The sequence below is a fragment of the Streptomyces sp. NPDC104367 genome, from assembly GCF_055583825.1.
The window spans coordinates 114,482-202,608 of the sequence record NZ_JBVJND010000018.1 but is presented as its reverse complement, the minus strand read 5'-3'; the positions used below and the strand labels follow the sequence as shown (position 1 = coordinate 202,608).

Genomic DNA, 88,127 nt, shown 5'->3' with positions numbered 1-88,127 from the left:
CCTGACGCGGGACAGTCGTCGTGCCCCCAACACGCGTGTCTGCATGGGGAGTAGTGTACATACGCAGGTTCCCCGTGTACGGGTTGTCGTACTGGATCCATTCCTTCCCGCGCAGCGCGTGGCCGACGGGGGACTTGATCTTCTGCGCGAGTTCCATGACCTCGGCGTGGGCGCCGGCCGTGCCGCTGCCGCAGAACAGGGTCACCTTGTCCGCCGCGTCGATCATCGCGACGAGCCGGTCGAGTTCGTCGTCGCCGGGGCGGACGGTCGGCCGCGAGGTGACGATGGCGGCCGAGGCGCTCTGCTCCGGGGCCGGCTGGTCGGCGATGTCACCCGGCAGGGAGACCACGCTCACCCCGCTGCGGCCGACCGCGTGCTGGATCGCGGTCTGGAGGAGGCGGGGCATCTGCTTCGGGCTGGAGATCAGCTCGCTGTAGTGGCTGCACTCCTGGAAGAGGCGGTCCGGGTGCGTCTCCTGGAAGTAGCCGAGGCCGATCTCGCTGGACGGGATGTGGGAGGCGAGGGCGAGGACGGGGGCCATCGAGCGGTGGGCGTCGTACAGGCCGTTGACGAGATGGAGGTTGCCCGGGCCGCAGGAGCCGGCGCAGGCCGCCAGCTTCCCGGTGATCTGCGCCTCGGCGCCGGCCGCGAAGGCGGCGGTCTCCTCGTGACGGACGTGGATCCAGTCGATGGCGGAGTTGCGGCGGACGGCGTCGACGACCGGGTTGAGGCTGTCGCCGACGACTCCGTAGAGCCGGCGCACGCCGGCGCGGACGAGGATGTCGACGAACTGCTCGGCGACGTTCTGCTTGGCCATGGCGGACGGGTGCCCCTTCCCTCTGGTCGGACACCTCCCATCCACGCACAGGGGCGGCCCTCACGCCTCCCAGACGGCGGCCGCCGTACGGTCGTCCGCGTAGCCCTTGACCCGCACCTGGGTGTCCGCGAGGAACGCGGCGAGGCCGGGCGGGGTGCGGTCGGACCAGCGCCGGGCCAGGTAGGCGCAGAGGGCGGGCTCGCCGCGCAGCGGGTCGGCGAGGCCGCCGGTGCACATCACCAGGGCGTCACCCGGGCGGGCTACCGAGGCCCGGAAGAGGAACGGCTCGCGGGGCGGCTCGGGGGCGGGTTCGTAAGGGCTCGGCGGGGTCGGGATGCCGAGGTCCATGGTGAGCCGGTCGCCCTCCGGGGTCTCGGAGGGCAGCGAGCCGAAGCCGAGCACGGCCTCGCCGACGGTGTCGGGGCCGGTCCGCGGTTCGATGTCCTGCCACTCGCCGTCCCGGAGCCGGAACAGACCGCCGGGGCCGACACCGAAGAAGACCCGGGTACGGCACTGGGGGTCGGCCGGGACGAGCAGGCAGCGCAGGCTGGCCGCGTACTCGTCGGAGGGGACGCCCCGTTCGGCGGCGGCGGCGCGGAGCCTGCCGAGGCTGCGGTCGGTGAGCCGGTGCAGCCCGGACTTGAGGTCGCCGCGCCGGGCGGCCCGGATGTCCTCGGCGAGCCGCTGGTGGCTGCGGCCGACGGCTCGGGCGATCCACTCGCAGATCTCGGCGGCGGCCCGGTGGGCGCCGGGGGTGGCCCGGGCGCCGGTGGCCATCGCGACGAGGACGAGGGCCTGGTCGCCGTTCCCGAACCGGGCGGTGAGCAGCGCGTCGCGGCGCGGTTCGCCCCGGAACCGGGCGGAGTCGCCGCGCTGGGAGACGGCCCGCAGTGTGCGGGTGCCGTACTGGGCGCCGTCCAGCACGGTGTCCGGGACCAGGTCGCCGAGCGCGTCCGGGTCGGCGGCGGGCAGCGCGGTGGGCTCGGCCTCGTAGGTGGGCGGACCGGAGCCCACGTACTCGACCGAGGAGGCGGGCGGCGGGTAGACCGCGAGGTCGGCCCTGGTGACCGCACGGGGCACCGGGCCCGGGGCGGGAGCCGGGGGCGGGGTCGGGGACGGGGACGGGGTCGGGGACGGGGACGGGGACGGGGGCGGGGACGGCACCGGGGCCGGGTACAGGTCCGGAGCCGGATCCGCATACACGTCAGGACCCGGAGCCGCGTACACGTCTGGGTCCGGGGCCGCGTACGGGTCCGGCCCCGGAGCCGCGTACGCGCCTGGGTCCGGGGCCGCGTACAGGTCCAACCCCGGGGCCGGGTAGACGTCCGGGGTCGGATCCGCGTACACATCCGGACCCGGGGCTGCGTAGACGTCCGGACCCGGGGCCGGGTACGCGTCCGGGGCCGTCAGGACGTCGTCGGGCTCCAGCAGTCGTCGGTCGTCCTCGTCCCAGGGCCAGGACTTCGGGTCGGCCGTGCGGTCGTCGCCGGGTTCCCCGGCGGCCGCGGGGGCGCGCTGCGACGGCACGGTCGGCGGTCCCTGCCGTCCCCCGACCGTGTTCTTCGCCGAGGCGAAGCGGTCGTCCAGGGAGTCGGGGGCGGCCGTGGGCCCCGTGTCCTCGGTGGAGTCGTCGTACAACTGCCCCCACCAGTCGTCGTCGTGACGGGCGGGCCTACCCCCAGGCTGGCTCATGCCCCTAATTGTCCACCGCCGGGGCCGGATGAAAACGGGGCATCCGGAAAATCCCGCACCCGATCCGGTGTCGAACGGCGTGGCGAGGGATGTTCTGAACACCCGTACGAGGGCGGGAAGTCGGCGGCGAGCGGCTCCCGGAGGGCGCGAATGACACGTGTGAGTCGCCGGGTGGTCCCACCCCCCACGGGAGAACCACCCGGCGACACCCGGAGTGCCCCGGTCCCGGACCCCCTGCGCGTAAGCGCGTCCGGGACCGGGGTCACCGCTCGCACGGCCGGACGTGACGGCACCGGCCGGAAGCCGGATTGTGACGGCCGTTCCTTGCGAACAGCTGTGAACCGCATGGTCCGTGCCGCACCGGTCCGGTTCCGAGGCTTCACGGATCCGGAGCCCGTGTGGAGGTGCTGCGGTGAAGTGATCTTGGCAGAGTGACCGGCCGTCGGGCGATGATGGGTCCTGGCGGGTTTGCGCCGTGGCCGGTTCCCGCCACGGCGCCGGGCTTCGAGGGAGGAACGCGGGTCGATGCTGGCAGCGCTCGGTCTGGACGAACGCGACGAGTCGGCCTACCGGACCCTGGTGTCCGTGGGCGCCGCCGACGTGCCCGAGCTGGCACGGCGGCTGACGCTGGCCGAGCAGGAGACCGAGCGCGCGCTGCGCCGGCTGGAGGGGCACGGGCTCGCGGCCCAGTCCTCGGGCCGGCCGGGCCGCTGGGTGGCGGCGCCGCCGGGGGTCGCGCTGGGCGCGCTGCTCGCCCGGCAGCGGCACGAGCTGGAGAAGGCGGAGCTGGCGACGGCGCTGCTGGCCGAGGAGTACCGGGCGTCGGCCGCCGAGCCGGCGGTGCACGACCTGGTGGAGGTGGTGACCGGCGCGTCGGCCGTGGCCCAGCGGTTCCTCCAGCTCCAGCTGGGCGCGACCGACGAGGTGTGCGCGCTGGTCACCGGCCGGCCGGCGGTCGTCTCCGGGATGGCGAACGACGCGGAGGAGCAGGCCGCGGACCGGGGTGTGCGCTACCGGGTGGTGGTGGAGCGGTCGGTGTTCGATCTGCCGCACGGCATGACGGAGTTGACGGCGGCGCTGGCCCGGGACGAGCAGGTGCGGGTGGTGGACGAGGTGCCGACCAAGCTGGTCGTCGTCGACCGTGCCCTCGCGCTGGTCCCGCTCACCTCGCGCAGTTCGGAACCGGCCGCCCTGGTGGTGCACGCGAGCGGCCTGCTGGAACTTTTGTGCGGGTTGTTCGAGTCGGTGTGGCGTCAGGCGCTCCCGCTCCGCCTGGGCGCCCGTGGCCTGCCCGAGGAGGGGCCGGAGGGCCCGGACGCCACCGATCTGGAGGTGCTGTCCCTGCTGCTGGCCGGGCTGACCGACGCGCGCGTGGCCAGACTGCTCGACCTGGGACTGCGGACCGTGCAGCGCCGGGTGCGGCGGCTGATGGAGCTGGCCGGGGTGACGACCCGGTTGCAGCTGGGCTGGTACGCCCGCGAACGGGGCTGGGTGGCCCGGGACTGACCCGCACGGCACCCTGGGCAGATGGGAGCAGGGGAACTCCTGCTGGTCGGCCTCGTGATGGTGCTCGGCCTGTGCGGAGTGCTGGTGCCCGGGGTGCCGGGCTCGTGGCTGGTGTGGGCCGCCGTGCTGTGGTGGGCGCTGTACGACCCGCGCCCGCTGTCCTGGGCGGTGCTGGTCGGGGCCACGGCGGTGCTGCTGGTGTCGCTGGTGGTGCGCTGGGCGCTGCCGCCCCGGCGGCTGCGGGCGAGCGGCGCCACGCCCCGCGTGGCCGGGTACGCCGGGGCCGGCGCGTTCCTCGGCTTCGTGGTGCTCCCGGTGCTCGGCGCGATCCCCGGTTTCATGGCCGGGATCTACCTGTACGAACGCCTGCGCCTGGGCCGGCCCGCCGAGGCGCGGGCCGCGCTGCGCACGACGATGGACGCGGGCGGCTCCAGCGTGCTGGCCGAGCTGTTCGCCTGCCTGCTGATCGCGGCGGGCTGGCTGGCCGCGGTGGTCTGGGGCGGCTGACCGGTCAGCGGGCGGCCGTCGCGCGCGGGCCCGTCGCGCGGAGGGTCCTGATGTCGACGGCGGCGGCCAGGGCCCGCATCCCGGCGTCGTTGAAGTGCAGGTGGTCGCCGGGGTCGTAGGCGGACCGGATCCGCTCGGGCCGCCGGGGGTCGCGGACCACGGCGTCGAAGTCGACGACCGCGTCGAAGACGTGCCCGGTCCGGATGAGCGCGTTGACCTTCTGCCGGACGGCCTCCCGGGCGGCGGTGTAGCCGCTGAACCCGGCGTACGGCGTGAGCGTCGCGCCGATCACCCGGATGCCCCGCTTGTGGGCGCGGGCCACGATCGTCCGGTAGGCCCGCGCGAAGTCCGCCGGGTCCTTCGCCTCCGGGGTGCCCTTGATGTCGTTGATGCCCTCCAGTACGACCATGGCGCGCACCCCGGCCCGGGTGAGGGCGTCGGCGTCCAGCCGGGCCAGGGCGCCGGGGCCGCCGGTGCTGTCGAGCAGCAGCCGGTTGCCGGAGATCCCGGCGTTGAGGACGCCGAGCCGGTGGGGGCGCAGGCGTTCGGCGAGCCGGTCGGGCCAGCGGTGGTTGCCGTCGAAGCTGGAGCCGTTGCCGTCGGTCAGCGAGTCCCCGAAGGCGACCACGCTGCCGGCGGCCTCGCCGAGGACGTCGACGCCGGTGACGTAGTACCAGTTGCCGACGGTCCTGGTGTACGCGCCGCCGCTCTCGTCGGCCGCGTGTCCGGCGCCGTCGTCGGCCCGGTAGCTGGTCTGGAGGGCGACGCGGTGGTAGGTGGCCGGTCCGGGGCGGCCGGGGGTCTGCACGGTGACCAGCAGGTCGGCGGCGGCCGGTACGGCGAGCCGTACGGGGTCGCTGACCAGGTCCTGTCCGGCGGGTACGACGACGGTGCGGGCGCCCGCGAAGGTGGCGGCGCGCATCGACCCCGGCACGGCGGACGCCCGGGTGCCGTGCAGGGCGACGGTGACCGCGCCGAGCACGAGGGGCACACGGCCGAGCCGGTTGCTGATCCGGACCCGCACGGCGGCGCCCCCGGAGCTGAGCCGGACGACGTTGCGGAAGGCCGCGCCGGGCACGGCCGGGACGGTGCCGGAGGGCGCGGCCTCCCAGCTCCCGGTCCAGAGCGGACGCGTGGACTCGGCACCGGCCCGCGCCGCCGTACCCACCAGCACCAGCAACGTCACCGCGAGGACACGTCCGACCCTGCCCATCCGCACCCGCCCTTCCGAAGGCCCACTGGTGGGGAAGGTGACACACGCGGGGCGGCAGGCCGGGCAACGCGACCGGACGCAGCACTCTGCCGGCCCAACGCGAGGCGGGTGCCCGGGAACCGAGCAGGCACGAACGGCTCCCGCCGGATGCCGGAAACCGGGTGCCGGTGCCGGGTGCCCGGTGCCGGGTGCCGGGTGCCGGGTGCCCGGTGCCGGGTGCCGGGTGCCGGGTGCCCGGTGCCGGCGCGGCGGGCGGCGGGCGGCGGTGGGGCAGGCACCCGGCCCCTCGCGCCGCGCGTCGCGAAACCGCGCCGAGCCATCGCGAAACCGCGCCGAGCCGTCACGACGCCACGGCGAACCGTCACGACGCCACGGCTAGCCGTCAGAACACCGCGGCGACCGGCCGGACGCGGGCTGGCCCACGGCCGCCGCGCCCTCCAGGCCCAGCAGCCACACCTTGCGTTCGAGTCCGCCCGCGTAGCCGGTCATCGACCCGTCCGCCCCGATGACGCGGTGGCAGGGCCGCACGATGAGCAGGGGGTTGGCGCCGATGGCGCCGCCCACCGCGCGGACGGCCGTCCGGGACGCGCCGATCCGTGCGGCGATCTCCCCGTAGGTCGTGGTCGCGCCGTACGGAACGCCGTCGAGGGCCTGCCACACCCGCTCCCGGAACTCCGTGCCGTGTGCGCTCAACTCCAGCCGGAACTCCTTGAGTTCACCGGCGAAGTAGGCGGCCAGCTGTTCCTCGGCGGTCCGGAAGGGGCCCGCGTCGGCGTGCCATCCCGCCGCCACGCTCCGGCCGCCCTTCTGCCCCGGGACGGAGAGGGACGTCAGCGTCCCGTCGTCGTCGGCGGTCAGCAGCAGCTCCCCGACCGGGGACGCGATCCGCGTCCAGTACGTGGCACCCATCAGTTCCTCGACTCCCTTTCCACAAGCAGGTGTTGGACGGCGTACGACCGCCAGGGCCGCCACTCGTCGGGTACGTCCAGCCCCGGCGGGGCGACGTCGGGGTCGCCGAGGGCGCGGACCCGGACGGCGGCGAGGACCTCCGGCCCCACCCCCGGCAGGGCCCGCAGTGCGGCCTCCGCGGCGTCCCGGTCGGCCCCCGGGTCCAGCCGTACGGTGCCGTCCGCGAGGGCGGCGGCGAGCGCGCCGACGCTGCCCCCGGCGGCGGCGAGCACCGCGGGTTCGGGGAAGAGGTGGGTGAGGCCGCCGGACGGAGCCTCCATGGTCCCGCCGTACCGCAGGACCAGCCGCTCGACGTCGACGTCGGCGCCGGCGAGGGCCCGGACGGCGGCCTCGGCCGGATCGGCGGCGCCCGGTGAGCGCAGCCCGGGCCGGGCGGCGACCAACGGGGCGAGCCGGGGGTCCCCGGCGAGGCGTTCGTCGACGGCGTACGGGTCGGCGTCGAGGTCGAAGAGCCGGCGCAGCCGCTGGACGGCGGTGGTCAGGTCGCGAGGGTCGGTGAGGCGCAGCCGGACGTCGAGCCAGCCGCCGGGGTGGGCGCCGTCCGCCGTGCCGGACCTGGGGCCGGGGGTGCCGGTGCGCTCGTCGACGGCGACGACCGCGTGGCCGTGGGGCAGGCGGAGGGTGCGGCGGTAGGTGCGGGCGCCGGGTGTGCCGGTGATCTCCTCGATGCCGGGCACGGCCTCGCGCCGGAGCAGGTCGAAGACGGGGCCTGCCTGGTAGGGGCCGCGGTGGGCGAGCCGCAGCGGGATCCCGGTGGCCGGGGAGCCGCGCCGCGCGCCCCGGCCGCCGGGGGCCGCCGCGCGCAGCTCGCTCGGGGTCGTGGCGTAGACGGTGCGGACCGTGTCGTTGAACTGCCGGACGCTGGCGAACCCGCTCGCGAACGCGACCTCCGTGACGGGCAGTTCGGTGGTCTGGAGCAGCACGCGGGCGGTGTGGGCGCGCTGGGCCCGGGCGAGGGCGACCGGGCCGGCGCCCAGTTCGGCGGTGAGCTGGCGCTGGACCTGGCGGGCGCTGTAGCCGAGCCGGTCGGCGAGACCGCCGACGCCCTCCCGGTCCACGACGCCGTCGCCGATCATCCGGACCGCCCGGCCGACGACGTCGGCGCGGACGTTCCACTCGGCGGACCCGGGCACGGCGTCCGGCCGGCAGCGCCGGCAGGCCCGGAAACCCGAGCCCTGCGCCGCCGCGGCGGTCGGGAAGAAGCGCACGTTGCGCCGCTTCGGGGTGACCGCCGGGCAGCTGGGGCGGCAGTAGATCCCGGTGGTGCGGACCGCGAAGAAGAACGCCCCGTCGAAGCGGGCGTCCCGGCTGCGGACCGCCTCGTACCTGGTGTCCTCGTCCATCACACCTTCAAGTGTGGGTGATGGAGGAGAGTGCACGCTGGCGGAAATCGGACACGGCACCCGCAGGGCCGGCCCCGGGTCAGACACCCGCGGGGCCCAGGTCAGGGGCCGGCGGGACCGGACCCGGGCCAGGCACCCGCAGGGCCCAGGTCAGGCACCCGCGGGGCCCGGCCGGGTCAGACACCCGCAGGACCGGCCCCAGGTCAGGCGCCTGCGGGGCCCGGCCCGGGGCAGGGGCCGGACCGGGACCGGGGCCGGTCCGGGCCGGACCGGGACCGGGGCAGAGGCCGAGCCGGACCGGGGCCGGGGCAGGGGCGGGGGCGGGGGCGGGGCAGGAGCAGGCGCCTACCGCCACTGTCCCCGCTTGGCCTCCATCGCCGCCCTCCCCTCCGCGCCCTTGCGCTTCCAGTCCTTCCGAAGCTCGGACCGGAGCCGCGCGTCGGTCTTCGCGACGATCCACTGGTTCTCCCGCATCAGCTTGCGGTAGCTCTCCAGCCGGCGCACGGGCAGTTCCCCGCTCTCCACCGCGAGGCGGACCGCGCAGCCGGGCTCGCTCTCGTGGCGGCAGTCGGCGAACCGGCAGTCCTGGGCCAGTTCCTCGATCTCGGAGAACACCTGTCCGACCCCGGACTCGGCGTCGAAGAGGCCGACGCCGCGCAGTCCGGGGGTGTCGATCAGCACTCCCCCGCCGGGCAGCGCGAGGAGGTTGCGGGTGGTCGTGGTGTGCCGGCCCTTGCCGTCCACGTCCCGTGCCGCCTTGACGTCCATCACCTCATCGCCGAGGAGCGCGTTGGCGAGCGTGGACTTGCCGGCGCCGGACTGGCCGAGCAGGACCGACGTACCGGAGCCGACCAGGGCGGCCAGCGCGTCCAGCCCGTCGCCGTGGTGGGCGCTGACCGTCAGGACGGGCACGCCGGGCGCCGTCGTCTCCACGTCCTCGACGAGGTGCGCGAGCGTCACCGCGTCGGGGACGAGGTCGGCCTTGGTGAGGACCACGACCGGCTGCGCCCCGGACTCCCAGGCCAGCGCCAGGAACCGTTCGACACGGCCCAGGTCGAGTTCGACGGCGAGGGACACCGCGACGACCGCGTGGTCGACGTTGGCCGCGAGGATCTGCCCCTCGGACCGCTTGGAGGAGGTGGAGCGGACGAACGCGGTACGGCGGGGCAGATACGCGCGTACGTAACGGGGGTTGCCGCCGGGTTCGACGGCGACCCAGTCGCCGGTGCACACGACGCGCAGCGGATCGTGCGGGGTGACGAACGCGGTGTCGGCGCGCAGCGTGCCGCCGGCCGTGACCACGTCGCACTGGCCGCGGTCGACCCGCAGGACACGCCCGGCCAGCAGGCCTTCGGTGTCGTAGGGGGCGAACTCCTTCGCCCATGCCTCGTCCCAGCCGTAGGGAGCGAGAGCGGAGAAAACAGCGGAGCTGGAAGTCAAGGGTGACCCTTCGAAGGGCGGCCCCGGGAAGGAAGGTGGTCAGCCGGTGGCCGCGGAGGTGGAGTGGATGAACTTCTGGTCGCGGGCAGCGCCCTTCGCAACGACAGCCATCGGTCACACCTCCTGTTTTCTCGCTCGGCGGGCAGTGGGCTCACCGTACGCGGTACGTCCGCTCGCCACCACCGCTTTTTCCTGCGCCCCCACTCCGCCCTCTCCGCCCTCTCCGCCCTCTCCGCCCTCTCCGCCCTCTCCGCTACGCGGCGAACGGCCCCGGTATCTCCCCCGATCCCCGCCGGACCAGCCGGGTCGGCATGACCACCGTGCGGGAGGGCGAGACGTCGCCGTGGATGCGGGCGAACAGCAGGTGGGCGGCGCTGGTGGCGAGGGCCACCGGGTCCTGGGCGATGACGGTGACCGGCGGGTTCAGCCTGGCGGCCAGCGCGAAGTCGTCGAAGCCGACGAAGGCGAGGCCGGCGGGGAGCACGCCCAGGGCGCCGAAGGCGAGGAGTTCGTTGCCGGCCAGCAGGGCCGTCGGGGGGTCGGGCAGGCCCAGCATCGCGGTGACGGCCCGGGCTGCGTCGGGGCCCGAGCGCAGGTGGTCCCGGACGAGGGCCGGGTCCGGTGTGATCCCGGCCGCCGCCAGCGCCGCCAGATGACCGCGCCGCCGCTCGGCGAAGGTCCGGATCTCCGGTGTGTCGCCGAGGTAGCCGATCCTGCGGTGGCCGTGCGCCACCAGTTCGCCCACGGCCTCCCGCACCGCCCCGAAGTTGTCCACCACCACGGCGTCCACGTCCAGGCCGGGTGCCGCCCGGTCCACGCACACGATCTTGGTGCCCCGGACCTGGGCGGGGCGCAGGAAGCGGTGGCTGCCGGCGGCCGGGGTGAGGATCAGGCCGTCGACGCGGCGGGCGGTGAACGCGGCGATCACCTCGCGTTCGCGGCGCGGGTCGGCGCGGCTGGAGCCGATGAGCATGACGCTGCCGCGCTGGCGGGCCACGTCCTCGGCGGCGGAGGCGACCGCGGCCATGAACGGGTCGGCGACGTCGTCGACCAACAGCCCGATGGTCTGGCTCAGTTGATGGGTACGGCGCAACTGGCGTGCCACGTCGTCGCGTTGGTAACCGAGTTTGCGGACCGCGGCCTCCACCCGCGCGGCGGTCCCCGGGGCGACGGCCGCGTCGCCGTTGACGACCCGGGACACCGTCATCGCGCTGACGCCCGCTTCCGCGGCAACGTCCTTCATGGTCGGCCGGGTGGCTGCCACGCCACGTCCTCCACCTGCGTCACGGTTGAGCGTCGACCCGTTAACGCTACCAACTCGACGGAGTGTCAACTCCCTTGTGAACAGGGATAGATGAGGGCCGCGAAGAGGCCGCCGACCGCCGTCTGCACCACCCTTGACACCCCGCTGTGAGCGCCCCAAGAATCAGCCAAGCTGTTAACGATACCAACCAGAAGGCACAACATGGCCTCTGCAAGGGAACCACTGCTCACAGCACAGGGAGTGGTCAAACGTTTCGGCCACGTCCAGGCGCTCCAGGGCGCCGATTTCACGGCACACCCCGGCGAGGTCGTCGCCCTCATCGGTGACAACGGCGCCGGCAAGTCCACTCTGGTGAACGTCCTTTCGGGCGTGCTCGCCCCCGACGCCGGCGAGGTCCGGCTGGACGGTGTGCCGGTGCGGTTCTCCGGGCCGATGGACGCGCAGCGGCACGGCGTGGAGACCGTCTACCAGGATCTGTCGCTCGCACCCGACCTCGACGCGGCGGCCAACCTCCATCTCGGCCGGGAGATCGTGCGCTCAGGGCTGCTCGGCCGCCTCGGTGTGCTCGACCGGCCCGCGATGCGCCGGGAGGCGGAACGGGCCTTCGCCGCACTGGGCGTGCGGCTGAAGGATGTGACAGCCCCTGTGACAACGTTGTCCGGCGGGCAGCGGCAGTCCGTCGCGGTGGCCCGTGCGGTCGCCTTCGCCCACAAGGTCATCTTCATGGACGAGCCGACCGCCGCCCTGGGCGTGGTTCAGCGCGCCCGGGTCCTGGAGACCGTCCGCAGGGTCGCCGACCAGGGCATCTGTGTCGTGCTGATCAGTCACAACATGCCCGAGGTGCTGTCGGTCGCGGACCGGGTGGAGGTGCTGCGGCTGGGCCGGCGGGTGGCGTCGTACACCGCCGCCGACACCACGATCGAGGAGCTCGTCGGGGCGATGACCGGCTCGCTGGACGAGCCGAACGGCGGCGGGCGCGAGAGCGCGGAGGGCGGACGATGACGGCCGAGAGCGAGCGGGCCCCGGCGGCCGCGGAGGGCCGGACCGGCGTACCGGACCGGCTGCGGCGCCTGGCGGCCCTCAACGAGCTGTGGACCTTCGTGATCCTGGTGGCGCTGGTCGCGTTCTTCACGATCGCCGCGCCGGGCAAGTTCTTCACCACGTACGACATCACCCAGATCGCCGTGAACGCGGCCATCTACCTGGTGCTCGGCGTCGGCATGACGTTCGTGATCATCACCGCGGGCATCGACCTGTCGATCGGGTCGGTGCTGGTGCTGGCCGCGGTGGCGGCGGGCGAGTACAACATCCATCACGGCGGGCCCGGTTCGGGCTGGGGCACGGTCGCGGTCTGCGTCGTCATCGCGCTGGCCGTGGGCACGGCGTGGGGCGCGCTGCAGGGGGCGGTGGTGGCGACCGGCAAGGTGCCGCCGCTGATCGTGACGCTCGGCGGGCTCGGCGCGGCGCTGGGGATCGCCGAACTCGCCACCGGCGGCCAGGACCCGGCCGGTGCGGCCTCCGCCCACCTCCAGAACAGCCTCGGCTTCGGCAAGCTGCTCGGCATCCCCTGGATGGTGGTCCTGGCGGCCGTGGTCACCGCGGTCTTCGGCGCGGTGCTGGGCGCCACCCGGTTCGGGGAGCACACGCTCGCCATCGGCTCGAACCCGACGGCGGTACGGCGGGCGGGCATTCCGGTGGGCCGCCATCTGGTCAAGGTGTACGGGCTGATGGGGCTGCTGGCCGGGCTGGGCGCGGTGATGTGGCTGGCCTCGTACGGCACCACGTCGATCGCCGGGCACTCCACCGACAACCTCAAGGTGATCACCGCGGTGGTCCTGGGCGGCACGAGCCTGTTCGGCGGGCGCGGTTCGGTGCTGGGCACGGTGATCGGTGTCTTCATCCCGGCGGTGCTGACGACCGGGCTGATCGTGATCGGCGTCCAGCAGTACTGGCAGGACGTGGCGGTGGGCGTGGTGCTGGTGGTGGCCGTCTACATCGACCAGCTGCGCCGCACGACCCGGGAACGCGCATGACGGAGACACGCAGGACGGGAACGCGCAGGACAGGAACGCGCAGGACGGGCACGCGCAGGACAGGAACGCGCAGGACGGGCACGCGCGGGACGGAATCGCACACGACGGGAACGCACCTGACGGATCCGCGCACGACCAGGCACGACTGAATCGCTCGTGACGAAGGAGAACTCTGTGATGGTGAGCATTCGCAGCAGGCGCCGGCTGCTGGTCGCGGTGGGCGCGGTCCTGGCCCTGGGCGCGGCCTCGGCGTGCGGTTCGTCCGACGACTCCGGCGGCTCGGGGGGCTCGGGCGGCGCCGCGGGCAAGAAGGTCCGGCTGATCACGGGGGTGAAGAGCGACCCCTTCTACATCACCATGACCTGTGCGGCGCAGCGCGAGGCCAAGGCCAAGGGGATGGACTTCACGGCCGACGGTTCCGCGCAGTGGGACGTGTCGGTGCAGCGGCCGCTGCTCGACTCGGTGGCGGCGGCCCGCCCGGACGGGCTGCTGATCTCGCCGGTCGACACCGGCGCGCTGACGCCGTCGCTGAAGCAGATCCAGTCGGCGGGCACCAAGGTGGCCCTGGTGGACACGACGGTGACCGACACGTCGGTGGGCATCACCCGGATCTCCTCCGACAACGAGAAGGGCGGCCGGGTGGCGGCCGACGCGCTGGCGAAGCTGATGGACGAGAAGGGCTCGGTCGTCGTCATCAGCGTCAAGCCCGGCGTGTCGACGACCGACGCCCGGATCAAGGGCTTCACCGAGGAGATGGCCAAGTACCCGGACATCAAGGTGCTGCCCACGCTCTACGACAACGACCTGCCGGCCACCGCCGCCTCCCAGATCCAGTCCACGCTCGCCGCCCACCCGGACCTCGGCGGGGCGTTCGCGGGCAACACCAACACCGGTACGGGCATCGCCACCGGGCTGAAGCAGGCCGGCAAGCAGGGCACGGTGAAGGTGGCCGCGTTCGACGCCGAGCCCGACGAGGTGGCCGCGCTCAAGGCGGGCACCCTCCAGGTGCTGGTGGCCCAGGACCCGGCGGCGATCGGCCGGCAGGCGGTGGACCAGCTCGCCGCGGCCTTCGAGGGCAAGCCGGTGAGCAAGTCGATCGGCACGGACATGGTGGCGATCACGAAGGACAACATGAACGACCCGTCGGTCAGCAAGTACTTCTACAAGTCGCAGTGCTGAGCGGACCCCGAGATCGCTGACGGAGCGTCAACGGCCGGGTGGACCCACCCTCTTGGGTCCACCCGGCCGCCGGTCTCGCGAGACGCTCAGCTCGTCGTGCAGGATTCGCCGTTCAGGGTGAAGCCGTACGGCTCCGAGTTCTTGCCGCTCCAGGTGCCCAGGAAGCCGAAGGAGAGGCTGCCGTCGGCGGAGACCGACTGGTTGTAGGCGGCGGCGTTGGCGGTGACCCGGGAGCCGCTCTGACTGACGGTGGCGTCCCACATCTGGGTGACCTCCTGGCCGTCCCGGAAGGACCACTGGACGCGCCAGCCCGCCAGTGCCTGGGTGGTGGTGACGGTGACGGTGGACTGGAAGCCGTCGTTCCACTGGTTGACCAGGTCGTAGGTGACCCGGCAGGCCGCCGTCGACGTGGCCGGGTCGGTCGCCTGGTGGCCGCCGCTCGCCGTGGACGTGGAGGTGCCCTGCGGCTCCGGGTCCGGGTTCTTGTGGCCGGGCTTGCCCTCGGTGGCCGAGGAGGAGGGCTCGGCGGAGGCCGAGGGGCTGGGGGTCGGATCGGCCGACGGGACCACGACGGTGGGGTCGGCGACCGGCTGGCGGTCCTCCTGGGAGGCGGCGGCCGTGTCGTCGCCGGAGCCGCCGTCCATCGGCATCATCGACACGCCGAGCGCCACCAGCGAGATCAGCACCGCCGCGCCCAACAGGCCGTGGCGCAGCACCTTGCTGCGGCCCGCGCCCTCCTTGGGGTCGCCGCCGTCGCTCTCCGGGCCGCCCGGGCGGCCCGCGCCGAGGCGTACCTCGGCGGCCCGCCGACGGCGCTCCAGGTAGGCGAGGCCGCCCCAGCCGATGACCCCGCCGGCGAGCGCCGCGGGCAGTCCGCCGCCGTGCAGCCGCAGACAGGCGGCGGCCTCGGCGCACTGCACACAGGTGGCGAGGTGCCGGGAGAGGTCGTCGGGCGTGTCGGCCGCGGCGGAGCGGGTGACCGCGTCCAGCAGCCGGGCGTAGCTGCGGCACTCCGCGTCCATCGGCGTGTCGAGGTGGGCGCGGTGGCAGCGGTCCCGGAAGAGACCGCGCACCTGCTCCAGTTCCTCGCCCGCGACGGCCGGATCGAGGCCGAGCCGGCGCGCCACGGAGGACAGCGGCAGCGCCTCGACCTCGGCCAGCCACAGCAGCGAGGCGTCCGCCTCCTGCATGTCGCGCAGGCCGCGCAGCGCGACGGGCCGGGCCAGCGGCATGCCCGTATAGCGCGCGGCCTTCTCGGAGTTGAGCCACAGCCTGAGGTCCGGGTCGAGCTTGTGGCCCAGCCCGTCGGCCTCCCAGCTCGCGGCCGTGTTGCGTACGGCGGTGAGCAGCAGCGGGATCATGGGCAGCCGGGCGGCGCGCCGTCCGGTGCTGCGGAGCGGTGTGAAGTCCGCGTCACGGGCCTCGCGCATACCGAGCGCGAAGGCCTCGGTGGCCAGTTGATTGGCCGTCAGAGAGCCGGACGTGCACAGGTCGGCGTAGGAGAGCACCGCGTCCCAGCATTCGGAGAACAGCGCTGCCTCGGCGGCGTCCTGAGGGGTCGGCAGGTCGGGCATGGGTCTCCTGCATCGAAAGCGAGGTCAACTCACCATATCGGCAATGGAGTTGGGGGGAACCTCGCGGCAGGGCCCGAGCTTTTCACGTCTCCTGCACAACTGACAAGCGGCATATTCAAAACCGGTTACCGGCGGTCGTGCGACGGACTCCGCCCGTCACCTCATATCACCGGTTACCGGCGTCGCGTCAACCCGCCGTACTCAGCCGTCCGTCCGTTCGGAGAACGCGTTCGTGCCCGCCGTGGCCCACGACTCCGCCCTCTTGTACGGACGGCGACCATCATTCGACTCACCGTTCCCGTCGGTCTCTTGTGTCTCCCGTGCGCCGGCCCGCCGGGCGGGGCCGGTTCAGGGCTGTGCCGGGGCCTGCGCGGGCGCCTCCGCCTGCGCGGGCAGGCTGTCCATGAAGGAGCTGACGGAGAAGACGGCGCGGCCGGGGCCGGGCGGGCCGTAGCCGGGCGGGGAGGAGAGGCCGAAGTCCTCCATCGTCTGCCGGTACGCCTGGAGCAGCCGGATGTGGTACTCCAGCGGGGCGCCCGCCGGGTTGGCCTTGCCGAGCGGGGTGGTGGGCTCCGGGCACCAGGTGGTGAACCGGGGGGTGATGCCGTGCGACATGAAGAAGCGCAGGCCCTCGGTGGTGGAGGCGATGGCCTCGTCGACCGTCTTGAAGCCGAACGGCTCGGCCATCTCCACGCCCGCGACGAAGTTGGGGATCACGTTGCGCGCGCCGAAGATCTCCGCCGAGTCCAGGATCCGCCGGTGCCACTCGTCGCGGCCGACGTACCGCTCCTTGCCGGGGCAGTACATCTTGAAGAGGTACTCGTCCCACACCTCGTAGTTGGGGTGGTAGATCTGCACGCCGTAGTCCTTGAACCGCTGGACGTCGTCCTTCGGCAGCGCCTGGGCGACGACCTTGCCGATCCAGCGGCCGGGGAAGCGCTCCTCGATGGCCTTGGCGTAGTGGCCGTAGAAGTCGGCCTCGTCGCGTCCGGAGACGGTCTTGGTGATCGCGCCGCCGGTCAGCGTGTAGGCGGTGGAGGCCTTGGCGGTGTCGTAGCGGTCGATGATCTCCAGCGCCTCCAGCACCTCCTCCACGTCCTTGACGCCGGTGTAGGGCCGCCCGGCCGCCTTGTGCTGGCGCCAGTTGTGGTTGATGTCGCAGTACTGGCACTCCTCCTTGGCGCCGAAGTACTGGCAGACCCGGAAGACGGTGAGGTAGATCAGATAACCCCACTGGATGGTCGGGGCGACCTCCATCACGGACTTCCCGTTGGCGAGCTTGTGCCGGTAGTACTCCGGCATCGGGGGCACACCGACGTCGGCGATCCGCGCGCCGTCGAGGTAGAGCCCGAGCACGCCCTCCTCATCGGCGGCCACGCGGTAGGGCGAGGCGGGGTTCACCCGCACCGACACCACGGTGCGGCGCAGGTCGTACGGGCCGCCGGTGAGGATGATCTCCTCCGGCGGCCGGCGCAGCGCGGCCTCGCCCAGCTCGGGCAGGGTGCCGTGGTCGAAGGAGAAGATGAAGTAGGACTTCGGCTTGACCTCGCCCCCCTCGTTGTCGCTCAGCGCGGACGGGTCGAAGGCGACACCGCCCCGGAGCAGGTCCTCCTTGAAGACGGCTTCCCGTGGTACGTACGGGAACCTCTCCATCAGATCCTCGACCAGCGCGGTGCGGCTGCCCATCCCGTGTCTCCTCCCGGCTCAGGCGTTCGACTCCTCACGGTATGCCCCCGCTCCGCCGTCAGCCGTGCCGGGTCCCCTCACGGCGTGCGATGTGTCCCGGTACGGGGGTGTCCGCGGGCAGTGCCGGGTCCGCGACCGGCGCGCCCCAGGTGCTGGCCAGGGGCAGGGTCCCGGCCCACAGCCCCCGTTCCGCGTCCGGTCCGGCGCCGTCCTCCGGGGCACCGGTACGGATCTTGACGGAGGCCTCCGCCAGGGAGAGGGCGAGGAGGGTGGTGGCGGCCAGCTCCCTGCGGCTGGGGCCGCGGGCGTACGACCACTGGCCGGGCGCCGAGTGCTCGGTGAGCAGGCGCAGGCCCGTCAGCTTCTCCTCCGGGTCGGTCACCTTGCGGACGGTGCCGTGGATCACCGCGCTGCGGTAGTTGACGCCGTGCTCGAAGACCGACCGCGCCAGCACCAGCCCGTCGACGTGGGTCACGGTGACGCAGACCGGGGTACCGCCCGCGAGGCTGCGGCTGGCGACCGAGCCGTGCAGGTACAGCTGCCGCTCGTCGCGCCCGTATACCGTCGGCACGACCAGCGGACGGCCGTCCGTCACCACCCCGAGGTGGCAGACGAACCCGGCGTCCAGGATCGCCTCCAGATCGGCCCGCTCGACACTGCCCTGCTCGCGCAGCCGGCGGTGCCGGGTGAGGTCGGTGACGGGGAGGTGCGGGGACAGCGCATCGGGAGCCATGACGGCACGCTACCGATATCGCGGCCATATAGCCATAGGATCGACCATTACGACAACGATGCACCCACTCGGCAACGAAATCCGCAGAACGCCTGTCCCGCTCAGCCGCCTCCGGCCTGTCGCGTCGACTCCCGGAGCACGACATGCGTCCCGAGCACCAGGTGCTGTCCGTCGGGCAGCTCGTCGCGGTGCAGCGAGAGGCGGACGGCGGCGCGGCCCAGTTCCTCCTGGGGGACGTGGACGGTGGTGAGCGCCGGGTGGACGTCCCGGGCGACCGGGATGTCGTCGTACCCGGCCACCGCCACGTCGTCGGGGATCCGGCGGCCGGCCTCCCGCAGTGCCTGGACCACCCCCGCGGCGATCATGTCGGTGGCCGCGAAGACCGCCGTGAACTCCCTTCCGGAGGCCATGAGTTCACGGGCCGCCCGGTAGCCGTACGAGCGGGAGAAGACACCGTCGACGACGAGTTCGGGGTCGGGTGCGAGGCCGAGGAGTGCATGGGCGCGGGTGAAGCCGGCGAGGCGCTGGACGCTCGTGGACAGGCCGGGGACGCGGCCCAGGTAGGCGATGCGCCGGTGGCCGCCGGAGAGCAGATGCGCGGTGAGGGCGAAGGCGCCGCCCTCGTTGTCGTAGTCGACGACCGTGGCCGGGACGCCCGGACCGAGCGGCGGCCTGCCGACGAGCACCAGCCGGGACCCGGCGCGGTCCAGGGCGTGCGCGAAGTGGATCATGCGGTCGCGGTAGGCCGGGTCCTCCGGGGCGCCGCCCACCACGATCACCGCGTCGGCCCGCTGCTCCCGCATGGTCTCCACGACGGCGAGGATGCGCCCGGGGTCGCCGTGCGTGGTGCAGAGCATGCACAGCCGCCCCTCCGCCGAGGCCTGCTCCTCGACCCCGCGGGCGATGTGCGCGTAGAACGGGCCGGTGACGTCGTCGACGACGACGGCGACCGTGTTGTTGGTGGCCCCGCCCAGCGCGCGGGCGTGCGCGTTGACCACGTAGTCCAGCTCGCGCATCGCCTTGACCACCCTGGCGCGGGTGGCGGCGGCCACCGGGTAGGTGCCGCCCAGCACCCGGGAGACGGTCGAGGCGGAGACCCCGGCCCGCGCGGCCACGTCCCGCACCGTCGAGGCGTCCCCGTTCGACGCCGGGTGCGTCCGCTTCGCCACCGCTCGGCCCCCTTCGTCATGCGTGCCGGAATGCGTACCGGAATGCGTACCGGACCGGGTACCGGAATGCGTACCGGACCGCGTGTCGGACCGTATGCCGGACCGTGTGTCGGGTCACCCTACGAGACGGTCCTCACGCGGCCCGGTCCAGCGCCGAGTGGTCGACCGCGTGCAGCAGCTCCTCGCCCGCCCGCAGGCGCCCCGCCTCCGTGACGACGGTGAGCCCGAGCCGCGCCAGTTCGTTGCCCTGGGAGCCCGCGAGGTGCGGGGTGAGGAAGGCGTTCGGGAGGTCGAAGAGCGGGGAGCCGGCGGGCAGCGGCTCGGGGTCGGTCACGTCGAGGATCGCGGCGAGCCGCCCGGCGCGCAGCTCCCCGACGAGGGCGTCGTGGTCGACGAGGGAGCCGCGCGCGGTGTTGATCAGCACCGATCCGTCCGGCATCAGGGCGAGTTCGCGGGCGCCGACGAGGTGCCGGGTCTCGGGGGTCTCGGGGGCGTGCACGGTGACGACGTCCGAGGTGCGCAGCAGTTCGTCGAGCGGCAGCAGCGGTACGCCGAGCCGGGCGGCCTCCGCCCCGTCGACGTACGGGTCGGCGAGGGTCACCGACAGGTCGTACGGGCGCAGGAGTTCGATGAGGCGGCGGCCGATGCGGGAGGCTCCGACGATGCCGACGCGGCGGTGGAAGTTGCCGATGCCGGGGACGATCTCGCCGTACGGGAAGGACCGCTGCCCGCGCAGCCGGTCGCGGAGGGCGAAGACGTCCTTTCCGGCGAGCAGGATCATCGCGAGGGTGTACTCGGCGACCGGCAGCGCGTTGGCGGCGGCGGCCGAGGAGACCGCGATGCCGCGCCGCCAGACCTCGGGCGTGGTGAAGCCCTTGACCGAGCCGGCGGCGTGCAGCACCGCGCGCAGCCGGGGCGCGGTGTCCAGGGCCGCCGCGTCGAGCACCGGGCAGCCCCAGCCGGTGACGAGGACCTCGGCGCGGGCGAGCGCCTCCCGCGCCCGGGGGTCGGTGACGTCGCGCACCACCACGGTGGTATCGATTTCTACGTGCTCGCGCAGCCGAGCGAGCACCTCGGGCGGGAAGACGTGCGGAACGTTCTCGGCTGTCATGGCGAACACTGCCTGGAGACGCTCGGGCAAGGAAGTGACCTTCCGGCTCGGTGACGCGCGGATAGCAACCGGTCTCTACCGTAGGTCCCGGCGAATGAGAGGGTCAACGCACAGGGGCTCCCCGGAGCACGACAGGGATGGGACGACACAGATGACGGATTCGGCGCAGACGGTCACCAACTGGGCGCGCAACATCACGTACACGGCGAAGGAGTTCCACCGGCCGCAGACGCCCGCCGCGCTGCGGGCCCTGGTGGCCGGGAGCCCGCGGGTACGGGTGCTGGGCAGCGGCCACTCCTTCAACCGCGTGGCCGACCCGGGCCCGGAGGGCGTGCTGGTCTCGATCGCCGGACTGCCTCCGGCGATCGAGGTGGACACGGCGGCCCGCACGGTCCGCGTCGCGGGCGGGGTGCGCTACGCCGAACTGGCCCGCACGGTGCACGAGCACGGCCTCGCGCTGCCCAACATGGCCTCGCTGCCGCACATCTCGGTGGCCGGCTCGGTCGCCACCGGCACCCACGGCTCGGGCGTGGCCAACGGGCCGCTCGCGGCGCCCGTCCGGGAGGTGGAGCTGCTCCTCGCCGACGGCTCGACGGAGGTCGTCGCGCGCGGGGACGCGCGTTTCGACGGCGCCGTGACCTCGCTGGGCGCGCTCGGCGTCGTCACCGCGCTCACCCTCGACCTGGAGCCGGCCTACGCGGTCGAGCAGACGGTGTACGTCGAACTCCCCTTGGACGGGCTGGACTTCGAGACGGTGGCCGGGGCGGCGTACAGCGTGAGCCTGTTCACCGACTGGCGGGAGCCGGGCTTCAGGCAGGTGTGGGTGAAGCGGCGCACCGACCGGCCGGCCGCGGAGTTCGGGTGGGCCCGGCCCGCGACGGAGGCGATGCACCCGGTGCCGGGCATGCCGGGCACCAACTGCACACAGCAGTTCGGGGTGGCGGGGCCCTGGTACGAGCGGCTCCCGCACTTCCGGGCTCAGTTCACGCCCAGCAGCGGGGACGAGCTCCAGTCGGAGTACCTGCTGCCGAGGGCGGCGGCGCTCGACGCGCTGCACGCGGTCGACGCGATCCGGCGCACGGTCGCGCCCGTGCTCCGGACCTGCGAGGTGCGCACCGTCGCCGCCGACCCGCAGTGGCTCAGCCCCGCCCACGGCCGGGACTCGGTCGCCCTGCACTTCACCTGGGTCGACGACACGGCGGCCGTGCTGCCGGTGGTGCGGCGGCTGGAGGAGGCGCTGGAGCCGTTCGACCCGCGCCCGCACTGGGGCAAGGTGTACACCGCGTCCGGCACGGCGCTGCGCGGCCGCTACCCGAGGCTGGACGACTTCCGCGCGCTGGCCCGGAGCCTGGACCCCGGTGGGAAGTTCACGAACCCCTTCGTACAGGATGTACTGGACGGGTGAGGCGCCGGGCGTACCGGGCGGGTGGCCTGGCGGCCGGCCCGGTGAGCCCGGGGGCTGACGCGAGGGCGACTTAATAAAGCCCTTTTTTCAATACCTTGTCGAAAGTCCCCGCAGCCCATAGCCTTGCACCGCGTGAAGCACACATCACGGGACATCCGCACCGCGAACCGCTACGAGGTGCTGCGGCACATCATCGCCGAGTCGCCCACCTCCCGGCAGGAGCTGGCGGCCGCCACCGGACTGAGCCTGGCCACGGTCGCCACCCTGGTCGGCGAGCTGCTGGACCTGCGGATGATCACCGAGGTCGGCTTCGAGGACTCCGCGGGCGGCCGGCCCCGGGGGCTGGTGGCGGTCAACGCGTCGGGCGGCGCCCTGATCGGCGTCGACATCGCGGAGACGTACGTCCATGTCGAGCTGTTCGACCTCGCGCTGAACGTGCTGGCCCGCGCCGAGGAGGACATGCGCCCCGGCGAGAACCGCCCCGGGCAGGTGGTGGGCCATGTGGCCGCCGCCGTCGGCTCGGTGGTCGCCCAGGCCGGTGTCGAGGGCGCCCGGGTGCTGGGCGTCGGGGTGAGCGTGCCCGGGCAGGTCGACCGGCACACGGGCGTCGCCGAGTACGCGCCCAACTGGGACTGGCACGACGTGCCGTTGCTCGACCTGCTCGCCGACCACATCGCCTACCCCCTCCACCTGGACAACCCGCTGCGCGCCTGCGCGGTGGCCGAGCAGTGGTTCGGGGCGGCGCGCGGGCGCGGGGACACCGTGGTGGTGAACCTGGGCACCGGGGTCGGGGCCGGGCTCGCGCTCGGCGGCGGGCTGCACCGCGGGGTGAGCAACAGCGCCGGCGAGTGGGGCCACACCACGCTGGTGCTGGACGGGCGGCTGTGCCACTGCGGCAACCACGGCTGCGTGGAGACCTATGTCGGCGCCCCCGGCATCATGCTCAACCTGCGCGAACTGAGCCCGGACAGCCCGCTGCTGCACCCCGAGGACCAGACGGCCACCATCGACGCGCTGGCCCGGGGCGTGGCGGACGGCGACCCGGCCGCCCTGGAGGTCGTCAAGGACACCGCCCGCTACATCGGCGCCGGCATCGCCAACCTGGTCAACCTGCTCAACCCCGAACTCGTCGTGCTCAGCAGCTGGGTGGCCCGCCGGCTCGGCGAACCGCTGCTGGCAGAAGTGCGCGAGGCGGTCCGACGGCACGCGCTCGGGCGGCCGTTCGCCGCCACCGAGATCGTCCTCTCGCCCATCCCCACCGACCCGGTCAGCCTGGGCGCGGCCACCTTCGCGCTGGAGGGCGCGCTGCGGTCCGTCGGGCAGCGCAACCCGGCACGCGCCGGCCGTGCCGGGTCCGCCGCCCGGTGATCGAATAGTCCAAACCGCGGGTCCATAAATCCATTGCCGGGCTCCTCGGCGCTCTGCGACCGTCGAGACGTATCCGCGGCCGGTCGGCCTCCCAAGCCGGCCGGCCGTACGTCGTGCACGGAACGAGGGAGTCCTCCAGCGTGGCCGGAAGCATCGAGGTCCGCGGCCTGTCCCGCACCTTCCACACCACCGTCCGGCGCCCGGGTCTCGCGGGCGCCCTGCGGTCCCTGGTCAACCCGGAGCGCGTCGAGAAGCACGCGGTCTGCGACATCACCTTCGACGTCGCCCCGGGCGAACTCCTCGCCCTGCTCGGCCCGAACGGCGCGGGCAAGTCGACCACCATCAAGATGCTCACCGGCATCCTCACCCCGACCTCCGGCGAGGCCCGGGTCGCGGGCGTGGTCCCCTACCGGGAGCGCGAGCGCAACGCCCGCAACATCGGGGCGGTGTTCGGGCAGCGCACCCAGCTGTGGTGGGACCTGCCGGTGCGCGAGTCGTTCTCCATCCTGCGGGACATCTACGAGGTGCCCAGGGCCGAACACGCGGCCCGGCTCGCGGAATTCGACGACCTGCTCGAACTCTCCGCGTTCTGGGACACCCGGGTGCGGCACCTCTCGCTCGGCCAGCGGGTCCGCTGCGACCTCGCCGCCGCGCTGCTGCACGACCCGCCGGTCGTCTTCCTCGACGAACCGACCATCGGCATGGACGTGGTGGTGAAGGAGCAGGTCCGCGAGTTCCTCCGGCACCAGGTCTCCGAGCGCGGCCGCACCGTGCTGCTGACCACGCACGACATGACCGAGGTGGAGCGGCTGGCCGAGCGGGTGGTGCTGGTCAACCACGGGCGGCTGGTGCTGGACGGCACCCTGGACGAGATCCGCCGCGGCTTCGGCTCGACCTGGCAGGTGCGGGCCACGCTCGCCGACCCGCACACCCCGGTCGGCCCGCTGCCGGGCATCACGCTGGTGCGGCGGGACGGCCCGCAGGTGGTCTTCGGCCCGGACGGCGCGGCCGCGCCCACCGTCCACCAGGCGCTGAAACTGGTCATCCAGCGGTACGAGGTGACCGGCGTCGCGGTCGACGAGGCCGACCTGGAGGACGTCATGCGGGCGGCCTACGCCGAGGCCCGCGCCGAGGCCGAGGCGGTGTGACGATGTCCCTCACCTACGCCTGGCGGGCCGGCCGGGTCACCCCCCTCGGCGAGCTGTACACCCCGCCCCGCATCACCGCGGCCCTGCTGCGGCTGACCGTGCAGGTGGTGCTGGTCGCGTCCCTGTGGCACGGCCTGTACGCCCGGACCGGCCCGACGGCCGGACTCTCCCGCGACCAGGCGGTCACCTTCGCCGTCCTGGCCGTGCTCGCCTCCCGGCTGCGGGAGCTGGACCAGTACGCGGCCCGGGACACGGTCGTGCAGCACATGTACTACGGCACGATCGTCTACTGGTACCTGCGCCCGCTCTCCCCGCAGCGCTACTACGCCCTGCGCGCGCTGGGCGAGCAGTTGTACGGGTTCGTGTGGGCGGCGGCCGGGTTCGCGGTCTGCCTGGCGGCGGGCGTGGTCCGGCCGCCCGGATCGGCCGCGGTGGCCGGGGTGTTCGCGGTGAGCCTCGTGCTCGGCCAGTGGGTCCTGCACTACGTCATGCTGCTCATCAACCAGTTGTGCTTCTGGACGCTGCGCAACACGGCGGCCCTGCTGATCCTGATCTTCGCGCAGAACCTGATGTCCGGGGTGTACGCGCCGCTGTGGTTCTTCCCGCACTGGTTCCGCACGCTCAGCTCCCTGCTGCCGTTCCAGGCCTCGCTGAACGTGCCGCTGTCGCTGTACGTCGGCCGTATCCCGTTGTCCGAGGCGGGCTTCCAGCTCGGCGTCCAGGCGGCCTGGGTGGCGGCGCTCTGCCTCCTCACCCGGTTCCTGTGGCGGCGGGCCGCCCTTCGAGTCGTGTCCCAGGGAGGCTGACGTCCATGAACGCCGTACGGATCATGTGGCGGATCACCCGGCTCAACTTCCGTGCCCAGCTGGAGTACCGCGCCGAGTTCCTGATGATGATCGCGATCGGCGCGGTCTGGCAGGTGTCGGTGATCGTGTTCGCCACCGTGCTGCTGACCCGGTTCAGCGGGATGGGCGGCTGGGACAGCTCGGACGTGCTGCTCATCCCGGCGACCCGGATGCTGGCGCACGGCCTGTTCGTGCTCTTCCTCGGCCGGGTGCACGGCCTGGGCCAGCACATCCAGGAGGGCAAGATCGACGCGTACCTGCTCCGCCCGATGCCGGTCTACCGCCAGGTGCAGCTCCAGTACTTCCCGACCAACGCGATCGGCGACCTCACGGTGGCGGTGGGCCTGATGGCGGGCGCGCTCGGCCGCAGCCACCTGGACTGGACGCCGGGCCGGATCTCGTACCTGGTCGCCGCGGTCCTCGGCGGGATGCTCCTGGAGGCGGCCCTGTTCACGGTGGTCGCCTCGGCCTCCCTGCGGTTCCCGGCCGCCGACTACTGGGGCCGCTGGCTGGAGGACCTGCTCGGCACCTTCGGCAGCTACCCGCTCAACGTCCTGCCCAGGGCGGTCGGCGGCTTCCTGACCTACGGCCTTCCGCTCGCCTTCGTCGCCTACTTCCCGGCGGCCGTCCTCACCGGGCACGGCCACGACACCGGCGCCCCCTACTGGCTGGCCGCCGCCTCCCCCCTCCTCGGCCTCCTCGCCTACCTGGCCGCCCGCCGCCTCTGGCGCTGGGCCCTGAACCACTACACGGGGGTGAACGGCTGACGCCCCGGCCCCAGGCCGCCCCACGCGCCCCCTCCGCCTTCCCCCTCTCCCCTCCGCCCTCGTCGACACCCGCCCCGTGAGGAGCACGGCCCCCATGTCCGACCTGTACTACGACGTCACCGGTGGCGGACCCGTCCTGCTGGTCCTGCCGGGCGGCGCCGGCCACCCGATGGGCCTGGGCCCGCTCACGGAGCGCCTCGCCGCGGACTTCACCGTGGTGACGTACGACCCGCTGGGCCTGGCCCACGGCCGGCTGGGCGAGCCCGTCGCCGACCAGCGGGTGCCGGACTGGAGCGAGGGCGCCCACCGGGTCCTCACGGAGGTGCTGGCGGAGGGCGAGACGGCGTACGTCCTCGGACTCAGTTCCGGCGCCGTCGCCGCGCTGGACCTGCTGGCCCGCCACCCCGGCCGGCTGCGGCACGTCATCGCCCACGAGCCGCCGTGCGTCACCCTGCTGCCGGACGGGGAACGGCAGCGGGCCGAGCTGATCGGCCAACTCGCCGCCGGGCGGCCGGACGCACCGGAGGTGACGCCGTTCTCCGTCTTCCTGGCCCATGTCCTGTCCCCGTTCACCGCCTACCGGCCGGCGACCGCGCTGCCCCGCCTCACCCTGGCCGCAGGCATCGACTCCCGTGGCCAACTCCTGCACCGGACAGCCGAGTCCGTCGCCCGGCACACCGGCGGCGCCTTCACCGAGTTCCCGGGCGGCCACCTGGGCGCCGCCGAACACCCCGGCCCGTTCGCGGACCGGGTCGGCCGGACCCTGCCGGGAGGCAACCTTCGGGAGGCCGGCGGCGACCACGGGGCATGACTTCTGCACCACGCACCACGAGTCATCGCCGGGTACGCGCCTTCCGCAAGCCCGGGATCGGTCTCCTCGCCGCCGGCGGTCTGCCGGCCGGCACCTGGTACGCCACCGCCGGTGCGGCGACCGCCCCGGCCCTGAAGGTCACCTCCACGAGGGTCGCCCTCAGCGCCGAGTTCCCCTATCTCTCCGCGGGTTACAACAACACCCGGGAGTGGAACCGGACCGCCACCGAGAACGCCACGTGCTCGTCCGGCACCTTCACCGGCACCTTCACCGGCACCCATCTGCGGCTGACCGACTGGAGCGGCGCGTTCGTCGGCGCGGGCAAGGTGGTGAGCGCCCGGATCACCGGCGACATCGCGGTGCTCAAGGACGGCTCGCTCAGCTGGGCCTACGCCCCCGTGACCCCGAGCTACGGCAGCCCGCTCACGGGTGCCTCCCCGACCACGGCCACCCTGCGGATCGCCCGTCTCACCCCGTGAACCGGTGACGACCGTGCCGGCCGCCCGCCCAGCGGACCTCCACTTCCCGTTCCTCCCGCACCTCCACGGCCACCAGGCCGGCGAGGGGCCGGGGGGCCGGGTCCCGGGTGAGCCGGGCGAGGGCCACGAAGAGGGTCGCCGGACCCTCGCCCGTCACCCCGGTCAGGGCATCGCCGGTCGCCCCGGTCGGGCCGTCGGTCAGCTCCTCGGACAGGCCGTGGAGCGGGACGAGTTCGGCATCGGGGCCGGACCAGCCGGTCACCCGGACGGGGGTGCCGGGTGCCGCTCCGGCGACGAGGTGCGCCCGCACCTCCGCCGCGCCCTCGACCATCACCACGCTGGTCACGGTGACGCCCTCGGACACGGTGTGCCGCGAGGCCGCCCAGCCCTCCCCCACGCCCAGCGGCTCGATGCCGGTGCGGCTCGGGTCGCCGCCGACGATCACGCTGTTGTCGGGGGCGGCCGAGGGCTCGGTGACGGTGGAGTATCCGAGGCGGGTGTAGTAGGGGTCGTAGCGGACGTCCTCGCTGCCGTGGTTGTGCAGCCGCACCACACCGTCCGAACTCGTCGACTGGAGCAGCCAGTTGGCCGGGGCGATCGGGGTGGCCGCGTCGGCGCGCTCCGCGGGGCCCGGTTCCTCCGGCGCCGTCCACACGGGGTGCTCCGGCGGGAGCAGCAGGCCGAGGAAGCCCTTGCTGGCCCAGTAGGGGGAGGCGGGGCCCGAATAGCCCTGGAGGACGGCGGGGTCGGGGCCGTGCCAGCCGAGGGTCAGCAGACCCCGGTCGTCCACCGCGCCCCGGTCGAGGAAGTACCCGAGCGCCCCGGAGGCCAGCCGCCGGGTCTCGCCGGGGGCCAGCGGGGTGCGGCCGGTGAGCGCGCCGAGCCACAGCGGGGCGGTGGTCGCGAAGCGGTAGGTCAGGGAGCGGCCCTGGTGCATCGGGGCGCCGTCGCCGCCGAACAGCCGGGCGTAGTCCTCCAGATGGCGCGAGAGGCGGCCGCCGTAGAGGTCGAGGAGTCCGGGGTCGCCGGCGAGCCAGGCGTGCAGCACCGGGTAGAGGTGCATGGCCCAGCCGTTGTAGTAGTCGAACTTGCGGCCGTCGCCGTCGGTGTACCAGCCGTCGCCGGCGTACCAGTCCTCGATGCGTTCCAGGCCGCGGCCGACCGCCTTGTCCGCGGCCTCGGTCTCGTGGCCGATCTCGGCCAGGAAGCCGCCGACCGTCACCGGGAACAGCTCCCAGTTGCAGGGCCAGGGTTCGGCGGTGAGCGCGTCGGCGAGCCAGTCGGCGGCGCGCTGACGGACGGGGTCGGCGAGCCGGTCCCACAGCAGCGGGCGGGTCAGCCGCAGGGCGAGGGCGATCGAGGCGGCCTCGACCAGCGGCTGACCGCGGTCGCCGATGCGCGGCCAGACGCCCGACACTCCCGCGGCGAGGCCGTCCGCGTAGCGCTGGAGGGCGGTCTCGTCGCGGCGGAAGGCGGCGAGGAGCAGGGTGCGGGCGTAGCCCTCCAGGCCGTCGGAGAGGCGGCCGGACCAGCTCTCCCGGTCGCCGGGAAAGTGGTAGAGGGCGCGGTCCTCGGTGGCGTACGGCTCCACCGCGGCGAGCAGGGCGTCGGCCGCGGCCTCCCAGTGGGCCCGGGTGCAGCCGGTGCGCGGGCTGGTGGTGCGGTCCTCGGGAGGCAGGTGCATCGGTGCTCTTTCTCGCTCGTGCCGTTCGAACCTGGGGCGCCCCGGTTCCGGTCGGGACGCCCCAGGGGCTCAGTGGGCCCGCACGGTGGCGCGGGGCACCAGGTGCTGGGCGAGAAGCCCGTCGCGCACCAGGCCGGCGTAGACGGTGGCGCCGTACGCGGAGGTGTGCGTGTTGTCCTTCTTCTCGTTGTACAGGTACAGCGCCTTGGAGCCCTCCGTGCCGAGCGACTCGACCAGCGCCTTGGTCTGCGCCGTGAGGTCGATCAGCGGAACGTCCTCGGCGGCGGCGACCGAGCGGATCACCTCAGGATGATTGACGCCGAGCCCGTTGACCAGAAGCGCGGTGTCGTTGTTCAGCGTTCCGTCGGAATTGAACCAGCGGCGCACGATCGGCGTGACCAGCACCGGCCGCCCGCCCTTCTCCCGTACGCCCGCCACCAGTGTTTCGAGGTTCGCGCGGTAGGTCGCCTCGTCCGTCGTCTTGTCGTTGTGCGCCAGCTGGATCAGGACCAGATCGCCCGGACGGATCAACGGCTGGACGGTACCCCAGAGTTGGGGGTTCTGGAGGTAGGTCACCGTACTTTCCCCGGAGTCGGCGTAGTTGGCGACGGCGACGCCCTTGCGGAGGAACTGCGGGAGCTGCTGGCCCCAGCCGGAGTAGGGGTCGGCGGGCTGGTCGCAGACGGTGGAGTCGCCGACGAGGAAGATCTGCCGGGTGTGCCGGGCGGCGGGGGTGACCCTGATGCCGGCGAGGGCGGGGGCCGAGCCGCCGATCACCAGGTCGAGGCCGGCAGTTCCGTCGGGGCCGGTCGGTTCGCCCTCGGGGGTGCGGACGTTCACGGTGAAGCTGCGGGTGGTCCGCTCTCCGGCCGCGGTGGCCGTCTCCGGGAGCAGCGAGCGCCGGGTCTCGCCGCTGATGGCGGTGGCCGCCGCGCTGTCGCCGCCGAGCCGGACCGTGACGTCGTAGTCGCCCGGCGGGACGTCGAAGTGGCAGGCGGTGGCGGTGCAGTTCTCGATACCGAGCGGCGGCCGGCGGTCGTGGGCGTGGGCGGCGGGCGCGACCGTCAGACAGGTGCCGAGAACGGCCGCCGCGAGGGCGGCGACGCGAACACCGTTGAAACGTCTCACTCGGGACTCCTCCGTCGTTCCGACATGGCCTGGCGGGGACCGTACCGGTACTCGCAAGCGCTTTCTAGACCTCGGACCGATTTCGCAAGATTGCCAACTCCGGGAAGGCGAAAGCCCTTTCGCGAAATCGATTCAACTGTCACCCTCACAGACACCCGCAACCCCGCCCCACCGAAGGAGGCACCCCCATGTCCGGATCCAACGGGAGACCGCTCGGACGCCGCACCTTCGTCCTCGGCGGCGCAGCCGCCGCCGGTACCGCGGCCCTCGCCGGACCGCTCGCCGAGACCGCCTCGGCCGCGACCTTCGGCTGGTCCGACGACGGCTCCAACTACGTCGTCGACACCGGCGCCAGCCTCGTCTTCAAGGTCAGCAAGACCAACGGCGACCTGACCTCACTGGTCTACAAGGGCACCGAGTACCAGGGCTACGGCGGCAAGAACTCGCACGTCGAGTCCGGCCTCGGCACCTCCACGGTCACCATCGCCCAGTCCGGCACCACGATCCTGATCTCGGTCGCCTACGGCACGCTGAAGCACTACTACGCGGCCCGCAGCGGCGAGAACAACGTCTACCTGTGGACCAACAAGGCCGACTCGTCGGTCACGGCCACCCGCTACATCGTGCGCGTCAAGGCCGGCCTGTTCCTCAACGACGAGCCGGACTCCTACACCTACGCGCCCACCGTCATCGAGTCCGCGGACGTCTTCGAGAAGTCCGACGGCCAGACCCGCGCCAAGCACTACTCCAAGCTGCGGGTGATGGACTACGACTACATCGGCTGGACCACCGGCAGCGTGGGCCTGTGGATCGTGCGCAGCAACCACGAGAAGGCCTCCGGCGGCCCGTTCTACCGCTCCCTGCTGCGCCACCAGAGCACCGACGGCGGCGGCCTGTACGAGATCCTGTACTACGGCGAGAACCAGACCGAGTCCGAGCGCTACGGCCTCCAGGGCCCGTACGTCATCGCCCTCACCGACGGCGGCGCGCCCTCCTCCTCGCTGTACCCGGGCACCCTCACCACCTCCTGGGCCGACTCGCTCGGCATCTCCGGATACGTCTCCGCGAGCGGCCGCGGCCGGGTCGCGGGCGTCGGCGTCTCGGGCCGGGACACGGCGTACGCGTACACGGTGGGCCTCGCCAACTCGGCTGCCCAGTACTGGGGTTCGGCACGCTCCTCGGACGGCTACTTCTCCATCGCGGGAGTGCTGCCGGGGACGTACACCCTCACCGTCTTCAAGGGCGAACTGGCCGTCTACACCGGCTCGGTGACGGTGACGGCGGGCGCGACCACCACGCTCAACACGATCGCCATCGCCTCCTCCAACGATCCCAGCAACGCCTCCGCGATCTGGCGGATCAACAACTGGGACGGCACGCCGAGCGGGTTCAAGAACGCCGACCTGATGACGTACGCGCATCCCTCGGACGTCCGGGCCTCGTCCTGGACCGGGAACGTGGTGATCGGCAGCGGCACCGAGACCTCGGCCTTCCCCTGCTACCTGTGGAAGGACGTCAACAGCGGGATCATCGTGTACTTCAAGCTGACCGCCGCCCAGGCCGCCGCCGCGCACACCCTCAGGATCGGGGTGACGACGGCCTACGCCAACGGCCGGCCGCAGGTCGTCGTCAACGACACCTGGACCTCGGCCGTGCCCTCGCCGCCCACCCAGCCGAGCACCCGTTCGCTGACCGTGGGCTCGTACCGGGGCAACAACTACACGTTCACGTACAGCGTCCCGGCGTCCGCCTGGCTGACGGACACCAGCTCCTACAACACGCTGAAGATCTACGTGGCGAGCGGCTCCGGCACGACGTCCTTCCTCAGCGCCGGCACCTCGATCGACGCGATCGACCTGCTGGCCTGAGACCGGCAACCCCGCGGCGCCGGGCGGCGACCTGGGGGCATGACCGCTTCCTACGAGCAACCCCCCGCACCCGCCCGGCGCCGTACCGCGGCGCTCGCCGCCGGGACCGCGGCCGCCCTCGGGCTCGCCGTGGTGTCGCTGGCCGGCCCGGCCCGGGCCGCGTCCACCCTCACCGTCGCCAAGGACGGCTCCGGGATGTACACCACCGTCCAGGCGGCGGTGAACGCGGCCGCCGCCGGTGACACGGTCTCCGTCGCGAAGGGCACCTACCAGGAGACCGTCGACGTGCCGGTGACCAAGACCGGGCTGACCCTCAAGGGCGCCACCGGCAACGCCGAGGACGTCGTCATCAGCTACGACCGGGCCGCCGGTTACACCGACTCAGCGGGCAACAAGTACGGCACGCTGGGCAGTTCGGTGGCGACCTTCTCGGCGAACAACCTCACGGTCACCGGTCTCACGGTGCAGAACACCTTCGACAAGAGCGCCCACCCGGAGATCACCGACACCCAGGCCGTCGCCGTGACCGCGCAGGGCGACCGGCAGACCTTCCGCAACGACCGGTTCATCAGCCGCCAGGACACCCTGCTGAACTGGGCGCCGTCCGCCACCGGCCAGTACCGGCAGTACTTCTCCTCGTCATTCGTCACCGGGGACGTGGACTTCGTCTTCGGGAACGCGACGGCCGTCTACGACCGGGTCAACATCCAGCTGCGCGACTCCGGCGCCGCCGCGGGCGGCCTGAACGGCTTCCTCGCCGCGCCCGACACCAACTCGGCGAAGACGTACGGCATCCTGATCACCGGCAGCACGATCAGCAGCTCCGCGGCGGCGAACACCTACTACCTGGGCCGTCCCTGGCATCCGACGTCGGACGCGGTCGGCCAGCTGGTGATCCGCCAGACCGCTCTGCCGGCGGCCGTGAAGACCGCCGGGCCATGGACCGACATGAGCGGCTACTCCTGGAAGGACGCGCGGTTCTTCGAGTACGCGAACACCGGTGCCGGTGCCGGTGTGAACGCCAACCGCCCGCAGCTCACCGACTCGCAGGCCGCGACCTACACGGCCCAGAAGTACCTGGCGGGCACGGACGGCTGGAATCCCGTCGGCTGACCGCGTCAGCTACCGCGTGTCCACTGCTGGTTGGTGCCGCTGTTGCAGGTGTACGTGATGATCGCGGCCGAGTTGGCGGTGGACGCGCCGTTCACGTCCAGGCACTCCCCGCTCGCGCGCGCCTTGATGTTGACGTAGGAGCCGGAGGTCACCACCGACCACTGCTGGGTGGTGGCGCCGGTGCAGTCCTCCTGGGTCACCGTGGTGTCGTTCTCCTGGAGGCAGAGCGAACTGCCCCGGCCCATCAGCTCGTAGTAGCCGGTGCCCAGGTCCTTGAACCACCACTTCTGGTTGGTGCCGCTGTTGCAGGTGTACTGGCTGATCGCGACGGACTCCCAGAGGGACTGGTTGGGCACGTCGGCGCACTTGCTGCTGTGCCGGGCGATCAGCGTGTTGTACGTGGCGCTGGTCCCGCTGACGGTGCCGGCGGCGGTGTCGACGGAGACCTCCGGGTACCAGGACATCGACATCGAGGTGTCGGTCGGGAAGGTCAGCGGCAGCCAGACGTAGCGGGAGTCGTTGACCGTGCCGCCGAAGGAGTTGCCCCAGCGGTCGCCCATGTAGAGGTACGAGGTGCCCGAAGTGCCGCTGACCGGGAGGACGTAGGCGGTCTGGGAGTTGTACGCCGTGGAGTCGCCGACGTTGGTCCAGGACGTCCAGGGGCCGGCGAGGGAGGTCGCCGTGGCGTACTCCTGCTGGTTGGCGCTCCAGCCGGTGGCGCCCGAGGTCAGCATGAAGTAGACGCCGTTGCGCTTGAAGAGGGCCGGGGCCTCCCGGTGGCCGCCCGCCCACGGGTTGGCGACCAGGCTGTCGATCGCGGTGTAGTCGGAGGTGAGCTTGTAGATCTGCAGGTCGTAGTTCTCGTTGGCGGCCGAGACCATGTAGGCGGTGCCGTCCGTGTCCACGAACGTGGTGATGTCCCGGGACATGTACTGGCCGAGCGGCTGGAAGCTGCCCTGGTAGGTGTAGTTCCCGTCGACGGTGTCGGAGACGGCGACGGCGGCCTTGGCCTCGCTGTAGTCGACGCCGTTCTCCTTGTGCATCCACATCACGAACTTGCCGGTGGAGGCGTTGTAGATGACCTTCGGGCGCTCGATGTAGGCGGTGCCGAGCTCGGAGGCGGAGGACTGGGTGAGGACGTGGTTGCGGAACTCCCAGGTCTTCAGGTCGGTGGAGCGGTAGGCGTCCACGTACTTGAAGGTGTTGTCGGAGTTGCGGTCCTCGCCGAACCAGTAGTAGTAACTGCCGACCTTGATGACCCCGCCGCCGTGGGCGTGCACGACGTTGCCCGAGGTGTCGGTGAACTGGGTGCCGTTGGTGACGGTCTGGGAGGCGGCCGCGGCCGGGCCGGCGGTGGCCAGGGCGCCGATCACCGCCAGACAGACGGAGAGCAGGATCGCGTACGCACGTCTCATCTCACACACGCTCCTCGGGGGAAGGCATGCCGTCCGGTATCCCGAACGGCATGTGGTATGGCGAACGTTGTGATCGCCGAAAAGGTAAGGGCGTGTTACCTGTGGGTCAACGGGTCTGACGAGACATGGGGGAAAGCGATTTCCAAACGTGCGGCCCGAGCCGGTGTCCGCAGGACGGGCGGAGCGCTCGTCCCGTGGACGGGATCGGGCGTTCGGTGCCGTGTCGACTAGCGTCGGGGCATGACCAGCGACAACTCCCCCGCCCTCGCCGACGCCCTCGCCGCCGGGACGGTCGTGCTCGACGGCGGCATGTCCAACCAGCTGGCGTCCGCCGGGCACGACCTGAGCGACGAGCTGTGGTCGGCGCGGCTGCTGGCCGACCGGCCGGACGCGGTCGCCGACGCGCACCTGGCCTACTTCAGGGCGGGCGCGGACGTCGCGATCACCGCGAGCTACCAGGCCACGTTCGAGGGCTTCGCCAAGCGCGGCATCCCCCACGCGGAGGCCGCGCGGCTGCTCGCGCTCAGCGTGGAGCTGGGCCGTGACGCGGTCCGGCGGGCACGGGAGGAGGGCATCGTACGGCCGCTGTGGGTGGCGGCGTCGGTCGGGCCGTACGGGGCGATGCTCGCGGACGGGTCCGAGTACCGGGGGCGGTACGGGCTGAGCGTCGACGAACTGGAGCGGTTCCACCGGCCGCGCCTGGAGGTGCTGGCCGGGGCGGGTCCGGACGTGCTGGCGCTGGAGACCGTGCCGGACGCGGACGAGGCGGCGGCGCTGCTGCGGGCGGTGCGCGGGCTGGGGGTGCCGGCGTGGCTGTCGTACAGCGTGGCGGACGGGCGGACGCGGGCGGGACAGCCGCTGGAGGAGGCCTTCGCCCTGGCCGCCGAGGTGGACGAGGTGATCGCCGTGGGCGTGAACTGCTGTGCGCCGCAGGACGTGGACCTCGCGGTGCGGGCGGCGGCGCGGGTGACCGGGAAGCCGGTGGTCGTCTACCCCAACAGCGGTGAGGTGTGGGACGCGCGGGCCCGGGCGTGGACGGGCCGGTCGACGTTCACGGCGGAGCAGGTGGCGGGGTGGCGGGACGCGGGGGCGCGGCTGATCGGAGGGTGCTGCCGGGTCGGTCCGGAGGCGATCTCCGGGATCGCCCGGACGGTCTGAGAGCCGCCCGCCCGCCACGAGGGGGCCGCGCTGGGGCGGGGGCCGTGCTTGGGCGGGGGCTGTGCTGAGACGGGGGGCCGTGCTGAGACGGGGCCGTACTGGGACGGGGGGACCGTGCTGGGGCGACCGACCGTCGTCGCGGGTCACCCGCGCGGTTCCCCGCGCCCTCAGCGGAGACGGCCGACCGGTGCCTGCCGCCTCGGCGTACGGGTGGTGCGCCTGCCGCCTCGGTACGCCGGTGGTGGTGCGGGCGGTCAGTGGCGGCGCACGGCTGCCATCGAGCGGCGCAGACGGCGTACCGCGAGGGACGGTGCGGCCGTCCGTTCCGGGGGCGGGACCGGGGCGGGTGTCCACAGGGCGAACTCCTCGTCCCGGGGGCCGGACGCGGTACGGGGTTCCCCGTCGCCGATGATCCGGACCGGGTGGGTGTCGTCCCAGGCCTGCCAGCCGGGGTCGCCGGTGGCGGCGAAGCGGACCCACGCACCGTGCGTCTCGTCGCACAGCTCCCGCGGGGCGCCCTCGCCGGCCAGCCGGGCCGAGTCGGGCACGTCCCCGGTGTCGAAGACGAAGCCCAGCTCCAGGGCGTGGCAGGAGCCGAGGCCGGGGCGGTTGGAGGGCCAGGCGAACTCGTAGAGGTGGGCGGAGCCCGGGCGGGACTCGGCCAGCCGGTGCAGCGGCAGCCGGAGCAGGTGGTCGGTGACCATCTGGCCGACGGTCTCGGCGGGGCCCGCCTCCGGGTGCAGGGCGCGGTAGCCGCGGGGCACCTCGTGGCCGGTGTGGCAGCGGGCCATGGCGCCGGCGAAGGCGACCGGGCCGAGCCGGTCGACGTGGTCGACGAGGCCGCCGGGGACCAGCCAGAGCCGGTACTCGTCGCGGGTCCAGCCCATCAGGAGGTCGACGCCCCGGGCGGCCCCGCCGTCGAGGAGGGCCTGGAGCGGGTCGCACGGGACGAGGTCGCCGTCGAGGACGATCCCGAAGGCGGGACCGCCGAGGACCGGGCTGCTGAGCCGGCCCACCTCGGCCTGGGTGCGCAGCAGCAGCTCTCGGTCGACCGCGGCGAACGCCTCGGCGGTGGCCGGGATCCTCAGCCGGCCCGCCATCCGGCGCACCATGCGCCGTACCTTGTCGCGCTCCGCGGCCTCGGGCGCGCCGCTCTGCAGGACGGCCCGGCGGACCAGGCCCTGGGTCTGGGGCGCGGCGAGCAGGGCGCCGGTGCTGATGGCGCCGGCGGACTGGCCGCACAGGGTGATCCGGTCGGGGTCGCCGCCGAAGGCGCCGACGGTGTCGTGGACCCAGCGCAGGGCGGCGAGCTGGTCGCGCAGACCGGGGTTGGGCGGACTGTCCGGGAACAGTCCGTAGCCCTCGACGCCCAGCCGGTAGTTGACCGAGACGAAGACGATCCCGTCGCGGGCGAACGCGTGCCCGTCGTACACGGGTACGGCGGACGATCCCCTGGTCAGGGCGCCGCCGTGCAGCCAGACCAGGACCGGGAGCCGGGCACCGGGGCCCGGCTCCGGGGTCCACACGTTGAGGTTGAGACAGTCGTCGCCGGGGATCACCGGGTCGGAGAGGTACTGCGCGAACGCCTCCGAGTACGGCGGCTTGGGCGCCGTCGGCCCGAAGGCGCCCGCGTCCCGGACGCCGTCCCAGGGCTCGGGCGGCACGGGCGGACGGAACCGGCGCTCCCCGAAGGGCGGGGCGGCGTACGGGATACCCCGGAACACCGCCGCGCCACGCTCCCACCTGCCGCGTACCGCCCCGTACGGGGTCTCGGCCACGGGGTCCTTCGGGTCCGTCCGGTCCGCAGTCATCCGCCCACCAGCTCCTCCCGCCGCGCGTTCCGGTACGCCGGTAAAGACAGAGCACCACACCCGCCCCCGGTATTCCGGCGCACACGGCGACCGGGTGAACGCCCGCGGCCGTCCGGCGCGCGTGCGGCGCCCGCCTCCTCGAACCGCGCGGCGCAGCGGGCATACCCGAATATTCCGACCGCCCCCTGTTCGAAGTTTCGAAAGTTCCGTCGGGGATGATCCCGCGATTTCCCAGGTCTTCACGCCGTGTTGGCGCGCACCTATCGTAGGAAGCGCTTACTGCACGGCTTGCAGGCAGACCGCGGAAGCAGCGTTGGTCGCAACTTTCGTTACTTTCGTTGGCCCAAAGGCGGGCCGGAGAGGCGGGTTCCCATGGTCCGTGCCGGGGGTACGAGCGTGGCGGCGGCCGGTCCGACGCTGGCGGTGGTGGCCCGCGAGGCGGGCGTCTCCGTACCGACCGCGTCGAAGGTGGTCAACGGCCGCGACGACGTGGCGCCCGAGACCCGCCGCCGGGTCACCGAGGCGCTCGAACGGCTCGGCTACGTCCGCAGGCCCCGCTTCGACGCGACGAAGGCACCGGCCCTGATCGACCTGGTCGTGCACGCGCTGGACACCTCGTGGTCGGGCGCGGTGCTGCACGGGGTGGAGGAGGCGGCGCACGAGGCGGGGCTGGAGGTCGTCGTGTCGGCGGGGCCGGCCCGGACGCGGCCGGGGCGGCCGGAGCGTGACTGGCTGGACAAGCTCACCGCGCGGGGTTCCTCGGGGGTGCTGTTCAACCTGGCCGAGCTGACGCAGGCGCAGTACACCTGGCTGGACCACCACCGCATCCCGTACGTGCTGATCGACCCGGTCCACGAGCCGCCGGCCGGGGTGGTCTCCGTCGGGGCGGCGAACTGGCAGGGCGGGGTGACCGCGACCGAGCACCTGCTCGCCCTGGGCCACGAGCGGATCGCGGTGATCGCCGGCAGCCGGCGCAGGATGTGCGGCGGCGCCCGGGTGGCCGGCTACCGCTCGGCGCTGGCCTCGGCGGGCCTGCGCCATCGCGGCGAGTACGTGCGGCACGCGAGCTTCGACGAGGGCACGGCCCGGCACCGTACGCACGAGCTGCTCGACCTGCCGGAGCCGCCGACCGCGGTGTTCGTCTGCTCGGACCGGATGGCGCTCGGGGTGTACACGGCGCTGGCCGAGCGCGGGCTGCGGGTGCCCGAGGACGTCAGCGTGGTCGGTTTCGACGATCTGCCGGAGGCGCGCTGGGCGGCGCCGCCGCTGACCACGGTCCGCCAGCCGCTGTCGGAGATGGCGGCGACGGCGCTGCGGCTGCTGGTGCGGATGATGCACGGGGACCGCCCGGAGGGCACCCGGACGGAGCTGTCGACGCGGCTGGTGGAGCGGGCGAGCACCGCGCCCCCGGCTGCCCGTTCGGCCCTACGACGGTGACCGGGCCGGTCTCAAGATCGTTTCCCGGGTATGAACCTCACCCCGCGCACGGCGGCTGCCTGCGCTCTCGCCGCAGCCGCCCTGACCACGACGGCACTGGGCACCGCCCACGCCACGACCCGCACGCTCGCCCCGGCCCGCCAGCACGCCGCGGTGGCCGCCCCGATCGACGAGCACGACCCGAAGGAGGACGTGGAGCTGGACGAGAACGGCCGCCCCGACCTGAACGAGGACTGAGCCCACCGCCCGTCCTGAACCAGGACCGAGCACGTCCCCGTTCCGAACGAGGACCGAACAGGCCCCCGTCCGGAACCAGGACCGAGCGCGACCCCGTTCCGGAACCAGGACCGAGCACGCCCCCGTCCGGAACGAGGAGAACCGCGCGACCACGTACCACGGTCGCGCGGTTCACCACCGGCCGGTGGCTCAGTCGTCGTCCTGGAGCGGCTCGCCGAGCAGCGCCTGGATCGCGGCCACGGCGCTGCCGTCGTGGTCGCTGCCCGCCGTGCCCCGGCCGGTCTGGAGATTGGCCGTGCGGTCCACCTCCAGGACGGAGTCCGCGTGGGAGTTGTCGATCACGGTGATCAGGCCGCCGGACGCCTGGGCCGGCGCCGCGGCCCCGCCGAGCAGGGCCGCCACCACCGCGGCCGCCCGCAGCCGCGGCCCCGTCACACGCCCACGCCCTCGGGCTCCTCCAGGCGGTCCCGGGCGATGTTGCGCTCCAGCAGGGTGGTGGAGGCCTTGACGCCCACCCCGCTCGCCGCGTCCACCTGGGGCAGCCGGCCGTCCGCCGCCCTCAGGTCGCCGAGCGCGGAGTCCATCGCCTCGTGCGCGGCGAACAGACACGGGGTGGAGTAGATCGCGACGTCGACACCGAGGTCGTCCAGCTCGGTGAGCGAGAGGCGGGGCGACTTGCCGCCGGCGATCTGGTTGAACAGCAGCGGCTTGTCGCCGACGACCTTGCGGATGCGGCGGATCCACTCCTCGCTGCGCACCCCGTCGACGAGGACCACGTCGGCGTCGGTGGCGGCGAGCCGCTCCGCGCGGTGCAGGATGTCGTGCTCGTCCGTGGCGTCCGTACGGGCCACGACGACCAGGTCAGTGCGGGTCTCCAGGACCTTCTCCAGCTTCTCCAGGTACTCGTCCAGGGGCAGCACCTGCTTGCCGTCGGCGTGCCCGCACCGCCGGGGCCGCTTCTGGTCCTCCAGGATCACTCCGGAGGCGCCGATGCGCTCCAGCCCCTCCACGACGTGGCAGGCGACCTCGGGGTCGACGTAGCCGTCGTCGATGTCGACGAGCAGGTGGTGGCGCGGGAACGCGCCCCGCAGCCTTTGGACGAAGGCCACCATGTCGGGCCAGGCGATGAATCCGATGTCCGGCAGGCCGTAGTACGAGGCGGCGAATCCGAAGCCGGAGACGAACATCCCGTCGTAGTGCTTGGCCGCGATCGACGCCGAGTACATGTCGTACACGCCGATCAGCGGGGTGGTCCCCGGCCCGGCGATCTGCTCGCGCAGCTTCTTCCCGTAAGTCAAGGTCCGGCTCCTCCTGTGGGTGGGTGGCGCGGAGGCCGGACCGGCCTCCGCGTCTCGACAGCCCTTTGCCAAGACAAGAGCATCTCTAGATACACACGTGACTCTCTGCGTGCGCGAGCTTTACTCACCCCAATGGCGGACCGGGTTCACCGGAGAAACGTCACTGGCCGAGCTGTGCGGCCCAGGCCGGACCGCCGTACGGGCGGGCCGGGGAGGCCGGATCCCGGTACGCCTCGCGGGCGTGTCCGAGGGCCGTGCAGAACACCCGTCCGGTGCGATGCCGGCCGAGGCCGGGTGTCCGATCCGTTCAAGACCGCCGGCCGGGCCGCCGCCTACGGTGACGGCATGACTCCACGATTCGCCGTGATCGGTCTGGTCGTCTCCGACCTGGCCGCGTCCCTCGCCTTCTACCGCCGCCTCGGCCTGGACTTCCCGCCCGACGCCGAGGAACAGCCCCATGTCGAGGCCGAGCTGCCCGGCGGGCTCACCCTGGCCCTGGACACCGAGGAGACCCTCCGCTCCTTCCACCCCGGCTGGCGGCGGCCGGCCGGCGGGGGCCGTGTGTCGCTCGCCTTCCGCTGCGGCTCGCCCGCCGAGGTGGACACGGTGTACGAGGATCTGGTCGGCGCCGGCCACCACGGCGAGCTCAAGCCGTGGGACGCCTTCTGGGGCCAGCGCTACGCCACGGTGCACGACCCCGACGGCAACGGCGTCGACCTGTTCGCGCCGCTGTCAGCCGAGTAGCCCGGTCAGCGGCAGGCCCGCCAACTCCCTTACCTCGCGGGAGAGATGCGGCTGGTCGGCGTAGCCCGCCCGCGCCGCGGTCTCGGCGAGCGGCACCCCGGCCCGGGCCAGGGCCAGCGCCCGCTGCATCCGCAGCACCCGGCCGAGCGTCTTGGGTCCGTAGCCGAAGGCGGCCCGGCTACGGCGGTGCAACTGGCGTGCACCCACTCCGAGTTCGTCGGCGATGCCGGCCACGGAGCGCCCCGCGCCGAGCGCTTCGACGAGGAGGCCGGGCAACGGATCGGCGGGCACGGCACGTTCGAGCGCGATCTCCTCCAGTGCGGTGCGGGGGTCGCCGGCGGCGGCGACCCGGGCCCGCAGGCCCCGGACGGCCGAGGCCGGCCACAGGTCGCCCAGCTCCACCCGCCGGTCGAGCAGTTCGTGCGCCGGCACCCCGAGGAACCCCGGCGCGTCCCCCGGACGGAAGCGCAGCCCCGCCCACACGCCCGCGCTCCCGTCGGTGAGGTACGCGCGGGTGTCGGGCCCGGCGACCAGCAGCCGCCCCTCGTGCCAGAGCAGGTCCATGCACCCGTCGGGCAGCACGCGGCCCGGCACGCCCGCGTCCGTGGCATGCGTCCAGGCGAAGGCACCGGAAAGCCGGGACGCCCTTTCCGTGTACACGGCGCCGGCCTACGCGCGCCCGGCAGGGGGCGCGGCGCACAGCGCGGGCGGCCACGGCGGACCCGCGCCCGGCCGCTCGCGAACCGTCACGGCCGTCATCCCTCCGGCTTGTGCGGGGGATGGCTGCTCTTCACATGGGTGCGCAGGCGGGCGGTGACGTCCTCGGGCGGCAGGAACCGCGACCAGCGTTCCGGGAACTCGGACGGCATGTCCGGGTCCTCGGGGTCGGAGTCCCGCGCCGCCGCCGCGCGGGCGACGTACTCGACGACCTGGGCCTCCCGCAGCCGCTCGTTCGCCGCCCGTGCCGCGGCCGTCGCGGCGGCCGGCCAGACGCGGTCGATCGCCGCGTTCACGGCCGCCCCGACCAGCACCGCGAACGCGGACACGCCGATCCACAGGAGCACGGCGACGGACGCGGCGAGCGAGCCGTAGATGGTCGCGCCCTCGATGGTGTGGGTGAGGTAGATGCGCAGCAGGAAGCTGCCGAGGACCCACATCGCGAGGGCGACCAGCGCGCCGGGCACGTCCTCGATCCACGGGGAGCGGACCGGCACGGACACGTGGTAGAGCGTGGTCAGGAAGACGATGGAGAGGACGATCACGACCGGCCAGTACAGGACCTGGACGAGCGTCTCCGACCAGGGCACGACCCGGACCACCGCGTCCGGCCCGGCCACCATCAGCGGCAGCGCCACCGAGCCGATCAGCAGCGCGGCGATGAACAGCAGGAAGGAGACGATCCGGGTCTTCACGATGCCCCGGACGCCGTCGAGGCCGTACATCACGGTGATCGTGTCGATGAAGACGTTCACCGCGCGGGAACCCGACCACAGGGCGAACAGGAAGCCGATGGAGATGACGTCGGGGCGGCCGCCGCGCACCACGTCGTGCAGGATCGGCTGGGCGATCTCCTTGACGCCCTTGTCGGACAGGACCGTGCGGGAGGCGTCCAGGAGGTTGGCCTGGAGGCTGGCGATGGTGTGGGCGCCGGTCCACTCGTCGACGTAGGCGAGCAGTCCGATGAGGCTGAGCAGCAGCGGCGGGACGGACAGCAGGGTGAAGAAGGCGGCCTCGGCGGCGAGGCCGAGGATGCGGTACTCCATGCAGGAGTTGACGGTGTCCTTGAGCAGCAGCCAGGCCGTCCTGCGCTTGGAGACGTTCCGGTAGAGGGCTCTGGCCCGGTGGAGCCGGCCGGAGGGCCGCTCGGGGGTATCGCTTGCTGGCTGCACGTCCTAAAGGTATCCGCCGTCCGGGTCGGTACTCATCTCGCGGGGCCCTGACCGGGAACTTCCGAGATCGTCCGGCACGGCCCGCCCGGCCGCCGTGTCACGCTGGAGACCACCGCCGGCACCCGGGGTAGGTTCGCACCCATGGCAGGCAACACCACCCACAGCGTGACCAACCAGCCGCCCCCGCTGGTCGGATACGACCTGTTCGGTACCGATCAGGCCCTCGTGGAGGCCGTCGGGCGGCACATCGGCCCGCCGCTCCTGGACGAGGTGCGCGAGGAGCTGTCGGCGATCGGCCGCTCGGCCGGTTCCGCGCAGGTCCAGGAGTGGGCGGCGCAGGCGAACGAGCACCCGCCCCGGCTGCGCACCCACGACCGCTACGGCCACCGCGTGGACGAGGTCGAGTTCCATCCGGCCTGGCACCGGCTGCTCGGCAAGGGCGTGGGCGCGGGCCTGACGACCGGCTTCGTACGGCCGTCCGGGCACGTCCGCCGGGCCGCCGCCTTCCTGGTCTGGACCCAGGCCGAGGCCGGCACCTGCTGCCCGCTGTCGATGACGAACGCGGCGGTGCCCGCGCTGCGCGGCGACCCGGAGTCGGCCGCCGTCTGGGAGCCGCTGCTGACGTCGACGGTCTACGACCGTGAGCTGCGGCCCGCCGCCCACAAGGCCGGCGCCCTGTTCGGCATGGCCATGACGGAGAAGCAGGGCGGCAGCGACGTCCGGGCGAACACGACCGCGGCGGTGCCGCTCGCCGAGTCCGGGACGTACACGCTGACCGGGCACAAGTGGTTCTGCTCGGCGCCGATGTCGGACGGCTTCCTGGTGCTGGCCCAGGCGCCGGCCGGACTGACCTGCTTCCTCGTCCCCCGGGTGCTGGCGGACGGCACCCGCAACGTCTTCCTCCTCCAGCGGCTCAAGGACAAGCTCGGCAACCGGTCGAACGCGTCGGGCGAGGTCGAGTTCGACGGGACCTGGGCGCGGCGGGTGGGCGAGGAGGGGCGCGGGGTGCGGACCATCATCGAGATGGTCGCCGCGACCCGCCTCGACTGCGTGCTGGGCTCGGCGGGGCTGATGCGGCAGGCGGTGGCGCAGGCCGTGCACCACTGCACCTACCGGGAGGCGTTCGGCGGGAGGCTGGCCGACCAGCCGCTGATGCGCAACGTGCTGGCCGACCTCGCGGTCGAGTCGGAGGCCGCGACGGCGCTGGCGCTGCGGCTGGCCGCCGCCCAGGACGACGGGAGCGAGGCGGAACGGGCCCTGCTGCGCGTCGCGTTGCCGGCCGCCAAGTTCTGGGTGACCAAGCGCTGCGCGCCGCTCGCGGTGGAGGCGGCGGAGTGCCTGGGCGGCAACGGCTACGTCGAGGAGTCGGGGCTGCCCCGGCTGGTCCGCGAGTCCCCGCTCAACTCGGTCTGGGAGGGCGCCGGGAACGTCCAGGCCCTGGACGTGCTGCGGGCGTTGCGGCGCGAGCCGGGCGTCCTGGACGCCTACCTCCAGGAGATCGGCCGCTCCCACGGCGCCGACCACCGCCTGGACCGCGCGGTCAAGGACCTCTTCTCCGAACTGGCCGACCTGGCGGGCATGGAGGGCCGGGCCCGGCGGCTCGTGGAGCGCCTCGCGACCGTCCTCCAGGGCTCCCTGCTGGTCCGCTTCGCGCCGGCCGAGGTGGCGGACGCGTTCTGCGCGTCCCGGCTGGGCAACGACTGGGGTTCGTCCTTCGGGACCCTGCCCGCGAGCCTGGACCTGGCGGCGGTGGTGGACCGGGCCCGGGTGGCCCGCTGAGCCGAGGGGCGCGGGCCGGCGTACGGGGCACGGGGGTGGTGCTGCGCCGACACGGCACCACCCCCGCCCTGGCCCGTTCGAGGCCGCTGACGGCGCCCCGCGAGGCGCCGTCGGCTCAAGTTTCGGCCACCCCCGGTCGGTTCACCAGGGTTGCAAGGGGTTGCAACATCTCGGTGACTGTGTGCGGACTGTGCGCCTCCGTCATCGCAGGGCGGCAGTATGAGACGCACGGCCGGACCGGAAACCGCCGCCCGGACGGCTTGACAGCACTGTTCCACGCCTCTTTCGAGGCCTGTCCGGGAGGATCTCAGTGGGGAACCCGCCGATGGACGTGGCGCGACTCGCCGCGGTGAACGCGGCGCAGGCGGCACGGGTGCTGAGCGAGGTCCGTGACGCCAGACTCGCCGGACAGGCTGCGCGGATCGCGCCCCGGCCGGTGATCGAACAGTCCTGGGGACGGATGCTGCGCAGCGGTGTCGACCCCGACCACGACTTCCGCTCGGGGCTGCTGCCCGCCGACGAGGTCCGGCGCAGACGGGAGGAGTCACCGCTCAAGGACGTGCTCCCGGTACTGCGCGAGGGGCTGCTTTCGGTCGCGGACGTCGCCCAGCACATCATGGTGGTGGCCGACGCGGACGGCCGGGTGCTGTGGCGGGAGGGGTCCCCGCCGGTGCTGCGCAAGGCGGACGGGCTGGGTTTCGAGCTCGGCGCCGACTGGCGCGAAGACGTCGTCGGCACCAACGGGATCGGCACCCCGGCGGTGGTGCGCCGCCCCGTGCAGGTCTTCGCGGCCGAGCACTTCGTCCGCTCGCACGCCTCCTGGACCTGTTCCGGCGCCCCGATCACCGACCCCCGGGACGGCACCCTGCTGGGCGTGGTGGACGTCAGCGGCCCGCTGGACACCATGCATCCGGCGACCCTGGCCTGGGTGAACTCGGTGGCCAAGCTGGCCGAGGCGCGGCTGCGGGAGACGCACCTGGACGCGCTGGAGGGGCTGCGGGCGGTCGCGGCCCCGGTGCTGGCCCGGCTGGGCGGCCGGGCCCTGGTGGTGGACGCCGACGGCTGGACCGCCGCGGTCACCGGAATGCAGTGCCCGCGCCGGCTGGCGCTGCCCAAGTCCCTCTCGCCGGGCCGCCGCCGGCTGCCCGCGCTCGGGCTGTGCCTGGTGGAGCCGCTGGGCGGCGGCTGGTTGCTGCGGGCGGTGGACGGGCCGGTGCCGGCCGGCGGGGGCCGGCTGGTGCTGGACCTGGCCGCACCGCGCCGGCCCTCGGTGACGGTCGGCGGCGGCGCGGTCACCTGGTCGCGCGAACTGAGTCCGCGGCACGCCGAGTTGCTGTACCTGCTGGCGGTGGGGCGGGCCGGGCGCAGTGCGGCCGGACTGGCCGAGGAGGTCTTCGGGGACGCCTCGCGCACCGTGACCGTACGCGCGGAGATGTCCAGGATCCGGCGGTATCTCGGGGCGCTCCTGGAGCACCGGCCGTACCGGTTCCGGGAGGACGCCCGGATCGAGGTGCTGCTCCCCGACGACCCGCGCGACCTGCTGCCGTACTCGAACGCCCCCGCGGTGACGGCGGGCCGGGCGCCGGCGCCCGGGGGGCGCTGAGGGCGGCACCACGGGGGCGCATTCGGTGCATCAGGCATATCGGGGGAGATGTCTTCCGCGTATTTGCGGGGTCTTCGGGGTGCGGCGCCCTGGACTGCCGTAGCATCCCGGTACGGGCCTCCTCACCTGCTCCTCGGTCAACGTACGGACCATCAGGAGCAGTTGGCCCGCCTCGGGAGGAGACATGAAGCATCGCGGCAGACACCGGCGGCGCAGGCGGGGCACGGCACTGCGCGCGGTCCTGGCCGGGACCGCGCTCGCGCTCACCGCGACCGCCACGATCGTCAGCGCCTCGCAGGCCACGGTCGCCGAGGACCCGGGCGCGCTGAAGCGGCTCGTCGCCAGCACCGACATCGCGCCGATGCAGCTCCAGGAGCACCTGGTGCCGCGCCGTTCGCTGGACCGGCTCGCCACGGCGATGGGCGGGACGGTCGGGGTCGCCGACGTCCTGGAGAGCGCCGACCACACCCTGCGCCGGGCGGCCGACTGCGACTCCGACGACCGGGACTCGCTGCCGGTCACCCCGGCCGCCGACCAGGCGTACTGCTGGGACCCCGCCGACACCCTCACCGACGAGTGGCAGCCGGCCTCCGTGACCACCTCCTCCGAAGCGGACGACGACGGCCTGTGGGGCGCCAACCGGGTCGTCCTGGCCGGCTGGACGCACAGCACGTCCTCCGGCCCGGCCGCCTCCCGGGGCCTGGCCCGGATCGCCGTGGTGAACGAGAACGACCCCGCCCACCCCTCCTACGCGTGGATCCTGCTGACCGTGCCCAGCGCCGACGGCAGCGGCTACCGGGGACTGGCCTCGCAGATCTCCGGTATGGCCTGGTACGAGGACAAGCTCCTGGTCACCACCACGCCGGGCAGCGCCGAGGCGCTCTACGTGTACGACCTGAACCGCATCCAGCGCACCTCGGTGCTGTCCGACGCGATGGGCCGGGTGTCCGGCGGCTGGTCGGCCGACGGGTTCCGGTACGTGATGCCCGCCGTGGGCTCGTACACCTTCACCGCCGGAACCTGCTCCGAGGACGGCGCGCCCTGTCCGAGCGCGCTCTCCGTGGACCGGGGGACGGCACCGGACAGCCTGGTCCTCGGCGAGTGGACGGCCGCCGGCGGCGACCGGCGGGCCCGGCTGTGGCGGTACGCCTTCGACGAGGAGCCCGCCCGTGGCGGGCTGCTCGCCACCGACACCTTCGGCCGGGCGGACGCGGTCGAGGCGTACCGGACCGGGGCGTCCGAGATCCGGGGCGTCCTGTCGTACCGCCCGCCGGGCGCGACCGCCTCCGACTGGTACGTGGGCCATCTGCCCGGGGCCATGGACGGGCACGGCAGCCTCTGGCGGCAGGACACGCAGGGCGCGCGGGCGGCCCGCTGCGGCTCGGACGCCTCGCACCGCTGCTGGGCCGAGGGCACCGGCTCGCTCTCCTACGCGCCGGACACCGGCGAGGTGTGGTCGGTCACGGACCGGATGCTGTTCTCCGTGCCGCTGCGCTCGATCGACGCCTCACTCGGATAACGGCTGTCGACACGGCCGGGGCCGGGATGATTGCCTGGCCCCCATGAGCACCGTCGTCGTGACCACCTGGTCCCTGGAGCAGACCTCCCCCGCCGACCTCCTGCCCGCCGCCGCCCCCGACGGCGACGAGGTCCGGATCGTCCGCTCCGAGGTCCCCTCCCCCGAGTTCAGCCGCTTCCTGTACGCCTCGGTCGGCGGCGACATCCGCTGGACCGACCGGCTGGGCTGGAGCCACGCCCGCTGGCAGGAGCACCTGGGACGGCCGGGTGTGGAGAGCTGGGTCGCGTACGACCGGGGGACGCCGGCGGGCTACGTCGAGCTCGAACCCCAGGACGACGGTGTCGTGGAGATCGTCTACTTCGGTCTGATCCCGGCGTTCCGCGGCCGCCGGATCGGCGGCCACCTGCTCTCGTACGGCGCGGCGCGGGCCTGGGACCTGGCGGAGCGGTGGGCCGAGCGGCCGCCGACGAAGCGGGTCTGGCTGCACACGTGCAGCCTGGACGGCGAGCACGCGATGGCGAACTACCAGCGGCGGGGGTTCAGGCTCTTCGACACGAAGGTCGAGGAGGAACCGGAGGTCGCGGCACCGGGCCCCTGGCCGGGCGCGTGATCCGGCGACCGCCCCTAAACGCGCCCGGAGCGTGACCCGCACCACCCCGTCTCACTATTCAGAATAGATCCGTCCAGATCTCGGACAATGGTGGACTGGCCCGAGATCCGCGTGACACGCTTCCGTCATGTCTGGAACTGGAATTGCCTTGGTGAGTCGGCGGCACGTCGACCTCGGCCGCATGTCCAGCGCCATCTGTCCGGCGGGCTGAGAGCACAGCACCGCCGCACCCTCCTGTCCAGACCCCCGTCCTGCGCAATGCTGCGCAGACATCCTCCCGTGCGCCCGTAAGCGCAGGTCAGAGCAGCTTCCCGCCTGTCCCGAAGGACGTATATCGCCATGGCCGCCACCCCGCAGAACCCTGCCTCCTCCGCGCCCCGCCGCAAGGTGAGCCGTCACCGTGGCGAGGGTCAGTGGGCCATGGGCCACTTCACCCCGCTCAACGGGAACGAGCAGTTCAAGAAGGACGACGACGGTCTCAATGTGCGGACACGCATTGAGACGATCTACTCCAAGCGCGGCTTCGACTCGATCGACCCCAACGACCTGCGCGGCCGTATGCGCTGGTGGGGCCTGTACACGCAGCGCAAGCCCGGCATCGACGGCGGCAAGACCGCCGTCCTGGAGCCGGAGGAGCTGGACGACAAGTACTTCATGCTGCGGGTGCGGATCGACGGCGGCCGCCTCACCACCCGGCAGCTGCGGGTGATCGGCGAGATCTCGCAGGAGTTCGCCCGGGGCAGCGCGGACATCACCGACCGGCAGAACATCCAGCTGCACTGGATCCGCATCGAGGACGTCCCGGAGATCTGGAACCGGCTGGAGGCCGTCGGCCTGTCCACCACCGAGGCCTGCGGCGACTGCCCGCGTGTCGTGATCGGCTCGCCGGTCGCCGGCATCGCCGAGGACGAGATCATCGACGGCACCTGGGCCATCGACGAGATCCACGAGCGGTACATCGGCAGCAAGGAGTTCTCCAACCTGCCGCGCAAGTTCAAGACGGCGATCTCCGGCTCCCCGCTCCTGGACGTCGTGCACGAGATCAACGACGTGGCGTTCGTCGGTGTCGAGCACCCCGAGCACGGCCCCGGCTTCGACCTGTGGGTCGGCGGCGGCCTGTCCACCAACCCGAAGATCGGCGTCCGGCTCGGCGCCTGGGTGCCGCTGGAGGAGGTCCCGGACGCCTGGGCCGGCGTGATCGGCATCTTCCGCGACTACGGCTACCGGCGGCTGCGCACCCGCGCCCGGCTGAAGTTCCTGGTCGCCGACTGGGGCCCGGAGAAGTTCCGCCAGGTGCTGGAGGACGAGTACCTCAAGCGCAAGCTGGTCGACGGCCCCGCGCCCGCCGAGCCCGTCTCCCGCTGGCGCGACCACGTCGGTGTGCACCGGCAGCAGGACGGCAACTTCTACGTCGGCTTCGCCCCGCGCGTCGGCCGCGTGGACGGCACCACCCTGGCGAAGATCGCCGACCTCGCCGAGGCGCACGGCTCGGGCCGGGTGCGCACCACCGTCGAGCAGAAGATGATCATTCTCGACGTCGCCGAGGACCAGGTCGAGTCGCTGGTCGAGTCGCTCCAGGCGCTGGACCTGACCGCCAAGCCGTCCCCGTTCCGGCGCGGCACCATGGCCTGCACCGGCATCGAGTACTGCAAGCTCGCCATCGTCGAGACCAAGCAGCGCGGCTCCACCCTGATCGACGAGCTGGAGCGCCGGCTGCCCGAGTTCGACGAGCCGCTCACCATCAACCTCAACGGCTGCCCCAACGCCTGCGCCCGTATCCAGGTCGCGGACATCGGTCTCAAGGGCCAGCTGGTCCTGGACGACGAGGGCGAGCAGGTCGAGGGCTACCAGGTGCACCTCGGCGGCGCGCTGGGCCTGGAGGCCGGGTTCGGCCGCAAGGTCCGCGGTCTCAAGGTGACCTCGGAGGAACTCCCGGACTACGTCGAGCGGGTGCTCAAGCGCTTCCAGGCGGAGCGCGAGGACGGCGAGCGGTTCGCCGCCTGGGCCTCCCGTGCCAGCGAGGAGTCCCTCTCATGAGCGAGCGGGCCGCCCCCTTCTACTGCCCCTACTGCGGTGACGAGGACCTGCGTCCCGGTGAACAGGGCCACGGCGCCTGGGAATGCGCGGCCTGCAACCGCGCATTCCAGCTGAAGTTCCTCGGGCTGCTCGCCCGGGGGCTGAAGCACTCCGAAGCTGGAGGGGAACAGATATGACCACCGCTCAGGAAGAGCGTGCGAGCGAGGAGTTGAAGGCGCTGGCCGAGCAGGCCGGCCGCGATCTCGAAGACGCCTCCGCCCTGGAGATACTCCAGTGGGCGGTGGACACCTTCGGCAAGGGCTTCTGTGTGACCTCCTCGATGGAGGACGCGGTGGTGGCCCATCTGGCGTCGCGTGTCCAGAAGGGCGTGGACGTCGTCTTCCTCGACACCGGCTACCACTTCCCGGAGACCATCGGCACCCGGGACGCGGTCGAGGCCGTGATGGACGTCAACGTCATCACCCTCACCCCGCGCCGAACGGTCGCCGAGCAGGACGCGCAGTACGGCCCCCGGCTGCACGACCGCGACCCCGACCTGTGCTGCAAGCTCCGCAAGGTCCAGCCGCTGGAACAGGGACTGACGGCGTACAGCGCCTGGGCGACCGGACTGCGCCGCGACGAGTCCGAGAGCCGGGCGAACACCCCGGTCGTCGGCTGGGACGAGAAGCGGCAGAAGGTCAAGATCTCCCCGATCGCCCGCTGGACCCAGGACGACGTGGAGGCCTACGTGGCCGAACACGGCGTGCTCACCAACCCGTTGCTGATGGACGGCTACGCGTCCATCGGCTGCGCCCCCTGCACCCGCCGGGTGCTGGACGGCGAGGACGCCCGCGCCGGCCGCTGGGCGGGGCGGGCCAAGACCGAGTGCGGGCTGCACGAATGACCGCGCGGGCCTCGGCGAGCGCCGGGACGACCACCGAGACGACCACCCCCGACCCACAGGAGAACCACGTGACGACCGGAGCCACCGTCTGGCTCACGGGTCTGCCGAGCGCCGGCAAGACCACCATCGCGTACGAGCTGGCGGGCCGGCTGCGCAGCGAGGGCCACCGCGTCGAGGTGCTCGACGGTGACGAGATCCGCGAGTTCATCTCGGCGGGCCTCGGCTTCAGCCGCGAGGACCGGCACACCAACGTGCAGCGCATCGGCTTCGTCGCCGAACTGCTGGCCCGCAACGGCGTCAAGGCCCTCGTCCCGGTGATCGCGCCCTACGCGGACAGCCGTGAGGCGGTGCGGGGGCGTCACGAGGAGAACGGCACCGCGTACGTCGAGGTGCACGTGGCGACCCCGGTCGAGGTCTGCTCCGTCCGCGATGTGAAGGGCCTGTACGCCAAGCAGGCGGCCGGCGAGCTGACCGGGCTGACCGGTGTCGACGACCCGTACGAGCAGCCCGAGGCGCCCGATCTGCGGATCGAGTCGCAGAACCAGACGGTGCAGGAGTCCGCGGCGGCCTTGCACGCGCTGCTCGGCGAGAGGGGACTGGCATGACGACCGTGGCGACCCACGAGGAGGGCACGGGTACCCCGTACACCCTGTCCCACCTGGACTCGCTGGAGTCCGAGGCGGTCCACATCTTCCGCGAGGTGGCGGGCGAGTTCGAGCGGCCGGTGATCCTGTTCTCCGGCGGCAAGGACTCCATCGTCATGCTGCACCTGGCGCTCAAGGCGTTCGCCCCGGCCGCGATCCCCTTCTCGCTCCTCCACGTGGACACCGGGCACAACTTCCCCGAGGTCCTGGAGTACCGCGACCGGGCGGTCGAGCGGCACGGGCTGCGGCTGCACGTCGCCTCCGTGCAGGACTACATCGACCGGGGTGTGCTCAAGGAGCGCCCGGACGGCGTCCGCAACCCGCTCCAGACGCTGCCGCTGACGGAGCGGATCCAGAGCGAGCGGTTCGACGCGGTCTTCGGCGGCGGCCGCCGCGACGAGGAGAAGGCCCGCGCCAAGGAGCGGGTGTTCTCCCTGCGCGACGAGTTCTCCCAGTGGGACCCGCGCCGCCAGCGCCCCGAGCTGTGGAACCTCTACAACGGCCGGCACGCCCCCGGCGAGCACGTCCGGGTCTTCCCGCTCTCCAACTGGACCGAGCTGGACGTCTGGCAGTACATCGCCCGCGAGGAGATCGAGCTCCCGCAGATCTACTTCGCGCACGAGCGCGAGGTGTTCCAGCGCAACGGGATGTGGCTGACGGCCGGCGAGTGGGGCGGGCCGAAGGAGAGCGAGACGGTCGAGAAGCGCCAGGTGCGCTACCGCACCGTCGGCGACATGTCCTGCACCGGCGCCGTCGACTCCGGCGCCACCACGCTGGACGCCGTGATCGCCGAGATCGCCGCCTCCCGGCTCACCGAGCGCGGCGCCACCCGCGCCGACGACAAGCTCTCCGAGGCCGCGATGGAAGACCGCAAGCGCGAGGGGTACTTCTAGACATGAGCACCAGCACCACGGAACTCGGCCTGACCGAGACGACCCTGCTGCGGTTCGCGACCGCCGGTTCGGTCGACGACGGCAAGTCCACGCTGGTCGGACGGCTGCTGCACGACTCCAAGTCGGTCCTCACCGACCAGTTGGAGGCCGTCGAGCGCGCCTCCGCGAGCCGCGGCCAGGACGCCCCCGACCTGGCGCTGCTCACCGACGGACTGCGCGCCGAGCGCGAGCAGGGCATCACCATCGACGTGGCCTACCGCTACTTCGCCACGGCCCGGCGCCGGTTCATCCTCGCCGACACCCCGGGGCACGTGCAGTACACCCGGAACATGGTCACCGGCGCCTCCACGGCCGAGCTGACCGTGATCCTGGTCGACGCCCGCAACGGGGTCGTCGAGCAGACCCGCCGCCACGCCGCCATCGCCGCCCTGCTGCGCGTCCCGCACGTGGTGCTCGCCGTCAACAAGATGGACCTGGTCGACTACCAGGAGTCGATCTTCGCCGGGATCGCCGAGGAGTTCACGGCGTACGCGACCGAGCTGGGCGTCCCCGAGGTCACCGCGATCCCGATCTCGGCGCTCGTCGGCGACAACGTCGTGGAGCCGTCCGCGAGCATGGACTGGTACGGCGGCCCGACCGTGCTGGAGCACCTGGAGACCGTCCCGGTCAGCCACGACCTGGCGCACTGCCACGCGCGGCTGCCCGTGCAGTACGTGATCCGCCCGCAGACCGCCGAGCACCCGGACTACCGGGGCTACGCGGGCCAGATCGCGGCCGGCACGTTCCGCGTCGGCGAGGCCGTCACGGTCCTGCCGTCCGGCCGTACGACGACGATCTCGGGCATCGACCTGCTGGGCAGGCCGGTCGACACGGCCTGGACCACCCAGTCGGTGACCCTCCTGCTGGCGGACGACATCGACGTCTCGCGCGGCGACCTGATCGTCCCGACCAAGGACGCCCCCTCGACCACCCAGGACGTCGAGGCGACCGTCTGCCACGTGGCCGACCAGCCGCTGACCGTCGGGCACCGGGTGCTGCTCAAGCACGGCACGCGCACGGTCAAGGCGGTCGTCAAGGACATCCCGTCCCGGCTCACGCTCGACGACCTGTCCCTGCACCCGCACCCGGGACGGCTCGTCGCCAACGACATCGGCCGCGTGAAGATCCGCACCGCCGAGCCGCTGCCGGTCGACTCCTACGCCGACTCGCGCCGCACCGGCTCGTTCATCCTGATCGACCCCGCCGACGGCACCACGCTCACCGCGGGCATGGTCGGCGAGTCGTTCGCCTCCCCCGAGCCGGTCAAGGACGAGACCGAAGACGACGGCTGGGACTTCTGACATGACGATGACCGACGTCTACTCGACGTTCGCGAAGGAGGGCGGCCGCGTCGGCAGCGGCGCCCTCGGCAGCGGGCAGGGAGGGGTGGCGCGATGTGCGCGATGACGTACGCGCACTGCCTGCGCGCCCTGGCCCCCCACCCGACGTCCCGGATGCGACGAAGACCTGCCGACCTCCCGGCCACGACCTGAGAGACCGTGACCGCCGGGCCAACGAGAGGAAAGCCTCCCGTGCCTGCCAACCGCTCAACGCTCCTTCGCCGCGGCCTCGCCGTGGCCGCCGCCCTGCCCCTCCTCGCACTCGCCGCCTGCGGTTACGGGTCGGAGTCCACCGGCGGCAACGCCAAGGAGAAGGTCGCCGCCGGATCGTCGAAGATCGACGGCCTGGACTCGGTGAAGATCGGCTACTTCGGCAACCTCACCCACGGCACCGCGCTGGTCGCCCGTGAGCAGGGCCTGTTCCAGAAGCAGCTGGGTGCCACCAAGGCCGAGTACGCCACCTTCAACGCCGGTCCCTCCGAGATCGAGGCGCTGAACTCGAAGTCCATCGACATCGGCTGGATCGGCCCCTCGCCCGCGATCAACGGCTACACCAAGTCCAACGGGACCAGCCTGAAGATCATCGGCGGTTCGGCGTCGGGCGGTGTCAAGCTGGTCGTCAACCCGAAGAAGATCAAGTCCCTGAAGGACGTCAAGGGCAAGAAGATCGCGACGCCCCAGCTGGGCAACACGCAGGACGTGGCGTTCCTCAACTGGATAGCCGACCAGGGCTGGACGGTCGACGCGCAGAGCGGCAAGGGTGACGTCACGGTCGTCCGCACCGACAACAAGATCACGCCGGACGCGTTCAAGGCCGGTTCCATCGACGGCGCCTGGGTGCCGGAGCCGACCGCGTCCAAGCTGGTCGCCGAGGGCGGCAAGACGATCCTCGACGAGTCCACGCTGTGGCCCGACAAGAAGTTCGTGATCACGAACATCATCGTGCGCCAGGACTTCCTCAAGGAGCACCCGAAGGCGGTCGAGGCCGTCCTCAAGGCCTCCGTCGAGGCCAACAAGTGGATCAACGCCAACCCCGACAAGGCGAAGGCCGCCGCGAACAAGCAGCTGGAGGCGGACTCCGGCAAGGCGCTCCCGGCCGACGTGCTGGACCCGGCCTGGACCTCCATCCAGTTCACCGACGACCCGCTGGCCGCCACCCTCAACACCGAGGCCGAGCACGCGGTCAAGGCCGGTCTGCTGGAGAAGCCCGACCTCAAGGGCATCTACGACCTGACGGTCCTGAACAAGGTCCTCAAGGCCGAGGGCGAGAGCACGGTCGACGACGCCGGTCTCGGCAGCAGCTGACACCCACCGACGGACCCCAGGAGGTGACGACCATGGCCACGACCACGACGCTAGCCGAGGCCGGCGAGTCGGTGGAGTACGCGGCACGCCTCGAGCATGTCTCGAAGTCCTTCGCGACCCCTGGCGGGCAGCAGCTCGTCCTGGACGACATCAGCCTCGATGTCGCTCCGGGCGAGTTCGTCACCCTCCTGGGGGCCTCGGGCTGCGGCAAGTCCACGCTGCTGAACCTGGTGGCGGGGCTCGACGAGCCCACCACGGGCACCATCGCGACGGACGGGCGGCCCGCCCTGATGTTCCAGGAGCACGCCCTCTTCCCGTGGCTGACCGCGGGCAAGAACATCGAACTCGCCCTCAAGCTCAGGGGAGTTCCCAAGAACGACCGCCGGGACCGGGCCGAGCGGCTGCTCGAACTGGTCCGGCTGAAGGGCGCGTACGACAAGCGCGTCCACGAACTGTCCGGCGGCATGCGCCAGCGCGCGGCACTGGCCCGTTCACTCGCGCAGGAGAGCAATCTGCTGCTGATGGACGAGCCGTTCTCGGCGCTGGACGCCATCACCCGGGACGTGCTGCACGACGAGCTGACCCGCATCTGGGAGGAGACCGGGCTCTCCGTCCTGTTCGTCACGCACAACGTGCGCGAGGCGGTACGGCTCGCCCAGCGGGTCGTCCTGCTGTCCTCCCGCCCGGGCCGCATAGCCCGCGAGTGGGAGGTCGGCATCCCCCAGCCGCGCCGCATCGAGGACGCGCCCGTGGCCGAACTGTCCCTTGAGATCACCGAAGTACTGCGTGGGGAGATCCGCCGCCATGGCCAGCAGTGAGACGCGGGCGACAGACCTGTCCAAGGGCACGGCGGGGCCGGCCAGGAGCACGATCCAGGCGATCGGCTCCATGGAGGCCGGTCTGGACGCGCTGGAGAGCGCGGTCACGGCGCCGCCGTCGTTCCGGCAGAGCTTCCGGCACACGTTCGGGAAGAAGATCCTGCCGCCGCTCGTCGCGATCGCGGTGGTCCTCGTGGCCTGGACCCTGCTCTACCCGGTCGTCGACAACCCCAGCAAGCTGCCGTCCCCGGCCGCGGTGGGCACCGAGTTCAAGGACGCCTGGCTGAAGGGCGAGCTGCTCGGCTACATCTGGACCAGTGTCTCGCGCGGTCTGCTGGGCTTCTTCTTCGCCCTGCTCATCGGCACCCCGCTCGGCCTGCTGGTGGCACGGGTGAGGTTCGTGCGCGCGGCGATCGGCCCGATCCTGTCCGGTCTCCAGTCGCTGCCGTCGGTCGCGTGGGTGCCGCCGGCCGTCGTCTGGCTGGGGCTGAACAACTCGATGATGTACGCCGTGATCCTGCTCGGCGCCGTCCCCTCCATCGCCAACGGGCTGGTGTCCGGCGTCGACCAGGTGCCGCCGCTGTTCCTGCGGGCCGGCCGCACGATGGGGGCGACCGGCCTGAAGGGCACCTGGCACGTGGTCCTCCCGGCCGCGATGCCCGGGTACGTCGCCGGGCTGAAGCAGGGCTGGGCGTTCTCGTGGCGCTCGCTCATGGCCGCCGAGATCATCGCCAGCTTCCCCGATCTCGGGGTCGGCCTGGGCCAGTTGCTGGAGAACGGGCGGACCGCCATCGACATGGCCATGGTCTTCGAGGCGATCCTCCTCATCCTGTTCGTCGGTATCGCGATCGACCTGCTGATCTTCAGTCCGCTGGAGCGGTGGGTGCTGCGCAGCCGCGGTCTGCTGGTGAAGAGCTGACATTCCATGTGTACGAAGCCCGTTCTCCTCGTCGTCGCCCACGGCAGCCGTGACCCGCGGCACGCGGCGACCGTCCACGCCCTGGTACGGCGGGTACGGTCGCTGCGGCCCCGGCTGCGCGTGGAGACGGGCTTCCTGGACTTCAACCTCCCGTCCGTGTCGGGGGTCCTGGAGTCCCTGGCCTCCGAGGGGGTCCGTGACGTCGTCGCCCTCCCCCTCCTGCTCACCCGCGCGTTCCACGCGAAGGCGGACATCCCCGCGGTCCTGCGCGCCGCGCCGCCGCAGCTGCGCATCCGGCAGGCCGAGGTGCTCGGCCCGTCCCCGCTGCTCGTGTCGGCGCTGGAGCGGCGGTTGTACGAGGCGGGGCTGACACCCGCCGACAAGCCCTCGACCGGGGTCGTGCTGGCCGCGGCGGGGTCCACCGACCCGGAAGCCGTCGCGGTGATCGCGGACATCGCGCGCAGGTGGCGGGACACGGGCTGGTCCGCCGTACGGCCGGCGTTCGCGTCCGCTTCGCTTCCGCGTACCGAGGACGCGGTACGCGAGCTGCGCGCCCTGGGCTGCGCCCGGGTCGCGGTCGCCCCGTACGTCATCGCGCCGGGCCGGCTGCCGGACCTCATCGCCAAGGGCGCCGACTCCGGCGGTGCCGATGTCCTGGCCGATGTCCTGGGTTCCGCACCGGAGTTGGCCTCTCTGGTGCTGCGTCGGTACACCGACGCGCACAGCGCGCCGCACTCCGCGGCAGCCTGAGCACAGCGCCCGTAATTCCGTTGCCCAGCTGCGCCTCGCGCGAAATGATCAAGGTGCACAAGCAAACGGGAGGAAACGAATCGTGGGAACGAAGATCACGGCCGCGACGGGCTTCGTCGCGGCGGCGCTGCTCGTGGCGTCCACCCCCGCGCTGTCGGGCACGGCGGTCGCGGCGGAGAACGCCAGAGCGACGGCCGCCTCGACCGCGGCGAAGAAGCTCAAGACGCAGAAGTGCGACGAGGACCACGACATCACGGTCTGCATCACCTACCGCACGAAGGGCAACGCCGGGGCCAGGACGAACCAGTTCGTCGCGTCGGTCAAGAGCTACAACAAGGCCACGTTCTCGCCGCGCCTGACGGTCAGCAACCAGAAGACCTGGCACAACGACAAGTACCCGACGGTCAAGAAGGACAGCTACGTCGAGGTCGTCCACAAGACGAAGAAGAACGGCCACGCGTGCGCGTTCCTCTACGTGCCGGCCGGCGCTCTCACCCCGGCCTGGGGCGCCTGCATCAACTAGGACCGAGCCGGTCCGGCGCTCCTCGGGGCGCAGGGCCGTGACGAAGAGGCCCGCGGTGGGACCCCCGCGGGCCTTTTCCGCCGTCTCGTCCGACGGGTGGGTCAGCCCGTCAGCTCGACCAGCCTGAGGACCGTGTTCCAGTTGCGGGTCGTCGCGATCAGACCCCGGTTGGTGCGGGGGCGGGAGAGCGCCTCCGCCAGCCTGGAGCGCCCCAGGCCGTCCGGGGCGTGGAGGTAGAGCGCGCGGTCCCCCAGGCGGAACTCCTCGGGAAGGTGGGCGGCCCGGTCGATGTCGGCGTAGCGCTCCGGGGTGACCGGCTCGGAGAGGTAGGTGAGGTGGAGCTGCTTCGCCTCCAGCTCGGCGGCCGGGAACGGACAGGCCTCGGCGACCGCCCGCAGATAGGCGTGGTCCCGGACGATCACCTCGACGGAGAAGCCGAACCGCCCCTCGACCGCCTTGGCCAGTTCCGCCGCCAGGCTGTCCTCGTCGCCGGCGGCGGAGGTGAAGACGGCCTGCCCGCTCTGGAGGTAGGTCTGCACGGAGCCGTACCCGAGCCCGGTCATCAGGCCGCGCAGCTCGGCCATCGGGAGCTTCTTCCTGCCGCCCACGTTGATCCCGCGCAGCAGTGCCGCATACGTCGTCATTCGAACACCATAGAACGGCCGCCGTGCCCCGTGGGGGCGGGCACGGCGGCCGCGCCGGGCAAGCCCGGCTGCCCGAAACTCTGGCTGATCGGACCGGTCCGGATCAACTCCTACACGCGCCTGTGACTTGTTCAACAAGGTTTCGTATTCACAAAGAGGATGCCCGTCGTCGGAAGGGACAGCCCTGATCATCACCCCCGAGATGCGGCGATAGATGTAAGGGGCCGACATCCTCCTGGGCGACGAGACGGGGCGGCCGCACTTCACCGGGCAGTACGACGAGTCGTTCTTATCGGGCCCCTACCTTCGAATCGAACGAAGGAAGTCGTGAAGGAGTCGTGGCGGCTGGGGGCCGTCACCGCACACGAGGGGGAGATCCGTCATGGATCCCGTCATGGGAAGCGGAGAGACGCGGGTGCGGGGCCTGGCCGCCCGGGCCGGCGGCTGGAGCGCCAGGCACCGCTGGGCCGCCGTCGGCATATGGGTGCTGTTCGTCGTCCTGGCCATGGGACTCGGCTCGGCGGCCGGCCGGGTCGACGTGGACGAGAGCGACCAGCTCAAGGGCGAGACCCACACCGCGGCGAAGATCATCGACGACGCGGGGATCAGGGAGCCGGCCGGGGAGACGGTCCTCGTCCAGTCCAGGGACGCGTCGCTCAAGGCGACGGACGCCGGGTTCCGGGCCGCCGTCGCGGCCGTCGTCGACGCGGTCGAGGGCACCGGCGAGGTCACCGACGTCACCTCGCCGTACGACACCGGGACGGTCTCGAAGGACGGCCGCAGCGCGCTGGTCCGGTTCGACATGCGCGGCGACGCCGACACCGCGGCCGACCGGGTCGAGCCGGTGCTGGACGCCGTCAGGGACGTGCAGCAGGAGCACGGCGCGCTGCGGATCGAGGAGATCGGCAGCGCCAGCATGAACAAGCAGTACGACGACGCCTTCGGCAAGGACTTCCGGCGGGCCGAGTACTCGGCCGTGCCGGTCGCCTTCGGCATCCTGCTGATCGCCTTCGGCGCCCTGGTCGCCGCGCTGCTGCCGATCGGGCTCGCCGTCACCGCGATCATGGCGACGATGGGTCTGATGGGCCTGGTCAGCCATCTGCAGCCGATGAGCGACACCGCCAACTCCGTGATGCTGCTGGTCGGCATGGCCGTCGGCGTCGACTACTGCCTGTTCTACCTGCGCCGGGAGCGCGAGGAGCGGGAGGCCGGCCGGGACGCGGACAGCGCGCTCAGGATCGCCGCCGCCACGAGCGGGCGGGCGATCATCGTCTCGGGTGTCACGGTGTGCGTGGCGATGGCGGGCATGCTGTTCACCGGCCTCGCCGAGTTCGAGGCGATGGGCCTGGCCTCGCTGATGGTCGTCGCGGTCGCCATGGTCGGCTCCGTGACCGTGCTGCCCGCGCTGCTCTCGCTGCTGGGCGGGCGCGTCGAGAAGGGCCGCATCCCGTTCCTGCGCCGCCGCGAGACCGGCGGCCCGTCCGAGAGCCGGTTCTGGACCGCCGTCCTGCGGGTCGTGCTCGCCAGGCCGCTGGTCTGCGTGGTCGTCGCGGCGGGCGCGCTGCTCGCCGTGGCCGCTCCCGCGCTCGGGATGAAGACCTCGCAGCTCACCCTGGACCAGGAGTTCGGCGGCTCGCTGCCGATCGTGCAGACCTACGACCGTGTCAACGAGGCCTTCCCCGGCGGCTCCGAGCCCGCCGAGGTGGTCGTCAGGGCCAAGGACATCAACGCCCCCGAGGTCAGGCGGGCCCTGGCCGGGTTCCGGGAGCGGGCGATCGGCTCGGGCGCCTCGCGCGGCCCGGTCGACATCAGGGTGCACGCCGCCCAGAACGTCGCCCTGATCTCCGTACCGCTGGTCGGCGGCTCCGACATGGACAAGGCCGGACGGAGCCTGGAGAAGCTGCGCGACGAGGTGCGGCCGGCCACGCTCGGCAAGGTCGACGGCGTGCAGGCGCCGATCACCGGGTCGGTCGCGGGCAACGAGGACTTCAACGACCAGCTGACGGGCTCGGTCGTCCCGGTCTTCGCCTTCGTGGTCGTCTTCGCCTTCCTGCTGATGCTGCTCTCCTTCCGCTCGCTGACGGTCGCGATCACCTCGATCGTCCTCAACCTGCTCTCGGTGGGCGCCGCCTACGGCATCCTGGTCGCCGTCTTCCAGCACGGCTGGGGCGCCTCGCTGGTGGGTGCGGAGGGGGTCGGCGCGATCGTCAGCTGGCTGCCGCTGTTCCTCTTCGTGATCCTGTTCGGCCTGTCGATGGACTACCACGTGTTCGTGGTCTCCCGGATCCGCGAGGCCCGGCTGCGCGGCCGGTCCACGAAGGACGCGATCCAGCACGGGGTGGTCACCACGGCGGGGGTCGTCACCAGCGCCGCCGTGATCATGGTCGCCGTGTTCGCGATCTTCGGCACGCTCTCCATGCAGTCGATGAAGCAGATGGGCGTGGGCCTGGCGGCCGCGGTCCTCATCGACGCCACGGTGATCCGGGGTGTGCTGCTCCCGGCGGTGATGGCGCTGCTCGGCGAGCGCAACTGGTACCTGCCCCGCCGGCTGCGGTGGCTGCCGGACCTCACCCACGACGAGTCGCCGGAGCCGGTGGCGCCGGTGGCGCGGGGCGAGCAGGACCGGCTGCGCGTCTGAGGCCGGCGGCGCCCCCGGCACAGGGTCCGTCGGCTCCGGGGGAGCCGGCGGACCCTGCAGCAGCGGGGGCAGGGCGGCGAGGAGGGCGGCCGCGGCCGGCGGTCCCAGGTCGGCCACGCCCTCCGCGCCGATGAAGCGGGTGAGGACGACCGGCAGGGTCTGTCTCTCCGGTGTCTTCAGCAGCACCAGGAACAGCGGGTGATCACCAGCACGAACGGGAACGCCTGACCGACCACCACCCACGCGGTGGCCGCAGCGGGCCGACGCTGAGCACGAGGGTCGGGATCAGGGCGGGCAGCACCAGGAACCAGGCGCCCCGGTCGGCCACCGCGGACGCGGCCGGCCGTCCCCGGGGCGCCGCGTCGGTGAGCGATGCCGTGTCGTCCCCCTTCGCACGGCCCCGTCCGGCCCGGTCATGGTCGTGAAGGCGGCTGGTCCCGTCAAGGCACCGCGCACCGCGACCGGCCTTCGCGGATGCGAGACTGACCGCCGGACGGCGAGAACAGGACGCCGTGTGCACACGCACAGCCGCGGGCCCGGCCCGGCGGGCTCCGGGAACGGACACGGAGGCGGACGATGGACGAGGCGAGGGCGCGGGACGTGCTGGCCGCGGCGGATGTGCTGCCCGGTCCCGGTGCGGCGGCCGGCGCCTCGCTCCTGGCCCTGGGCGAGAACGCGGTGTTCGCCGCCGGTGACCTGGTGGTCAAGGTGGGCCGTGACGCCGAGCTGCTCGACCGGGCCCGGCGCGAGCTGGAGATCGCCGGGTGGCTGGCCCAGGCCGGTGTCCCGGCCGTGCGGGCCGCCGAGCCGGAGGCGCGGCTCGTGGCCGGGCACCCGGTGACGATGTGGCACCGGCTGGCCGATCCGGTGCGCCCCGCCGAACCGCGCGATCTGGCCGCGCTGCTGCGGATCGTGCACGCCCTGCCCGCGCCCCCCTTCCCGCTGCCGCCGCGGGAGCTGCTGGGCGGGGTGGAGCGCTGGCTGCGGCTCGCGGGCGACGCGGTCGGCCCCGCCGACGCGGCGTATCTGCGGGAGCGCCGGGACGGCTTCGCGGCGGCCGCGGCCGCGCTGACGCCGCGGCTGACGCCGGGGCCGATCCACGGGGACGCGCTGCCCCGCAACGTCCATGTCGGGCCGCAGGGACCGGTGCTGGTCGACCTGGAGACCTTCTCCTCGGACCTGCGCGAGCACGACCTGGTGGTCATGGCACTGTCCCGGGACCGGTACGGCCTGCCGGCCGAGGCCTACGACTCCTTCACCGGGGCCTACGGCTGGGACGTGCGCGAGTGGGAGGGGTGCGGTGTGCTGCGCGGGGCCCGGGAGACGGCGAGCTGCGCGTGGGTCGCCCAGCACGCGCCGAGCAACCCCAAGGCACTCGCGGAGTTCGAACGCCGGGTGACGTCGCTGCGGGAGGGCGACGAGTCGGTGCGCTGGTATCCCTTCTGAGCGGCGGCGCCCCGCGAAGGGGCGCGGGGAACCGCGCGACCGGCCCCCACCGGCCCGCGGCAACCGCACCACGTGACCGGCCCGGCGCTCAGACGGCGTCGGCCGGCTGGCGCATCGGCCACGCCCCGTCGACCACCGCGTCCGCCTCTCCCTTGCGGCGCAGGAACTGCTGGAAGTCCGCCGCCCACTCCGCGTACCACTCCACCTGGCGGCGGTGCAGCTCCGCCGGGCCCAGGGCCGCGATCTTCGGGTGCCGGTCGGCTATCGCGCCGGCCAGGCGGGCCGCCGCGAGGGCGTCGGCCGAGGCGTTGTGGGCGGCGGTGAGCGTGATGCCGTACTCGGCGCAGACCGCCTCCAGGTTCCGTTTGCCGCGGCGGTAGCGGTCGACCCAGCGGTCGATGGTGTACGGGTCGACGACCGGCGCGGGGTCGAGGCCGCCGAGGCGGTCGGCGAGCGACGGGAGCCGGTGGCGGCGCAGTTCCGCCGAGAGCAGGGTGAGGTCGAAGGCCGCGTTGTAGGCGACGACCGGGACGCCCGTTCTCCAGTAGCCGGTGAGGACGTCGGCGAGGGCGTCGGCGACCTGGTCGGCCGGCCGGCCCTCGGCCGCCGCCCGTTCGTTGCTGATGCCGTGCACCGCCACCGCGTCCGCCGGGATCTCGACGCCGGGATCCGCCAGCCATTCGCGGCGGCCCAGCTCCTGCCCGGCCCTGACCTCGATCACGGCGCCCGTGACGATGCGCGCCTCGCGCGGATCCGTACCCGTCGTCTCCAGGTCGAAGCCGATCAGGAGCTCCTGGTGCCAGCCCATGGGCGGCCCCCCTTCTTGGTGGTGCTTTCCCCCAGTGGTCTCCACCCTCGCATGCGCCACTGACAATCAGGAGACCGCGTTCCGCTTGGCCCGGCGGAGGGATCAGGACACGGGACGCGAATCCGCCCAGGACGTTTCGAACTCCTCGCGGTATGTCGGGAAGAGCCCGCTCTCCACCACGTCGTCCGACTTGACCACCTTGCTGCCGTTGCGCAGCACCAGGACCGGCGACTCCATCCCGCGCGCCCCGCGCAGATAGGACTGGACGACCGCGACGCCGTCCGCGCCGTCGCCGTCCACCAGGTAGGCGGAGAAGCGGGGCGTGTCGTCGTACACCTGGATCTCGAAGGCGCCGGGGTCGCGGAGCCGGGAGCGGACCCGGCGCATGTGGAGGATGTTCATCTCCACCGAGCGGCCCAGTTCGCCCCGTTTCATCCCGAGTTCGCGTTCGCGGCGCTTGACCGCGCTGGAGGCGGGGTTGAGGAAGAGGAGCCGGACCCGGCAGCCGGTCTCGGCGAGGCGGACCAGACGGCGGCCGGAGAAGTTCTGCACGAGCAGGTTGAGGCCGATGCCGACGGCGTCCAGGCGGCGGGCGCCGCCGAAGAAGTCCTCGGCCGGGAACTGGCGCATCAGGCGGACCCGGTCGGGGTGGACGGCGACGACGTCCGCGTACCGGTCGCCGACCAGGTCCTCGACGGCGTCCACCGGGAGCCGGCGCGCGGAGGGCACGTCGCCGCCCGCGCCGAGCATCTCGAGGAGCCGGGCGGAGGCCCGCTCGGCCTGGTTCAGGACGGCCTCGGACAGCGCCCGGTTGCGGGAGACGACGTTGCGGGTCACCTCCAGCTCGTCCAGGGCGAGTTCGACGTCGCGGCGCTCGTCGAAGTAGGGCTCGAAGCAGGGCCAGTGCTGGACCATCAGCTCGCGCAGCTGCGGCAGGGTGAGGAAGCTGATCACGTTGTCGTCGGCCGGGTCGAGGAGATAGCCCTTGCGGCGGCTGACCTCGCGGACGGCGACCGCCCGCTGGACCCACTCCTGGCCGGCGGGCCCGGCCGCGGCGACCACCCACTCGTCGCCGTGGACGGGTTCGTAGATGGGCCGCAGCACGGCGGCCACGACGGCGCGCAGCCGCTGCTCGACGAGGTTCAGCCAGATGTAGGCCCGGCCGGCCCGCTGGGCGCGCGTACGCACCTCCAGCCAGGCGTCGGCGCCCCACTGCAGCTCCGGTCCGATGGAGCCCGTGGCGTCCATCGGCCGGGCCAGGGACACCGCGCCGGGCGGGACGTCTGTGGAGTTCCCCTCGTGACCCTCGTCACCAGGGGGCAGCTCCAGGCCTCCCGAGCCCACCCGTGCACCGCCTTCCGCTCCCCCGAGCTCTCCCCATGCCAACGATCAAGGAAGGGTACTCCGGGAGCGGTCGGCGGTGCAGCCGGATGGACAGGGTCGTTTCTCAACTACCGTTTCCGGACTGTCCGTTCTGATCAGCAAGGGCGGCCGGAGTGAGCGGATTCATAGCGGTCACGTCACGCGGGGCGATGGAGAAGCCCTGCCAGTGGACCGGCATCGGCTGCTGGTCCTCGTCGCGCGCGATGTGGTGGAAACCGACGTTCACCCAGACCACGGGGTTGGTGAGGGTCTGTCCGTCGACCCACTTGTCGACGGTCCTGGGGTGACCGCTCGCGCAGCCGGGGTTGTTGCTGGCGAACTGCTCGCACTTGTCGTACTGCGTGAAGTAGACGTCGTGCTTGGTGAAACCGTGACCCGGGTACTTGTTGGTGGCGCCCTGGACGATCTCGTACGAACGGGCGTGCCCGTCCTTGTTCTTGCCCGCCGTGCTGACCACGCGCCACCAGCGCATGTTCCTGGAGTTCCCGGCGAGTTCCCTGGTGACCTTGGTGCGGGTGGTCCTGTTGGTCGGTGCCTCCTGGCCCCGGGCCGGCGCGCTGACCACCGAGTCGTACTGCTCGACACGGCTCCTGGAGGAGCCGTCGAGGTCGAAGTCGAGCTTCCAGAAGACGTTGTGGCTGTGGCTGGTGGCGTACGCGTGGGCGCCCTTGCCGATCGGCCAGCCGCGGCCGTCGCCGGCGTCGTAGTCACCGGGTGAAAGGCTGCCGGTGGCACCGACGTTCATGTTGACCGTGCCGTCGTCCTGGAACCGCCACTCGGTCATGTACTCGTACCAGCCGACCTTGTTGACGGTGTAGACGAGCAGGTCCTTGCCCTGCCGCTGGTATACGCGGTTGCCGGTGTCGGCCTGCATCCGGTACGCGTGTCCACGCGAACGGGTGGTGGTGCACAGGCCGTTGACGTTGGGGTGGTCCGGGTCCCAGGCGTCCGGGACCTTGACCGTCCTGATGGTCCCGCCCGGACACTCGGCCGAGGCGAGCGGCACCAGGCCCTGGGCGAAGCCGAAGCCGGTCAGGTCGTCGTACTCGACGCTGCCGTCGTCGTAGGGGACGTCGATCTGGGCGAGCCGGGCGCTGGAGAGGACCTTGATGGGGGCGGACTCCCCCTTGGGCTGGTAGGAGATGTGCTCCAGGACCAGTCCGGCCTTGCTGTCGTAGCGCCAGCACATCCGCCAGGTGGTGCCGGTGGAGAGCTTCTGCTGGATGCGGTAGGCGGCGGAGCAGTCGGCGGCTGCCGCGGCGGCCCGCTTCGGCTGGGCGGCGGCGGGTCCGGCCGCGGTGGTGGCGCCGGCCGCCAGCGCGGCCACGGACAGGCCGACGGCGGCCGTCCTGCGGGCACGGCGGATTCTGTTCGGGTGCATGACGAAGTGACTCCTGGTGCGGGAGGTAAGGAGTGGAGAGGTGCCGGAGTCCGGCACAGCGGAATCCGGCTCAGCGGCCGAGCTTCACGACCTTGCGCGCGCTGAGGTCGACGATCAGCGAACGGGCGTCGATCCAGGGCCCGTTCCTCACCTTCGGGAAGAGCCGCACGCAGCGGTGCGCACCGCACTCGCCGAGCGACGCGGGCCGGACGCCCGCGGTGGCGCGGAACACCGCGCTGTTGAGCAGCAGCTGCTGCTCGGGGTCGGTCAGCTCCTGGCCCGTCGCGTCCTTGAAGTCCGCCTTGAGGCCGGCCCCGAGCGGGTCGGCGACGAGCAGCTGGAGGGCCTCGACGTTCTCGTCGTGACTGAGCGGCGGCTGGACGCCCCGCCGGCTGGTGGTCCGCTCGACCCTGCCGGTGTCGAGGTCGACGGTCCGGGTGACCAGGGTGTCGTCCCGGTAGTCGTAGAACGTGACGTCCGCGCGGCGCGGCGCGTCCGCGCTGTCCAGCTCGTCCGCGTCCGGCTCGGCGAGGTCGACGCTGATCCGCTCCGGGCCGCGGGCTCCCTCGACGTTCTCCCCGGCGTCGAACATCTGCTTGGTCAGAGCGAGTTGTTCGACGCGCCTGGTCTCGTCGTCGGTCAGCGGGTCGCTGCCCGTGCCCTTCTTCCCCTCGGCGGGCGCCTCTTCCACCACGCCCGGCAGGACGGCGTCCCGCCCCTGCCCCGCCCCGTCCGCCTGCTGCGCGGCGACGGCGCCGGTCCCGTCGTTCCCCTCCGTCTCGTCCGCCCCGGCCGTACCCGGCAGGGTGATCCCGACCATCACCGCGGTCCCCGCCACCGCCAGTCCCGCACCGGCCATCACCTTGCCCAGATGGCGGTGCACTGTCTTGCGCACATCTTCCCCCTACTCCCCCTTCTGGCACAGGGAGTACGTGTCTGCCCCACTGGTTCGGCACACATCACCACATGGGTCTCCGTGTGCTCCGGTCGCCGGGTAAGAGGGGCGTAAGTCGGCAGGGGTTCCACGACTTTCGGGCAGACTCATGACCAAGGCGCCCCCGGGCGCGGCACCCACCTGGAAGAGTCGACTTCATGCAGGTCTGGCCTGGAGAGGCGTATCCGCTCGGCGCCACGTACGACGGCGCGGGAACCAACTTCGCGGTGTTCACGGAGGCCGCGGACCGTGTGGAGCTCTGTCTGCTGCACGACGACGGCTCGGAGACGGCGGTGGAGCTGCGGGAGAGCGACGCCTTCGTGCGGCACGCGTACCTGCCGGGCGTGATGCCCGGCCAGCGGTACGGCTTCCGGGCACACGGACCGTACGACCCCGGACGCGGCCGGCGCTGCAACTCCGCGAAGCTGCTGCTCGACCCGTACGCGAAGGCGGTCAGCGGTTCGGTGCGCTGGGGCGAGGAGGTGTACGGCTACCACTTCGGCGAGCCCGACAGACGCAACGACCTGGACTCGGCGCCGCACACCATGGCCTCGGTGGTGATCAACCCGTACTTCGACTGGGGCGACGACCGGCGGCCCGGCACCGAGTACCACCACACGGTGATCTACGAGGCCCATGTCAAGGGCCTGACCATGCGCCACCCGGGCCTCCCGGAGGAGCTGCGCGGCACCTACGCGGGCCTCGCCCACCCGGCCGTCATCGGCCACCTGACGGAGCTGGGCGTCACGGCCCTGGAGCTGATGCCGGTCCACCAGTTCGTGAACGACCACCGGCTGGTCGACATGGGCCTGAACAACTACTGGGGCTACAACACGATCGGCTTCTTCGCCCCGCACAACGCCTACGCCTCCTGGGGCGACCGCGGCCAGCAGGTCCTGGAGTTCAAGTCGGCGGTCCGGGCGCTGCACGAGGCCGGGATCGAGGTGATCCTGGACGTCGTCTACAACCACACCGCCGAGGGCAACCACCTGGGCCCGACCCTGTCCTTCCGCGGCCTGGACAACCAGTCGTACTACCGCCTGACGGACGACCCGCGCTACTACATGGACACCACCGGCACCGGCAACTCCCTGCTGATGCGCTCGCCCCACGTGCTCCAGATGATCATGGACTCGCTGCGGTACTGGGTCACCGAGATGCACGTCGACGGCTTCCGCTTCGACCTCGCGGCGACCCTGGCCCGGCAGTTCCACGAGGTGGACCGGCTGTCGTCGTTCTTCGACCTGGTGCAGCAGGACCCGGTGGTCTCCCAGGTGAAGCTGATCGCCGAGCCCTGGGACGTGGGCGAGGGCGGCTACCAGGTGGGCAACTTCCCGCCGCTGTGGACCGAGTGGAACGGCAAGTACCGCGACACCGTGCGCGACCTGTGGCGGGGCGAGCCGCGCGCGCTGGCGGAGTTCGCGTCCCGGCTGACCGGCTCCTCCGACCTCTACCAGGACGACGGCCGCCGCCCGCTGGCCTCCATCAACTTCGTGACCTGCCACGACGGGTTCACCCTGCACGACCTGGTGGCGTACGACGACAAGCACAACGCGGCCAACGGCGAGGACAACCGGGACGGCGAGAGCCACAACCGCTCCTGGAACTGCGGGGTCGAGGGCCCCACCGACGACCCGGCGGTCCTCGAACTGCGCGACCGCCAGATGCGCAACTTCGTCGCCACGCTGATGCTCTCCCAGGGCGTGCCGATGATCGGCCACGGCGACGAGTTCGCGCGCACCCAGCGGGGCAACAACAACGCCTACTGCCAGGACAACGAGGTCGCCTGGGTGGAGTGGCCCGACCCCGAGGACACCGACGGCCTGCCGGCCTTCACGCGCGCGATGGCCCGGCTGCGCAGGAAGCACCCCGTGTTCCGGCGCCGCCGCTTCTTCCACGGCCGCCCGGTGGAGGGCACCCACGACGAGCTCTCCGACATCGCCTGGTTCACCCCCGAGGGCCACGAGATGACCCAGCACGACTGGGACTCGGCCCAGGCGTCGGCGCTGACGGTGTTCCTCAACGGCAACGCGATCTCGGAACCGGGCCCGCGCGGCGAACGCATCGCCGACGACTCGTTCCTGTTGATGTTCAACGCGTCGCCGGACCCGCTGGACTTCGTGGTGCCGGTCAACCACGGCCGGCAGTGGGAGGCGGTGGTCGACACGGCCCGCGCCGAGGGGGTGCCCCCGGGTTCGAAGGTGGACGCGGGGACCCGGCTGACACTGGTGAGCCGGAGCCTGAGCGTCCTGAAAAGGCCGGCGTAGCGGCGCCCCGGCAGGGGCGCGGGGCCGCGTTCGACGCGCGGCCGCCGCCGCGTGGGCGCGGCCGGCCCCCATCGGCCCGCACCGTGACAGACAACCCGGCCGGCGGGGTACATACGTCCGCATGACAGCCGAGCAAACCGCCCCCGCCGTGCCGACCGCCACCTACCGACTGCAGCTCCAGCCCGGCTTCCCCTTCTCGGCAGCCGCCTCCGCCGTGCCCTACCTCGCCTCGCTCGGCGTCTCCCACCTCCACCTCTCCCCCGTGCTGGAGGCCGTCCCCGGCTCCGCCCACGGCTACGACGTCGTCGACCACGCGCGCGTGCGCGAGGAACTCGGCGGCGAGGAGGGACTGCGGGCGCTCGCGCGCACCGCGCGGGACCACGGCCTCGGCCTGGTCGTCGACATCGTCCCGAACCACATGGCCATGTCCCCCCGGCACAACCACGCCCTGTGGGAGGTGCTGCGGGCGGGCCCCGAGTCGCCGTACGCGCGCTGGTTCGACGTCGACTGGGAGGCGGGGGGCGGGCAGCTGCTGCTGCCGGTGCTCGGCGGGCCGGTCGGCGACGTGCTCGGTCAGCTCGTGGCCGACGGTGACGTGCTGCGCTACCACGAGCACGCCTTCCCGCTCCGCGAGGGCACCGCGGGGCTGCCCCTGCCGGAGCTGCTGGACGCCCAGTGGTACCGGCCGGTGTGGTGGCGGCTGGCCCGTACCGAGCTGAACTACCGGCGGTTCTTCAGCGTCTCGGAGCTGATCGGGGTGCGGGTGGAGGACCCGGCGGTGTTCGAGGCCACCCACGGCAAGATCCTCCAGCTGCTGCACGAGGGCGTGGTGGACGGGCTGCGCGTCGACCATCCCGACGGGCTCGCCGACCCCGACGGCTATCTCGCGCGGCTGCACGAGGCGACCGGCGGGCGCTGGACGGTCGTGGAGAAGATCCTCGCCGACGGTGAGGAACTGCCGGCCGGCTGGCAGGTCGCCGGCACCACCGGGTACGACGCGCTGCGGCACGTGGACGGCGTGTTCACGGACCCCGCGGGCGCCGCCGAACTGCTCGACCGGTACCGGGGGTTCGCGGCGCCGCGGGCGGACCGGGGAGGTGACTGGGAGGCGACGGTGCGGCGGGCGGCGTACCAGGTGCTCACGCACGAGCTGGCGGCCGAGACGGACCGGCTGACGCGGGTGGCCACGCGCGTGTGCGCGTCGTCGCCGGACCCGGCACTGCGCGACCGGGCGCCCTGGGCGCTGCGCACGGCGCTGCGGGAGCTGCTGGTGCGGATGCGGGTGTACCGGCCGTACAACGCCGCTGACGTGGCCGCCGTGGTCACCGAGGGGGCCGCGGAGGAGGCCCGGCGGGCCTTCGCGGTGGCCGCGGAGGGCGAGGCGGTGGACGTGGTGCGCGGGCTGCTGACGGCGGTCGACGGGCCGGGGCCCGCGGAGCTCCGGGCGCGGTTCGCGCAGACCGCCTCGGCGCTGCGCGCGAAGTCCGTGGAGGACACGGCGTTCTACCGCTACGTGCCGCTGCTGTCGACGACCGAGGTCGGCGGCGACCCCGGCAGCCCGGGTGTCTCCCCGGACGGCTTCCACGCGTACTGCGCGCGCGTGCAGCGCGACTGGCCGCTCACCGGGACGGTGGTGACGACGCACGACACCAAGCGCAGCGCCGATGTGCGGGCGGCGCTGGCGGTGCTGACGGAGTGCCCGGAGCGCTGGGCGGACCTGCTCGCCGAGCTGACCCTGGAGGGAGCGGACGGGGCGGATGAGGCAGACGGGGCGGGCGGGGCGGACGCGCAGCTGGCCTGGGCGGCCTGGCAGACGGTGTTCGGGCTCGGCCCGGCGGACCCGGAGCGGGTGCGGGGGGCGCTGCTGAAGCACGTGCGGGAGGCGGGCCTGTTCACGAGCTGGACGGAGCAGGAGCCGCCGTACGAGGAGGCGGTGGCCTCGTTCGTCGCGGCGGGCCCGTGCGGGGCGCCGGGAGAGCGCGTGGCGGCCTTCCGGGACTCCCTGGCCGACCGGGTCCGGGCGAACGTGCTCGGCGCGGCCCTGGTGCATCTGACGATGCCGGGTGTGCCGGACGTCTACCAGGGCACGGAGGGCGAGTACCGGGCGTTGGTGGACCCGGACAACCGGCGGCCGGTCGCGTTCCCGCCCGCGCGCCCGGGCGAGAAGGACGCGGTGACGGCGGCGGCGCTGCGGCTGCGGGCCCGGCGGCCCGACGTCTTCGGGGACGCGGCGACGTATGCGCCGTTGGCCGCCGAGGGGCCGGCCGCGGCGCACTGCCTGGCGTTCGCGCGGTCCGGGGAGGTGGTCACGGCGGTGACGAGGCTGTCGCTGCGGCTGGCGGCGGCGGGCGGCTGGGGGGACACGGTCCTGCCGCTGCCGCCGGGCCGGTGGGCCGACGTGCTGGCACCGGGGCGGGAGTTCACCGGGCACGCGCGGGTGGCCGGGCTCTTCGAGGGGACACCGGTGGCCCTGCTGGAGCGGGTGGGCGACCGGGACTGAGAGACACGTTCACTCGTACGAGTGAATTGTGGGGCCGGGTCGGGGGTTGCCGAAACTCACCGGGCGCGGACCGCGTCCGTACAAGGCGCGCGGAGCCGTTCCGCGCCCCGAATTGGCTTCGCGACCCGCTCGGCGCCCGTGGTCCGGCCGCCCGGCCGGACATGCCCCCGGGCGCCCCCGGGAGCCTCCCCGGGAGATTCCGGGAGGTTCTTGACAGTTCACCTATGCCGTGCGGGACTGGGGAAAGCGAAGCCGGGCGGACAAGTCGGGGGTGAGTCTCCTGCCGGAGCTGCGTTACCCCAGTGTTCCCGAACTGGTCGCAACCGTCCGGGCGTTGGCCGCTCACCGGCCCGGCCTGTGCCAGTTGCGGGAGATCGGCGTCTCTCGCGGGGGCAGACCGCTGCACCTGCTGTCCGTGGGGCACGCCCGGCGGGCGGTGCTGGTGGTCGCGGGTGCCCATGCCAATGAACCGACCGGGGGCGGCACGCTCCAGGCGCTGGCCGAACGGGTGGTGCACACCCGGGAGTTGCGGGCCGAGACCTCGTGGCACTTCCTGCTGTGCGCGGACCCGGACGGGGCGAGCCTGCACGTCACCCCGGCACCGCGCAGCCTGTTCGACTACCACCTCGGCTTCTACCGCCCCTCGGGCCCCGAGCAGCCGGAGTGGTCGCCCTCGGTGCTGCCGCCGGACCGGCTGCCGCCCGAGACCCGGGCCCTGCTCGGGGTGATCGACGAACTGCGCCCCTACCTCCAGGTGACGCTGCACGGCACCGATCTGGGCGGCAGCTGGGTGCAGTTGACGAAGGACGTGCCGGGGCTCGCCGAGCCGTTCGCCAAGTCCGCGGCGGAGCTGCACATCCCGGTGGAGACCGGCGCCTCGGACGCCGCGGGCTGGCCCGCCTCGGGGCCGGGGGTCCGGGTGATGCCGGGCCCCGGCTCCGGGGTGGCGTACCCGAGCATGCCGGACGACGCGCGGCACAGCACCTGGTACCACGCGCACCGCTACGGCGGTCTGACGGCGGTGGTCGAGGTGCCGATGTGGGCGAGCGACCTGGTGGACGACCCGGCGCCGCATCCGGCGCCGGCGGCGGCGATGCGGCGGCTGGCGCGCCGGCTGCTGCGGGACTCCCGGGAGGTGGAGCGGGTGCTGGCCGAGGCGCTGCCCCGGCTGGAGGACCTGGACGGGCCGCTGCTGCGGGCGGCCCGCTGGGCGCTGGCGCTGATCCCCGGCCTGGCCGACGACTGGGTCCAGCGGCAGCCCATCGACACCACGATGGCGTACATCGGCAGCGTGGACGCCTTCGGGCGGCGGCTGCCGCTGCGGGCGGCGTCGATGCTGCTGCGGGTGCTGCGGGAGGCCGACGACCGCGCGGCGCCCGCGCTGGAGCAGCTGGTGGCCTGCTGGTGCGACGCCTTCGCGGAGCGTTTCCGGGCCCGCTGGGTACCGGTCGAGCACCAGGTGGAGCACCAGTCCAGAACGGTACTGGCAGCCGCCCGGCACGCCCGCGACCGGGCGGCATGAGGCCCGACGGGCCCGCGACCGGGCGGCACGAGAGCCGGCGGGCCCGCGACGTGACACGACGGCATGAGAACCGGCAGGCCCGCGACCGTCGGCATGAGAGCGTGCACGCTCGTTACCGGGCGGCGTGAGGCCCTGCACGCCCGCGACCGGGCGGCATGATGACCGGCACGCCCATGACAGGGCCGCCTGAAGGCCGGCGCGGTGTGAGGGTCTGCATGCCCGTGGTCGGGGGCCTGAGGGCGGGGCCGCGCGCCGTCCCGGGTCAGCCGTCGAGGGCGAAGACCGGTCCGGTGCGGGCCGCCAGCTCGCAGGAGTTCGAGAACGTCTCGCGGTACTCGATCGGCCGGCCGTTCCACTCCCCGCGCGCCTGGGCGGTCACCGGGGCGTAGACCATCGGGCAGATCGCGCCCTCGGGCGGGGTGATCCGCGTGATGTCGCCGCCCACCGCGTCGAGTTCGGCGCAGGCCTCGGCCGCGCGGGAGTGTCCCTGGGGCGGGTCGCACAGCAGCAGCGTGCCGCGTGTGCCGGCGGTGCGGGTGTCGCCCCTGGTGACGGTCAGGTAGAGGTGGTCGCCGCTGTGCGCGGCGGCGGGCGCGGCCTGGGCCGGGCCGGCGGCGAGGAGACCGGCGGCGGCCGGGAGGGCAGCGGCGGCCAGGAGGGCGCCGCCGGCCGCTGTCGCTCTGCTGAGACGGTTCATTCCCTGTGCATCGGCACGGCCGCCCCGGCCCCCCACCCCGGCTCACCCGAACGGGCACGCACGCGCGCGTGGCGGTGCGCCAGCTCGAAGGCGCCGAGAACCACCCGTGCCTGGTACTCGGCCTGACGTGCGACCGGGATCCAGACCGCGCCGAGGGTGTCGTGGTAGTCCGCGCACCAGGTGTCGATGAGCCGGTCCAGGTCGGGCAGGGCGCCGGCGGGGTCGTGCCCGGTGCTGCGCAGCAGCTGGTGCAGCAGCCCGGCGGTGCGCAGGGCCAGCCGGCGCCCGGCGATGGCCAGGGAGGCCAGGTGGGCGGTGCTGAGCGGGGGCAGCGGGCGGGCGCTGGCGGCGTCGGTGCCGGGGTCCCAGGCGTCGGCGAGGCCGGGGCAGACCAGCAGGTAGTCGTCGACCGGCGCGAGCAGCCGGGCCGCGTCCGGCGCACCGGACAGCTGGGTCCTGACCCGGGCCAGGACGTCCTCCAGGAGGGCGGTGTCACGCCGCAGGGAGCGGCTGAGGGCGCGCAGCGCCGCGTCCCGGTCGGCGGGCGGGGCGCCGTCCTGGACGGCGGCCACGCCCCACATGGGGGCCTCGACGATGGCGGTGACGGTGCCGTGCCGGTGCGGGTGGAACCAGGTGGACTCGACGGCCGCCTCGGTGATGGCGGCGGCCAGGTCCCCCCGGCGCGGCGGCGGGACGCGGTAGACGGCGGGGCCCAGGGTGGGCCAGTAGAGGGTGTCGTAGGCGCCGAGTTCGCGGGGGACGCCGAGCCGGTTCGCGGTGTGCGCGACGCGCTGGGCGAGGCCCGGCAGGTCGCGGGTCAGCTCGACGAAGCCGCCGCCGACGTCGACGCCGTGCAGCGAGCACTGGAGGAAGGGCCGCAGTTCGTCCTGGACGTCGAGCAGGGCGCGGGTCTCGGGCAGCGCGGCGGCGGCCGCCCCGTCGGGCAGCCACTCGGGCTGCTCCAGGAAGCCGGGCCGGAAGAAGTTCCGGAAGTAGTGGCCGAGGGTGTAGGGCCCAAAGAGCCAGCCCTCGTTGCGGCGCGAGCCGTCCGGGTCCAGGCACAGCAGCAGGTTCCAGGTGGTGTCGGCGTCCTCGGTGAGCCGGCGGTCGGCGAGGATCCGGCCGGCCAGCCGCAGCACGGTGGCCCCGCCGACGGGTTCGTTGGCGTGCGGGCCGGCGACGACCAGGGCGTGACGGCTGCCGTGACCGATGGAAAGCAGCCACATCGGGGTGCCCGCGCGGGAGGTCCCGACCCTGCGCAGCCGGGCGTCCCGGGGACGGTCGGCGACCAGCGCGGCCGCTCGGGAGGCCAGTTCGTCGACGGACGGGTAGCGAAGGAGTGGCGGCAGAACACACCTCCACAATGCGGTGCCGTCGCTTCACATGACGCACATGGCGCACACACAGTCAGTCACGACTGCGGGGGTACGTCAACACCACGACGGACAAACACTTTTCGGCCACCCCCGCGAGGGGCCGGGCCGGTGACCCCCGCGAGGGACCGGGCCGGTGACCCCCGCGAGGGACCGGGCCGGTGACCCCCGCGCGCGGCCGACGCACGCGACCGGGTCAGCCGTTCGCCAGCCGGAAGGACATCCGGCCGAAGCCGATCTGGTCGCCCTCGCGGACCACGGCCGCGCCGGTGACCCGGCGGCCGTTCACGGTGGTGCCGTTGGTGGAGCCGAGGTCCCGGAGGATCCACATGCCGCCCTGGTGGCGGAGTTCGGCGTGCACCCGGGAGACCGTCTCGTGGTTGAGCCGCAGCCCGTTGGCGGGGTCGCGGCCGATGCGCAGCGGGTACTCGTTGCCCGGATGCGGCAGCAGCAGCTTGGGCAGCCGCTCGGCCTGCCAGGCCCGGCGCAGCCGCACGGTGAACCCGGAGACGGCCTCGACGGTCCCGAAGAGCACGCGCGCGAAGCGGTTCTCCTGGGGCAGGTCGGCGGTGAGCACGGCGAGTTCGTCCACACGCCGGGCGGCGAGCGCCAGCTCCATGCGGCGCACGAACGTGTCGTGCGACAGCCGTCCCATGGCGACGCCGTCCCGCAGGCGGCTCAGCGCCTTGTCGCGATCGGCGTCGGACAGCCGCGCGGGGTAGGTGTTGAACTCGAAAGACGACGTCACGCAGCTGATTCTCGGTCAGTGAACCCCGGGTGTCCAGGAAACGGGGAAACGGCCGTCCCGCACGCATACGTACGGCGACACCCGCCGGGAAAGCCCGGATTCAAAGCGGACTGATCGCTTTTCGCGGCACGATGGACGGACTACCTCACGATGAGCCAGACGAAGGGGAACCGTCCGTGCAGTTCGAGGTGTGGGCACCGCAGGCAGACCGTGTGACGCTCCACTGCGGTGGTGCCACGCGCGCGTTGGAGCGCGATCCGCGACGGCCCGGCTGGTGGGCCGGGGAGGCGGAGGCCGAGGACGGCACACGGTACGGGTTCGCGCCGGACGACGGTCCGGTGCTCCCCGACCCGCGTTCGCGCCGCCAGCCGGACGGGCCGGACGGGCTCAGCGCGGTCGTCGACCACGGGCGTCACCGGTGGACCGCCGCCTGGCCGGGACGCCCGCTGCCGGGCGCGGTCCTCTACGAGCTGCACGTGGGCACGTACACCCCCGAGGGCACCCTGGACGCGGCCGCGGCGCGCCTGGAGCACCTGGTGGAACTGGGCGTCACCCATGTCGAGTTGATGCCGCTGTGCCCGTTCCCCGGCCGGCACGGCTGGGGGTACGAGGGGGTCTCGCTGTGGGCGGTGCACGAGCCCTACGGCGGGCCCGGGGCCCTGAAACGGTTTGTCGACACCGCGCACGGACTGGGCCTCGGGGTCGTCCTGGACGTCGTCCACAACCACCTCGGCCCGTCGGGCAACCACCTGCCCGCGTTCGGCCCGTACTTCACCGAGACGCACCACACGCCCTGGGGCGCGGCCGTCAACCTGGACGCGCCCGGCTCGGACGAAGTGCGCGCGTACCTGGTGGGCAGCGCGCTGTCCTGGCTGCGCGACTACCGGATCGACGGGCTGCGGCTGGACGCGGTGCACGCGCTGCGCGACACGCGCGCGTGCCACTTCCTGGAGGAGCTGTCGGCGGCCGTCGCCGGCCTGGCCGCCGAGTCGGGGCTGCCGCTGTTCCTCGTCGGCGAGTCCGATCTGAACGACCCGCGGGTCATCACCCCGCGCGCGGAGCACGGGCTGGGCCTGGACGCGCAGTGGAACGACGACTTCCACCACGCCCTGCACACCGCGCTGACCGGCGAGTCCCAGGGCTACTACGCGGACTTCGGACGCGCCCCCCTCGCCGCCCTCGCCAGGACCCTCACCGGGGGCTACTTCCACGACGGCACGTACTCCAGCTTCCGGGGCCGCCGCCACGGCCGCCCGCTGGACCGCGCGCGGGTGGCCGGGCACCGGCTGCTCGGCTACTCCCAGACCCACGACCAGGTCGGCAACCGCGCCCAGGGCGACCGCCTCTCGGCGACGCTCGCCCCGGGCCTGCTGGCCTGCGCGGCCACGCTGACCCTGACCGCGCCGTTCACGCCGATGCTGTTCATGGGCGAGGAGTGGGCGGCCGGCACCCCCTGGCAGTTCTTCACCGACCACACCGACCCGGACCTGGCCGACGCCGTACGGCGGGGCAGGCGGCGGGAGTTCGCGGCGCACGGCTGGGCCGAGGAGGACGTGCCGGACCCGCAGGACCCGGCGACCCGGGAGCGGTCCTGCCTGGACTGGTCGGAGCCGGGCCGTGAGCCGCACGCGCGCGTGCTGGCCTGGTACCGCAGGCTGATCGCGCTGCGCCACGAGCAGCCCGACCTCACCGATCCCGACCTGGCCGACACCAAGGTGGTGTACGACGAGGGGGCGCGCTGGCTGGCGTTCCGGCGCGGGGACGTGCGGGTCGCGGTGAACCTCGGCACGCGGCCGGCCGCCATCCCGGTCGGCACCGGCCGGGTGCTGGCCGCCTGGGACCCGGTCGGGGAACCGGGTCCGGACGGGGTGCTGCGGGTGCCGGGCGAGTCCTGTGCGGTGCTGACCCAGGAGTGAGCACGGGCGCCGGCCAGGGCGCCGTCGACCCTGCGGGCCGGTAGACCTGGGCGAGCGTGCGTCCCCAACCTCACAGGGCAATACACCTAGGGATCACCGCCGTCCTCGGCGTCGTCCTCGCGCAGTTCGGTGACGCGCTCCAGCAGGATCGCCTCCCAGGCGCGCCGCAGCTGGGTGCGGAGCAGCGGCAGGGGGCTGTCGTCGCGGCCCTCCAGCCGGTCGGCGAGGCGCAGGACGGTGTCGCAGCGGGCCAGCCACAGGCCGCGCAGGCAGGGGCGGGCGCCGTAGCCGGCGAGGGTGGCCGCGCGGACGGCGGCGCCGGAGCCGACCGCGAGCGCGAGCCCGGCGATGTCCTCGGCGGGGTCGCCCACCGCCGTGCCGGTCCAGTCGAGGACCCCGCGCACCCTGCCGTCGGCGCTGACCACCAGGTGCTCGCCCTTGAGGTCGTGGTGGGCGAGCACGGCGGCGCCCGGCTGCGCGGCGAGCTGGGCCGCGCCCGGCGGGGTGAGCTGGTGCAGCCGCGCGGGGTCGAACTCGTCGGCGGCGGCGAGGCGTTCGGCCGCGGTCACGGCCATGCGGCGCAGCGCCTCCAGGGAGCGGGGCGGGGTGCGCGGCACCCCGAGCGTCTCGGCCTGCCGTACGGGCACCTCGCGCAGTCCGGTGAGCAGTCCGGCCAGGTCGGCCTCGCCGACCGCGGAGACGTCGTGCTCCTCGGCCGTGCCTCCGGGGATCGCGGTGTCCAGGGTGTACGTCAGCCCCGGCGCCCACTCGCCGTGCGCGACGCTGGTGGGGACGGCGACCGGCAGGTGCGGGCGCACCAGGTCGCGCAGGCGCAGTTCGCGGCGCTGGCGCAGGGCCGCCTCGCGGTCGGGGGCGAGGCGCAGCACATGGCGGGTGCCCACCCACCAGGTGGAGTGCTCGCCGCCCTCGGCGACGGGCCGGACGTCCGGTCCCGGGGGTCCGGCCGTGCTCTCCTTGAGCAGCGAACGGACCAGTCGGCGGACCGTGTCCGCGGTGGGTGTCGGTGCCTGGGTCATGGATCGCGCCGTTGCCGTTCGGGGAGGGATGGGGTCGGGGTGGTTCTCCCGGGGCCGGGTCAGCCCACTATGACCATCTCGCGGGTGGTGTTGTTCAGACGGCGTCCGCCCTCGCCGGTCACCGTGACGATGTCCTCGATCCGCACCCCGAAGCGGCCGGGCAGGTAGATGCCGGGCTCCACGGAGAAGCACATCCCGGGCACGAGGGGCTGCTCCTCCCCCTCGATCATGTACGGCGGCTCGTGCGTGGTGACGCCGATGCCGTGGCCGGTGCGGTGGATGAAGAACTCGCCGTAGCCGGCGTCGGCGATGACCGCGCGGGCCGCGCGGTCGACGTCCTGGCAGGCGGCGCCGGGGCGGACGGCCCGGAACCCGGCCTCCTGGGCGGCCCGCACGATGTCGTGCACCTCGCGTTCCTCGGCGCTCGGCGGGCCCACGTGCACGGTGCGGGTGGTGTCGGAGCCGTAGCCGTCCCTGAGGCCGCCGAAGTCGAGGACGACCATGTCGCCGTCCTGGACGACCCGGTCGCCGACCTCGTGGTGCGGGTTGGCGCCGTTGGGGCCGGAGCCGACGATGGTGAAGTCGACCTGCTCGTGGCCGAAGCGGCGCAGCAGGCCGGCGAGGTCGTGGCCGATGTCGGACTCGCGGCGGCCGGCGAAGGCGACCTTGCGGATCTCCTCGAACGCCGAGTCGGCGGCCGCTCCGGCGGCGGCGAGGAGTTCGAGCTCGGCCGCGTCCTTCACGGCGCGGAGCATGGGCAGCGCGTCGGTGAGGGAGGCGTACGAGCTGCCGGGGAGGGTCTTCTGGAGGCCCAGCAGGTGCATCGCCCAGGCGTTGTCGCTGATGCCGAAGCGCCCCTCGTGGCCGAGCAGGTCGGCGGTGACGGCGTAGGGGTCCTTGCCGTCGGTCCAGTCCCGCAGGGTCAGGGCGGCCGCGCCCTCGGACTTCGCGGCGTCGGGGGCCTCCAGGGTGGGGACGACCAGCACGGGGTCCCTGCCGGGGGCCAGGACGAGGAGGGTGAGCCGTTCGGTGACCGCGGTGGGGGTGTAGCCGGTGAGCCACACCATGTCGGGGCCGGGGGCGATCAGGAGGCCCGCGAGTCCGGCGTCCGCGGCGGTGCGGGCCGCGCGCGTCATCCGGGCCCGGTAGTCGTCGGCGGTGAAGGGCGCGGCGGGTGTGGTGCCGGTCATCGGGCCTCCGTGCGCGGGTGAGGGTGCCTCCTGGAGCATCCTGCCGGTTGCGGCGGAGCCGCGCGAGCCGGTTCGCGCGGAAGGGCCCTGCCTTTCGGGGGCGGTCGTCGGGGGGCGGTCGTCGGGGGGGCGGTCGTCGGCGGTGGTCGTCGGCGGCGGTCAGGTGACGACGCCGGGGACCACCGTCAGCTGCTGGTAGCCGCCGCTCTCGTGCCGCACCGTGAGCTTGGCCTCCTTGCCGGGGCCGGCCGCGGCCACCGCGCGGACCAGGTCGGCGGCGCTGTCGATTCTCGTGTCGCCGAGCTGGAGGAGTACGTCGCCGCGGACCAGGCCCGCCGTGTAGCCGGGTCCTGGCACGTGGACGCCGACCACCACGGCTCCCACCTTCGCCGCGTCCGCCGCCTCCACGCCCAGCGTCGCGGCGGCCGGCGGTGCGGGGGCGGGGGTGCCGGAGGGGGCGGGTCCGGATGCCTGCGGCGGTGCCTGGTGCCGCGGTTCGGCGAGCCTGCTCAGGCCGATCACGGTGGCGCCCACCGTGCCCAGGCCGATCCCGCAGAGCAGCAGGACCGTGGCGGCGAGCAGGCCGCACAGCAGGGTCCCGGTCCGGTGCCCGCGGCGGCGCGCGGCGTGCGGACGGCGGCCGGGGCCGGCGCCGGTGTCGAGGCCGATGCCGGGGCAGGTGTCGGGGCCGGGGTCGGGGTCGTCCCGGTGGTCCTGCCCGGGGATCGGTCTGGGACGAAAAGCGGTCTCTTCCATGGTTCGCCTCCAGCCCCAGCCCTACCCGGCGGACCCGGGCGCGACGAGACACGAACGAGTGAGACTGGGACCGGCGCCGCGGTGGGAGGTCTCGGAAGTCTCAGACCTCGTCCGCGTCCGGCGGGCCGTCGAGAAGGCGGGCCACGAACTCCGCGACGGCTCCCGCGGGCGTCCCGCCGTACACCAGTTCCACCCGGTGGACGAGCCGTGGCGCGGTGAGCGGTACGGCGACGGTGCCGGGGACGCCGGTGGCGGTGCGCCGGGGCAGCAGGGTGAGGCCGTGGCCGGCGGCGGTGAGGGCGGTGAGCGTGCGGACGTCGGAGCCGGTGCAGCGCAGGGCGGGGCGGAAGGCGCCGCCGCCGGTCGCGGCGCGCAGCTGGGCCAGGGGCAGGGCCGCGTCGGGGGCGTCGAGCCAGCGGGCGTCGGCGAGGTCGGCGAGGCGCAGTCCCGCGCGGCCGGCGAGGGGGTGTCCGGCGGGGAGCAGTACGGCGACGGGGCCCTCGTCGACGCCGTGGGTGGTCAGGGGGGCGACGTCGGGCAGGCGCAGCGGGTCGCTGGGGGCGGCGAGGCCGTCGAGCAGGCCCAGGTCGGCGGTGCCGGTGGCGACGGCGCCCGGGATCTCGTCGCGGGGCAGGACGCGCAGGGTGACGCCCGCGACCGGGAGCGCGGCGAGGACGGCGGGGCCGAGCGCGGTCGGGGTGGCGGCCAGCGTCAGGCCGGGCGCGGGCGCGGCCGCCATCCGTACGACGTCCGCGCGGGCCGCGTCCAGGCGCAGCAGCAGCGGGCCCGCGTGCTCCAGGAGCCGTTCGCCGGCCGCCGTGGGGGTCACCGGGCGGCGGGTGAGCAGGGGGGCGCCGAGGTCCTGTTCGAGGGCGGCGATGTGCTGGGAGACCGCGGACTGGGTGTAGCCCAGCTCGCGTGCGGCCTCGGAGAAGGAGGCCAGGCGGGCCACGGTGACGTAGGTGCGGAGCAGGTGCGGGTCCATGCCGTCCAGGATCCCATCAGGGCTGCTTATCGAGAGTGCAGTAATCATCGTTGGACGTGAACCAGGGGTCGCGCCGACGATGAGGGCATGACGAACTCCGCAGCCCGAACCGCACGCCTCGCCCTGGTCGGGGACCGCTCCCCCAACGTCGTGTCGCACACCCGTGTCCCGCTCCTCCTCGACGCGCTCGCCGAGCGCGACCGCCTGGTCCTCGACGCGTACTGGATCCCGTCCGAGGACGCCGAGGACGAGGACGCGGTGCGCGGCTTCGACGCGGTGTGGGTGGTCCCCGGCAGCCCGTACCGCAGTGAGGCGGGGGTGCTGCGGGCGATCCGCACCGCGCGCGAGGAGGGCATCCCCTTCCTCGGCACGTGCGGGGGTTTCCAGCACGCGCTCCTGGAGTACGCCCGCAACGTCTGCGGCCTGACCCGGGTCGCGCACGCCGAGAACGACCCGGACGCCGAGGACCTCCTCATCGAGCCGCTGGCCTGCTCGCTGGTCGGGCACGAGGCGGTGGTGACCGTGGAGCCGGGCACGCTCGCCGAGTCGGCGATCGGCTCGGGGCGCACGGTCGAGCGGTACTTCTGCTCCTACGGCCCCACCCGTCACCTCGACACGCTGAGCGCCCACGGGCTGCGCCTGTCGGGCCACGACGAGGACGGCCACGTCCGCGTCGCCGAACTGCCCGGTCACCCGTTCTTCCTGGCCACGCTCTTCCAGCCGGAGCTGGCGGGCGACGGCTCGCGTCCGCACCCGGTGGTGCGGGCCCTGGCCCGGGCGGCGGTCGCGCACGCCTCGGACCGGGCGCGCCAGCCGGTGTGAGGCGACGGGCCGAAGGCCGTTGTCAGTGGCGGCTGTTACGTTCTGTGACATGACCGATCACTGCCTGCGGCTGCTCCGGCAGCACCGCCGTCTGGCCGAACTGGCGGCGTTCCCCTTCGACTTCGACCTGGACCGGGCCGCGCACGGCCACGCCGAACCGGTCCGCCTGGCCTCCGGCGGCCCGCTGGAGGCGGTGGCGGGCAGCGACACGGGCGGCACCTATTTCGGCTGCGCGGACGGCTCGTTGCTGTACGCGGACTCGGAGGGCTCGGCCGGGATCATCGGGTCGTCCGTCGACGAGGCGCTGGAGATCGTGATCGGCCTGCCCGGCTGGCACGACCTGCTGGACCTGACTCCGGCGGACGGCGAGGAGGTGATCCTCGCGCGGGTGGCCGAGACCGAGGAGGAGATCCGGGGGTACCACGGCATCGACGCCGAGCGCGCCGAACTCCGCGCCGGGCTGGGTTTGCCCGACCGCTCCCCGGTGGAGCTGGTCGGCATGCTGCACACGGCACTGCTGCGCACCGAGCCCGCCTTCCTGCTGCTCAACGCGGAGGAGGGCTGCGCCTACGACCTGCTCGACCCGCACCCCAGGCCGCCCCTGTGGGAGGCGGTACGGCACGAGGTGCCCGGGGACCCGGCCGGCGTGCCGCTGTCGACCTGGACCCGCCTCGCCGCCGACCAGGGACTGACCGAGGCGGCCAGAGTGGCGCTCATCCGCCGGCTGGACGAGATGTCCATGGACCGGAGCGGGTTGCGGCGGCCCGGCGGCGGACAGGCCCTCGATCTGTCGCCGCTGGTCCAGCTGACGGAGGAGTTCGAGCGGCTGGGGGACGCGGTGCAGGCCGGCCGTGCCCGGAGCCTGCACCGCGCCCTGCGGTGAGGCGCGTCAGCCTGTGGGCAGCGCCGGGGCGAGCGGCGGCCGGTCCGGGAGGAAGCCGTGGGCCCGGCGGGCGAGGTGGTCCGGCCGGTAGCGGTCCACCCGCCGGTGCCAGTTGAGGACGCCGGCCATCCAGTTCTGAAGGTCCCGGACATAGTCGCCGAGGGCCTCGCGGGCTTCGTCCGACAGCTCGAAGTCGTCCCAGACGAGGGGGAGTTCGGCGGCGACGACATGCTCGAACTGCTGCATCCGCTGGGTCATCAGGTCGTGCACGACACGGAGCGCGGTCGGGTAGTCGACGCCGAAGAAGTTCTGGACGACGAGGATCGCGTTGTGCAGCTCACCCTCGTACTGGATCTCCTTCTGGTACGACAAGACGTCGTTGACGAGCATGCCGTAGTCGATGGCGGCGTTCTCCAGGGAGCGGACCGGGCCGCTGCGGTAGACCTCCGCGGGGATCAGCGGCCCGTTGCCGCGGCGGGCCAGGCTCAGGGTGAGATCGGAGCCGAAGGTGGCCCGGCGCATCTCCAGGTAGTCGATGGGGTCGGGGATGCGGTGCTGGAGCTGGTTGGACAGCTCCCAGAGCCAGCTCTCGGTCATGCTGTCGACGGCCTGCCTGAGGAAGAGCCGGTCCTCGGGGCCCATGCCGGCGGTGGTGCGCGCCCACAGGTCGGTGAGCCCGCGTTCCATGGCGGTGGCCGGGGCGGGCACGGCCTCGTCGGCGACCGGCATGCAGGCGGACAGGCGGGCCGTGGCGAGCCTGGCGCCGGCCAGGTCGCGCCGGGTGCCGAAGCAGAGCGGGAAGTAGTCGTCGGCATAGGTGCCCCAGGCCAGCCACCGGGCGCTCAGGTCGAGTTCGTCGGGGGTGGCGTCCGGGTCCAGGCCGGCGGAGCAGAGCGCGAGGTCGGCGGCGGCGAGCTTGTCCTCGTCCCAGACGCCCTCGGCGAGCATGCCGGTGGCGTGCGCCCAGGCGGCCAGCCGGGGGCGGGCGGCGTCGAGATGGGGGTTGAGCTCGACCTCGTACGGCATGTGGAAGTCGGGCAGGAGGGAGGGCCCGACCTGCTGGAACGGCACATGGGAGTAAGCCCGCAGGCGTTCCGCGGCGGCGGAGGCGAGGAGGGCGCCGACGTCCGCGGCCGAGGTGCCGGGTCCGGTCAGGGCCTGCCAGGGGGCGGCCGTGGTGGCGCCCTGGTTCATGTAGCGGCTGGAGCGCAGGTGCCATTCGTGGCCGCCGGACTGCCAGTCCTGCAAACCCTTGGTGTAGGCGGCGACGGCGGCGGCCTGGCCGGGGGTGAGGCCCTTCTCGGCGGCCAGGGCGGGCACCTCGGTGAGGGCGGTGTGCTCGAACTGGTGGAGGCGGGAGGTGAGGATGTCGTTGACCGTGTCGGCGGCCTCCTGGGTGCCACAGTCGAAGAAGGTCTCCAGGACCAGCACGCCGTTGCTGTTCTCGCCCTCCTCCTCGACCTCGCGCTGGTAGGAGAAGAGGTCGTTGCGCAGGTGGACGGCGTCGGAGAAGGTCTCCATCAGCACCCGCAGCGGCCGGGTCCCGGCCACGACGGCGGGCACCTCGGCCGTCGCGTACTCGACGAGCCCCGCCGACCAGGGGGCGCCGCCGACCTTGCGGCGCATCTCGATGTACTCGACGGGGTTGGCGATCCGCCCCTCGTTGATGTTGGACAGCTCCCACATCGACTCGTTGAGCAGGTGCTCGGTGGCGACCGAGAAGCGGCGGCGCCAGTCCACCGACATCGACGGCACGGTACGCGCCCACAGGTCGGCGAGGCCCGCCTCCACCGGGTTCCGCGGTTCCGGCACCGGCGTCGCCGGGTCGAGCGGCATGAACAGCGGGAGCCGGTCGAGGTGGGCCTTGCCGGCGGCGCGGTCCTGGGTGCGCTTGTACATGTCGAGGAAGTGGTCGTCGAAGAAGAACACCCACACGTACCAGTCGGTGATCAGCGAGAGCGCGTCGGCGTCGCAGTCGGGGTGGGTGTAGCTGCACAGCAGGCCGTAGTCGTGTGCCTCCAGGTCGGCCTGGTCCCAGATCCCGGAGCCCTCCAGCATGCCCATCTCCCGGGCCCACCCGGTGGAATGGGCCCGGGCCTCCTCCAGATGCGGGTTGAGCCGCGCGGGATACGGCATGTAGAAGTGCGGGAGTTCGAACGGCTGCGTCATGGCCGTGGCCCTACCCGGGCACGTCAACGGCCATCCACCGCGCGGCACATGATCACACCATCGCGTGAACCGGGCTGGAATGCGGGAACTTCGGCGCGACCTGTGGCGGTTCCCCGCCTCCGTCGTCGCCGGAAGCGGAGCCCACGTGAACGACGGCTCCCCTGTGGCCGTCGTTCACGTGGACGCGTCGTCCGGGCGCCGGTCCGCCACGGGTACGGGGGCGCTCCTGCGGCCGGCGGCCGTCAACGGCCGCCTCCCGGCCCTCCCCCGCACGTCCCGTCCGGTTTCGGACAGGCCCGTGCACGGCGTCCGTCACGGAGGAGGTGCGGCGCCGCGCCGCACCGCGCGGCCGGCGGTGGAGCGGCCGGGCCGCCGGCGGTCCCGCGCCCGTCCCGGAACGCCTTCCCGGGACGCCGGTGGCGGCCAGGGCCGTGTTTCCCCGTGTGATGCCGGCATGGTTCGTGCTCCTCCGTCGCTCGGGACGCGGTCCACGGGACGGAGGCCGTCCGTGGTGCGGCGGGTTGCCGTGATGAGGATGGCGCGGGGAGGTGGCCGGGAAGCTTGCGTGAATCTTGCCTCGCAGGTGACCGGGGTGGTTGGGTGACGGCCGGTGGGGAACGGGCGGTGCCCGTGGGGCGCGGCAGGGGAGACGGTGTGACGGGGTTTCGGCTGCTGGGGCCCGTGGAGTTATGGGTGTCGGGCCGGCCGGTGGATCTGGGCCCCGCGAAACGGCGTACGGTCCTGGCGGCGCTCCTGGTGGACGCGGGGCGCTGGGTGGCGGCGGAGACGCTGATCGACCGGGTCTGGGGCGAGGACCCGCCGGCGCAGGTGCGGGCGACGCTCTACGCCCATGTCACCCGGGTCCGCCGGGTCCTCGTGGAGGCGGCCCCGCACCTCCCGGGTCTCCCGGGCGGCGACGGCACCGGCGCGGCGGCCTTGCTGCGCGGCTCGGGCGGCTACCGGCTCGACGTCCCGCGGGACCTGGTCGACGTGCACCGCTTCCGGGACCTGGTCGCGCGGGCCCGTCAGGAGACGGGGCCGGGCGCGGCGCGGGTGGCGACGCTGCGGAAGGCCATGGGCCTGTGGCGGGGCGAACCGCTGGCCGGGCTGTCCGGTGACTGGGCGGCCCGCACCCGGGAGAACTGGCTGCACCAGCGCATAGACGCGGTCCTGGCCTGGGCGGACGCGGAACTCGGCGTCGGCGGCCAGGTCGTGGTGATCGACACGCTCTCCGCCCTGGTCGCCGAGCATCCGCTGGTCGAGCCGCTGGCCGTGGCGCTGATGCGGGCGCTGCACGCCGCCGGACGCGACCCCGAGGCGCTCGCCTGTTACGCGGCGCTGCGCGAGCGGCTGGCCGACGAACTGGGCTCCGGCCCGGGCGCCGAGGCCCGGCGCGAGCACCGGGCGATCCTCACCGGGGAGGCGGGCGCCCCGGCCGTCCGCCGCACCCCGCCCGGCACCGGGCGCGTCGGTGTCGTACCGGCGCAACTGCCGATGGAGGCAGCCGGGTTCACCGGGCGCGAGG

Annotated in this window: 76 protein-coding genes and 1 pseudogene (1 of these 77 cut by a window edge); 43 read left to right on the top strand and 34 right to left on the bottom strand. The window is 73.2% G+C overall.

From position 1 onward, the window contains the following. Together ACZ619_RS26625 and ACZ619_RS26620 are read right to left on the bottom strand one after the other, a co-directional pair. A partial coding sequence (locus tag ACZ619_RS26625) for a thiamine pyrophosphate-binding protein (protein ID WP_469603717.1) occupies positions 1-817 on the bottom strand: 817 nt, incomplete at its 3' end. A 60-nt stretch (positions 818-877) separates the two neighbouring features. Continuing rightward, positions 878-2,509 carry a protein phosphatase 2C domain-containing protein gene (locus ACZ619_RS26620; RefSeq protein ID WP_469603714.1) on the bottom strand — a complete coding sequence of 544 codons (1,632 nt, stop codon included), beginning with the start codon at positions 2,507-2,509 and terminating at the stop codon, positions 878-880. A gap of 525 nt (positions 2,510-3,034) precedes the next feature. Here ACZ619_RS26620 and ACZ619_RS26615 point away from each other — a divergent pair. Together ACZ619_RS26615 and ACZ619_RS26610 are read left to right on the top strand one after the other, a co-directional pair. Further along, positions 3,035-4,015 carry a helix-turn-helix domain-containing protein gene (locus ACZ619_RS26615; protein ID WP_469603711.1) on the top strand — a complete coding sequence of 327 codons (981 nt, stop codon included), beginning with the start codon at positions 3,035-3,037 and terminating at the stop codon, positions 4,013-4,015. A gap of 21 nt (positions 4,016-4,036) precedes the next feature. Next, on the top strand, positions 4,037-4,522 hold the full coding sequence (locus ACZ619_RS26610) for a DUF456 domain-containing protein (RefSeq protein WP_469603708.1): 486 nt from the start codon (positions 4,037-4,039) through the stop codon (positions 4,520-4,522). A gap of 4 nt (positions 4,523-4,526) precedes the next feature. On the opposite strand, the gene ACZ619_RS26605 is transcribed toward ACZ619_RS26610, so the two are convergent. The 5 genes from ACZ619_RS26605 to ACZ619_RS26585 form a co-directional block, all read right to left on the bottom strand. Then, entirely contained in the window at positions 4,527-5,735 is a 1,209-nt protein-coding gene (locus tag ACZ619_RS26605; protein ID WP_469603706.1) for an SGNH/GDSL hydrolase family protein, read from the bottom strand. Between the two features lie 375 nt (positions 5,736-6,110). Further along, positions 6,111-6,644, bottom strand: coding sequence for a methylated-DNA--[protein]-cysteine S-methyltransferase (locus ACZ619_RS26600; RefSeq protein WP_469603703.1), 534 nt, complete (start codon positions 6,642-6,644; stop codon positions 6,111-6,113). After that, positions 6,644-8,047 (bottom strand): bifunctional transcriptional activator/DNA repair enzyme AdaA, encoded by a 1,404-nt coding sequence (locus ACZ619_RS26595; protein ID WP_469603702.1) that lies wholly within the window; start codon positions 8,045-8,047, stop codon positions 6,644-6,646. Before ACZ619_RS26595 ends, ACZ619_RS26600 begins: the two co-directional genes overlap by 1 nt. Positions 8,048-8,392: 345 nt before the next feature. Beyond that, a complete protein-coding gene (gene rsgA / locus ACZ619_RS26590) occupies positions 8,393-9,487 on the bottom strand; it encodes a ribosome small subunit-dependent GTPase A (protein ID WP_469603699.1) in 1,095 nt (364 codons plus the stop codon). 253 nt (positions 9,488-9,740) lie between these two features. After that, complete coding sequence (locus ACZ619_RS26585) at positions 9,741-10,751, bottom strand: LacI family DNA-binding transcriptional regulator (protein WP_469603696.1); 1,011 nt, start codon at positions 10,749-10,751, stop codon at positions 9,741-9,743. 201 nt (positions 10,752-10,952) lie between these two features. On the opposite strand from ACZ619_RS26585, the gene ACZ619_RS26580 reads away from it, so the two are divergent. From ACZ619_RS26580 to ACZ619_RS26570, 3 genes are all read left to right on the top strand, one after another. Further along, on the top strand, positions 10,953-11,753 hold the full coding sequence (locus ACZ619_RS26580) for an ATP-binding cassette domain-containing protein (protein ID WP_469603694.1): 801 nt from the start codon (positions 10,953-10,955) through the stop codon (positions 11,751-11,753). Continuing rightward, complete coding sequence (locus ACZ619_RS26575) at positions 11,750-12,784, top strand: ABC transporter permease (protein WP_469603693.1); 1,035 nt, start codon at positions 11,750-11,752, stop codon at positions 12,782-12,784. The genes ACZ619_RS26580 and ACZ619_RS26575 overlap by 4 nt, the downstream gene beginning before the upstream one ends. Before the next feature lie 177 nt (positions 12,785-12,961). Next, positions 12,962-13,963, top strand: coding sequence for an ABC transporter substrate-binding protein (locus ACZ619_RS26570; RefSeq protein ID WP_469603690.1), 1,002 nt, complete (start codon positions 12,962-12,964; stop codon positions 13,961-13,963). Between the two features lie 86 nt (positions 13,964-14,049). Here ACZ619_RS26570 and ACZ619_RS26565 read toward each other — a convergent pair whose 3' ends face one another. From ACZ619_RS26565 to ACZ619_RS26545, 5 genes are all read right to left on the bottom strand, one after another. Then, positions 14,050-15,537 carry a cellulose binding domain-containing protein gene (locus ACZ619_RS26565; RefSeq protein WP_469603687.1) on the bottom strand — a complete coding sequence of 496 codons (1,488 nt, stop codon included), beginning with the start codon at positions 15,535-15,537 and terminating at the stop codon, positions 14,050-14,052. Between the two features lie 348 nt (positions 15,538-15,885). Beyond that, positions 15,886-17,223, bottom strand: coding sequence for a radical SAM protein (locus tag ACZ619_RS26560; RefSeq protein ID WP_469603684.1), 1,338 nt, complete (start codon positions 17,221-17,223; stop codon positions 15,886-15,888). Positions 17,224-17,281: 58 nt separating this feature from the next. Next, the gene (locus ACZ619_RS26555) at positions 17,282-17,956 is read right to left on the bottom strand and encodes a pyridoxamine 5'-phosphate oxidase family protein (RefSeq protein WP_469603682.1); all 675 of its coding nucleotides are present in this window, start codon (positions 17,954-17,956) and stop codon (positions 17,282-17,284) included. A gap of 101 nt (positions 17,957-18,057) precedes the next feature. Next, positions 18,058-19,125 (bottom strand): LacI family DNA-binding transcriptional regulator, encoded by a 1,068-nt coding sequence (locus ACZ619_RS26550; protein ID WP_469603679.1) that lies wholly within the window; start codon positions 19,123-19,125, stop codon positions 18,058-18,060. A 133-nt stretch (positions 19,126-19,258) separates the two neighbouring features. Further along, positions 19,259-20,266, bottom strand: coding sequence for a hydroxyacid dehydrogenase (locus ACZ619_RS26545; protein WP_469603676.1), 1,008 nt, complete (start codon positions 20,264-20,266; stop codon positions 19,259-19,261). Positions 20,267-20,387: 121 nt separating this feature from the next. Here ACZ619_RS26545 and ACZ619_RS26540 point away from each other — a divergent pair, with 121 nt between their 5' ends. From ACZ619_RS26540 to ACZ619_RS26510, 7 genes are all read left to right on the top strand, one after another. After that, complete coding sequence (locus tag ACZ619_RS26540; RefSeq protein WP_469603674.1) at positions 20,388-21,641, top strand: D-arabinono-1,4-lactone oxidase; 1,254 nt, start codon at positions 20,388-20,390, stop codon at positions 21,639-21,641. Between the two features lie 132 nt (positions 21,642-21,773). Next, positions 21,774-23,009: an ROK family transcriptional regulator gene (locus ACZ619_RS26535; RefSeq protein WP_469603672.1), complete on the top strand. Its 1,236-nt coding sequence runs from the start codon at positions 21,774-21,776 to the stop codon at positions 23,007-23,009. Positions 23,010-23,149: 140 nt separating this feature from the next. Further along, on the top strand, positions 23,150-24,157 hold the full coding sequence (locus ACZ619_RS26530) for an ABC transporter ATP-binding protein (RefSeq protein ID WP_469603670.1): 1,008 nt from the start codon (positions 23,150-23,152) through the stop codon (positions 24,155-24,157). Between the two features lie 2 nt (positions 24,158-24,159). Beyond that, on the top strand, positions 24,160-24,963 hold the full coding sequence (locus ACZ619_RS26525; protein WP_469603668.1) for an ABC transporter permease: 804 nt from the start codon (positions 24,160-24,162) through the stop codon (positions 24,961-24,963). A 5-nt stretch (positions 24,964-24,968) separates the two neighbouring features. Continuing rightward, positions 24,969-25,769: an ABC transporter permease gene (locus ACZ619_RS26520; protein WP_469603665.1), complete on the top strand. Its 801-nt coding sequence runs from the start codon at positions 24,969-24,971 to the stop codon at positions 25,767-25,769. 94 nt (positions 25,770-25,863) lie between these two features. Further along, on the top strand, positions 25,864-26,580 hold the full coding sequence (locus tag ACZ619_RS26515; protein ID WP_469603662.1) for an alpha/beta fold hydrolase: 717 nt from the start codon (positions 25,864-25,866) through the stop codon (positions 26,578-26,580). Then, a complete protein-coding gene (locus ACZ619_RS26510; protein ID WP_469603659.1) occupies positions 26,577-27,059 on the top strand; it encodes a hypothetical protein in 483 nt (160 codons plus the stop codon). Before ACZ619_RS26515 ends, ACZ619_RS26510 begins: the two co-directional genes overlap by 4 nt. Here ACZ619_RS26510 and ACZ619_RS26505 read toward each other — a convergent pair. Together ACZ619_RS26505 and ACZ619_RS26500 are read right to left on the bottom strand one after the other, a co-directional pair. Beyond that, positions 27,049-28,743, bottom strand: coding sequence for a DUF2264 domain-containing protein (locus ACZ619_RS26505; protein WP_469603657.1), 1,695 nt, complete (start codon positions 28,741-28,743; stop codon positions 27,049-27,051). The genes ACZ619_RS26510 and ACZ619_RS26505 overlap by 11 nt on opposite strands. A 69-nt stretch (positions 28,744-28,812) precedes the next feature. Beyond that, entirely contained in the window at positions 28,813-29,871 is a 1,059-nt protein-coding gene (locus tag ACZ619_RS26500; protein ID WP_469603654.1) for a rhamnogalacturonan acetylesterase, read from the bottom strand. 188 nt (positions 29,872-30,059) lie between these two features. Between ACZ619_RS26500 and ACZ619_RS26495 the strand changes: the two genes are divergently transcribed. Together ACZ619_RS26495 and ACZ619_RS26490 are read left to right on the top strand one after the other, a co-directional pair. Next, a complete protein-coding gene (locus ACZ619_RS26495; protein ID WP_469603651.1) occupies positions 30,060-31,739 on the top strand; it encodes a rhamnogalacturonan lyase B N-terminal domain-containing protein in 1,680 nt (559 codons plus the stop codon). A gap of 39 nt (positions 31,740-31,778) precedes the next feature. Beyond that, positions 31,779-32,852 (top strand): pectinesterase family protein, encoded by a 1,074-nt coding sequence (locus ACZ619_RS26490; protein WP_469603648.1) that lies wholly within the window; start codon positions 31,779-31,781, stop codon positions 32,850-32,852. A gap of 5 nt (positions 32,853-32,857) precedes the next feature. On the opposite strand, the gene ACZ619_RS26485 is transcribed toward ACZ619_RS26490, so the two are convergent. Beyond that, positions 32,858-34,267, bottom strand: coding sequence for an RICIN domain-containing protein (locus ACZ619_RS26485; RefSeq protein WP_469603645.1), 1,410 nt, complete (start codon positions 34,265-34,267; stop codon positions 32,858-32,860). 240 nt (positions 34,268-34,507) lie between these two features. On the opposite strand from ACZ619_RS26485, the gene mmuM reads away from it, so the two are divergent. Beyond that, positions 34,508-35,425 (top strand): homocysteine S-methyltransferase, encoded by a 918-nt coding sequence (gene mmuM, locus ACZ619_RS26480; protein ID WP_469603643.1) that lies wholly within the window; start codon positions 34,508-34,510, stop codon positions 35,423-35,425. Positions 35,426-35,679: 254 nt separating this feature from the next. Here mmuM and ACZ619_RS26475 read toward each other — a convergent pair whose 3' ends face one another. Then, positions 35,680-37,236 carry a carboxylesterase/lipase family protein gene (locus ACZ619_RS26475; protein WP_469603640.1) on the bottom strand — a complete coding sequence of 519 codons (1,557 nt, stop codon included), beginning with the start codon at positions 37,234-37,236 and terminating at the stop codon, positions 35,680-35,682. A 372-nt stretch (positions 37,237-37,608) separates the two neighbouring features. On the opposite strand from ACZ619_RS26475, the gene ACZ619_RS26470 reads away from it, so the two are divergent. Together ACZ619_RS26470 and ACZ619_RS26465 are read left to right on the top strand one after the other, a co-directional pair. Further along, positions 37,609-38,673, top strand: a complete 1,065-nt coding sequence (locus ACZ619_RS26470) for a LacI family DNA-binding transcriptional regulator (RefSeq protein WP_469603638.1) — start codon at positions 37,609-37,611, stop codon at positions 38,671-38,673. Between the two features lie 30 nt (positions 38,674-38,703). After that, complete coding sequence (locus tag ACZ619_RS26465) at positions 38,704-38,910, top strand: hypothetical protein (protein ID WP_469603635.1); 207 nt, start codon at positions 38,704-38,706, stop codon at positions 38,908-38,910. 189 nt (positions 38,911-39,099) lie between these two features. On the opposite strand, the gene ACZ619_RS26460 is transcribed toward ACZ619_RS26465, so the two are convergent. Next, on the bottom strand, positions 39,100-39,345 hold the full coding sequence (locus ACZ619_RS26460) for a hypothetical protein (RefSeq protein ID WP_469603633.1): 246 nt from the start codon (positions 39,343-39,345) through the stop codon (positions 39,100-39,102). Next, on the bottom strand, positions 39,342-40,208 hold the full coding sequence (locus ACZ619_RS26455) for an isocitrate lyase/PEP mutase family protein (protein WP_469603630.1): 867 nt from the start codon (positions 40,206-40,208) through the stop codon (positions 39,342-39,344). Before ACZ619_RS26455 ends, ACZ619_RS26460 begins: the two co-directional genes overlap by 4 nt. Before the next feature lie 345 nt (positions 40,209-40,553). On the opposite strand from ACZ619_RS26455, the gene ACZ619_RS26450 reads away from it, so the two are divergent. Next, complete coding sequence (locus tag ACZ619_RS26450; RefSeq protein ID WP_469603627.1) at positions 40,554-40,952, top strand: VOC family protein; 399 nt, start codon at positions 40,554-40,556, stop codon at positions 40,950-40,952. Here the strand turns inward: ACZ619_RS26450 and ACZ619_RS26445 are convergent. Continuing rightward, positions 40,941-41,612 carry a helix-turn-helix domain-containing protein gene (locus ACZ619_RS26445; protein ID WP_469603624.1) on the bottom strand — a complete coding sequence of 224 codons (672 nt, stop codon included), beginning with the start codon at positions 41,610-41,612 and terminating at the stop codon, positions 40,941-40,943. The genes ACZ619_RS26450 and ACZ619_RS26445 overlap by 12 nt on opposite strands. A gap of 95 nt (positions 41,613-41,707) precedes the next feature. Then, positions 41,708-42,841: a YihY/virulence factor BrkB family protein gene (locus ACZ619_RS26440; RefSeq protein WP_469603621.1), complete on the bottom strand. Its 1,134-nt coding sequence runs from the start codon at positions 42,839-42,841 to the stop codon at positions 41,708-41,710. Positions 42,842-42,982: 141 nt separating this feature from the next. Between ACZ619_RS26440 and ACZ619_RS26435 the strand changes: the two genes are divergently transcribed. The 16 genes from ACZ619_RS26435 to ACZ619_RS26360 all read left to right on the top strand — a co-directional run bounded on the left by ACZ619_RS26435 (position 42,983) and on the right by ACZ619_RS26360 (position 58,503). Then, positions 42,983-44,620, top strand: a complete 1,638-nt coding sequence (locus tag ACZ619_RS26435) for an acyl-CoA dehydrogenase family protein (RefSeq protein ID WP_469603620.1) — start codon at positions 42,983-42,985, stop codon at positions 44,618-44,620. A 325-nt stretch (positions 44,621-44,945) separates the two neighbouring features. Beyond that, positions 44,946-46,223, top strand: coding sequence for a GAF domain-containing protein (locus ACZ619_RS26430; protein ID WP_469603617.1), 1,278 nt, complete (start codon positions 44,946-44,948; stop codon positions 46,221-46,223). Positions 46,224-46,407: 184 nt separating this feature from the next. After that, positions 46,408-47,742, top strand: a complete 1,335-nt coding sequence (locus ACZ619_RS26425; protein ID WP_469603614.1) for a hypothetical protein — start codon at positions 46,408-46,410, stop codon at positions 47,740-47,742. A 43-nt stretch (positions 47,743-47,785) separates the two neighbouring features. Then, entirely contained in the window at positions 47,786-48,352 is a 567-nt protein-coding gene (locus tag ACZ619_RS26420; protein WP_469603611.1) for a GNAT family N-acetyltransferase, read from the top strand. 127 nt (positions 48,353-48,479) lie between these two features. After that, positions 48,480-48,563, top strand: a complete 84-nt coding sequence (locus tag ACZ619_RS26415; RefSeq protein WP_309500612.1) for a putative leader peptide — start codon at positions 48,480-48,482, stop codon at positions 48,561-48,563. A 128-nt stretch (positions 48,564-48,691) separates the two neighbouring features. After that, positions 48,692-50,389, top strand: a complete 1,698-nt coding sequence (locus tag ACZ619_RS26410; protein WP_469603608.1) for a nitrite/sulfite reductase — start codon at positions 48,692-48,694, stop codon at positions 50,387-50,389. Then, the gene (locus ACZ619_RS26405; protein ID WP_365800764.1) at positions 50,386-50,565 is read left to right on the top strand and encodes a hypothetical protein; all 180 of its coding nucleotides are present in this window, start codon (positions 50,386-50,388) and stop codon (positions 50,563-50,565) included. Before ACZ619_RS26410 ends, ACZ619_RS26405 begins: the two co-directional genes overlap by 4 nt. Continuing rightward, positions 50,562-51,272 (top strand): phosphoadenylyl-sulfate reductase, encoded by a 711-nt coding sequence (locus ACZ619_RS26400; RefSeq protein ID WP_469603605.1) that lies wholly within the window; start codon positions 50,562-50,564, stop codon positions 51,270-51,272. Before ACZ619_RS26405 ends, ACZ619_RS26400 begins: the two co-directional genes overlap by 4 nt. Continuing rightward, positions 51,269-51,877 carry an adenylyl-sulfate kinase gene (cysC, locus tag ACZ619_RS26395; RefSeq protein WP_469603602.1) on the top strand — a complete coding sequence of 203 codons (609 nt, stop codon included), beginning with the start codon at positions 51,269-51,271 and terminating at the stop codon, positions 51,875-51,877. Before ACZ619_RS26400 ends, cysC begins: the two co-directional genes overlap by 4 nt. Then, positions 51,874-52,809 carry a sulfate adenylyltransferase subunit CysD gene (gene cysD / locus ACZ619_RS26390; RefSeq protein WP_469603599.1) on the top strand — a complete coding sequence of 312 codons (936 nt, stop codon included), beginning with the start codon at positions 51,874-51,876 and terminating at the stop codon, positions 52,807-52,809. Before cysC ends, cysD begins: the two co-directional genes overlap by 4 nt. A 2-nt stretch (positions 52,810-52,811) precedes the next feature. Then, entirely contained in the window at positions 52,812-54,149 is a 1,338-nt protein-coding gene (locus ACZ619_RS26385) for a sulfate adenylyltransferase subunit 1 (protein ID WP_469603596.1), read from the top strand. A gap of 231 nt (positions 54,150-54,380) precedes the next feature. Continuing rightward, complete coding sequence (locus ACZ619_RS26380; RefSeq protein WP_469603593.1) at positions 54,381-55,493, top strand: aliphatic sulfonate ABC transporter substrate-binding protein; 1,113 nt, start codon at positions 54,381-54,383, stop codon at positions 55,491-55,493. Positions 55,494-55,525: 32 nt separating this feature from the next. Beyond that, positions 55,526-56,311, top strand: a complete 786-nt coding sequence (locus tag ACZ619_RS26375) for an ABC transporter ATP-binding protein (RefSeq protein WP_469603591.1) — start codon at positions 55,526-55,528, stop codon at positions 56,309-56,311. Then, positions 56,298-57,230, top strand: a complete 933-nt coding sequence (locus ACZ619_RS26370; protein WP_469603589.1) for an ABC transporter permease — start codon at positions 56,298-56,300, stop codon at positions 57,228-57,230. The genes ACZ619_RS26375 and ACZ619_RS26370 overlap by 14 nt, the downstream gene beginning before the upstream one ends. A 6-nt stretch (positions 57,231-57,236) precedes the next feature. Next, positions 57,237-57,980 (top strand): sirohydrochlorin chelatase, encoded by a 744-nt coding sequence (locus ACZ619_RS26365; RefSeq protein ID WP_469603587.1) that lies wholly within the window; start codon positions 57,237-57,239, stop codon positions 57,978-57,980. A gap of 82 nt (positions 57,981-58,062) precedes the next feature. Then, entirely contained in the window at positions 58,063-58,503 is a 441-nt protein-coding gene (locus tag ACZ619_RS26360; RefSeq protein ID WP_469603584.1) for a hypothetical protein, read from the top strand. A 101-nt stretch (positions 58,504-58,604) separates the two neighbouring features. On the opposite strand, the gene ACZ619_RS26355 is transcribed toward ACZ619_RS26360, so the two are convergent. Continuing rightward, positions 58,605-59,147, bottom strand: a complete 543-nt coding sequence (locus ACZ619_RS26355; protein ID WP_469603582.1) for a DUF1697 domain-containing protein — start codon at positions 59,145-59,147, stop codon at positions 58,605-58,607. Between the two features lie 394 nt (positions 59,148-59,541). Here ACZ619_RS26355 and ACZ619_RS26350 point away from each other — a divergent pair, with 394 nt between their 5' ends. Beyond that, complete coding sequence (locus ACZ619_RS26350) at positions 59,542-61,785, top strand: MMPL family transporter (protein ID WP_469603579.1); 2,244 nt, start codon at positions 59,542-59,544, stop codon at positions 61,783-61,785. 57 nt (positions 61,786-61,842) lie between these two features. Here the strand turns inward: ACZ619_RS26350 and ACZ619_RS26345 are convergent. Then, positions 61,843-61,974 (bottom strand): annotated as a pseudogene (locus tag ACZ619_RS26345) (carbohydrate ABC transporter permease); the annotation flags it as partial. A 387-nt stretch (positions 61,975-62,361) separates the two neighbouring features. Here ACZ619_RS26345 and ACZ619_RS26340 point away from each other — a divergent pair. Next, a complete protein-coding gene (locus tag ACZ619_RS26340) occupies positions 62,362-63,231 on the top strand; it encodes a phosphotransferase (RefSeq protein WP_469603577.1) in 870 nt (289 codons plus the stop codon). A gap of 88 nt (positions 63,232-63,319) precedes the next feature. On the opposite strand, the gene ACZ619_RS26335 is transcribed toward ACZ619_RS26340, so the two are convergent. From ACZ619_RS26335 to ACZ619_RS26320, 4 genes are all read right to left on the bottom strand, one after another. Then, complete coding sequence (locus ACZ619_RS26335; RefSeq protein ID WP_469603574.1) at positions 63,320-64,039, bottom strand: exonuclease domain-containing protein; 720 nt, start codon at positions 64,037-64,039, stop codon at positions 63,320-63,322. A gap of 102 nt (positions 64,040-64,141) precedes the next feature. Next, entirely contained in the window at positions 64,142-65,383 is a 1,242-nt protein-coding gene (locus ACZ619_RS26330; protein ID WP_469603572.1) for an SAV2148 family HEPN domain-containing protein, read from the bottom strand. 103 nt (positions 65,384-65,486) lie between these two features. Further along, positions 65,487-66,803, bottom strand: a complete 1,317-nt coding sequence (locus ACZ619_RS26325; protein ID WP_469603570.1) for a copper amine oxidase — start codon at positions 66,801-66,803, stop codon at positions 65,487-65,489. Positions 66,804-66,873: 70 nt separating this feature from the next. Beyond that, complete coding sequence (locus ACZ619_RS26320) at positions 66,874-67,698, bottom strand: Tat pathway signal sequence domain protein (RefSeq protein WP_469603568.1); 825 nt, start codon at positions 67,696-67,698, stop codon at positions 66,874-66,876. Positions 67,699-67,895: 197 nt separating this feature from the next. Here ACZ619_RS26320 and glgX point away from each other — a divergent pair, with 197 nt between their 5' ends. From glgX to ACZ619_RS26305, 3 genes are all read left to right on the top strand, one after another. Beyond that, positions 67,896-70,004 (top strand): glycogen debranching protein GlgX, encoded by a 2,109-nt coding sequence (gene glgX / locus ACZ619_RS26315; RefSeq protein ID WP_469603566.1) that lies wholly within the window; start codon positions 67,896-67,898, stop codon positions 70,002-70,004. 121 nt (positions 70,005-70,125) lie between these two features. Continuing rightward, the gene (treY, locus tag ACZ619_RS26310) at positions 70,126-72,504 is read left to right on the top strand and encodes a malto-oligosyltrehalose synthase (protein ID WP_469603564.1); all 2,379 of its coding nucleotides are present in this window, start codon (positions 70,126-70,128) and stop codon (positions 72,502-72,504) included. 271 nt (positions 72,505-72,775) lie between these two features. Next, positions 72,776-74,026 (top strand): M14 family zinc carboxypeptidase, encoded by a 1,251-nt coding sequence (locus ACZ619_RS26305; RefSeq protein WP_469603562.1) that lies wholly within the window; start codon positions 72,776-72,778, stop codon positions 74,024-74,026. 262 nt (positions 74,027-74,288) lie between these two features. Here the strand turns inward: ACZ619_RS26305 and ACZ619_RS26300 are convergent, their stop codons facing one another. The 3 genes from ACZ619_RS26300 to ACZ619_RS26290 form a co-directional block, all read right to left on the bottom strand. Then, the gene (locus ACZ619_RS26300) at positions 74,289-74,723 is read right to left on the bottom strand and encodes an SSI family serine proteinase inhibitor (protein ID WP_469603560.1); all 435 of its coding nucleotides are present in this window, start codon (positions 74,721-74,723) and stop codon (positions 74,289-74,291) included. Continuing rightward, positions 74,720-76,087, bottom strand: coding sequence for a M14 family zinc carboxypeptidase (locus tag ACZ619_RS26295; RefSeq protein ID WP_469603558.1), 1,368 nt, complete (start codon positions 76,085-76,087; stop codon positions 74,720-74,722). The genes ACZ619_RS26300 and ACZ619_RS26295 overlap by 4 nt, the downstream gene beginning before the upstream one ends. Positions 76,088-76,292: 205 nt before the next feature. Next, a complete protein-coding gene (locus ACZ619_RS26290) occupies positions 76,293-76,844 on the bottom strand; it encodes an FHA domain-containing protein (RefSeq protein WP_469603556.1) in 552 nt (183 codons plus the stop codon). A 176-nt stretch (positions 76,845-77,020) separates the two neighbouring features. Between ACZ619_RS26290 and treZ the strand changes: the two genes are divergently transcribed. Continuing rightward, positions 77,021-78,760: a malto-oligosyltrehalose trehalohydrolase gene (gene treZ / locus ACZ619_RS26285; protein ID WP_469603553.1), complete on the top strand. Its 1,740-nt coding sequence runs from the start codon at positions 77,021-77,023 to the stop codon at positions 78,758-78,760. An 86-nt stretch (positions 78,761-78,846) separates the two neighbouring features. Here the strand turns inward: treZ and ACZ619_RS26280 are convergent, their stop codons facing one another. The 4 genes from ACZ619_RS26280 to ACZ619_RS26265 form a co-directional block, all read right to left on the bottom strand. Then, positions 78,847-79,797, bottom strand: a complete 951-nt coding sequence (locus tag ACZ619_RS26280; protein WP_469603550.1) for an aminoglycoside phosphotransferase family protein — start codon at positions 79,795-79,797, stop codon at positions 78,847-78,849. A 59-nt stretch (positions 79,798-79,856) separates the two neighbouring features. After that, entirely contained in the window at positions 79,857-80,987 is a 1,131-nt protein-coding gene (locus ACZ619_RS26275; RefSeq protein WP_469603547.1) for an aminopeptidase P family protein, read from the bottom strand. A 159-nt stretch (positions 80,988-81,146) separates the two neighbouring features. Beyond that, positions 81,147-81,743, bottom strand: a complete 597-nt coding sequence (locus tag ACZ619_RS26270; protein WP_469603544.1) for a PDZ domain-containing protein — start codon at positions 81,741-81,743, stop codon at positions 81,147-81,149. 100 nt (positions 81,744-81,843) lie between these two features. Then, complete coding sequence (locus tag ACZ619_RS26265) at positions 81,844-82,728, bottom strand: LysR family transcriptional regulator (RefSeq protein WP_469603541.1); 885 nt, start codon at positions 82,726-82,728, stop codon at positions 81,844-81,846. An 87-nt stretch (positions 82,729-82,815) separates the two neighbouring features. Here ACZ619_RS26265 and ACZ619_RS26260 point away from each other — a divergent pair, with 87 nt between their 5' ends. Together ACZ619_RS26260 and ACZ619_RS26255 are read left to right on the top strand one after the other, a co-directional pair. Continuing rightward, a complete protein-coding gene (locus ACZ619_RS26260) occupies positions 82,816-83,550 on the top strand; it encodes a CTP synthase C-terminal region-related (seleno)protein (RefSeq protein ID WP_469603538.1) in 735 nt (244 codons plus the stop codon). Between the two features lie 49 nt (positions 83,551-83,599). Next, the gene (locus tag ACZ619_RS26255) at positions 83,600-84,433 is read left to right on the top strand and encodes a hypothetical protein (protein ID WP_469603535.1); all 834 of its coding nucleotides are present in this window, start codon (positions 83,600-83,602) and stop codon (positions 84,431-84,433) included. A 6-nt stretch (positions 84,434-84,439) separates the two neighbouring features. Here ACZ619_RS26255 and cyc2 read toward each other — a convergent pair whose 3' ends face one another. Beyond that, positions 84,440-86,602 (bottom strand): germacradienol/geosmin synthase Cyc2, encoded by a 2,163-nt coding sequence (gene cyc2, locus ACZ619_RS26250; protein ID WP_469603532.1) that lies wholly within the window; start codon positions 86,600-86,602, stop codon positions 84,440-84,442. 693 nt (positions 86,603-87,295) lie between these two features. On the opposite strand from cyc2, the gene ACZ619_RS26245 reads away from it, so the two are divergent. Beyond that, positions 87,296-88,127: the 5' portion of an AfsR/SARP family transcriptional regulator gene (locus ACZ619_RS26245; protein WP_469603529.1), read on the top strand. The gene runs 2,207 nt beyond the window's last position; the window shows 832 of its 3,039 coding nt (coding positions 1-832); the start codon lies at positions 87,296-87,298; the stop codon falls past the right edge of the window.

Coding starts and splice junctions, on each gene's coding strand:
- ACZ619_RS26560 (WP_469603684.1), bottom strand. CDS start 17,223: ATGGGCAGCCGCACCGCGCTGGTCGAGGATCTGATGGAGAGGTTCCCG.
- cysC (WP_469603602.1), top strand. CDS start 51,269: ATGACCGCGCGGGCCTCGGCGAGCGCCGGGACGACCACCGAGACGACC.
- ACZ619_RS26300 (WP_469603560.1), bottom strand. CDS start 74,723: ATGAACCGTCTCAGCAGAGCGACAGCGGCCGGCGGCGCCCTCCTGGCC.
- ACZ619_RS26525 (WP_469603668.1), top strand. CDS start 24,160: ATGTCCCTCACCTACGCCTGGCGGGCCGGCCGGGTCACCCCCCTCGGC.
- ACZ619_RS26410 (WP_469603608.1), top strand. CDS start 48,692: ATGGCCGCCACCCCGCAGAACCCTGCCTCCTCCGCGCCCCGCCGCAAG.
- ACZ619_RS26400 (WP_469603605.1), top strand. CDS start 50,562: ATGACCACCGCTCAGGAAGAGCGTGCGAGCGAGGAGTTGAAGGCGCTG.
- ACZ619_RS26570 (WP_469603690.1), top strand. CDS start 12,962: ATGGTGAGCATTCGCAGCAGGCGCCGGCTGCTGGTCGCGGTGGGCGCG.
- ACZ619_RS26575 (WP_469603693.1), top strand. CDS start 11,750: ATGACGGCCGAGAGCGAGCGGGCCCCGGCGGCCGCGGAGGGCCGGACC.
- ACZ619_RS26420 (WP_469603611.1), top strand. CDS start 47,786: ATGAGCACCGTCGTCGTGACCACCTGGTCCCTGGAGCAGACCTCCCCC.
- glgX (WP_469603566.1), top strand. CDS start 67,896: ATGCAGGTCTGGCCTGGAGAGGCGTATCCGCTCGGCGCCACGTACGAC.
- ACZ619_RS26365 (WP_469603587.1), top strand. CDS start 57,237: ATGTGTACGAAGCCCGTTCTCCTCGTCGTCGCCCACGGCAGCCGTGAC.
- ACZ619_RS26280 (WP_469603550.1), bottom strand. CDS start 79,797: ATGACCCAGGCACCGACACCCACCGCGGACACGGTCCGCCGACTGGTC.
- cysD (WP_469603599.1), top strand. CDS start 51,874: ATGACGACCGTGGCGACCCACGAGGAGGGCACGGGTACCCCGTACACC.
- ACZ619_RS26475 (WP_469603640.1), bottom strand. CDS start 37,236: ATGACTGCGGACCGGACGGACCCGAAGGACCCCGTGGCCGAGACCCCG.
- ACZ619_RS26340 (WP_469603577.1), top strand. CDS start 62,362: ATGGACGAGGCGAGGGCGCGGGACGTGCTGGCCGCGGCGGATGTGCTG.
- ACZ619_RS26435 (WP_469603620.1), top strand. CDS start 42,983: ATGGCAGGCAACACCACCCACAGCGTGACCAACCAGCCGCCCCCGCTG.
- ACZ619_RS26425 (WP_469603614.1), top strand. CDS start 46,408: ATGAAGCATCGCGGCAGACACCGGCGGCGCAGGCGGGGCACGGCACTG.
- ACZ619_RS26495 (WP_469603651.1), top strand. CDS start 30,060: ATGTCCGGATCCAACGGGAGACCGCTCGGACGCCGCACCTTCGTCCTC.
- ACZ619_RS26520 (WP_469603665.1), top strand. CDS start 24,969: ATGAACGCCGTACGGATCATGTGGCGGATCACCCGGCTCAACTTCCGT.
- ACZ619_RS26490 (WP_469603648.1), top strand. CDS start 31,779: ATGACCGCTTCCTACGAGCAACCCCCCGCACCCGCCCGGCGCCGTACC.
- ACZ619_RS26485 (WP_469603645.1), bottom strand. CDS start 34,267: ATGAGACGTGCGTACGCGATCCTGCTCTCCGTCTGTCTGGCGGTGATC.
- ACZ619_RS26555 (WP_469603682.1), bottom strand. CDS start 17,956: ATGGCTCCCGATGCGCTGTCCCCGCACCTCCCCGTCACCGACCTCACC.
- ACZ619_RS26595 (WP_469603702.1), bottom strand. CDS start 8,047: ATGGACGAGGACACCAGGTACGAGGCGGTCCGCAGCCGGGACGCCCGC.
- ACZ619_RS26510 (WP_469603659.1), top strand. CDS start 26,577: ATGACTTCTGCACCACGCACCACGAGTCATCGCCGGGTACGCGCCTTC.
- ACZ619_RS26255 (WP_469603535.1), top strand. CDS start 83,600: ATGACCGATCACTGCCTGCGGCTGCTCCGGCAGCACCGCCGTCTGGCC.
- ACZ619_RS26265 (WP_469603541.1), bottom strand. CDS start 82,728: ATGGACCCGCACCTGCTCCGCACCTACGTCACCGTGGCCCGCCTGGCC.
- ACZ619_RS26515 (WP_469603662.1), top strand. CDS start 25,864: ATGTCCGACCTGTACTACGACGTCACCGGTGGCGGACCCGTCCTGCTG.
- ACZ619_RS26375 (WP_469603591.1), top strand. CDS start 55,526: ATGGCCACGACCACGACGCTAGCCGAGGCCGGCGAGTCGGTGGAGTAC.
- ACZ619_RS26465 (WP_469603635.1), top strand. CDS start 38,704: ATGAACCTCACCCCGCGCACGGCGGCTGCCTGCGCTCTCGCCGCAGCC.
- treY (WP_469603564.1), top strand. CDS start 70,126: ATGACAGCCGAGCAAACCGCCCCCGCCGTGCCGACCGCCACCTACCGA.
- ACZ619_RS26505 (WP_469603657.1), bottom strand. CDS start 28,743: ATGCACCTGCCTCCCGAGGACCGCACCACCAGCCCGCGCACCGGCTGC.
- cyc2 (WP_469603532.1), bottom strand. CDS start 86,602: ATGACGCAGCCGTTCGAACTCCCGCACTTCTACATGCCGTATCCCGCG.
- ACZ619_RS26275 (WP_469603547.1), bottom strand. CDS start 80,987: ATGACCGGCACCACACCCGCCGCGCCCTTCACCGCCGACGACTACCGG.
- ACZ619_RS26450 (WP_469603627.1), top strand. CDS start 40,554: ATGACTCCACGATTCGCCGTGATCGGTCTGGTCGTCTCCGACCTGGCC.
- ACZ619_RS26370 (WP_469603589.1), top strand. CDS start 56,298: ATGGCCAGCAGTGAGACGCGGGCGACAGACCTGTCCAAGGGCACGGCG.
- ACZ619_RS26600 (WP_469603703.1), bottom strand. CDS start 6,644: ATGGGTGCCACGTACTGGACGCGGATCGCGTCCCCGGTCGGGGAGCTG.
- ACZ619_RS26355 (WP_469603582.1), bottom strand. CDS start 59,147: ATGACGACGTATGCGGCACTGCTGCGCGGGATCAACGTGGGCGGCAGG.
- ACZ619_RS26620 (WP_469603714.1), bottom strand. CDS start 2,509: ATGAGCCAGCCTGGGGGTAGGCCCGCCCGTCACGACGACGACTGGTGG.
- ACZ619_RS26580 (WP_469603694.1), top strand. CDS start 10,953: ATGGCCTCTGCAAGGGAACCACTGCTCACAGCACAGGGAGTGGTCAAA.
- ACZ619_RS26335 (WP_469603574.1), bottom strand. CDS start 64,039: ATGGGCTGGCACCAGGAGCTCCTGATCGGCTTCGACCTGGAGACGACG.
- ACZ619_RS26470 (WP_469603638.1), top strand. CDS start 37,609: ATGGTCCGTGCCGGGGGTACGAGCGTGGCGGCGGCCGGTCCGACGCTG.
- ACZ619_RS26565 (WP_469603687.1), bottom strand. CDS start 15,537: ATGCCCGACCTGCCGACCCCTCAGGACGCCGCCGAGGCAGCGCTGTTC.
- ACZ619_RS26615 (WP_469603711.1), top strand. CDS start 3,035: ATGCTGGCAGCGCTCGGTCTGGACGAACGCGACGAGTCGGCCTACCGG.
- ACZ619_RS26605 (WP_469603706.1), bottom strand. CDS start 5,735: ATGGGCAGGGTCGGACGTGTCCTCGCGGTGACGTTGCTGGTGCTGGTG.
- ACZ619_RS26385 (WP_469603596.1), top strand. CDS start 52,812: ATGAGCACCAGCACCACGGAACTCGGCCTGACCGAGACGACCCTGCTG.
- ACZ619_RS26610 (WP_469603708.1), top strand. CDS start 4,037: ATGGGAGCAGGGGAACTCCTGCTGGTCGGCCTCGTGATGGTGCTCGGC.
- ACZ619_RS26270 (WP_469603544.1), bottom strand. CDS start 81,743: ATGGAAGAGACCGCTTTTCGTCCCAGACCGATCCCCGGGCAGGACCAC.
- ACZ619_RS26350 (WP_469603579.1), top strand. CDS start 59,542: ATGGGAAGCGGAGAGACGCGGGTGCGGGGCCTGGCCGCCCGGGCCGGC.
- ACZ619_RS26430 (WP_469603617.1), top strand. CDS start 44,946: ATGGACGTGGCGCGACTCGCCGCGGTGAACGCGGCGCAGGCGGCACGG.
- ACZ619_RS26415 (WP_309500612.1), top strand. CDS start 48,480: ATGTCTGGAACTGGAATTGCCTTGGTGAGTCGGCGGCACGTCGACCTC.
- ACZ619_RS26260 (WP_469603538.1), top strand. CDS start 82,816: ATGACGAACTCCGCAGCCCGAACCGCACGCCTCGCCCTGGTCGGGGAC.
- ACZ619_RS26325 (WP_469603570.1), bottom strand. CDS start 66,803: ATGCACCCGAACAGAATCCGCCGTGCCCGCAGGACGGCCGCCGTCGGC.
- ACZ619_RS26405 (WP_365800764.1), top strand. CDS start 50,386: ATGAGCGAGCGGGCCGCCCCCTTCTACTGCCCCTACTGCGGTGACGAG.
- ACZ619_RS26540 (WP_469603674.1), top strand. CDS start 20,388: ATGACGGATTCGGCGCAGACGGTCACCAACTGGGCGCGCAACATCACG.
- mmuM (WP_469603643.1), top strand. CDS start 34,508: ATGACCAGCGACAACTCCCCCGCCCTCGCCGACGCCCTCGCCGCCGGG.